Origin of the sequence: Micromonospora sp. NPDC001898 (assembly GCF_042891255.1) — a bacterium.
GTDB lineage: Bacteria > Actinomycetota > Actinomycetes > Mycobacteriales > Micromonosporaceae > Micromonospora.
In genome coordinates this window covers 1-86,653 of record NZ_JBIATC010000020.1, presented here as the reverse complement: position 1 = coordinate 86,653, position 86,653 = coordinate 1, and the positions used below count along the sequence as shown (strand labels likewise).

Below are 86,653 nucleotides of genomic sequence, written 5' to 3'. Positions count from 1 at the left end.
CCCCGCCGCCCCCCCGCCCCCCCCCCCCGCGCCGCCCCCCCGCGCGCGCCCGGCCCCCCCCCGCCCCCCCCCCCCCCCCCCCGCCCCCCCCCCCCCCCCCCCCCCCGGGCGTCGGCGCCGTGGCGTGCGGCCCACCGGCCCCACGCCGCGCGCCGATCAGTGGATCATCACCGGGGTGCGGTCGCCGCCCTGCTCGTCGTCGAGCAGGTGGGACTTCTGCCGCCTGCGCGGCAGGAAGTAGGCCGGGACGAACGTCACCAGCATCAGCGCGAAGCCGACCCAGAAGGTGGTGCCGAACGAGTTGGCCACGTACTCCAGGCCCCGCTGGATGATTCCCGGGTCGACCGGGAACTGCTGGGCCAGGTCCGGGTTCTGCTTGACGGCGATCGCGAGGCCGGCCTCGGTGATCGGTTTGCCGCTGTTCGGGTCGACCATCCCGGGGATGGCCGGCGAGTTGTTCAGCTCCTTGGTCAGGATCACCGACATCATCGCCGATCCGACCGAGCCGGCGATCTGCTGGAGGATGTTCAGCAGCGTGGAGCCCCGGGCCACCTCGTGGTTCGTCAGCGTCTTCAGCGCGGACGTCATGACGGGCATCATCGTGCCGCCCATGCCCAGACCCATGACGAAGAGCGAACCGCACAGCACCCAGTACGAGGTGTCGGTGCCGACCTGCGTGAACGCGAAGAAGCCGGCCGCGATCAGCACCAGCGCGAACGGCACCGTCCGGCCGACCGGGTACTTGTCGGCCAGCATGCCGGCGATCGGCATGGTGACCATCGCGCCGATGCCCTGCGGCGCCATCAGCAGGCCGGCGTCGAGCGTCGACTCGCCGCGTACCTGCAGGAAGTAGCTCGGGAACAGCAGGCCGGCGCCCATGAACGCGACCATGAACACGGCCAGCGTCACGGCCGCGACCGTGAGGTTGCGGTCGCGCAGCAGGCGCAGGTCCAACAGCGGGTGCTTCGGCTTGAACGAGTAGAGGACGAAGCTGATGACCAGCAGCCCGCCGACCAGCATCGGCAGCCACACCTTGTTGTGGGCGAACGTGCCGGTCTCGGGCAGCGACGACACCCCGTACAGGAAGAGGGCCAGGCCCGGCGAGAGCATCAGCATGCCGACGATGTCGAACGACTCGGACGGCTCCGGGTTGTCCTTCGGCAGCGCCCACTGCGCGTAGGCCAGGGCGGCGGCGCCGATCGGCAGGTTGATCAGGAAGATCCAGTGCCAGCTGGCCACGTCGATCAGCCAGCCACCCAGGATCGGCCCGCCGATCGGGCCGAGCAGCATCGGGATGCCCAGCACGGCCATCAGCCGACCGATCCGGTCCGGGCCGGCCGCCCGCGTCATGATCGTCATGCCGAGCGGCATCAGCATGCCGCCGCCGAGACCCTGTAGCACCCGGTAGCCGATGAGCTGGCCGATCGAGTCGGCGGTGGCGCACAGGCCGGAGCCGAGCGTGAACAGCAGGAGCGCCGCCATGTAGAGCCGCTTCGTGCCGAACCGGTCGGCGGCCCAGCCGGTCAACGGGATCACCGTGGCCAGCGCCAGCGTGTAGCCCGTCATCGTCCAGGCGACCCGGGCGTACGACGCGTCGAATTCGGTCTGGAAGGTGGGCAGGGCGACGCTGACCACCGTCACGTCGAGGATCGACATGATCGCACCGAGGACCACGACCCCGGCGATCTTCAGAACGGCGGCGTCGAGCTTGGCCGGCGCCGCGGATGGACTACTCAAAGCGAATCTCCTGGTGAAACTTGCGAATGACGCCGGTCGGCCGCGCGCTACACCGCGCGCGGCCTCACGTCTGAGTCAGAAGTCAGGTGGGAAGGTCGCAGACGACCGCCCGTGCCCCCGGGCCCGCACGCCGTCTCCCCCCTCGCGCGCCTGGTCCGCCTGCGGACGCACGCCGCGACGGTAACAAGGCCGACGCCCAACTCACCGCCCTTTATTGGATCATCCGGCTGTGGTCACGGTCACTGATTCCGGGAGGTCGCCGGCCGCTACCGGTACGCGGGCGGCGCGTGACGGGGCCGGCCGGACCCGCGCCGTCACAGATTGTGGCGGCGCCACTCCGACTGGTCGTGTTCGGTGGCGAGCTGCTCCTCCAGAACCGTCTGGCGCACCTGGCGGCGAAGCGGATCACCGCTGCGCAGTCCACCGAGCACCAGCGCGACGCAGATCAGCGCCAGGAGCGCCAGGCTGATGGTCGCCGGCAACTTGCCCACGGCCACCGCACCGACGACGAACACCACGAGCGTGACCACCGGTGCCGGCCGTACCCGCCGGACGGCGCGCCACTCCAGGGCGAGTAGCGCCGTGAGGTAGATGATCACCCCGCCGAAGAGGGCGACGTCGTCCAGCCCGGCCGGCCGGGCGAGCCAGGGGTTGCCCTGCGCCCCGGCGATGGTGGTCAGGTACCGCTTGAGGCCCAGCGCGAACAGGATGACCCCCGCGATCAGGGGAAAGTGCAGGTAGGCGTACGCGCTTCGGGCCAGGACCAACCGCTGCGCGGCGTCCCGCGTGCGGTGCATCGTCTGCTCCAGCGCCGGAGCCAGGACATCGAAGTACATCCACCACAGCGCGGCGATGACGGTGACGCCGAGGACCGCCGCCACCACCACTGGCCAGGTCAACGGGAGGCCGATGGTCAACTGCGCCCCCGTGCCCAGCGCGATGATGGACTCGCCGAGCGCGATGAGCACGATGAGCGCGTACCGCTCCGCCCAGTGGCCGGCGGAGACCACCGTCAGGCCCGAGCCGCGTGCCCTCGGCCCCATGATGAACTCGACGCCTACCGCGGCCACCCACAGCCCGAGATGCAGCAAGCTCAGCCTCGACCAATCCGGCGCGGACGGCAGCAGGGCGGCGGCGAGGATCAGGGTGATGCTGATGATCACCGGCAGGCTCAGCCGCCACAGCGCGCCGCGCCGCTCCCGGCTGCGCGTCACCAGCGCGAACACCTGCAGTCCCCGGATGGCCAGATAGCTGCCCGCGAAGACCAACGGCCCCGGTGGGCCGCCCGGGCGGTCGGAGAACGCCTCGGGCAGCGCCAGCACCAGCACCAGCAGCGCGGCCACCGTCACCGCGCCGATCAGCGGGACCACTCCCTGGTCGGCCCGCAGGTAGTTGCCAAGCGCGGCGAAGCTGACCCAGCACCACCACAGCAGCGCCAGCGCCACCGCCCCGTAGAGCAGCGCGATCGGCTTCAGTTCTTCCGCCACCAGCGTGGTGACGTTGAGGAACGCGAACACGAACACCAGGTCGTAGAACAGTTCCAGCCGGGTGACCCGCGACCCGGGTGCGGCAGGCACGAACCGGCCGGGCTGGCGGACGGCGCTCATCCTGCCGAGTGTGGCAGCCGGACCGGAGGCCACGGGAAGGAACGAGGAATCCGGCCGCCAGGAGCGGGCGCCGCCGGTCTCGCCCAGGAGACGGCAGGCCCCTCCGCTGCTCACCGGCCGGGTGGGTTGCAACGGTCCGCGTCCATTTCGGAGATGCCCGCTGACCTGCCCGCTTTTGCCCCGGGATCAGGCAACGCAATCAACTGTCCGATAGCCGACATCGCTGCGACCGCCGCGGGCGTTTCGGCCGGTCGACGGCGCGGGCACTGTGGGTGATCTCAGTGGGCGGGCCTCCGTCCACCTGGCGATCTATGCCCGTTGATGGAAACCGCCTACGTTGCCTCCCAGAACGTACCGTCCTGGGAGGCAGCATGTCGGGACCGCTCGGCCCGCGCACCATCCGATCGAGGGTCTGGGCCGGTGCCCGACTGCGGTTCGGCGCGGCCCTCGCCGCACTCGTCCTGCTGCCGGCGCTCGCCGTCCGGGCGGACCTGCCGGACATGGTCCCGGCCTCGGTCTCCTGCGACTCGGTCGGCTACGCGTACGACGCCGCCGGGCAGTTGGCCGGCGTGCAGGACCAGGCTGGCCGGACCGCCCGGTACCGGTACGACCCGGCGGGCAACATCACCTCCGTCACCGGAGAGGGCAGCCCCGCACTCGCGCTGCTGTCGGTGGTGCCGGCCCGGGCGGCCGTCGGCGCCGAGGTCACCCTGGAGGGCGGCTGCTTCTCCACCGTGCCGGTCGAGAACACCGTCGCGTTCAACGGCGTCCCGGCCACGGTCACCGCGGCCGCCGGCCGGCGGCTGGTCGCCCGGGTTCCCGCCGGGGCGACCACCGGGCTGGTCACCGTCGCCGTCGGCGGGGCCACCGTGAGCAGCCCGCAGTCCTTCGTGGTCGTCGGACCGGACGAGTCCGCGCCGACCGTCAGCGGCGTCTCCCCGACCGTCGTCGCCCCCGGCGACACGGTCACCGTCACCGGCACCGGCTTCGCCGCCGAGGCGGCCGACAACGCCGTCACCCTCAACCGCACCCGGGCCTTCCCCTCGGCGGTCGCCGCCGGCAGCCTGACCGTCCAGGTGCCCACCGGCGCCGGCTCCGGCCGGATCGGGGTCCGCACCCGGCACGGCAGCGGCGACGCCGCCGCCGACGTCTTCGTCGCCCCCACCCCGTACGCCGTCGCCGACGTGGTGCACACCTCCCGGGTCGCGCTCGGCGGCACCGGGTCCGTGTCGATCCCGAGCGCCGGCGACGTCGCGCTGGTCGTGTTCGACCTGACCGAGGGGCAGCGGGCGAGCGTGCAGTTCGCCGACGGCACCTTCGGCTCCTGCGGCATCTCCACCGCGAAGGTCCTCGACCCGTTCGGGCGCACCGCGGCGTCGTCCGGGTGCGTGGGCGCCACCGGCTTCATCGACACGGTGACGGCCCGCACGGCGGGCACGTACACGCTGCTGCTGGCCGCGTCGAGCACTGCCACCGGCTCGGTCTCCGCGACCGTGCGGGAGGTGCCCGCCGACGCGGCGGCGGCCACCACGCCGGGCGGGGACCCGGTCACCGTCACCACCACCGTGCCCGGCCAGAACGCCGCCGTCACCTTCGCCGGCAGCACCGGCCAGCGGGTCTCGGTCAAGCTCAGCGGCGGCACGTACGGCACCTACAACGCCGCCGTCACGCTGCGCAAGCCGGGCGGCGGCACCGTCACCTCCAACGGATCCTGCGGCGCCGCCTGCTTCCTCGACACCGCCGTGCTGCCCACCGACGGCACGTACACCGTCGCGGTGGACCCGCAGTCCACCACCACCGGGGCGATCACCGTCCAGGTGTACGACGTGCCGGCCGACGCCGCCGTGGCGACCACTCCCGGCGGCCCCCAGGTCACCGCCACCACGACGGTGCCCGGCCAGAACAGCGTCGTCTCGTTCCCCGGCACGGCGGGCCAGCGGGTCCTGGTCCAGCTCACCGGCGGCACGTACGGGACGTACAACGCCTCGGCGGTGGTGCGCAAGCCGGACGGGTCGAACCTGACCGGCAGCGCGTACTGCGGCAGCTCGTGTCTGTTCGACACCACGGTGCTGCCGGTCGACGGGACGTACACCATCCTGGTCAACCCCGACACCAGCTACGTCGGGGCGGTCACCGCGCAGGTCCACGACGTGCCGGCGGACGCGACGGCGGGCACCGCACCTGGCTCCGCCCCGGTCACCGTGTCCACGGTCGTCGGGCAGAACGCGGTGGTCTCCTTCGCCGGCACGGCCGGGCAGCGGGTGTCGGTGCAGCTCAGCGGCGGCACGTACGGGACGTACAACGCCTCGGGGGTGATCCGTAAGCCGGATGGGTCGAGCCTGACCGGTAGTGCGTACTGCGGGGCGTCGTGTTTCTTCGACACGGTCGTGCTGCCGGTCGACGGCACGTACACCCTGCTGCTCAACCCGGACGGCGCCTACGTCGGCCAGGTCACCGCGCAGGTCCACCTGGTGCCGCCGGACGCGACGGCGACCGCGACCCCGGGCGGGGCCGCGGTCACCGTGGGCACCACGACGCCGGGGCAGAACGCGGTGGTCTCCTTCGCCGGCACGGCCGGGCAGCGGGTGTCGGTGCAGCTCAGCGGCGGCACGTACGGGACGTACAACGCCTCGGGGGTGATCCGTAAGCCGGATGGGTCGAGCCTGACCGGTAGTGCGTACTGCGGGGCGTCGTGTTTCTTCGACACGGTCGTGCTGCCGGTCGACGGCACGTACACCCTGCTGCTCAACCCCGACACCACCTACGTCGGCCAGGTCACCGCCCAGGTCAACGCCGTGCCCGCGGACGCCTCGGCGACCACCACGCCCGGCGGGGCCGCGGTCACCGTGACCACCACCGTGCCGGGGCAGAACGCCGTCGTCTCCTTCCCCGGCACCGCCGGGCAGGTCGTCTCGGTGACCCTGGCCAACGGCACCTTCGGCACCTACAACGCCGCCGTGACGGTGCGCGCCCCGGACGGCTCCACCGTGGTCAGCGAGAGCTACTGCGGCACGAGCTGCGCGTTCAACGCGGTCACCCTCCCGGCCACCGGCACGTACACCGTGTTCGTCAACCCGACCGGGACCGTCCTCGGCGCCGTCACCGCCAGGGTCTACGACCTGCCCAACGACGCGGTCGCCAACACCACCCCGGGCGGCGCGGCGGTGTCGGTGACCACCACCGTGCCCGGGCAGAACGCGGTGGTCTCCTTCCCCGCCACGGCCGGCCAGCGGGTCGCGGTGCAGCTCAGCGGCGGCACGTTCGGCGCCGCCGAGGCGACGGTGACGCTGCGCCGCCCCGACGGCACCACGATCGTGTCCCACACGACCTGCGGCACCTCCTGCCTCCTCGACACCCAGGCGCTCACCGTGGCCGGCACGTACACCGTCCTCGTCGACCCGAAGGGCACGGTCGTCGGCAGCATCACCGCGAAGGTGCACGACGTGCCCGCCGACGCGACGGCGGCCACCACCCCGGGCGGCGCGGCGGTGTCGGTGACCACCACCGTGCCCGGGCAGAACGCGGTGGTGTCGTTCCCGGGCACCACCGGGCAGCGGGTCGCGGTGCAGCTCAGCGGCGGCACGTTCGGCGCCGCCGAGGCGACGGTGACGCTGCGCCGCCCCGACGGCACCACGGTCACGTCGAACACCGCCTGCGGGACCTCGTGCTTCCTGGACAGCACCCTCCTGCCGGCGGACGGCACGTACACCCTGCTGGTCGACCCGAAGGCCACCGCCGTCGGCGCGCTCACCGCCCGGGTGTACGCCGTGCCGGCCGACGCCACGGCGGCCACCACCCCGGGCGGCGCGGCGGTGTCGGTGACCACCACCGTGCCCGGGCAGAACGCCGTGGTGTCGTTCCCCGGCACCGCCGGGCAGGTCGTCACCGTCAGCCTCTCCGCCGGCGCGTTCGGCGGGGGCAACGTGACCGTGACGCTGCGCGCGCCCAACGGCAGCGCCGTCACCAGCTCCTCGTCCTGCGCGACGAGCTGCTCGTTCAGCTCGGTGTCGCTGGCCACGGCCGGCACCTGGACCCTGCTGGTCGACCCGGTCGGGGTGGCCGTCGGCAGCCTGACCGCGCAGGTGTTCGACGTGCCCGTCGACGCCACCGTCAGCACCACCCCGGGCGGCGCACCGGTCACCGTCACCACCAGCGTCCCCGGGCAGAACGGCGTGGTCTCGTTCCCCGGAACGGCCGGGCAGCGGATCCTGGTCCAGGGCACCGGCGGCACGTACGGGACGTACAACGCGACGGCGATCGTGCGCAAGCCGGACGGAACGAACCTGACCAGCAGCGCGTACTGCGGGGCGTCCTGCCTGTTCGACGCGATGGTGCTGCCGGTCGCCGGCACGTACAGCCTCCTGCTCGACCCGGCGTCCACCTACACCGGCGCGCTCACGGTCCGGGTGTACGACGTGCCGGCCGACGCCACCGCCAGCACCACCCCGGGCGGGTCCGCCGCCACCCTCACCACCACCGTCCCCGGCCAGAACGCCGTGCTGTCGTTCACCGGGGCGCCGGGTCAGCGGATCGTGGTGCAGGGGACCGCCGGCACGTACGGGACGTACAACGCGACGGCGATCATCCGTAAGCCGGACGGGACGAACCTCGGCAGCAGCGCGTACTGCGGTGCGACGTGCTTCTTCGACGTCACGACGCTGCCGGTCGCCGGGACGTACACGATCCTGCTGAACCCCGACGCGGCCTACACCGGCGCGGTGACCCTGCGGGTGTACGACGTGCCGGCCGACGCGGCGGTCAGCGCCACCGTCGGCGGCCCGGCCGTGTCGGTGGCCACCACCGCCCCGGGCCAGAACGCGGTGCTGTCGTTCACGGGCACCGCCGGGCAGCGGATCTCGGTGGTGGGCAGCGCCGGCACCTATGGCACGTACAACGCGACGGCGATCATCCGTAAGCCGGACGGGACGAACCTCGGCAGCAGCGCGTACTGCGGTGCGACGTGCTTCTTCGACGTCACGACGCTGCCGGTCGCCGGGACATACACGATCCTGCTGAACCCCGACGGCATGTACACCGGCTCGGTCTCCCTGCGCCTGTACGACGTGCCGGCCGACGCCACCTCCGGCACGACGCCGGGCGGCAGCGCGGTCACCCTGACCACCACCGTCCCGGGCCAGAACGCGGTGCTGTCGTTCGCCGGCGCCGCCGGGCAGCGGATCTCGGTGGTGGGCAGCGCCGGCACCTATGGCACGTACAACGCGACGGCGATCATCCGTAAGCCGGACGGGACGAACCTCGGCAGCAGCGCGTACTGCGGTGCGACGTGCTTCTTCGACGTCACGACGCTGCCGGTCGCCGGGACGTACACGATCCTGCTGAACCCCGACGCGGCCTACACCGGCGCGGTGACCCTGCGGGTGCACGAGGTGCCGGCCGACGCCACCGCGGCCCTCACCCCGGGCGGCCCGGGGGCCACCCTGACCACCACCGTGCCCGGCCAGAACGCCACGCTCACCTTCCCCGGCACCGCCGGCCAGGTGGTCACCGTGGCCGTCACGGCCGGCACCTACGGCACGTACAACGCGACGGCGATCATCCGGAAGCCGGACGGGACGAACCTCGGCAGCAGTGTCTACTGCGGAGGCAGCTGCACCTTCACCTCGGTCACCCTGCCGGTGGCCGGCACCTACACCCTCTTCGTCGACCCGGCGTCGAGCACCGTCGGCGGCCTGACCGGCGAGGTGCGGCTGCCCGCCGCAGCCGCCGCCAAAAAGGCGTCGGCGAAGATCCCGGCCCGGCCCGTCGGCGACGTGACCGAAACCTGGACGCCGGACCGGTTCAACCTGGCCGGCGAGGACTGGGAGAGCCACCGCACCGGCGCGTACGGCAACCTCCAGCCGGCCCTGCGCGCCGAGCGGGGGGCGACCGCGCTCGCCGGGCAGGCCCTGCTGCTCAACGGCCGCCCGCTGGCCGACGTCACCCTCAAGGTGGGCCGGCGCAGCACCCGCACCGACGCCACCGGCCGGTTCCTGCTCACCGGGCTCACCGCCGGGCACCACGTCCTGGTCATCGACGGCGCGACGGCCGGCAGCCCCGGCCGCGCCTTCGGCCGCTTCGAGACCGGGGTGGACCTGCGGGCGGGGGAGACCGTCGAGCTGTCGTACCCGATCTGGATGACCCGGCTCGACACCGCGAACAGCGTCCGGTTCCCGTCGCCCACCAGGAAGCAGACGGTCATCACCACCCCGGCGATCCCCGGCTTCGAGGTGCGGCTGCCCAAGGGCAGCGTGATCCGCGACCGGGCCGGCAAGCGGGTCACCGAACTGTCCATCACCGCGCTGCCGGTGGACCAGCCGCCGTTCCCGCTTCCGGCCGGGGTACGCACCCCGGTCTACTTCACCGTGCAGCCCGGCGGTTCGGTGATCCTGCCGAAGGGCGCGCAGATCATCTACCCGAACACCCAGGGCCTGGCGCCGGGCAGCCGCCTGGACTTCTGGGACTACGACCCGGAGCGGGCGCCGTGCACCAGGGCGTCGGTGAAGTCGTACCCGAAGAAGCCCACCAAGGCGGCGAAGATCCCTGCCGTCTGCGCGGTGACCGGCGCGGAGGCGGGCTGGTACATCTACGGCCGCGGCACCGTCACCCCCGACGGCCGGCAGATCGTGCCCGACCCCGACGTGCGGGTCTGGGAGTTCACCGGCGCGATGTTCAACGGCAGCGGCAAGCGCCCCGCCGGCACCGGGCCCGGCGAGGACGGCGACTCCGGCGGCGACCCCGTCGACCTGGCCAGCGGCCTCTTCGTCGACGAGCACACCGACCTGACCGTGAACGACGTGCTGCCGATCTCGATCACCCGCACCTACCGGCAGAACGACACCCAGAACCGCGAGTTCGGCATCGGCGCGAACTTCACCTACGGCATCTTCGTCTTCTCCGAGCAGGAGTACACCGAGGCCGACCTGGTCCTCCCGGACAGCGGCAAGGTCCACATGGACCGGATCAGCCCCGGAACCGGCTGGACCGACGCGGTGTTCAAGGCCGTCGACACCACCGGCCCGTTCCGGGACGCCGTGATGAGCTGGAACGGCGACGGCTGGGACCTGGTCCGCACCGACGGCATGGTCTACGTCTTCGGCGAGAACACCCCGTTGCAGTCCATCCGGGACCGGCACGGCAACCAGATCACCCTGACCCGGTCCAGCGGCGGCCAGTCCGGCGACATCACCCAGGTCACCTCGCCCAACGGCCGCTGGATCAAACTCACCTACAGCGGCGGCCGGGTCACCCGGGCGCAGGACAACGCGGGCCGGGCCGTGCAGTACGGCTACGACGGCTCCGGCCGGCTGACCACGGTCACCTCGCCCGGCGGCCGGACCACCACGTACACCTACGACACCGCGCACCGGATGACCACGGTCACCGACGCCCGGGGGGTCACCTACCTGACCAACACCTACGACGCGGCCGGTCGGGTGGCCGCCCAGACCATGCCCGGCGGCGTCACCTACGGCTTCGAGTACACCACCGACACCGCCGGCAAGGTCGTGAAGACGGCCGTCACCGAGCCGGACGGAAGCGTCCGGGAGACCAGCTTCGACGCCGACCACCGGGTGGCCGCCGAGACCACCGCCGCCGGCACCGCCCAGGCGCGCACCTCCACCACCACCCGGGACCCGGCGACCCACCTACCGACCGCGCTGGTCGACCCGTACGGGCGGCGGACCACCCTGGGGTACGGCGCGAACGGGCAGCTCACCTCGCTCACCGCGCTCGCCGGCACCGCCGCCGCGCAGTCCGCCACGGTCACCTCCGGCGGCCCGTACCGGCAGCTCACCTCGGTCACCGACGACCAGGGCCGGACCACCCGGATGGGGTACGACGACACCGGCAACCTCACGGCGGCGACCGACGCCGCCGGCCGCACCCGCCGCTACGCCTACAACACCGCCGGCCAGGTCACCTCGTTCACCGACCCGCTCGGCAACACCACCCGCTACACCTACGAGCAGGGCGACCTCGTCGCGGTGACCGACCCGGTGGGCCGGACCACCCGCAGCTTCGTCGACGCCGTCGGCCGCCCCGTGGCGGTCACCGACCCGAGGGGCGTGCTGGAACACGTCCGCTACGACCCGGACAACCAGGTTCTCACCAGCACCGACGGCCTCGGCCGGGCCACCACCTTCGAGTACGACGGCAACGGCAACCTGACGAAGGTCACCGACGCCCGGGGCAACAGCACCACCGTCGCCTACGACAGCTCCGACCGCCCGGTCACCGTCACCGACCCGCTCGGCAAACAGGCCCAGCAGGCGTACGACGTGCTCGGCCGGGTCGTCTCCGCCACCGACCGGCGCGGCAAGACCACCGTCACCGGCTACGACGTGCTCGGCCGCACCACCTTCATCGGATACGGCAAGACCGCCGGACCGAGCTACGAGAGCACCAAGCAGTTCGGCTACGACGCCCTGGACCGGCTCACCACCATCAACGACTCGGCCGGCGGGCTGCTCACCCTCGGCTGGAACGACCTCGACCAGGTGGTGAGCGTGGCCGGCCCCACCGGCACCGTCGGCTACACCTACGACGCCGCCGGCCGGCGCTCCGGAATGACCGTGCCCGGCCAGCCGGCGGTCGCCTACGGCTACGACCAGACCGGCCTGATCGCGCAGATCACCCAGGGCGCCACCACCGCCACCTGGCACCGGGACGCCGCCGGCCGCACCGACCGGGTCGAGCAGGCCGGCATCACCACGAAGTACACGTACGACGCCGCGTCCCAGCTCACCGGGATGTTCTACGAGACCGCCGGCGCGGTGCCGATCGGCCACCTCGGCTACTCCTACGACGGCGCCGGGCGGGTGCGGGACCTGACCGGCAGCCTCGCCCAGGTCACCGTCCCGGGCACCGGCCCCTCGACCAGCTACGACGCCGCCAACCGGCTGACCAGCCGAGGCGACCGGACGTTCAGCTACGACGACGAGGGCAACCTGACCGGCGACGGCGTGCTCGGCTACACCTGGAACGCCCGGGGCGAGCTGGCCGGGGTCACCGGGCCGGGCCTGACCACCGCGTACGGCTACGACGCCGCCGGGCGGCTCGCCAGCCGCGCGGCCGGCGGGGCCACCACCGGATTCCTCTACGACGGCCCGAACCTGGTCCGCGAGCAGACCGGCGCGACCGCCGCCGACCGGCTCACCGCCGGGCTCGACCAGACGCTGGTCCGCAGCGACGCCGCCGGCCCCCGGGTGCCGATCACCGACGCGCTCGGCAGCGTGCTCGGCCTGGCCGACTCCGCGGGCACCCTGACCACCCGGTACGCCTACGACCCGTTCGGCGCGGTCACCGCCAGCGGCGCCGCCAGCGGCAACACCCAGCAGTTCACCGGCCGGGAACGCGACGCCGCCACCGGGCTGAACTACCACCGGGCCCGCTGGTACAGCCCCGAGACGGGCCGGTTCCTCAGCCAGGACCCGGCCGGCTTCGGCGGCGGCAGCGCCAACCTGTACACGTACGCCCTCAATGACCCGGTCAACCTGTCCGACCCCAACGGCGACTGCCCGATCTGCGTGCCGATCCTGATCGGGGCGCTGATCGGCGGCGCCTCCTCGGTCGGCATCGGGGCGGGCCTCGCGGCGCTGACCGGCCGCAAGTACAGCATGGGCGACGCCCTGAAGGACTTCGCGATCGGCGGCGCGCTGGGCGCGGTCAGCGGCGGCCTCGGGGCGTACCTGAAGGCCGGCAGTTCGGTGTGGAAGCTCAACCAGTTCGAGCGCGGCCTGGCCATCGAGGCGAAGCTCGGCGGCAACCTGCCGCGCAGCTTCCCGACCATCGACCGGTTCGCCAACGGCACCGCCACCAGCATCAAGAGCGTCGACCTGACCGCGAAGTCGTACCAGACCGCCGGTCAGCTCACCAGCCGGTTGCAGGGCTACGTGGACAAGGCGGCCGGCTTCGCCAAGAGCAACCCGGTCACCTGGGACGGCGTCACCATCAGACCGGGCCAGGTCGCCGCCCGGGAGCTGGAGATCGCCGTCCAACGCGGCGCGGCCACCAGCGCCCAGCAGAACGCGCTCAACCAGATAGTCCAGTACGGCGCCCAGAAGGGGGTGACCGTTCGGATCATCCCGATGAGATAGCCGGCGCTCCCGTGGGGACGTCCCGAAGGTACCCTGGGGCGTCCCCCTCCCCACCGAGGACACCGATGACCAGACTCGCCGCACTCGACCTGCGTAGAGGTCGACACGTCGCGCACTCATCCTCGCTGACCGGCGACGGCATGTGGATCGCCAACGGGGCCTTCGAGCTCCTCGACGAGCCGGCCGACGCCCTGCTGGGCGCGGCGGTGCGCCGGATGCTCGACGCCTCGCGCACCGGGGTGCCCACCCCCGACCTGCGGGGCGGGCCATCGCCGTTCGCGCCGGCCCTCGACGCGCTCGGCCTGCGCTCCTGGGCCACGTACGCCAAGGGCACCCGGCACGTCGACGTCGAGCAGGACGGCGCGACGGTGCTGGTGAGCCCGACCCGCAACGGCGGCGCCCGGGAGGGCTTCGTCGGGCTGACCGGGCAGGCGGTTCGGCTGACCGCGCCGGGCGACGAGGAACTCGGCGGGGCGCTGCGCGCCGCGCTCGACCGGTCGAGCTGAGGCGTGGGCGACCAACCCCGGCTGCACCGCCGGACGGTGCTGGCCGGCGGCGCCCTGGCCATGGCCGCGTCCGCGTTGGCGGCCTGCTCGGCCGGCGCCCGCACCCCGGACCGCCCGGCCGCGCCCGACCCGACGCAGGGGCTGCCCGACATCCAGTTCGACGTCGCCCGGTACAGCGCGCCGGAGCAGACCTCGCCCACCGGCGGGCCGATCGTGATGCCGCCGGTGCACACCGTCTACCTGACCGCCGCGCTGTCACGCGGCCCGGGCCGCGACGACCAGCGGGAACTGGCCCGGGTGCTCGCCGCCCTGGAATCCCGGTACCCGTTCGGCGCGGCCGGCCTGATGAGCTTCGTCTCCTACGGCCTGCCGTACTTCCGGCGGCTGCCGGGCGGCCTGGCCGGCGACCTGGTCGGCGCGCACCTGCCCCGGCTGCTCGCCGACCCGTCCCGGTCGGTGCTGGAGGAGGCGGAGCCGGGGCCGACCGACGTCCACCCGGACAACCCGGGGGTCGCCAAGCGGCGGTTCACCGTGCCGGTCCGCATCGAGCAGAACGACCTGCTGTTCACCTTCCGCAGCGACCGGGCCACGGTCATCCAGGACGTGCTGGCCTGGTTCGACGGCAGCGGCACGCTGGCCGGCCTCCCCACGCCCCCGCCGGCCTTCGCCGGGCTGCTCACCGTCACCTCCAGCCGGCACATGTTCACCCAGGCCGGCCTGCCCCGCTCGGTGGCCGAGCAGAACCGGCTGCCGTACGCCCGGTTCATCCAGCCCGACTCGCCGATGTGGATGGGCTTCTCCGATCAGCAGGTCAACGCCTCCGGTCCGCCGGCGATCTGCACCTTCGCCGGCCACCCCTCGGCCCGGCTGACCACCGCCCGCCCCGGCGACTACCTGGACAACGGGGGCATCCAGCACCTGTCGCACGTCATCCTCGACATGCTCCAGTTCTACGACATGGCCTCGCCGGACACCCCGCCCAGCGACAACGGCAACTTCACCAAGCGGGTGCAGTACATGTTCCATGCCCCGCCGGTGCACCCGGGCAACGCCGACCAGCTCACCGACGGCGGCGGCCCGTCCTTTCTGCCCGCCGACAACCGCGGTCCGGACTACGCCGAGCGCACCGCCCGGGGCGTCGGCCTGCCCCGGGGCGAACGCCGGATGGGGCACCTGTCCACCCTCCAGCGCAGCTCCCGGGCGCCCGACGGCACCCCGATGCACCTGCGGGTCGACGGCCCCGGCTTCGACGCCCTAGACGTGCCCGACGGCAGCAGCCAGCCGAAGCTGCACTTCAGCGTGTTCGTGCCGACCGCCGACTTCTTCGCCCGGATGCGGCGCAGCCAGGCGTCGGTGGACCTGGCACGCAAGCACCGGGTGACCGAGCAGGACAACGGCCTGGAACGTTTCCTGACCTGCACCCGCCGGCAGAACTTCCTGGTCCCGCCCCGCCGGCACCGGGCGTTCCCGCTCGCCGAGCTGGCCGGCGGGTAGATCACCCCGGCGCCGTGCCGGATGCTGAGCCGGGGTGCACGGCCGACTGTCGTGATCGTTTGCTGATTTGTGAGACGACACGCCGGGCGAGTTCTCCAAAATCAGCAGACGATCGTGAACTCCCTCCCCAGGGGGCGGGAACGCCGACGCTGACCTCATCGCCGCCGACCGGCGGGCAACACCGCATCGCCCCCTTTGCTCTGCTGCCCCCTGTGCAACGCTCGCGGAGCGTGACGGTTCTGCCGACCTCTCGTGGCCGGCACCCGACGTGAAGCGGCTGCGCGGTGCTGGTGCTGAGCGGCGGTGCTGGTTGCTGCGCGGCGATGCTGGGGCTGGCGGCGGTGCTGGTGTTGCGGTGGCGGCAGCAGAGCAAAGGGACGAGGTGGCATTACCCGCTGGGCACCCCGGCGGGGTGTCGACGGGACCAGGCGGGTGAGGTCCACGTTCGCGGGACTGCCCACCGTCCGGGTTGGGTGCGTTCACCGGTCTTCGGGCCGATCGTATTGACGTACGTGAAATTTCAGAGTGGCGCCTGGAAGGCGGTCTCCGGGTGCGCGGGCCCGCCCGGCAGCGATCCTGATCCGGGCCAGGTGCGGCACGAGCGGGCCGCCGGCTGGGGAGACTGTCGGGGCGCAGTCGTCCTGCCCTTGGTGGCCAGCTGTCGGCGCGCATGGCCCCCGATCTGGTGCGCCGCGGTGGCCGCGCCCCACCGGAAGCTGGGCGGGGTGTCCCGAGAGGGCGGAAGTCGGATCGATCGACAGTGTTGGTGATCGATGTCTTGACGGGGATGCAATCTCGCGGTGACACTCGCTGAGAGCGCTCTCCCATCGCGGTGCGGCCCCCGCGGCGCCACGGTCCTCTCGTCGTCCCCCAACGCGCGGCGTCCGCAGCCCTCTATCGACAGGCGGAGTCATGACATCTCGCGTCCCATCCGTGCGTCCGGCACCGGGCCTTCGGCCCGCCGGGCGGCGTACCCTCGTCGGGCTGGTGCTCGCGCTCGTCGCGGCGCTGGCACCGACCGGCGGGTCGCCGGTCCAGGCGGCGCCGGTGCTGCTCTCGCAGGGCCGGCCGGCGACTGCGTCGTCCACCGAGAACGCCGGCACGCCCGCGTCGGCGGCCGTCGACGGCAACACCGGCACCCGCTGGGCGAGCGCGTTCAGCGATCCCCAGTGGCTCCAGGTCGACCTGGGCGCCCGCGCCACCATCAGCCAGGTGACCCTGGTCTGGGAGGGCGCCTACGCCCGGGCGTTCCAGATCCAGACCTCCGACGACGGCAGCGCGTGGACCACCGTCGCAAGCACCACCACCGGCACCGGCGGCACCCAGAACCTGACCGTCACCGGGGCCGGCCGGTACGTGCGGATGCACGGCACCGCGCGGGCCACCGGCTACGGCTACTCGCTCTGGGAGCTCCAGGTGTACGGCGAGACCGGTGGCCCGACGCCCACCTGCGGCAGCGCCAACGCCGCGCAGGGCCGCCCGGCCACCGCCTCGTCCGTCGAGAACGCCGGCACCCCCGCGTCGGCGGCCGTCGACGGCAACACCGGCACCCGGTGGGCCAGCCTCGCGGCCGATCCCCAGTGGCTCCAGGTCGACCTCGGGTCCAGCCGGTCGATCTGCCGGGTCGTGCTGCGCTGGGAGGCCGCCCACGCCCGGGCGTTCCAGATCCAGACCTCCGCCGACGGCAGCGCGTGGAGCACCGCCTGGAGCACCACCACCGGATCCGGCGGCGTCCAGCCCTTCGACCTCACCGCGACCGGCCGATACCTGCGGGTGTACGGCACCGCGCGGGCCACCGGTCACGGCTACTCACTCTGGGAGCTGGAGGTGAACGTGACCGGAACCGACACCCCGCCGGTCGAGCCGACCGACCCGCGCAACCCGAACCTCGGCCCGAACACCTTCGTGTTCGACCCGGGCACGCCGACCGCCACCATCCAGAGCCGGCTGAACACCCTGTTCACCCAGCAGGAGACCAACCAGTTCGGCCCCCAGCGGTACGCGGTGCTGTTCAAGCCGGGCACCTACACCGCCGACGTCAACCTCGGCTTCTTCACCCAGGTCGCCGGCCTCGGCATGAGCCCCGACGACGTCAACCTCAACGGACACGTCCGGGTCGAGGCGTTCTGGATGGGCGGCAACGCCACCCAGAACTTCTGGCGCGCCGCCGAGAACCTGTCGGTGACCCTGCCGGCCGGCACCAGCGTCGAACGCTGGGCGGTGTCGCAGGCGGCCCCCTACCGCCGGATGCACCTGCGCGGCGCGCAGAACCAGATCCAGCTCTGGAACGGCGGCGACGGCTGGTCCAGCGGCGGGCTGATGGCCGACACGAAGATCGACGGCACGGTCGTCTCCGGTTCGCAACAGCAGTGGTACTCGCGCAACAGCGAGTTCGGGGCCTGGACCGGCTCGGTGTGGAACATGGTGTTCCAGGGCGTCACCGGCGCCCCGCCGCCGCACTTCCCCAACCCGTCGCACACCGTCATCGCGCAGACCCCCCAGGTGCGGGAGAAGCCCTTCCTGTACGTCGACGGCACCGGCGAGTACCGGGTCTTCGTGCCGGCCCTGCGCGCCAACTCGGCGGGCACCAGCTGGTACGGCAGGACCCCCGCCGGCTCGTCGCTGTCGCTCAGCGAGTTCTACGTCGTCCGCCCGGGCGCCAGCGCGGCCACCATCAACGCGGCGCTCGCCCAGGGTCGGCACCTGCTGTTCACCCCCGGCGTGCACCACGTCAGCGAGCCGATCCAGATCAACCGCGCCAACACCGTGGTCCTCGGCCTCGGCCTGGCCACCATCCAGCCCGACAACGGCACGGCCGCCATGCGGGTCGCCGACGTGGACGGGGTGAAGGTGGCCGGCGTGATGTTCGAGGCCGGCACGGTGAACTCGCCGGTGCTGATGGAGGTCGGCCCGGCCGGCTCGGCGGCCGGCCACGCCGCCAACCCGACCTCGCTGCACGACGTCTTCTTCCGCATCGGCGGGCCGGGTGTCGGCCGGGCCACCACCACGCTGACCGTCAACAGCGACAACGTCATCGGCGACCACATGTGGCTGTGGCGGGCCGACCACGGCGACGGGGTGGGCTGGGCGGCGAACACCGCCGACACCGGCCTGACCGTCAACGGCGACGACGTCACCATGTACGGGCTGTTCGTCGAGCACTACCAGAAGTACCAGACCGTCTGGAACGGCAACGGCGGGCGCACCTACTTCTACCAGAACGAGATGCCCTACGACCCGCCGAACCAGGGCGCCTGGATGAACGGCGCGTCCCGCGGGTACGCCGCGTACAAGGTGGCCGACGGGGTCACCAGCCACCAGGCGTGGGGGCTGGGCAGCTACTGCTACTTCAACGTCGACCCCTCGGTGGTCGCCGACCGGGCCGTCGAGGCCCCCACCAACCCGAACGTCCGGTTCACCAACATGGTCACCGTGTCGCTCGGTGGGGTCGGCACCATCAACCGGGTGATCAACAATGCCGGCGGCACGGCCAACGCCGGCAACCAGGTGGTCTACCTGACCACGAACCCGTAACCCGGCCGACGGCCACGGGCCCGGCCGGTGCCGTCGGCCGGGCCCGCGCCTCGGCGTCGCCGGTGCCCCTCATTCCTGCCCGGGGCCGCCCCACGCCGCCTCGACCAGGGCGGGGAGGACCAGGGCGGCCGGCCCGCGCAGGTTCACGGCGCAGACCGGATCCAGCGGCGTCCGGTGCGGGTTGACCTGGATCACCGGGGTGCCGAGGCGGGCCGCGACCTGGGGGATCTCGGCGGCGGGGTAGACCAGGCCGGAGGTGCCCACCGTCACCAGCAGGTCGCAGGAGGACGCGGCGTCGACTGCGGCGGCCAACGCCGCCTCCGGCAACGCCTCGCCGAACCACACCACGCCCGGCCGGACCGGCGCCCCGCAGCGCGGGCACCCGGGCGGTGGCACCCGCCGGCCGTTCGCCGGCTCGTCCGACGCCGCGTCCGGCAGCGGCGCCGGCCGGGCGCAGGCCGAGCAGCGGGGCGCGAACAGGCTGCCGTGCAGGTGCAGCGGCGCGGCCGAACCCGCGCGTTCGTGCAGGTCGTCGACGTTCTGGGTGATCAGGACGGGGTCCGGGACGCGGGCCTCGATCGCGGCCACCGCCAAGTGCCCCGCGTTCGGCCGGGCCGCCCGGACACCGTCGCGTCGCCACTCGTACCAGCCCCACACCAGCGCGGGGTCGTCGCGGAACGCCTGTGCCGTGGCGAGCTCCTGCGCGTCGAACCGTTCCCACAGCCCGGTGAGGGCGTCGCGGAAGGTCGGCACACCGCTCTCGGCCGAGATGCCCGCGCCGGTGAACACCACCACCCGGTGCGCCCGGCCCAGCAGCGCCGCGGCCTGTCGTACGTCGTGCCCCATGTCCTGCCTCTCTCCCGCGCGCGGGCCGACCGCGCGCCCGGACGAGTCTCACAGCGCCCCGTCCTCGTCGTACGGGCACCCCACCGCCGCCGGCGCGGTCCGGGCCGGCGCGACGTCAGGCCCGGCTGCGGACGAAGGTCTCCTCGCCCCACGACCCGTCGTCGTTGTCCTGGCGGATCACGAGCCGGTCGTCGGCGCACCGGTACGAGCCGTTCGTGTCCTCGGCGGTGGGCGTCACGTTCACCGCGCGGTCGTCGACGCGCAGCACCACGTCGCCGGTGTCGACGGAGTCGTGCTGGGTGTAGCGCCCGGCGTCGGCCGCCCAGCGGTAGGTCACCACTCCCCGGTGGACGCTGCGCACCGTGTGCCCGTTCAGCCTGCCCTCGGCGACGAAGAGGTCGTACAGTTCGGTCGCGCTGCCGTCGGCCCGGTACGCGATGGCGAAGCCGGTGTCCGGCCCGCTGGCCAGGTCGACGCCGGCGTCGCCGGTGAGGCCGGCCAGCGTGCCGAGCGGCGACCCGGCCTCGACGGTGAAGTGGTAGCGGCCGGCGGCGAGCCGCCAGACCCCGACCAGGCAGGGGTCGCGGGCGGCGGGCGCCGCCGGGGCCGGCCGGCCCCGGGCCACCGCGACCGTGCCGGCGGACGCGAGCAGCACGGCGACCGCGGTCACCACCCACCGCCGGTGCCGCCCGGCGGCGGCCAGCCCCGCCGCCACGGCCGCCCCGAGCGCGGCGGCGAGCACCGCCGCCACCGGGGCGACGACGAGGGCGTGGGTGAGGGCGCGGACGGCGTCGACTCCGTCCACGGCGGGAACGCAGCGGTCCGTGGTGCCGGCCACGCAGGACAGCACCACGCCGGCGGCCAGGATGGCCGGGACCATCAGCAGCCCCGCCGTGAGGGCGGCCAGCAGGGCGTGCGGCGGCGACAGGCGCCGGGTGGCCACCGCCGCGACAGCGACGGTCAGCTCGACGAACGTGACCGGCAGCAGGGTGTGGCTGTCGGCCAGGACCGCGGCGGTGGACGTGGCGAGGCCGGGGTCGCGCGCGGCGACGCCGACACCGAGGGGCACCAGCGGCAGCACCAGGGCGCCGACGGCTCCGCCGACGAGGCCCAGGCGCACCGCCCGCCGGGTGGCGTGGCGGGTGGCCAGGACCGGGAACAGCGCCGCGGCCAGCGGCAGGGCGAGCAGGTACGGCGCCTGGGCGGCGCCGATGCGGAAGAAGAAGCCGAGCAGGTCGAGCAGGACCAGCGGGGTGAGGGTGTCCGGGTGGCCCTCGCGCGCGGCGACGAGGCGCCACATGCTGAACTCGCCGTCGGTGGACCAGGCGTCCAGCACGAGCAGGGCCGCCACGTAGCCGGTACTGACCACCGTGGTGGCCAGCGTGGCGCCGGCCCAGGCCAGCCGGGTGCGGGACGCGTCCGACGGCGCAATGCGCCGCAGGTGCGCCCGCGCGCCGTCGGACACCCACCGGCCGAGCAGGGCGCCGCCGGCGATCCACAGCAGACCCAGGATCGCCTCGACCCACCAGGCCCGCCGGTCGCTGGTGTACGCCGCGGACCAGGCCAGCCGCCGACCGACGAGCAGGCCGCAGGCCAGCGCCACGCCGAACAGCCCGCCCGAGGCCGCCGGCGCGCCGGTGCGCCGCGCCCACCAGGCGGACCGCCACAACGCGCCGGTGGTGACCAGGGCGAGCGGCGCGCCGAGCAGCACGCCGGCGGCGAAGGCGCTGCCAAACGGCTCCGGACCGGACAGCGTGCGTGGCAGGTTGGACATCAGGTCCACCAGCGGCGGCGCGGCGATGCCGGCGGCCAGCCCGGCGCCGAGCGCCTCCACCGGGCGGGCGGCGTACCGGCGCCCGGGGTGGTCCAGGGCGTCCGCGCGGGCCCGGGCCAGCGGGTGGAACCGGAAGGCCGCGCCCAACCGGGCCCACCGGCCGGCCCGCCTGCGGTCGGCGGCGAGCAGCGCCCGGACGGCCCCGATGTCGTCGCCGGTGAGCCGGGCGTCGGCGGCGAACTCCCGGGCACGCAGCACCGACCACGCTGACACCTGCACGATCAGCGCGAACGCGGCCAGCCGCCAGGCGTCGCCGAGCAGGTCCCGGGCGGGAACCGACCCGACGTAGTTGACCGCGACCGGGACGAGCACGGCGAGCGGGAACGCCCACGCCTGGGCGATGGTCAGCCGGGTGAGGTGGACGTCGGCGTTGCGCACGTGGGCCAACTCGTGCAGGACGACGGCCCGGAACAGGTGCGGCGCCGTGCGGTGGGCGTGCATCAGCCCCAGGTCCAGCCGGACGTACCGGACGGGCCCCGCGCCGAAGGTGTTGCCACTGATCCGCGCCGACCGGGACACCACGAACGTCGGCGGGCGGCGCAGCCCCGCCTCCCGGACCAGCCCGGCCAGGTCGGACCGCAGCGTCTCGGTGCCGGGGGTCCGGTCGAGGCGGCGCAGGCCGCGCAGCCGGCACTCGCACCAGGGCGCGGCGAGGTAGACGACGGCGGCCACCGCCGCGAGCACGGCCAGCCCGATGAGCATCTGCCGGAGCAGGTCCGCGTCCAGGGTGCCCAGGCAGCGCTGCGTCGCCGCCAGGGACTCCTCGTTCACCGTCCCGGCGCGCATGTCGATCGGCGACGGGGCCCCGCGCAGCACCCCACTCAGGCACTCCGCCCGGGCGCGGGTGGCGTCGGCGTCGACGAGGACGGTCTGCCAGCCGAACATGCTCGTGCCCACGACCGCCGTCACCGCGGCGACGAACCGGCCGAGGGTGGTGGAGGGCAGCGGCGGCGCTCCCTCGCCGGCCCCGCCGCTGCCCTCAGTTGCCGTCGACATCCGGGGCGGTGTCGCCGAAGCGTTGGGCGAACGCGTCCCGCACCGCGTCGCGCAGCACCGCGACCTGGTCCTCGGTCAGCTCCCAGCGCGGATCCCGGGCGGCGGCGGTGACCGCCTCCTCGATGCGCAGGAGCTGGCCGGGCCCCAGCCGCACGGTGCCGGCCGGCGGGAGGCCGGCGGGGGACCGGCGGGCCCGCCAGCGCCGACCGAGGCCGCGCAGGCCGCCGCGGATCGCCTCCGTGGCCTGCTCCCGCAGCCCGTCGCGCAGTGCCTCCACCCCGATGCCGGTCAACACCAGCAGGTACGGCAGGAGCGGCTCGATGGTCCACTCGAAGCCCCCGCCGCCGGCCTCGCCGCCGCCCACCCGCACGAGCCGGGCCGGGTCGCGGCGCCAGTGGCCGGGGCGGCGCCGGTAGGCGGGCGCGAGGAACGCCAGCAGCGGCTCCTCGGCGGGGGCCACGGCCCGGACGGCCAGCCGGACCAGATCGTCCTCGATCTCGGCCGTCGGGGTGTGCGTGGACGTGGTCCGGGCCATCGTGCTCCTGCTCTCCGGCGGGTCTTCGCGGTCACCGTACGGGGGACGGCGGCAACTGGCGGTCGGCAACCGGACAGTCGCGCCGGCCGGCCGGGCGGTCTCGGGACCGGCTGTCGACCGATTTCCCGCCCGAGCCTCCGTCACCGGGGCCGCCACCGAGTCGGGACGCCCCTCCCGGAAATCGACTAGAGTCGCGGCCGAACAGGGCATCGGGGCGGGCCGGCGGATCGTCCCCGGCCCATGGGACGCGGTCGAACCCTGGACTGTGGACGGACACACGGGCGGACGGTTGATGGACATTCGGCTGCGCGGGCCGGTCGGGTGGCGGCGGGCGACGGCGGGAGCCGCGCTGGCCACCGCGGTCATCGTCGGCGTGGCCCCGGTGGCGGCGGCGGGCCCGCCCACCGTGCTGTCGACGGCCGCCGGCACCCCGGTGTGTCAGGTCCGCGACGGCCGGCTGAACGAGATCTCCGGGATGGCCGCCACCGGCGACGGTTTCGTGGTGGTCAACGACGGTGCCGACGAGGAGGCCCGGCGTCGGATCTTCTTCCTTGACGCCGACTGCGCGGTGGCGCGGACGGTGCGCTACCCGTCGCGTCCCCGCGACACCGAGGACCTGGGCGTCGGCGCGGACGGCACGGTCTGGGTGGCCGACGTCGGCGACAACGACCGCTCCCGCCGGACGGTCGCCCTGTGGCGGCTTCGGCCCGGCGGGAAACGCCCGGTGCTGTACCGCCTGGCGTACCCGGACGGTCCGCACGACGCGGAGGCCCTCCTGGTCGCCGGTGACGGGCGTCCGGTGATCGTGACCAAACAGGGCGGCGGCGCCGGCCTGTACCGCCCGGCCACGGCGCTGCGACCGGGCGCGACGGTGCCGCTGACCCGGGTCGGGCAGGTGCGGCTGCCGTCCACCAGGACCCGCAACCCGTTCTCCTTCGTCGGTCGGGCGGTGGTCACCGGCGGTGCGACCGCGCCGGACGGGCGTCGGGTGGTCCTGCGCACCTATGCCGACGCGTTCGAGTTCGATGTCTCCGGCGGCGACGTGGTCGCCGCCCTGACCACCGGCACGCCGCGGGTCGTCCCGCTGCCGGACGAGCCGCAGGGGGAGTCGGTCACCTACAGCCGTGACGGCCGATCCCTGCTCACCGTCTCCGAGACCGCGGGTCAGCCGCCCGGCACGCGGCCCACGATCCTGCGCTACGCGCTGACCCCGACGCCGGCCGCCACCCGGCCCCGGACCGACCCGACGCCGGCCGCCCCCCGGGGCGCCGACGCCCCCGACCGTGCCGACCACGGCGGTGCCATGTCTGCGGCCGTGGGGGCGGCGGTCGCGGCGCTGGTCCTGCTCGTCCTGGGGATGGCCAGGGCGAGGGGCGCAGGCCGCCGGGACAAGGGAAAGTGAGGCATTTCCGGTCCACAGCGGACCTTCGACGCGCGAGCCGCGCCCGGCCGCGCGCGGCCGGGGCCCGCAGCCGCACGGTCAGGACATGCTGGCCCTCGGGGCGCCCGGGCCAGGGTCGATCCTGGTCGGGCCGCCGGCGGACGGGCGTACGTCGAAGTTGAAGATCTCGGTGGGCAGGTAGACCGTCGCGCAGGAGTTGGGGATGTCCACCACCCCGGAGAACCGGCCCTCGATCGGCGCCGCGCCGAGCAGGAGGTACGCCTGCTCGGGCTGGTAACCGAAGCGGGTCAGGTAGTCGATGGCGTGCAGGCACGCGCGTTGGTAGGCCAACTGCGAGTCGAGGTACCGCTGCTGGCCGTCGAGGGTGACGGAGATTCCGGAGAAGGCCAGCCACTGGCTGAACTGCGGCGGCGTGTTCCCCGGCAGGAAGATGGCGTTCTCGGCGACGCCGTACGTCTGCATGCCGTTCTTGATCAGGTCGACGCGCAGGTCGATGAAGCCGCCCATCTCGATGGCGCCGCAGAAGGTGATCTCCCCGTCGCCCTGGGAGAAGTGCAGGTCGCCCACGGACAGGTTCGCGCCGGGCACGTAGACCGGGTAGAAGACCCGGGTGCCCGCGGTGAAGTTCTTGATGTCCTGGTTCCCGCCGTTCTCCCGGGGCGGGGCGGTACGCGCCGCCTCCGCCGCCACCCGGTCGAAATCGGCGCCGGTGAGCGTGCCGAGGATCGCGTCGTGGGGCTCGGGTGGCAGGGACAGGGGCGGTACCCGATCCGGGTCGGCGGCCCGCAGCGCTCCCTCGCGCCGGTTCCAGGTGGCCAGCATCCCCGCGGACGGGGCGGTGCCCATCAGCCCGGGATGCGTGATCCCGGTGAACTCGACCCCGGGGATGTGCCGGGAGGTGGCCTGCCGACCGGTGAAGTCCCAGATGGCCTTGTAGGCGTCGGGGAACTGCTCGGTGAGGAAACTGCCGCCGTTGCCGGTGGCGAACACGCCGGTGTACCCCCAGCCCTGGCCGGCCAGCGGTCCGGAGTCCTCCTGCGGGATGGGCCCGAGGTCGAGGATGTCGACGACGAGCAGGTCACCGGGTTCGGCGCCCTGCACCGCGAAGGGGCCGCTGAGGGCGTGGACCCTGGTCAGCGGGGCGTCCCGGATGTCCTCGGCCGAGTCGTCGTTGTGGATCGCCCCGTCGAACCACTCCCGGCAGTGGACGCGGAACGACTGGCCGGGCCGGACGGTGGCCACGGGCGGGATGTCCGGGTGCCACCTGTTGTGGCCGATCTTCTCCTGGTCGGTGAACCGTCTGGCGGAGTCGAGCGGGAACAGTAGTTCGGGCATGTCGTTCTGCCTTTCGGTCGGGCTGGTGGAACGGGCCGGTGTGGGCCGGTCACCAGCGGGGCAGGCGGGCGTGGGCCGGGTTCGGTGACCGCCGCACCGGTTGCCGGCCCGGGACGCGCGTCACGACGTCCGGCGTCTCCGCGCTGCGCTCCGCCCGGTCGATCGCCCGGCGCAGGGGTGCCGGTGTGCGGCTGAGCCGGGGCACCGAGAAGACCCGGGTGGCCCGGCCCCCGCACCGTGGGCAGCGCGCCGCCGGGCCGGCGGCGCCGATCGGCAGCGTGGTGTCGAAGCTGCCGTCCTGTGGGCATCGGTACTCGTACGTGGCCATCTCCACCGCCCCCTCGCAGCGTCTCGCGGACGGCGGTCGGCCTGCGGCTGAATCGCCCGCATGCCCATCCTCCGCCGTTTTCGCCCTCAAATGGCATGAAGCCACCAACGGGGGACAGCCGAAGGGCCGGCGGGGGCTCGCGCCCCCGCCCACTGACCGGGCCCGGGTCGACGGGCGACATCCGGGTGGCGGAACCCTACGGCGCGTCGACGACCTCGCGCCCGAGGGGCCAGAACGCGGCGGGTACGAGCTTGAAGTTCGCGATGCCGAACGGGATTCCGACGATCGTGACGCAGAGCGCGACGCCGGCGAGGACGTGGGACAGCGCCAGCCACCAGCCGGCCAGCACCACCCAGAGGAGGTTGGCCAGGCCGGAGGGGGCGCCGGCGCCGGGCTTGGGCACGAGGGTGCGGCCGAAGGGCCACAGCGAGTAGCTGGCCAGGCGCAGTGAGGCGACCCCGAACGGGATCGTGACGACCAGGACGAAGCAGATCAGGGCGGCGATGCCGTATCCGACTGCGAGGACGAGACCGCCGCCGAAGACCAGCCACAACACGTTGAGCAGAAAGCGGATCACCCCTCCAGCATGACCCCCGCCCGCCACCGGCGCGGTCGCGCTACCCCTCGCGGGTGTCCCTGAGCCAGCCGAGTGCGGTGGCGCGGGTCCTGCCCATGCGCTCCGCGAGCCCTCGGGTCTGCGCGTCGGAGCCGTTGGTCCGCCTGGCATCGGCGAGCCGTGCGCCCTGCTCCACATGCTCGCGCAGGGTCTGCCCGATGGCGCTGTCGAACGCCGGGCCGCGTAGGGAGCGCAGCGCGACGAGATCGGCGGGAACCACCATTCCCGGCAGGTCGTGCCCCTCGTGCTCGTTGACCGCCGGACGCCCGGCCCTGCCGCGCAGCCGCCGCAGGTCGTCCAACTCCGCGCGCCGGCCCGCCGCGATCCGCCCGGCCATCTCGCGGACCCCCTCGTCGGTGCCTCCCGCCACGGGCCAGGCGTTGAAGAAGTCGCCGTGCATCGTGAAGCCGGCGCCGGAAGCGGGCCAGGTCACCGCTCGCCGGGTACCGGATCACCTGGCGCAGCTTCGGCACGGGCACCCGGGTGGGTGGACGGGCGGTCGCTGTTGACCGGGTACGCCATGTGGCTCTGGTGGTTCGCGACACGCCGTACTGGGTGGCCCGCTGGGTCGCGCTGACCCGGACGTACCGGCCGCTGCCGGAGACGGCGAGATCCTGTGTGCCGCCTGGTCCGGTCGTGGTGCTGTAGGCGGTCGTCCAGGCATTGCCGTTGGAGCGGCTGGTGGGGCACGCGGGCGGACGGCCGGGTTGCCGCCCGCCCGCACTGACGGAGTTGGACGCGGCTACGGGGTGACCGCGATGTTGGTCAGGCCGTTGACCGCGTTCGTGACCGTGTTCGAGGCGTGTACGACGTTGGGGTTTCCCGGGCACTTCGAGGTCGAGGAGACGTATACGGCGTACCGGCCGACGCCGCCGAGGTCGGAGGTGTTGCCGCGCCAGACGTTGCCGCAGCCGTACCCGGTGAGGAGGTTGTGGGTCTCGTAGCCGTTGGCGAACGTGCCCGGCGCGCGGAACGTGCCGGTGTTGCCCTCGATGAGGTAGCCGTTGCCCTTGGCGTCGATCCACGAGTCGCCGGAGTTCACGCCGGAGATGCCCTGGCCGTCGAAGGTGTTGCCACGGATCACGCCGCCCTCGGTGCCCTCCTTGACGTCCACGTGTTCGGCCGTCACGCGGGGGCCGATCCGGTTGTCCAGCACCTGCACCCGGTCGGAGCGGTCCATCCCGCCGGAGTTGCCGTGGCAGCCGAAGTTGGACTGGGCCGAGCCGAGGTAGACCCCCTCGCCGTAGCCGGGCTGCGTCAGGCCGGTGTCGGTGATCACCGAGTTGCGGATGATCCCGTCCGCGGAGGAACGGCGGAAGTGCACCGCCTCGTCCTCGGTGTGGTGCACGTACACCCCGTCGATGGTCACGTGGTGGGAGTTGTCCAGCACGATGCCCTTCTTCGACTCGGCCACGGTGAAGCCGGTCAGGTTCCAGTACGGGGCGTCGAAGAGCCAGAGCCCGTACCCGGAGTCCCAGCCGGCGGTCGGCGCCGGGCAGCCCGGCCCCGTGCCGGCGGGCCCGTCGTTGACCAGCACCGCCCCGCGCGGGCCGGTGAGGGTGACCCGGGACGCGGCCGTGCCGGCCCGGGTGGTGACGAAGGAGCCCCGGTACGTGCCGGCGGCGAGCTGGATCGTCTGCCCCGGCGCCGCCGCGGCGAGGGCGGCCTGGAGCTGGGCGGCGGTGGAGACGTTCACCGTCGTGCCGGGCGGCGCGGTCGTGGGCGGCGTCGTGGGCGGCGGCGGTGTGGTGGGTGCCGGCGTGGTGGGTGCCGGCGTGGTGGTCGGCGCGGGGCCGCCACCGGCGCACGGGTCGCCGTTGACCGTGCAGTTGGTGGGGTTGCCCGCGCCGCTGACGTTGAAGCCGAAGCTCTCGCTGCCGCCGGGGGCGATGGTGCCGTTGTAGCCGGCGTTGGTGAAGCGGTAGTGCTGGCCGCTCTGGGTGCGCACGGAGCTCCAGGAGTTGCTGACGCTGGTCCCGGTGGGCAGGTCGAACTCGACTGTCCAGGTGGTCACGGCGGCGGCACCGCCGTTGGTGAGGACGTAGTCGGCGCCGTAGCCGCCGGGCCAGGTCGAGGCCTTGACGAGGCTGGCCGCCAGGCCCCCGGCGGCCCAGGCGAAGGGGGCGGCGCTGACCGCGAGGGCGACGGTGAGGCCGGCGGCGCCGGCGGCCAACCATCGATGGGAGGTCTTCACTGGCATAGCCCTTCGTTGATGCATGCGGTTGGTGGGATGCCCGGCCGCTGACGTCGAGCCAATCCCTCGATATCGGTACACGTGGTTATACTCGGTCATGCGTCGCGTGCTCGCCTGCCTGGTCGCCATGCTCGTGGCCAGCCCCGTCGTCATCACCGCGTAGGCGGCCTCCGCAGCTACCACGCCCGCGGCGCTCGTCATCGGCGGCGACTTTCCCCGACCCGGACGTGATCAAGGTCGGCAACACCTACCACGCCTATTCGACCAACAACGGCTTTGGCGACGTGCCGGTCGCAACGGCCGCCTCGCTGACCGGGCCGTGGACGGGGCGGCCGGACGCGCTGCCCACCCTCGGCGCCTGGGCCGACGGCGGCCTCACCTGGACTTCGTCGAGATCGCGTAGGCCGACGGGCGGTCCGCAGACGCTCCGCTGCGGGCAGCCGGCCCGGTTCCCCAAGCTCACAGGCCCGCGCACGGGTCGTCGTCCACCGTGCAGCCCGCCGGCTCCTTGGTGAGCGGGTCGGCGTCGCGGATCTCGAACCGGATGGTCTGCGACCGTCGGGGCGGCACGGCCGACCCGGTGAAGACGACGGTCTGCCCGTCCTGCCGCCAGTCCGCCCCGCTCACGTCCCGCACCGAGCTGCCCCGGGGCAGGGTGACGACCACCGTCCAGCCCCGGGCCGCCGCTCCGGCCCGGTTGTCGACGACCACCTCGCCGGTGTAGCCGAAGACACGGGTCGACACCGTCTCGTACCGGGCGCTCAGCGCCGCCGTCGGCGACGGACTCGGGGTGGGCGTACGCGACGGCCTGGCCGTGACGGTGCGGCTGGGCCCGGCGCTGCTCCTCGGGGCGGTCCGGGTCGGCCGGGCGGAACGGGTCGCCCGCGACGGGCCGCTCGTGGCGGGCGCGGCGCTCGAACCGGTCGGCAGGGGCAGCGGGTCCGGCGCCGCCCGGCGCTGTGGTTCGGCCGGCAACAGGGCCCACGCCGTCAGCCCGGCGGCCAGCACGGCACCGCTCAGCACTGCGAACAGCGCGATGCGGCGGCCGGTCGGCGTCGGCACGTCGCCGGGCAGCTCGGTCACCGGCAGCACCGCGGTCGCCGCGAAATCGTCACGCCGAAGGTCGACCTGCTGGAAGGCCAGCCAGTCGAGGATGGCCGGCAGCCGCCCGGTGAGCGCCTGCTGGTAGCACTGCTCGCGGTGCACGCGCTGTTCGACGGGCCAGGCGCCGTGCTCGAGGGCCTCCCGGACCGACAGCCGGCAGCCCTCGGCCGTGGGCGTGATCACGCAGGTCAGCAGGGTGCGCCGGCCGGCCTCGTGACAGCGCAGGGCGATCAGCTCCGGCTTCCGCCGGTCGGTCACCTCCGCGTCGACGGCGGCGTCGAAGCCGGGCAGCCCCGCCGTGTACAGCAGCAGCCGGCCCGGCCTGCCGGTGATCGCCTCGGCTGCGGTGAACCACCGGGCGAGCAGCCCCGGATCCGTCACCGCGTGCCATACCCGGTCGGCGGGGTGGGACAGGTCGATCTGCGCGCCGATCTCGATCACGGCGAGACTCTACGGGCCTCGATGGCCCCTGGCGGCCCGGTGCCAGCACGCCTTTCCGAGTAGCGGCTGCTCGTCGGCGTCGCCGCAGGCTTCCCCAGGTCTGCCGGAGGTGCCGGGCGCCGTGGCGGGGCCGGCGTGGGGTGTGCCCCTCGCCTCGTCGTTCGCGTCCGGGCCGCGCCGGTGACGGCGGTCACCGGCGCGGTCGGGCCGCGTGAAAACGGCGTCAAGAAACGGCCCGTCGCCGTCATGGTCGCGTGAAGGCCCCTGTCCGCACGGCGCCGGAGGCGTTGTGATTGCCCGGCGCGACCGGAAGTCGGTCGCGGCAACCGAGTCGGGTAAGAGGAGTCAGCCGTGTCTGACGTGGTGTTCGTGCTGGTGACGGTGGCGCTGTTCGTGGCGCTCACCCTCGTGGTGAGGGGCGTGGAGAAGCTGTGAGCGCCGTCAACGCCGTCGGCCTGGTGCTGGCGATCGGCCTGGGTGTGTTCCTGGTGGTCGCCCTGCTGTTCCCGGAGCGCTTCTGATGACCACGACAACAGCCGGTGTGCTGTTCATCCTCTCGCTCGTGGTGGCGCTGGTCGCCGTCCACAAGCCGTTCGGTGATTACCTGTACCGGGTGGTCGCGGGCACCCGGCAGTCCCGCGTCGAGCGGGGCGTCTACCGACTAATCGGGGTCGACCCGTCCGCCGGGCAGACCTGGGGTGTGTACGCCCGCGCGGTGCTGGCGTTCTCCGCCGTGTCGATCCTGTTCCTGTACGCGTTCCAGCGCCTGCAGCAGCACCTGTGGCTGTCCCTCGGCTTCGACCCGGTCGTGCCGCACGGGGCGTGGAACACGGCGGTGTCGTTCGTGACCAACACCAACTGGCAGTGGTACTCCGGCGAGTCGACCATGGGCCACCTGGTGCAGATGGCCGGGCTGGCGGTGCAGAACTTCGTCTCCGCCGCCGTCGGGATCGCCGTCGCGGTCGCCCTGGTCCGCGGTTTCGCCCGCAGCCGTACGGGCGAACTGGGCAACTTCTGGGTCGACCTGACCCGGATCACGCTGCGGGTCCTGCTGCCCGTCTCGGTGCTCGGGGCGCTCGCGCTGATGCTCGGGGGAGTGGTGCAGAACCTGTCCGCCGGCACCGACGTGACCACCCTCACCGGTGGGGCACAGGCGATCACCGGAGGGCCGGTCGCCGGCCAGGAGGTGATCAAGGAGTTGGGCACCAACGGCGGGGGCTTCTACAACGCCAACAGCGCCCACCCGTTCGAGAACCCGACGGCCTGGACGAACTGGCTGGAGATCTTCCTGATCCTGTTGATCCCGTTCAGCCTGCCCCGGGTCTTCGGCCGGATGGTCGGCCAGAACCGGCAGGGGTACGCCGTGGCCGCCGTGATGGCGGTCCTGGCGGTGGCGAGCGTCGCCCTGACCAACGTCTTCGAGCTAACCGGTCACGGCACGGTGCCGCAGGCGGTCGGCGCGGCGCTGGAGGGCAAGGAGGTGCGGTTCGACGTGTCGAACTCGGCGACCTTCGCCGCCGCGACGACGCTGACCTCCACCGGGGCGGTGAACTCGTTCCACGACTCGTACACCGCGTTCGGCGGGATGATGCCGCTGGTCAACATGATGCTCGGCGAGGTCGCTCCGGGCGGCGTGGGTGCCGGTCTCTACGGCCTGCTGATCCTCGCGGTGATCACGGTCTTCGTGGCCGGCCTGATGGTCGGCCGGACCCCGGAGTACGTGGGTAAGAAGATCGGCTCACGGGAGATCAAGTTCGCCTCGCTGTACTTCCTGGTCACCCCGGCGCTGGTGCTGACCGGCACGGCGGCGGCCTTCGCCACCGGCAACGCCGTGACCGCGCTGAACACCGGCCCGCACGGCCTGTCCGAGGTGATCTACGCGTTCACCTCGGCGAGCAACAACAACGGCTCCGCGTTCGCCGGCATCACGGTGAACACCCCGTGGTGGAACACCGCCCTGGGACTGTGCATGCTGCTCGGCCGGTTCCTGCCGATCATCTTCGTCCTCGCCCTGGCCGGCTCCCTGGCCCGCCAGGCGCCCACCCCCGCCTCCGAGGGCACCCTGCCGACCCACCGACCCCTGTTCGTCGGGATGGTCGTGGGCGTCACGGTGATCCTCGTGGCCCTGACCTACCTGCCCGCGCTCGCGCTCGGCCCCCTGGCCGAAGGGCTGTGACCACCATGAGGAACGACGACATGACCCTTTCCCCGCAGGCGCCGCACGGTGGGGCCGACCCGGCCACCCCCGGCACGCCCGCCACCCGGGGCGACCGGATCGGCGGCGGCCTGCTCGACCCGAGGCAGCTGCTGACCTCCCTGCCGGACGCGCTGCGCAAGCTCGACCCGCGCACCCTGTGGCGCAACCCGGTGATGCTGATCGTCGAGATCGGCGCGGCCTTCACCACCGTCCTCGCGGCGACCGACCCGTCGGTCTTCGCCTGGGCCATCACCGGCTGGCTCTGGCTGACGGTGCTGTTCGCCAACCTCGCCGAGGCGGTCGCCGAGGGCCGGGGCAAGGCGCAGGCCGCCACCCTGCGCCGGGCCAAGCAGGACACCGTCGCCACCCGACTGGTCGGCTGGACCCCGGGCGTCCGCGCCGACGCCTACCGCGACGAGGCGGTGCCCGCGCCCGAGCTGCGCCAGGGCGACGTCGTGCTGGTCCACGCCGGCGGGATCATCCCCGGCGACGGCGACGTCGTCGAGGGCATCGCCAGCGTCGACGAGTCGGCCATCACCGGCGAGTCCGCCCCCGTCATCCGGGAGTCCGGCGGCGACCGCAGCGCGGTCACCGGCGGCACCCGGGTGCTCTCCGACCGGATCGTCGTGCGGATCACCCAGAAGCCGGGGGAGAGCTTCATCGACCGGATGATCGCGCTGGTCGAGGGGGCGAACCGGCAGAAGACGCCGAACGAGATCGCGCTGAACATCCTGCTCGCCGCGCTCACCGTCATCTTCCTGCTCGCCGTGGTGACGTTGCAGCCCCTCGCCGTCTTCTCCAAGCAGTACCAGGCCGCCGCCCCGGACACCGGCGCGCTCACCGACGCGGGGGTCAGCGGCGTGGTGCTGGTGTCCCTGCTGGTCTGCCTCATCCCCACCACCATCGGCGCGCTGCTGTCGGCGATCGGCATCGCGGGCATGGACCGCCTCGTCCAGCGCAACGTCCTGGCGATGAGCGGCCGGGCGGTCGAGGCCGCCGGCGACGTCAACACCCTGCTGCTGGACAAGACCGGCACCATCACCCTCGGCAACCGGCAGGCCGCCGAGTTCCTGCCGGTCGAGGGGGTGACCGCCGCCGAACTGGCCGACGCGGCGCAGTTGGCCAGCCTCGCCGACGAGACCCCCGAGGGCCGGTCCGTGGTGGTCCTGGCCAAGAACGAGTTCGGGCTGCGGGAACGGGAGCCGGGCCTCGTACCGCACGCCACGTTCGTGCCGTTCACCGCCCAGACCCGGATGAGCGGCGTCGACCTCACGCCGGACGCGACGGTCGACGGCGGTGCCACCGGGCCCGCGCGGCGGGTCCGCAAGGGCGCGGCGGCGGCCGTGATGAAGTGGGTCCGCGAGCACGGCGGCCACCCCACCGAGCAGGTGGGCCAGGTCGTCGACGGGATCAGCGGCATCGGCGGGACGCCGCTGGTGGTGGCCGAGCACGTCGACGGTGAGCCGGCGCGGGCCCTCGGCGTGATCCACCTCAAGGACGTCGTGAAGGCCGGCATGCGGGAACGGTTCGACGAGATGCGCCGGATGGGCATCCGCACCGTGATGATCACCGGCGACAACCCGCGGACCGCGAAGGCGATCGCCGACGAGGCCGGGGTGGACGACTTCCTCGCCGAGGCCACCCCGGAGGACAAGCTCGCCCTGATCAGGCGCGAGCAGGAGGGCGGCCGGCTGGTCGCGATGACCGGGGACGGCACCAACGACGCCCCGGCACTCGCCCAGGCCGACGTCGGGGTGGCCATGAACACCGGCACCTCGGCGGCGAAGGAGGCCGGCAACATGGTCGACCTCGACTCCGACCCGACCAAGCTCATCGAGATCGTCGAGATCGGCAAGCAACTGCTCATCACCCGGGGCGCCCTGACGACCTTCTCGATCGCCAACGACATCGCGAAGTACTTCGCCATCATCCCGGCCATGTTCGCCGGCATCTACCCCAGCCTGGACACGCTGAACGTCATGCGGCTGGCCAGCCCGGAGTCGGCGATCCTCTCGGCGGTCATCTTCAACGCCCTGGTGATCATCGCGCTGATCCCGCTGGCCCTGCGCGGCGTCCGGTACCGACCGGCGGCGGCGGCCGAGCTGCTCAGCCGCAACCTGCTGGTCTACGGCCTCGGCGGCATCATCGTGCCGTTCGTCGGCATCAAGCTCATCGACCTGCTCATCCAGTTCATCCCAGGGATCTCGTGATGCGCCTACCCACCTGGCTCGCCCAACACCTCGCCGCCCTACGCGCCCTGCTCGTGTTCACCGTCCTGCTCGGCCTGGCGTACCCGCTGGCCCTGGTCGCCGCCGGCCGCCTGCCCGGCCTCAACCACAAGGCCGACGGTTCGCTGATCGGCGCGCAGGGAAGGACTGTCGGCAGCGCGCTGATCGGCCAGTCCTTCACCGACGCCGACGGCAACCCCGTCCCGCGCTACTTCCAGTCCCGCCCCTCGGCGGCCGGCGACGGCTACGACCCCACCTCCACCGCCGCCTCCAACCTCGGCCCGGAGAGCGTCGTCGACACCCTTGCCGCCGACCCGGCCGAGTCGACCGAGAGCCTGCTCACCCAGGTCTGCGCCCGCAGCCTGACGATCGGCCGGCTCGACGGCGTCGACGGGCGGCGGCCGTACTGCACCACCGACGGGGTGGGCGCGGTGCTCGCGGTGTTCCGCGCCGAGGGGCTTACCGGCCAGGTCACCCGGGTGGTCAGCGTCAACCAGGCCGCCCCCGCCACCCCGTTCGTCGCCACCTACCAGGGCGTGCCGGTCGAGCTGGCCCAGCCCGGCACGGACTACGTCGCCGAGGGCGCAGTGGTCACCCCGGTCCGCGGCGACGCCCCCGCCGAGCCGGCCGTCCCGGCGGACGCGGTCACCGCCAGCGGCAGCGGCCTCGACCCGCACATCAGCCCCGCGTACGCCGAGATCCAGGTCGCCCGGGTGGCCCGGGAGCGCGGCGCGGACCCGGCCGCGGTCCGGCGGCTGGTGGCCGAGCACACCAACGGCCGGGCGCTCGGCTTCCTGGGCGCCCCCGGGGTTAACGTGCTGGAACTGAACCTCGCCCTCGACCAGCGGTTCGCCGCTCGTTGAACCGATCGCCGGGCGGGCCACGACAGGCCCGCCCGGCGGTCACCGCCACGTTCACGGCCGCGCCGCCGGACGGCCCGCCCACCGGAAGGACCTGCCCGTGCCCAGAGGTGAACTGCGCATCTACCTCGGGGCCGCGCCCGGCGTCGGCAAGACGTACGCGATGCTCCAGGAGGCCCGACGGCGGACCGACCGCGGCACCGACGTGGTGATCGGGCTGGTCGAGACCCACGGCCGCCCGCACACCGCCGCCATGGTCGGCGACCTGGAACAGGTGCCCAGGCGCACCCTCGCGCACCGGGGCGTCGAGTTCACCGAGCTGGACCTCGACGCGCTCCTGACCCGCCGGCCCGAGGTCGCGGTCGTCGACGAGCTGGCCCACACCAACGTGCCCGGCTCCCGCAACGACAAGCGCTGGCAGGACGTGCAGGAGCTGCTGGACGCCGGCATCTCCGTGCTGTCCACGGTCAACGTCCAGCACCTCGAATCGGTCAACGACGTCGTCGCCCAGATCACCGGCACCACCCAGCGCGAGACCGTCCCCGACGCCGTCGTCCGCGCCGCCGAGCAGGTCGAACTGGTCGACATGACCCCGGAGGCGCTGCGCCGCCGGATGGCACACGGCAACATCTACCGCCCCGACAGGATCGACGCGGCGCTCGGCAACTACTTCCGGATCGGCAACCTCACCGCCCTGCGCGAACTCGCCCTGCTCTGGCTGGCCGACAAGGTCGACGACCAGCTCGGCGCCTACCGCGCCCAGCAGGGCATCTCCGACACCTGGGAGGCCCGGGAACGCGTCGTCGTCGCGCTGACCGGCGGGCCGGAGGGCGACACGCTGATCCGCCGGGCGGCCCGGGTGGCCGCCCGGGGCCGGGGCGCCGACCTGCTCGCCGTGCACGTCACCCGCAGCGACGGCCTGGCCGGCGTCGACCCCGCCCGGCTGGCCCGCCAGCGGGTGCTGGTGGAGAGCCTGGGCGGCACGTACCACCAGGTGCTCGGCGCGGACGTGCCGGCCGCGCTGCTCGACTTCGCCCGCGGCGTCAACGCCACCCAGCTCGTCCTCGGCGCCAGCCGCCGGGGCCGGTTCGCCCAGCTGTTCAGCCGGGGCGTCGGGGTCACCACCACGGCCCTGTCCGGGCCGATCGACGTGCACCTGGTCACCCACCCACAGGCGGGGCGGGGCCGGCGGGCCGGCGGGTTGCCGGCCGCGCTGTCCCGGCGGCGCCGGCTGCTCGGCTTCGCCCTCGCCGGGCTCGGCATGCCGGCGCTCACCGTGGTGCTGCGCACGCTGCCCGACCTCACCCTGACCAACGACATCCTGCTGTTCCTCGCCGGCGTCGTCGGGGTGGCGCTGGTCGGCGGCCTGTGGCCGGCGCTGGTCGCCGCCCTCGGCGGATCGCTGCTGCTGAACTGGTTCTTCACCCCGCCGTTCCGCACGCTGACCATCGCCGAGGCGGACAACCTGCTCGCCCTGGGCGTCTTCGTCGGCGTCGCCCTCGCGGTGAGCTGGGTCGTCGACGTGGCCGCCCGGCGTACCCGGGAGGCGGCGCGGGCCTCCGCCGACGCGCAGACGCTCGCCACCGTCGCGGGCGGCGTGCTGCGCGGCGAGCGCCCACTGCCGGCGCTGCTGGACCGGCTGCGGGAGACGTTCGCGCTGCGTGCCGTCAGCGTCCTGGAGCTGGCCCCCGACGCCCGGGGACGCCCCGGCCGGGCCCACGAGCAGGACGCCTGGCGGCTGGTGGCGTCCGTCGGTGAGACGCCGGCGACCAGCCCCGACGCCGGGGAGACGGCGGTACCGGTCGACGACCGGCTCACCGTCGTGCTGTCCGGCCGGCGGCTGGAGGCCGCCGACCGGCGGGTCGTCGAGGCGTTCGCCGCCCAGGCGGCAGTGGCGCTGCGTCAGGAACGCCTCGCCGAGGAGGCGGCGACCGCCCGGCCGCTGGCCGAGGCCGACCGGATGCGCACCGCGCTGCTCGCCGCCGTCAGCCACGATTTGCGTACGCCGCTCGCCTCGGCGAAGGCGGCGGTGAGCAGCCTGCGCAGCCACGACGTCGAGTTCGACGCCGACGACCGGGACGAGCTGCTGGCCACCGCCGACGAGTCCCTGGACCGGCTGGGCCGCCTGGTGGCGAACCTGCTGGACATGAGCCGGTTGCAGGCCGGGGCGCTCGGGGTGGCCGCCGTCGCGATCGGGTTGGAGGACGTGGTGCCGAGGGCCCTGGACGAGCTGGGCCCGGACGCCGCCGACGTCGCCACCGACATCCCCGCCGACCTGCCCGCCGCGCTGACGGATCCGGGCCTGCTGGAACGCGTGCTGGTCAACATCGTCGCCAACGCCCTGCGGCACAGCCCGCCCGGCCGGCCGCCCACCGTCACCGCCAGCGCCCACGCCGGGCAGGTGGAGCTGCGGGTCATCGACACCGGCCCCGGCATCCCCGAGGACCAGTGGGAACACGTCTTCCTGCCCTTCCAGCGCCTCGGCGACCGGGACAACCAGGCCGGGGTGGGGCTCGGCCTCGCCCTGTCCCGCGGCCTCGCCGAGGCGATGGGTGGCACCATCACCCCCGAGACCACCCCCGGCGGAGGGCTGACCATGGTGCTTCGCCTGCCCGCCGCTGCCCCGACCGGCACCGGAGGGCCGCAGGAATGAGCCGCATCCTCGTCGTCGACGACGAACCGCAGATCCTGCGTGCCCTGCGCATCAACCTGCGCGCCCGCGGCTACGACGTGCAGGTCGCCGACACCGGTACGGGTGCGCTGCGGGCCGCCGCCGCCCACCCGCCGGACCTGGTGGTCCTCGACCTGGGCCTGCCCGACCTCGACGGCGTCGAGGTGATCCGGGGCCTGCGCGGCTGGACGACGGTGCCGATCATCGTGCTGTCCGGCCGGGCGGGCAGCGAGGACAAGGTCGCCGCCCTCGACGCCGGCGCGGACGACTACGTCACCAAGCCGTTCGGCATCGACGAACTGCTCGCCCGCATCCGCGCGGTCACCCGACGCCTCGCCGCCCCGGCGGTCGACGGGGCGACGGCGGCCCCCCGGGTGGGTCGGCACACCGTCGACCTCGTCGACCGCACGGTGACCCGCGACGACGGCGCGGAGGTCCGGCTCACCCCCACCCAGTGGGCCGTGCTCGACAGGCTGCTGCGCCACCCCGGCAAGCTCGTCAGCCAGCGCCAACTGCTGCACGAGGTGTGGGGGCCGGAGTACCAGAACGAGACCAACTACCTGCGTCAGTACATGGCCCAACTGCGGCGCAAGCTGGAGGACGACCCGGCCCGCCCGCGACACCTCATCACCGAGCCGGGAATGGGCTACCGCTACCGCCCCTGACCGGGGCTCGTCCGGTGTCGCCGCCGCGGCCTCAGCCGCCGCAGTAGAGCAGCCGGTTGGGCGAGCCGGCCCCCGGAGTGCCGACGACGCCGGCGGTGGCGGTGCCGATGAGATGGGCGGCCACCTGGGCGGGGGTCCAGGTGGGATGGTCCTGGAGGACCATGGCCACGCACCCGGCGGTGTGCGCGGCGGCCATCGGCCCGCCGCTGATCGTGTTGGTGGCGGTGTCGCTGGTGTGCCAGATCGAGGTGATGCCCTGGCCGGGGGCGAACAGGTCCACGCAGGAGCCGTAGTTGGCGGAACTCATCCGGGCGTCGGTCGGGGTGGTGCCGGCGACGGTGAGCGCCGCCGGCACCCGCGACGGGGAGTAGTTGCAGGCGGTGGTGGCGGAGCTGCCCGAGGTGACGGTGTAGGTGACGCCGGAGTTGATGGAGGCGGTGACCGCGCTGTCGAGCGCCGTGCTGGCGCTGCCGCCCAGGCCCATGGTGGCCACGGCGGGCTTCACCGCGTTCGCGGTGACCCAGTCGACCCCCGCGATGACCTGCGCGTAGGTGCCGCTGCCGGCGCAGTTGAGCACCCGCACCGGGACCAGACGGACGTCCTTGGCGACCCCGTACTGCTGGCCCCCGACCGTGCCGGCGATGTGGGTGCCGTGGCCGTTGCAGTCGTCGGCGGGCAGGGCGCCGTCGACGGCGTCGTACCCCCCGCCGACGGAGCCGGTGAAGTCGACGTGGGTGGCGCGGATGCCGGTGTCGACGACGTACGCGCGCACGCCCGGCGCGGTGTTCGGGTAGGCGTACTGCTGGTTGAGCGGCAGCAGGTGCTGGTCGATGCGGTCGAGTCCCCACGACGGCGGGTTGAGCTGGACCCCGGCTGCCAGCGACACCACGTGGTTCTGCTCGACGTACGCCACGGCCGGGTCGGCGGCCAGTCGCCGGGCGGCCCGTTCCGGCAGGCGGGCCTCGAACCCGCGCAGCGCGGCGCGGTAGACCTGGCCGACGGAGCCGCCGTACCGTTCGGCGAGCCTCGTGGCCGTGGCGGCGTCGGCGGCCCGCCCGCCGGCGTCGGCGAGCACCACCACGTAGCTGCCATCGACGGCGGTGACGCCGCCCGCGTGCAGGATGTCACCGGTGGCCGGGGTCGCGCCCGCCGGAGCACCGGCCATGGCGGCGGCCAGTACCGGGGCGAACAGGACGGCCGCAGCGGCCGACCGGCGGCGGTTCGGTGGCGGCGTCATCTCCCGGCCCTCCCGTGATCTGGCCGTCCCCGGGGCCAGATGCTGCCGGGGAGACGGCGCGAACGGACTGGGCCGAGCCTACCTGTCATCCAAGTGGATGAATGTATATCGGATGCCTCATACCGTGGCCCTATGCCTCGTCGGGCCGTCGAGGGCTGAGACCACGCCCGCGCATCGCCCCGGGCTGCGCTGCGGGATAGTTCACGGGTGAGGGCCCGGGAGGTCGCATGACCCTGTTCACGTGCGCGGGTTGCGGCACCCCGCTGACCGTGCCGGTGTCGCGGGTGCCGCTTCCTGCCCACGCCGACCAGCGGTACGGCCACGGGTTGCTCGGCGTGTTGATGGAGCCCGGGACGTATGCGGTGCGCCCCGATCCTTTCGGGCCGCCGTGGCGACCCTGGGCCCAGGTCGGTGCGGCTGAGGCGGAAGCCCGTGGTGTGTACGCGCCGGAGTACGCGCTGTCGTGGGGACCGCGAGGAGCTGTCGTGGTAGCACCGGGCGACATGCGTGGGACCGGCTTCATCCCGGGGCGGTCCGGTGGCTCGTGCTGCGGCTTTGACGAGGTAGGCGGCCCAAATCTCGCGTGTGTCCGGTGCGGGCGACCGGTAGCGACCCGCGTCGACGACTGCGGACGCTGGCAGGCGGTGTGGCTGGACCCGGAGGCGGTCCGCCGCGTCACCGGCGATGCCTCCCCACCTCAGGCGCTCGGGTGGGAGCTGCGGAAACTGTCGGAGCGATCTTGTACCGTCCCGGCCCGTGAGCACCCAACAGACGTACCGGTACCTGGGATCCTCGACGCTGCGCCGCGACGGTCTCGCGTTGCAGACCAGCGGCGGCCCGGCGCCGAACCCCCGGTTCTTCACCGGGTTCCTCACCACACCCCAGCAGGCCGCCGTCGGGCTGCTCGCCGTCGCCGAGGTGGCCCGCACCCGCTACTACCGACCGGTCAGCCCGGCGAGCCTGGACCCGGTCGTCACCGGCAGCCGGGACCGGCTCCGGTTCGAGTCGTTCTCCGGCTGCTGCGGCGTCTACGCCCGCCTCGACGCCCTGCCGACCGGGCTCGACGGCGACGTGGTCGAGCATGGCACCACCAACGTCGACGTCAACAACCCGTTGCGCGAGGCGCTCGCCCGGGTCGGCGGCCTCGACCCGCTGCACCTGTCGGTCGGCCCCGACGACCTGACCGTGTCCACCATGGACGGTGCCGTCGTCGAGAAGAAGGTGCCGCTGCCGGTGCGTTGGCTGCGCGGCTTCGCCGAGGTGCAGGTGCTCGCGGCGGCGTTCGAGCCGCGGGCGGAGATCCCGGCGGCCGAGGCCGCCGTCTTCCTGCGCCGGCTGCCGACGTCGAACGACCGGTCGGTGCTCTGGGCGGTGCCCGCGGGGCGGTCGCTGCGGCTGACGTCCCGGCCCGTCCCCGGCGCGGTCTGCCTCGCCGGCGCGGGCCGGCTGGCCGCCCTGCGCGGCATGCTGCGCTTCGCCCGGACCCTGCGCGTCTACGGGCCGACCGCCGCGCCCGGCTCGGCGGCGCTGCCCAGCACCTGGGAGCTCGACACCGGGGCCCTGCGACTGTCGCTGACCCTCTCGCCCGAGCCCTACCGCGGGTTCTCCGGCGAGGGCGCCGCGCTGACCGCCCTGGCCGGCGACGACGTCATCGACGACGCCGAGCTGGTCTCGGCCCTGCTGTCCTGGGACCCGACCGTCGACGTCGACGCCCTGGCCACCTCCGCCGGTATCGACGCGGCCCGGGTCCGGGGCGCCCTCGCCCAGCTCGGCACCGCCGGGCGGGTCGGCTACGACGTCTCCGAGGCGGCCTACTTCCACCGCGTCATGCCCTACGACGCAGGCCGGGCCGAGCGGGACAACCCGCGGCTGGTGGGTGCGCGGGCGCTGCTCGACGCCGGTGCCGTCGCATCGGACGAGGCGGGCGCCACCGTACGCAGCGGCGACGAGGTCTACCGGGTCCGCCGGCTGCCCGACGGCGAATTCAACTGCACCTGCCCCTGGTGGGCCAAGCACCGTGGCCAGCGCGGGCCGTGCAAACACGCGCTGGCCACCCGGATGGCCACGGCCGACGTGCGGGAGCGGGTGTGAAGACCACGGTCCGGCGCCGGTGGGAGTTGGCGGCCGGCGGCACCAGCGACCTGTTCGACCTGATCGACGCCGGGTCGGCCGACCTGATCGTCGACGCCCTGGCCGGGCTGCCCGAGGACCGCCGCCGCGCCGTCGGCGCCGCCCTGACCGAGTGGTTCAAGGGGCAGCGGTCCTTCTGGGGCGCGGGTAAGGGCACCGCCCTGGCCGTCCTCGCGGTCGGTTGCCTGCCCAGCGCGGCCCAGGCCGGCGCGATCCTCGCCCGCCGCTCCGTCGCCGCCGACGGCGAGCGGGCGGCGAGGCTCGTCCGCGCGGTCGCCGCCGACCGCGGCGTCACCTGGCTGCCCGACCTCGCCCGGCGGATGGTCGACAAGCTGCACCGCGACACCTGGGTCGAGCACTGGCGGTTCGTCGCCGCGCTGCTGCCCCCCGACGCCGAGCCGCCGTCCGGGGACCGGTTCGTCGAGCTGTGGGTGCAGTCCCTGTCGAGCCCCGACCGGCGGCTGCGCGGCGCGCCGGTGCCACTGGTCGACCGGCTCCGCGCCGACCCGCTCCTGCCGGCGCTGCTGCCCCGGCTGTTCGAGGTCGACGGCCTCGGCGCGCCGATGATGTTCGACGAGATCGTCACCGACTGGCGGGACCGCCGCCCGCACGCGCTTCCGACCGCGCTGGCGCAGCTCGCCGCCGAGGGCCTCGTCGACCGCACCACCTTGCTCGACGGCGCTGTCGGCCGGCTGCTGCGCGGCGACCGACCGGTCGCGCTGCGGGCCTTCACCATTCTGCTCGGACAGCTCCGACCCACCACCGACGAGGTCGCCGCCCACCGCGCCGACTACCTGCGACTGCTCGCCGACGCCCCGGCCACCGTCGCGACCATGGCCCAGAAGGCGCTGCGCGAGGTGTCCGACCTGGAACTGGAGGCGGTGCTCGACACCTCCCGCGAGGTGCTGGCCCGCCCGGACAAGGCGCTGGTGCGCGGCCAGCTCACCTGGCTCGACCGGCTCGCCCGTGGGCACCGGGACCGGGCCGCGGAGATCGCCGAGGTGATCGCCGTCGCGGCCGAGCACCCCGCCGTCGACCTGCGCGAGCGCGCCACCGCGCTGGCCACCCGGCACGGCCTCGCCCCGAGCGCCGGTGCGGGCCCGGCGGTCACCGGGCCGCGCGGCGACGACCTGCCGCCCCCGGGGCCGTCCGCCCCCGCCCCGGCCCCGATCACCGACGTCGACGAACTCGCCGAGGAGGTCGCCGCGCTGCTGGGGACCGAGCAGCACGGGGGGCCGCTCGACCGGATCCTCGACGGGCTGGTCCGCCTCACCGCGACCGACGGCACGCGGGTGCGCGCCGCACTCGCCCCGGTCCTCGCCCGGCGGCACTGGTCCTGGGCCAGCGAGCACAGCTGGGACCCGTGCTGCCTGTGTGGCCTCGTCGGCGACGTGCTGGAACACGCCGGCGAGCCCCGCCCGGCGGCCCCGCAGCGCAGCCGGTGGGGCGCGCTGCTCGCCGCCGTGCGGCGTACCGACCGGTCGCCCGCGCTACCGGAGCTGGTCGCCACCGACCCCCGGGTCCCGGCGCCGCATGCCCTGCTGCGGGCCCGGTTCGCCGAGATCGGCCACCACCTCGGCGAGCCGGGCCACCCCGGACTGCTCGCGACCCCCACGTTGGCCAACGGCGCGCTCGACCCGCTGACGCTGCTGGAACGCCTCACGGCGCTCGGAGACCGGGAGCCGTGGCACTGGGATCTCACCCAGGCGCTGCTGCGCCTGCCGACCGGCGCCGACGAGGCGCTGGCCGGCAAGGCCGGGGCGCTGCGCACCCCGGCCGGCGACCAGCTCGCCGGCTGGCTGCGCTCCGGTGGGCTGCCGGCCCCGGTCATCCGGGTCACCACCCTCGCCCGCCGGGCCCGGAAGTCGGGCTACGACTGGGAGTACGACCAGTTGCCGGCCCGCCGCGTCGCGGTCGAGCTGCGCCCACCGCACGGGTACGACGACCGGTACGGCCTGCTGACCAGCGACCCGCCGCCGGTGGAGACGGAGTACCACGGCTGGACGCGGCTCTGGCCGTCGGTCCTGCCCCACCACCTGGGCGTGGTCGCCGCGTACGTCCTGCCGGAGGTGGCTGCCGCCGCCGACATGGACCGGCGTGACGGCGCGGTGGCGCTGCCGTCGCTCGTTGAGTGCGGCGGCCCCGGTGGGGCCGCCGTCGACCTCGCGCTCGCCTACGGCCTCGGCGCCCGCCACGGCACCGACCGGATCGCCACGTTGGACGCCCTGCTCGGCCTGGCCGGCGCCGGTCGCCTCGACGCCACCGGGGTGGGCGGGCATCTCGGTGCGCTGGTCGCCGCGCAGGTGGTGAAGCCGACCCGCGTGGTCGAGCCGCTGCGCGACGCGGCCGCGGCCGGGGCCCCGCTGAGCGTGTGGCGGCTGCTGGCCGCCGCATTGCCGCCGCTGCTCGCCGCCCCGACGCCGCCCCGGGGCCTGCCCGACCTGCTGACCCTGGCGGCGGAGACGGCCGCGAGCACCGGGGTCCGGATCGAGGTGGCGGGGCTGGCGGAGATCGCGGGCCGGGGCGGGACGTCCCGGATGGTGACCGAGGCACGTCGCCTGCACCGGGTGGTCACCGCCGCCTGAGGACGCGGTCGGTACCGTCGGAGCGGGCGGGCCCGGGCCGCCGGACAGCGGCGGCTGGCGGGCCGCCCCGGGGGCGGCCCGTCGGTAGCTGGGCGAGGGCCGGGTCGGCGGCCGGCGGGCCGGTGCGGCCGGGGCGAGGAGGAACGGTGGAGGATCCGGTGCCCGTCGTCATCGTCGGCGCCGGGCCGACCGGGCTGGTGGCGGCCCGGCTGCTCGCCGTCCACGGTGTCCGGTCTGTCGTGCTCGACCGGTGGCCGGCCGCCTATCCCCGGCCGCGCGCGGTCCACCTCGACGACGAGGTGTGCCGGATCCTGCACCGGGCGGGGGTGCACGAGGAGTTCGCCGCGGTCTCCCGGCCGGCCGAGGGGCTGCGGCTGCTCGGCCCCGACCACCGTGTCCTGGCGCAGTTCAGCCGGGGCACGGCGGACGGACTCCACGGCCATCCCCAGGCGAACATGTTCGACCAGCCGCGACTGGAGGCCATCCTTCGCCGCGCCGTCGACCAGGACCCCCTGGTCACCCTGCGCGGCGGCGTCGAGGTCACCGCCGTGTCCGCCGACGGCGACGGCCCGGTGGCCGTCGCCGTCACCGACCGGGGATCGGGGGAGCGGCAGGCGCTGCGCGCGCGGTACGTTCTCGGCTGCGACGGCGCGAACAGCACCGTCCGCGCCCGGATCGGGTCGAGGATGCGCGACCTCGGCTTCGCGCAGCGCTGGCTCGTGGTCGACGTCGACACCGCCGCCACGATCGACGCGTGGGAGGGCGTGCACCAGGTGTGCGACCCCCGCCGGGCCGCGACCTACATGCGCGTCGGGGCGCGACGCTACCGCTGGGAGTTCCGCCTGCTGCCCGGTGAGACGGCGGCGGCCATGTCCGCTCCGCAGACCCTGCACGAGCTGGTCCGGCCGTGGACGCGGGACCTGCCGTTCGAGGAGCTCGCGGTGGTCCGCTGCGCCGAGTACACCTTCCGCGCCCAGATCGTCGACCGTTGGCACGCCGGGCCCGTGTTCCTCCTCGGCGACGCCGCCCACCTCACCCCGCCGTTCATCGGCCAGGGGCTGGGCGCCGGTCTCCGGGACGCCGGCAACCTCGCCTGGAAGCTCGCCGCCGTGCTGGCCGGCGCCCTGCCCGCCGCCGCGCTGGACAGCTACGAGACCGAGCGGAGGCCCCACGTCACTGCGCTGATCCGACTCGCCGTGGGCGTCGGCCGGGCCATGACCCAGGGCGGTGAGGCCGGCAACCTGCTGCGCCGGCTCCTCGCGCCCCGGCTGGTCCGCGTTCCGGGCCTGCGGGCCAGGGTCCTCGACAGCACGACCCCGCCCCTGCGACGCTCGGCCCTGCGCCGACGGCGTTGGTCGCCGTGGAGCCGCAACGGCCGGCTCTGCCCGAACCCCGTCCTGGGCGACGGCCGTCGCCTCGACGACGTGCTCGGTTCCTCCTTCGCGGTGCTCACCGTCGGGTCGTTGCGACCGCAGGCGGTCGCCGAGGCGCGACGGCGGCGGGTGGTGCTCGTGCCCGTGGAGCCGGCCTCGGGTCTCGGGCGATGGCTGCGCCGAGGCGGGGCCCGCGCGGCGCTCGTGCGTCCCGACCGGACGGTGATGCGGACGGGCGGCGACGTGGCTGCCCTGCTCAGGGCCGCACCGGTCCTGCCGCCGGCCGCGCCCCCGACAGCGCCGCCCGCTCGGCCCGACCCAAAAGGGAGCCGACGGCGCGGCGCCCCTGCGTAACGGACTCCGCGCAGCGGGTGGGCAGGCGTTGGACTGCGGACCGGGGCCGGGGGCAGTGCCGGGCGGCCAACTGGTAACAGTCTTGACAGAAATTGTTCACATCGACAAACTTCGTTGAGAGCGCTCTCTGGATGGCCCGCGGCCCTCGTCCCGCCGCGACCGCCCACCGTACGACCTCGGGAGGACCCATGCCACGACAGCTCCGCGCGTTCGGCACCGTTACCGCAGCCCTTCTGCTCGTCGTCGCCTCCCCGCTGGCGGCCCGCGCCGGCGACGTCCCGGATGCCGCAGCTCCGGCGGCCACCACGACGGCCGCCGCCGGGCTCCCGCCGGAACTGGTCACGGCGATGCGCCGCGACCTCGGGCTGACCGCCGGCCAGGTCGATGCCAGGCTGCGTACCGAAGCCGCCGCGCCGCCGGTCGAGAAGCGGCTGCGCGCCCGGCTCGGCGCGGCGTTCGCCGGCGCCTGGATCCCGGCGGGCGGGCAGCGGCTGACCGTGGCGGTCACCGACCGGGCGCTGGCCGCCGTCGTCCGTGCCGAGGGCGCCGATGCCACCGTCGTCGCCCGCAGCGAGCGCGACCTCGGCACCGTCAGGCGAGCCCTCGACCGGCACGCCGTCCGGGCGGACCCGCAGCGGATCCGCAGCTGGTACGTCGACGTCGCCGACAACAGTGTGGTGCTGACGGTGGCGCCGGGCGCCACCGCCGAGGCGACCGCGTTCGCGCGCACCAGCGGCGTCGCCACCGACGCCGTCCGCGTCGTCGAGTCCGCCGACGCGCCCCGCCCGCTGTACGACATCCGGGGCGGCGACCAGTACGTCATCAACGGCAACACGCTGTGCTCGGTCGGCTTCGCGGTCGCCGGCGGCTTCGTCACGGCCGGCCACTGTGGCGGGACCGGCAGCCCGACGCTCGGCTTCAACAACGTCGCGCAGGGCACGTTCGCCGGCTCGTCCTTCCCCGGCAACGACTACGGCTGGGTACGAACCAACAGCAACTGGACCCCGCAGCCCTGGGTGAACAGCTACTCCGGCGGCAACGTCACGGTGGCCGGCTCGCAGGACGCGGCGATCGGCAGCTCCGTCTGCCGTTCGGGACGCACCACCGGCTGGCGCTGCGGCACCATCCTCGGCCGCAACGAGACCGTGAACTACGCCCAGGGCGCGGTGTCCGGCCTGACCCGCAGCAACGCCTGCGCCGAGGGCGGCGACTCCGGTGGGGCGTGGATCAGCGGCAATCAGGCGCAGGGGGTCACCTCCGGCGGCTCCGGCAACTGCTCCACCGGGGGTACCACCTTCTTCCAGCCGGTCAACGAGATCCTCGGCGCGTACGGGCTGTCGCTGGTCACGACCGGCGGCGGGGGCGGGAACCGGCTGATCAGCAACTGGAACAACAAGTGCATCGACGTGCCGAACTCGAACTTCTCCGACGGCGTTCCCCTGCAGATGTGGAACTGCAACGGCACCGGGGCACAGGCGTGGACCCACACCGGCGGTTCCCTGCGCACCCAGAACAACAAGTGCATGGACGTGGCCTGGGGGTCCACCGCCAACGGCGCGGTGATCCAGATCGCCAACTGCAGCGGTAATCCCGCCCAGCAGTTCGTCCTGTCCGCCGCCGGTGACCTGGTCAACCCGCAGGCCGACAAGTGCGTCGACATCGCCGACTGGAACGGCGGCGACGGTGCCCGGCTCCAGCTGTGGGACTGCGCCGGCACCGCCAACCAGAAGTGGCGGCGGGGCTGACCGTGCCCCACCGCCGGCCGTACGACCGTCCCCGAGGAGGCTCCCGTGATCAGATTCCGTTCCGCGCCCCGTGTGCTCGCCCGCGCCGCCGTCGCGCTCGTCGTCGCCGCGGCGTCGCTCGCCCTGTCCGGCCCCATCGCGCCCGCCCAGGCGGCGATCGGCGGCATCACCTGGCAGGACGAGTTCAACGCCCCCGCCGGCGCGGCCGTCGACCAGAGCAAATGGCGGTTCGACACCGGCGGCGGTGGCTGGGGAAACAACGAGCGGCAGTACTACACGAACAGCACCAGCAACGCGGTGCACGACGGCCAGGGCAACCTGGTCATCACCGCGCGCAGGGAGAACCCGGCCAACTACCAGTGCCACTACGGCCGGTGCGAGTACACCTCGGCCCGGCTGCTGACCGCCGCGACGTTCACCCAGGCGTACGGCCGGTTCGAGGCCCGGATCAAGATCCCCAGCGGTCAGGGCATCTGGCCGGCGTTCTGGATGCTCGGCAACGACATGGGCAGCGTGGGCTGGCCGAACGCCGGCGAGATCGACATCATGGAGAACATCGGCCGGGAGCCGAACACCGTGTACGGCACCATCCACGGGCCCGGCTACTCCGGCGGCGGGGGCATCACCGGCAGCCGCACCGTCGGCGCGCCGCTGGCCGACGGCTTCCACACCTACCGGGTGGACTGGGAGCCCAACTCGATCGTGTGGTACCTCGACGGCGTCGAGTTCCACCGCGTCGACCCGAGCCGGCTGGGCGGCAACCGATGGGTCTTCGACCACCCGTTCTTCATGATCCTGAACGTGGCCGTCGGCGGGAACTGGCCGGGCTACCCGGACGGCACCACCCAGTTCCCGCAGCAGATGCTGGTCGACTACGTCCGGGTCAACGGCTACACCGACGGCGGCAACCCGCCCGGCACCACGCGGCTGCGGGGCGCGCAGAGCGGGCGGTGCATCGACATCCCGAGCGCCAACCCGGTCGACGGCGCCAAGCTGCAGATCTGGGACTGCAACACCACCGCCGCGCAGGCGTGGACCTTCGCCGGCGACGGCACGGTGCGGGCGATGGGCAAGTGCATGGACCCCGCCTGGGCCGGCACTGCCAACGGCACCGAGGTCAACCTTGTCTCCTGCAACGGCAACCCGGCCCAGCGGTTCACCCTGAACGCCTCCGGTGACCTGGTGAACCTCAGCGCCAACCGGTGCGTCGACGTGCGCGACCAGAATCCGGCCAACGGGGGCAAGCTCCAGCTCTGGGACTGCGCCGGCAGCGCCAACCAGAGGTGGTCGCGGTACTGACCAGCGAACGGGGGCGCCGACGAACCGCCCCGTCGGCGCGCGACGAACGGGCCCGGCGCAGCGTGGAGGCCGCTGCGCCGGGCCCGGCCGGGTCGGTCGGCCCGCGCCGCCGCGGCGGCCGGCCCCGCTCCGCAGCGGCCCTCGGACGCCACGCCGGATCGGCGGCCGTCGGTTCCGGGCCGGCCCGCCTGAGCGCCTGCCGGCCCCGGACGACTCCTACCGGGACCCGGACCGGATGGGCAGCGCCCTGCCGGCGCCGATGCCGACCGAGTGAGACCTTCGAACCCCACTGTGCTCCGGCTAGCCGATCCGGTACTGGTCGCCGTAGACGGCGAAGACCAGCGGCGTGTTCAGGTCGAAGTTGCCGTTGTTGAGGAACACCCGCTGGGCGGTGTCGACCCGGGACGTGTCGGAGTGCGCCGCCTCCTTCTTCATCTCGGCGACCCGCTCGTCGAGGAAGGCGTTGAGCCAGGTCCGCTCGTCGCCGCCCTGGGCCGGCGGCTTCGTCCGGGCGAGGGCGCGGCTGCGGATCGCCCGCATGCCCTCGTAGCCGTGCATCACCGCCGCGTCGTAGTAGGCGAACTGGCCGAGCGCCCGGACCCCGTCGGCCTTGCCGTCGCGTACCGACGGGTTGAAGTACACCCGGTCCCGCTCGGCCTCCTGGGCGGCCTGGAACACGCCGTCGGCGGCGGCGGTGCGCCAGTCGCGGGGGAAGTTCGGGTCGAGGCCCGCGTGCGAGTCGGTGCCGTTGACCCTGCGCAGGGCCGGCAGGTACGGGGCCAGCACGTTGCCCGGCTTGGTGGCCGTGTACGCCTCGACCAGCTCCAGCATGTCGCCGGTGCCGGAGCAGAAGCCGATGATGCCGGCGGTGTAGCCCCGCCCGTCGCCGATGTCCTCGATGTAGGAGAACTGGGCCCGCCAGTTCAGCGACGAGTTCTCCGCGGCGGAGACGAGCTGCATGGCCACGTCCTTCTTCGCCGGATTGTCGAGGTTGACGCCGGCGGGGGTGGACGGACTGGGGGTGGCGCCCCCGCCGGGCAGGGTCCACCGCTGGTTCGCGCTGCCGGCACAGGTCCAGATCTGCAACCGGGTGCCGTCGGCCGTGTTCCCGTCCGTGACGTCCAGGCACTTGCCCGAGCCGGTGTTGACCAGGGCGCCGTTGGACGCGCTCCACCGCTGGGCGCCGGTGCCGTTGCAGTCGTACAGCTGGACCTTGGCGCCGTCGGCGGTCGACGCCGCGGTGACGTCCAGGCACCTGCCGAGCGCGCGGACCGAGCCGTCGGCGTTGCCGACGGTCCAGACCTGGGCGGCGGTGTTGTTGCAGGCGTAGAGCTGGACGGCGGTGCCGTTGGCGGAGCTGGCGGCGGCGACGTCGACGCACTTGCCGCCCAGTCCGGTGATCGGCCCGGCGGTCGCGGCGCTGGCCGACGGCAGGCCGTAGCCGACCACCGCGGCGGGGACCAGCAGGGCCGCGGTGAGGTAGGCGGCTGCCCTCTTGGCAGGCATGGCACTCCTAGGTTGGGGGACGGGCGGTGCCGGCGGCATGGTCGGGGGGCAGCCCCGGTGGGCCCAGGTTGTCGGGTGTGGTCGTGGGCGACCCGGGCCGGGCCGCCGCAGGTGTCGTCATTCGGGTACGCGCCGGGGCGGGGCCGGCCCCGGTTCAAAGACCTGGCGGCGGGCCAGGACGAGAATGTGGGAATGCGGCACGGGACCGGGCCTCCTTCGGTAATTGTCGAGGCCCCGCGACAATTAGGAAGCTCTATTAACAAATAGCAGCGCGTCGATGCAGTGTCAATCGTCGCGCCCGCCCGGCACCGCTGCGCCATTCGCGGCTGAGAGCCCCGCGCGACGCCCGTGCGCGACGCCCGACCGGGGGGCCGCGCCCCGGGGCCCGCTCCGGTCCGCCGGCCGTCCGGTCAGGCGTCGGTCCATGCTGTCCGGGCCGGCCTTGGTCGTGCCGTCCGGGCCGCCGTTGGTCACGTCGTCCGGTAGTGGCCGGTGAGCCGGCCGAGCTTCATCGCCAGGTGTAGGCACAGCCGCTCGTTGCCGTCCTTCAGGTCGGTCCCGGCGAGCTGTTCGACCCGTTGCAGCCGGTAGTAGAGGGTGGTCCGGTGCAGCCGGAGCTTCTCGGCGGTCGCGTGCGCGTTGCCCGCCAGGTCGAGGTAGGCCTCCAGGGTCTCCAGCAGCACCTGGTGGGCGTCGTCGCGCAGCAGCCGTTCGAGCCCGGGGTGCACCCCTGCGACGTCGAGGTGCTGGCTGTCCAGCTGGGACAGCACCCGGTAGATGCCCAGGCCGGCCCAGGAGACCACCCGGCCCAGCGCGGAAAGCTGTGTCCCGACCCGGGCCGCCTGTGCGGCCTCCTGGTAGGACTCGACTGCGTCGGCCAGCCCGGCGCGGGGCTCGCCGATCCCGGTCACGGTTCGGGACACCGAGGCCAGGCCCCGGGTCGCGGTGCCCAGCGCCTCGTCCAGGTGGCCGGCGGAGACCTCCGGAGAGGGGCGGCCGGCGACCCGGTCGCCGCAGATCAGCAGCACGCCGTGGTCGTGCCAGACCAGGTGCAGCGTCTCCCGCACCCCGATCCATCGGCGGGTGGTCACCAGGGCCTGTTCCAGGGCGATCCGGGCCACCTCGTCGGGCTGCCGCCCGCCGGCCGGCACGATCTGGGCCACGAGTGCGACGGTGGTACCGTCGCCGGCCACCGTGCCCTCCTCCAGCAGCGCCCGCGTCGCGTGTTCGCGGGCCTCCCGGCTCTCCACCAGCAGCGTGCGGGTGGCCTCGGTCTCCCGCTGCGAGGCCAGCTCGCCGAGCAGGTTCTCCCGGTACAGGGCGAGCGACAGGTCGGTGAAGGCGCTGGTCGCGGTGGCGATGTCGGCGTCGGTCATCGAGCCGTCCGCGTCGATGAACCAGACGAATCCGAGTAGCAGGTCGTCGTGCCGGATCGGCACGCAGACCCTCGGCAGCAGGTCCAGCTCGGCGTACGCGGGGGTACGGACCGGCTCGCGTGCCGTGAGCACGCCCATGCCCCGGAACCAGGCGATCACCTCCGGCGTCGTCTGCCGGCGCAGGATCGACATCCGACGGACGTCGTCCATCGGGCCGTTGTGCTCGCTGTAGGCGACCACCCGCTGCCGTCGGTCCTCGATGAGGGCGGGCCGCCCCACCCGGGCGGCGACGGCGTCGACGATTCGCTGGAGCTCACCGTGCATGGATCTCCCCTGGTTGCGCCGCGCGACAGGGGTCGCGCGACCGCCAGTCCTTACCCTCCGGTGCGGGTGGGTACCCGCGCAAGGTCCACTGTCGAAGTCGCGACAAAAGGACGGGCGGCAGCGCGCCTGTTCCGGCATCTGTCCGAAGACCAGCGGTGAGGGACGTTCCTAAGGTTCCGGTACGGATCGCACCCGGGCCGGCCCGCACAGCGCGGGTGGGGTGACTGGCGGTGCCGGCAGGAGGAAGGATGCCCGAGTGAGAGCTGGTAGGCCCTGGCGGGGCGTGCTGGTGGACATCGTCACGCCGTTCCGCGACGACCTGTCGGTCGATCTGGACCAACTCCAGGAACACGTCCGCTGGCTCGCCGCCCAGGGGTGCCACGGGGTCGCGCCGTGCGCGTCGGTGGGAGAGTACCGGGCCCTCTCCGACGACGAGCGGGCCGCCGTGGTGCGGGCGACGGTGCAGGCCGCGCCGCCCGGCTGCGCGGTGCTGCCCGGGGTCGGTGGCTACGGCAGCCGGGAGGCCCGGCGCTGGGCGGAGCAGGCCGCCGGGGCCGGTGCCCACGGCGTGCTCGCGCCGCCACCCGACGGGCACGCCGCCCGCGCCGCCGACGTGGTCGCCCACTACCGGGAGGTGGCGGCGATCGGGCTGCCGGTGGTCGCCCACAACGAACCGCACGACACCCGGGTGGACCTCACGCCGGACCTGTTGGCGACCGTCGCCGAGATCGACGGGATCGTCGCGGTCAAGGAGGTCACCGGCGACGTGCGCAGGCTGCACCGCCTGCGGGACCTCTGCCCACACGTCGACGTGCTGGCCGGCGCCGACGACGTGCTGCTGGAACTGGTGCTGTGCGGCGCGACGGGATGGGTCGCCACCCTGTCCAACGCGCTGCCCCGCGAGGCCGTGCGGCTGTACGAGCTGTGCGTCGCCCGCGACCTGGGCCGGGCGCTGCCGCTCTACGCCGAGCTGCACCCGCTCCTCGGCTGGGCCTCCCGGCCCGAGTCCGTGCAGGCCGTCAAGCTCGCCATGGAGTGCGCCGGGCGGTTCGGCGGCCGGTGCCGCCCACCGCGTGGGCCCCTGCCCGGGCCCGCCGCCGAGCGGGTGCGCCGGGACGTGCTGCGGGCCCTCGCGGCGACCGCCGAACCGGCTTCCGGGGGCCCCGCCGGCTGATCCCCTGGTGGGCGCCGGTCCTTCAGGTGTCGGAAGTCGCCGCCCCACCTGCCGACATCTGCACGGTGACCAGCCCCGTCCCGCCCTCCTAGATTCGCTGCGCGGCCTGCTGACAGGTGTTCCGCGATCCCCCCATCGGGATGCCCGGCACCGCGTTCCCCCCGACGAGAGGTGGTTCCGTGCACCGTGCTACCCCCAACCGAACGCGGCTGAGGCGTTCCCTGCTGGCCGCGGCCGTGGTGACCACGCTCGTGGCGACCGGGGCGGCGCAGGCCGCCGCGGCCCCGGCCAACCCGGCCGGCGGCACCGCTCCGTTCCAGGTCCTCGACCCGCAGGCCTGGCAGAACCCGGACACGATGACCTGGAACGACTACAAGGCCGTGCCCGGCAAGAACTGGGCCGACCCGAGCGTGTCGGGTTCGGTCCGCAACTTCAGGATCGCCCTGGTGGCGCTCGACTATCCCGACCAGACGTTCGCGGTCTCCCAGCGGGCCCGCTCGACGGTCTTCGGCAACCCCCAGTCCGTCGCGACCAACATCCCCCGGGCGGACGTGCCGAAGTTCTACCAGGACTTCCTGAACACCCCGAACACCCTGAACAAGGGCCACACCCTGCACGAGTACTGGATGCAGGACTCCAACGGCCGCTACGGCGTCGACCTCGCCGGGTTCGGGCCGTACCAGATGCCGGCGAAGTCCCACCAGTACGGGCTGGACAACAGCTTCAACCCGGGCGCCTGCCCGAGCGGGGACGTGTGCGGCAAGAACATCCGCACCGACGGCCTGGGCGCCTGGCGGGCGGCCGTCGGCGAGGAGGTCGCCAACCAGTACGAGCTGGTGTTCATCCTCAGCGCGGGCCAGGACGAGTCGTCGACCTGGCAGGAGTTCGGACAGATGATCTTCCAGAACAAGGAGGACGTGCCGGACGCCTGGGGCCCGCCGGACCCCAACCTGCCGAACTGGGCGAAGACCCGCTACGTGGACTGGACCTCGTGGAAGGCGGCGGCGACGCTGTGGCCGAACGCCGGCGGCGGCTCCTCGACGCAGGGGGAGAGCTCCGGTATGGGCGTCTACGCCCACGAGCTGACCCACCTGCTGGGCATCGGCGACAACTACAACAACCCGTACGGTGAGCCGCTGCGCAGGGCGTACACCGGCATCTGGAGCATGATGTCGCGCGGGTCGTTCAACGGCCCGGGCGGCCCGCACACCCGCTGGCAGATCCCGCCGACCAACGGCGGCTCGATGGGTTCGCTGCACACGGTGCGGGACAAGCTTAAGATCGGCCTGCTCGGCGAGGAGCACGTGCTGCGGTTGTCCCGGGAGTCGCTCGCCTCCTCGGGCATGGTGGTCGCGCAGGTCACCGCCCGCGCGGTCGACGCCGGCCCGAAGGGCCTGACCGGCGTGAACATCGCGCTGAACAAGGACCTGTCGCCGACGTGCGGCGTCAGCACCGATCCGCTGTGCGACGGCGGCAACTTCAACAACTACACGGTCGAGGTCGTCGACCGGATGGGCGCGGACTCCTTCACGCCGGACAGCGGCGTGCTGCTGAGCAAGACGAAGAACGCCGACAGCGCGCCGTACCAGTGGGTGGTGGACGCCAACCCGCAGGACATCGACATGATCGACTTCTACCGTCCGGACGGCACCCCGCAGAAGATCACCATGGGTGACTACCGGCAGCTCTCCGACGCGCTGTTCCACGCCGGCGCGGACACCGGCAGTCAGTACGAGTACGTCGACGAGGCCAACCGGCTGCACTTCTACATCATCGACCTCAAGCGGGACCCGGCCGGCTCGCTGTCCTACACGGTGGCGGTGCGCTCGCTGGACGGCACCGGCGGGCCGAGCAGCCACGGCGTGACGCTGGGCAAGGGCGAGGTGACCGGCAGCAGCAAGCCGACCAACCGCGGGGCGACCTGCTCGTTCGAGCTGACCAACACCGGTTCGTACTCGGCCGGCGGGCAGCAGCACCCGGAGAACGCCAGCGCGTACCTCAAGTCGGACGTCTACCGCCTGTCGGCGGAGGTGGCCGGCAAGGGCTGGCGGACCTGGCTGCCCAACCAGCTCGCCACCGCGCAGTTCGGCAAGTCCACCACGGTCAAGGTGTCGGTGGGCGCCACCGCCGCGGCCGCGGACGCCGGCTTCGTGAAGCTCACCGCGACCTCGGAGAGCGACCCGACGAAGACGGTGACCAAGCAGTGCCGGGTCGAGAAGTCCTGACCGGCACCCGAGGCTGACCCCGTTCCTTCCGGGGCCGCGGCGACAACCAGCCGCCGCCGCGGCCCCGGAAGGCGGGCGAGAGGAGGACGACGTGCGGCGAGGCACCATGACGCTGCTGCCCCTGCTGCTGGCCGGCGCGACCGGCTGCGGCGCCGCCGGCACCGCACAGGAGGCGGTCTCCCCGACGACGGTCCGGGTCCTGGTCCGTGACATCAACATCCGGGCCGAGGGCGTGGACTGCGCCGGCACCGGCCCGTACCTGCACTTCCACAACCGGGCGCCGTTCCGTGTGCTCGACCCGGACGGTGCCGCGCTGGCCACCGGGCGGCTGCCGGCGGGCACCGCGGTGGCCGCCTTCGCCGAGGACCTGGGGGTCGAGCGGGTACCCACCTACTGCGAGTTCGCCGTCGGGGTGCGGGTGCCGCAGCGGGCCTCCTACCGGCTGGAGGTGGACGGCCGGCCGGCGCTCGACCTGACGCCGGACAGCAGCGAGGGGCCGGCGCTGGTAGCGGTGGTCCCGTCATGAGGCGGGTGTTCCTGCCGCTGCTGCTGGCGGTGGCGCTGTCGGGCGGGTGCAGCACGCCCCCGCCCGAGCCGCCCGCGCCGGCGCCCGCCGGTGGAGCGGCGACGCTGCCCGGGCCGGTCCCCGCCGACCTGGTGTTGCGCCCGGCGCCCGGGTCCGCCCCGGCCGCCCCGGCGTTCACCGGCACGCTGACCGACGGCACCCCGCTCGCCGCCGCCGACCTGTGGGCGCAGCGTCCGGTCGTGCTCACCTTCTTCAACTCCTGGTGCACCACCTGCGCCAGCCGCCAGGCCGCCCTCAGCGAGCTCGCCCGCCGCTACCGGGACCGGGTGGTCTTCGTCGGCGTGGCCGGCGCGGACCAGGCCGAGGAGGTCCAGGACTACCTGCGCGCCCACCGGGTGGAGTATCCGGTCGTCCTGGACGACCAGCAGACGATCTGGCGCTCGTACGCGGTGCGGGAGCCACCGGCGGTCGTGGTGGTGGCCAAGGGCGGGGCGCTGCTGCGCGGCTGGCCGGGGGGCCTGGACGCCCCGGAGCTCGACCAGCGGCTCCGGGAGCTGGTGCTGGCCGGCCAGCCGTAGTCAGCCCGGGTGGAGTTCGGCGGCTCCACCGCTGACCTGCCCCTCAGTCGTCAGGGGACGGACACGCTCCGTTCCCAAGGCGGCGCAACGGGTACGCGGGATGGCCGGACGTGCTGCTCAGGCTGGCTGTCCGGCCCCTGTCCGCCGGTCCACCGATGATCTAGCGTCCCGTGCGTCTGGTGCCTGTTCGCCACCTCGGGCGCAGCGAACCTAGGGGGGACAGTGCCGTTTCGTGAGGACGCCGTCGAGGCGACCAGCCCTTTCCGCCTCGACCGGTCCGGGCCGGGCGCGACCCGGCCGCCGGGCTGGCGCCCCCTGCGGGTGGCGATGATCGGGCAGAAGGGCGTGCCCGCCACCTACGGGGGGATCGAGCGGCACGTGGAGGAGATGGCCAGCCGGCTCGCCGCGTTCGGCCACGAGGTGACCGTCTACTGCCGGGACAGCTACGGCGACGTGTCCGCCGAGCAGTACCGCGGCATCCGGCTGCGCCGGGCCCGCACCGTCGCCAGCAAGCACCTCGACGCGATCGTGCACTCGACCACCTCGACCCTGGCGGCCCTGGCCGAACGTCCCGACATCGTGCACTACCACGGGCTCGGTCCGATCCTGACCGCCCCGCTGGCCCGCTACGCCTCCCGGGCGAAGGTGGTGCTCACCGTGCACGGGCTGGACAACCAGCGGGGCAAGTGGGGCCGGGCGGCGCGTGCCGTGCTCGGCACTGCGTACCGGCTCAGCGCGTACGTCCCGGACGCCAGGGTGACGGTGTCGCGCGGCCTGTCGACGCACTACGCGACCCGGTTCGGGCGGCCCGCCCGGTACATCCCCAACGGGGTGACAGCCCCGCGGCACCTGCCGCCCCGCCAACTCGACGGCTTCGGCCTGCGCCCTGGCGGGTACCTGCTGCTGGTCGGCCGGCTCGTGCCGGAGAAGGCGGCGGACCTGCTCGTGCGGGCGTTCCGGCGGCTGCCCACCGACCTGCGGCTGGTCGTCGTCGGAGGTTCCTCCTTCACCGACGACTTCGTCGCCCGGATCCGCCGCGAGGCCGGCGACGACCCGCGCATCGTGTTCACCGGCTTCGTCTACGGCGAGCAACTCGCCGAGCTGTACTCGCACGCGGCGGCCTTCGTCCAGCCCTCCCGGCTGGAGGGACTGCCGCTGACGCTGCTTGAGGCCGCCTCGTACGGGCTGCCGGTGGTGGCCAGCGACATCGAACCGCACGTCGAGGTGCTGGAACGCGACGCTCCCGGCCGGCGGTTGTTCCGCGACGGCGACGGCGACGACCTGCTGCGGGCGCTGGCCACCGTGACCGCCGACGTGCCTGCGGAGCGGGCCGGCGCCACGCTGCTGCGTGACCGGGTGCTCGCCGAGTACAACTGGGACACGGCGGCCCGCGACCTGGAGCGGCTGTACCTCGAGTTGGCCGTCCGAGCGCCCCGACCGCGCCGCCATCCCGAGCCCCGGCGCCGCTGAACCGCCGGGTCCGGCTCAAGGCAGCGTGGTACGTGGGCGGTCGGCCGTCGCGCGGACCGGAGGCCGCCACCCCGGCTCCGGTGGCACCGCGTCGTGGCCGGCGCGTCGGCCGCCGCGCCGTGGTCAGCATGCCGCTCAGCGCGGCGATGCCGTTCAGCGTCAGGGCGCTGGTGGCTCGACTGTCGCAGGTGTGCGATACGGTCCCGCCATGGCAGCCAGGATCGATCTGACGCTCGACTGCGCGGACGCGCAACTCCTCGCCGCGTTCTGGCGGACGGCGCTGGGCTACGTCGACGAGCCGCCGCCCGCCCCCTTCGCGACCCGCGCGGAGTGGCTCGCGCAGTTCGACCTGCCGGAGGGCGACTCCGAGGACGACGGCGCGTGGCTCTGCGACCCCGACGGCATCGGCCCCCGCCTCTCGATCCTCCGGGTCCCCGAGCCCAAGACGGTGAAGAATCGGCTGCACATCGACGTCCGGGTGCCGGGACACGGCGGTCCCGACGAGCGGTGGGCACGGATCAGGGCGGAGTCCGAGCGCCTGGTGAGGGCGGGCGGGAGCGTGCTGACGGAGTTCGACGGCCACCACGTGACGATGGCCGACCCGGAGGGCAACGAGTTCTGCGTCGCCGCAGCCGCGCCCTGACCGGCCGCGCAGCCCTCACCACCGCGCAGGGGCCGCGCCTGATGTCCTGCCTTCCCTACGCCGCTCCGCGTCCACCGGCGGCGGATCGATCGGAGACTCCCGTGGGTGTTCTGTACGACTACTTCCGGGCGGCAGACGACGAAACGGTCGCCACGTTGATGGCCGCCACGAACGGCGGCCCGCTGGTGGGGGCGGTAGCCCCTCCCGAGGTGGACGTCGTGGAGGCCAAGGGCGTCGACCCGTCGGTGGTGCTCGGCCAGGCCGTGTCGCTCGCCCTCGACATCCCATGGGAAGTCGACCTCGTCGACGACCGGCTCGTCTGGCCCGACGCGGGCGCAGCGGGTGCGGAGCACGACGGGCCCTGGGTGGTCAGGCTCGGCGACCGTGCCCGTGACGTGCTCGCCGCGATCGCGGAGGACCGGCTGCCGGCCCTCGCCGACCGCTGGTCGAGGATCGAGGAGTTGTCCTGGGGCGAGCCGGCCGGGATGCTGCCCGTGCTCCGGCGACTCGTCGGGCTGGCCGGCCGGGCGCAGGCGAGTGGGCAGCACCTCTACTGCTGGATGTCGCTGTGACCGCGCGGGGCTCGGTGCTCTGACCACGGACGTCGGCTCGGGGCTCCCTGGTCCGTGGCCAGAGCAATCAGGGCGATCAGCGGTCGCTCTCCGCGAGCTCCTTGATGTTCTGCAGCCCCGCGTCCATGTTGGTCCGCAGCTGGCCGAGCCGGAAGGCCACCAGATCCTCCTCGCTCTCGGGCACCATGTCGATGAACAGGCTGATCCCGGAACGGCCGGGGCCTATCCGGGCCGTCTGCCGCAACCGGGTGCCGGTCGTCTCGGGCGTGATCTCGAAGCACCAGGCGGCCGCCGGCTCGGTGTGGTCGCCGTCAGGCCCGGCGAACCTGCCGTCCACGTCCAGGACGATCCACCCGAACCGGCGCTGCTCCTCCAGCTCCACCACCCGGCAGACGGTGCGCCACTCGCCGATCTGCTCGTGGCGGTTGTAGCCGACGAAGCTCGCCCCCAGCTTCGGGCGATCCGCGCCGTCGATCCACTCCACCCGCTGCAGCTCGGGACTGAGCCGAGGAGGCAGGTGGATGTCGGTCACGAGATCCCAGACCCGCGTCGGAGCCGCCTCGACGTAGAGGTCACATGCCACGCTCGGGCCGTCGGTGTATCGCACGTTGCCGCCTTCGGTGTCGGGCTGGGCCGCCCCGGTCGACCCGTCGTGGACGGAAGGGGAGCCGGGTGCCGCCACAGGGGCGCCGACCGCGCGGCTCGCGGGTCGGTGCGGTGGGCGGACGCCGAACTCATCGACGTACGTGACCAGCTTTCTCAGGTTTATAGAGGGTTCCATGGCGTCCCGTCAATCCTCGTCGTCCCGATCCGGCGACGGGCCGGCGGCCCCGTCCGTGGGCACGCGTCGGTCGGTCGCCGACCCGTGCCCACCGGGTGGATCACGACGCCGTCACTCCTCGTGAGGGGATCATGGGCCGTGTCGCCGTCGGGGGCCGGACGTTACGCCGTCCACGGCCGACGCAACGGCCCATGTTCCCGGGGTGACGGCAACCGTTAGATTAGGCCGTTCTCCCGGTCCCTCGGCGGTGACCGGCAATGGCACCCCCCTGGAAACGAGTGGTCGGCGAGCGAGTGGACGGACAGCGACACGGCACGGTGCGTGACGCCGGCCCGCCCGACGGGGCCAGGCGTCGGCCGGCCGGCGACCCGACCGGGCGCCTGTTGACCGGTGGCGCCGCGCTGCTGTGCGCCGTGGTGGCGGTCGTCGCCGGCCTGGCGATGACCCGTGGCGACCGGGTGGGCGTGGTGCTGCCCCTCGTGGTGGTCGTCGGGCTGGCGGTCGGGGTGCTCGCGTTGACCCGCTTCGCGGCGTACGTGCTGCTGATGCTCGCCGTGCGCTCCTGCGTCGACCTGTTCAAGCTCAGCGGCCCGACCGCCGGCCGCGCCGACGCCGGCGCCGCCACCCGGACGCTGGACCCGTCGACGATCCTGGCCGTGCTGTTCCTGCTCGCCGCCGGCCTGTGGCTGGCCGCGCAACTGCGCGAGAGGGGCCGGCTGCGCGGCTCCCCGCTCAGCGTGGCGCTGCTGCTGGTCGGCGCGACCTCGCTGGTCAGCGCGCTGGGCGCCGCGCAGCCCGTGCCCAGCGCGCTGGAGGCGCTGCGCATCGGCACCGTGGTGGTGATGTTCGTCGTCCTGGAGCAGTTGATGCCGGACCTGCCGGCGATCCGGCGGTTCCTGCTCGCGGCGTACGCATCCCTGGCGCTGGCGGTCGGCTACACCGCCGTGCTGGTCCTGCTCGGCGACCCGCCGGCCGAGGTCAAGGGCGACTTCACCCGGATCAGCGGGCCGTTCAGCCAGTCGACCACGTTCGGCCGGTACCTGATGTTCATGGTGATCTTCGGGTTCGGCGTGCACCGGTATCTGGCCCGCCGGCTGCGGGTCGCGCTCGGCGTGCTGCTCGCGGCGTCGCTGGTGTTCCTGCTGCTCACCAACACCCGCAGCGCCATCCTCGGCGCGGCACTGGGCCTTGTCGTGGTCGCGCTGCTGCACCGCAGCCGGCGCCTGCTGGTGGCGCTGTGCCTGGTCGCGGTGGCGGGTGCGGCCCTGCTGCCGACGGTCGCGCAGCGCTTCGGGCAGCTCGCCGACAGCGCCGCCGTCGGCGGTGACCCGACCGGCAACACCCTCGCCTGGCGGGTCGACTACTGGTCGGAGATCGTCTCCCTGGCCAACCGCAACCCGGTCACCGGCATCGGGCCCAACATGACCAAGTTCGAGGCCGACGAGGCGAAGAAGCCGCACAACGACTTCCTGCGCGCGTACGTCGAGACCGGTCTGCTCGGTCTGCTCGCCTACCTGGCGATGATGGTCCTCTGCCTGCACGCCGGGTGGACGGCGCTGCGCCGGGCCCCGCCGGGCACGCTGGGCCGGGGTATCGCGGTCGGTTTCCTCGGCTGCGCGGTCGCCTTCGTGGCGGTCAGCGCGGCCTCCAACGTGATCTCGAACGTGGTCACGTTGTGGTACTTCGCGGCGTTCGCCGCCGCGGCCAACGCGATCGCCCGAGGCGTGCCCGCGGGCGCGGACCGGGTCGTGACGCCCGTCGCGCCGACGTCGCTCGGGCGGGGCATCGGATGAGCTACCGGACAGTGGGGAGCACAAGGGTGGAGATCGTCGACTATCTGCGGGTCGCGCGGCGTCGGCTCTGGGTGCTGGTCGGAGTCCCGGTGGTCGCCGCGGCGGTGGCCGCGCTGGTCGTCCTGCTCGGCCCCCAGCGCTACACGGCCACCTCGTACGTCGCGGCGCCGGCCCTTGTCGGCGGCAGCGCGGCCCAGCAGTACACCGGCACGCAGGCGGCCAACCAGTTCGCGGCGGCCTTCGCCGCCGCCGTGACCTCCCCGCAGGTGGTCGACCAGGTGTCGGCCGACACCGGCGTCGCGGCGGGGGATCTACGCGACGGGCTGACGGTCGAACAGGTCGGGGCGAGCAGCCAGCTCACCCTGGCCTACACGGCGACCAGCCGGTCCACGGTGATCCCGGTGCTCACGGCGACCGGGAAGCGCGCACTGTCCTTCCTGTTCACCAGCCAGGTCAACATCGCCACCGGCGAGGTGCGGGCGGCCACCGACGAGCTGACCGCCGCCACCCGGGCGATCAACGACTGGGAGAGGACGAACAAGGTCAGTCAGCCGGACAAGCTCTACCAGGCGACCCTGCAGGAGATCGCCAGCATGCGGCAGCAGCAGTTGCAGATGCAGGCCGTCGGCAACGGCCGGGGCGCCGACGCCGCGGCCGGGGCGATCGCCGCAGGGCAGAAGCGGCTGGACGGGCTCGGCCCGAAGCTGCCCGACTACCAGGCGCTGCTCGCCCAGCGGGACGGTGCCAGCACCGCGTTGTCCTCCGCCCGGCAGGGCCTCCAGCAGGCCCGGGCCCAGGCCCAGGCCGCCGACCCCGCCCAGGTGACCAGCCTCGGCGAGGTCCAGCCGGTCTCCCGGGGCCGGGCGCTGGCCGGTCTCGTGCTGCCGGTGACCGGCGCCGGCCTGCTGCTGGCCGTGCTTCTGGTGGCAGTCCTGGAGCAGGTCACCCGCAGCCGGGCGGCTGCGGCCGGCCGGGCCGCGCCGGCGCAACGGGCCGCAGCGACGGGACCGGCCGCAGAGAACGGGCGGGCGGACGCGGTCGGGCCGGCCGGCCCGAACGGGCGGGCCGGCGCGGTGAACGGACGGGCGGACGCGAACGGGCGGCCCGCCGTGCTCGCGCCGCGCGACGCCGACGCCGACGCCGTGCCAGAGCTGCGGCGCGGGTAGGCGGGCGGCGTGGCGGCCGAACCGGACCGGCACGGGGAGCCGGCCGCCCCATCGGGCGGCCGGTGGCCGGCGTCGCCCGACCCGCAGCCCGGTCCCGCCGCGCTGGGCGAGGCGGAGCCGCAGGGCGATCGGCACGTCCGGGGGATGGCCCGGGGCGGCGGCCTCAACCTGCTCGGCGCACTGCTCAGCCAGGCCGCGGTCTTCCTGATCATGCTGCTGCTGGCCCGGGTGCTGGGCATCCGCGAGGTCGGCCGGTACGCCCAGTGCTACGCCGTGCTGTCCCTGGCCGGGCTGCTCTCGCTCTCCGGCTTCCGGGCCGGGCTGACCCGGTTCGTGGCGGTGCACCTGGCGGACTCCGACGCGCCCGCGCTGCGTGGCACCGTCCGGCTGGGGCTGGCCATCTCCGCCGCCTCGTCGGTCGTCCTCGCCGCCGCGCTGGCGCTCGCCGCCCCGTGGCTCGCCGCCCGGCTGCACGATCCCGGGCTGGCCACCGGCCTGCGGCTGGTGGCGCTGACCCTGCCCGCCTCGACGATCTGCGAGGCCGCCCTCGCGGCGACCCGGGGCTGGCGGACCCAGCGCCCGTTCACCTTCATCGGCCAGCTCTACGAGCCGGGCACCCGGCTGCTGCTGACCGCGCTCGCCCTGGCCACCGGCGCGGGCCTGACCGGGGCGTACTGGGCGCTGGTCGGCGCCGGTTGGTCCGCCGCGCTGCTCGCCCTGGTCGCGCTGGGCCGGCTGGTCCGCCGGGTGCCCCTGGCCCGCCCGGTGTACCGTCCCCGCCAGCTCTTCGGCTTCTCCACCGTGAGCTGGGTGTCCTCGTTGTCCTCGACCGGGCTGATCTGGGTCGACACCCTGCTGCTCGGCTTCTTCGCCAACCCGCAGATCGGCGTCTACAACGTGGCCACCCGCCTGGTCACCGTCGCGATCTTCGTGCTCGCGCCGATCAACGCCGCGTTCGGCCCGTACATCGCGCACCTGCACCACCGGGGGGAGCTGGCCGACGTCCGCCGGGTGTACGCGGTGGCCACCGGCTGGGTGGTCCGGCTGTCCATGCCCGCCTTCGTCGCGTTGCTGGTCCTCCCCGGTGACCTGCTGCGGGTCTTCGGTGGAGAGGTCGCCGCCGGTGCGGCGGTGACCGTGGTCCTGGCCCTGGGCCAGCTCGTCAACGCGGCGACCGGCCCGTGCGGCACGGTGCTGAACATGTCCGGCCGGGTGGCGGTCAACATGGCCGACAACCTGGCCGCACTGGTGCTCAACATGCTGCTCAACCTCTGGCTCATCCCGGCGTACGGCATCGTCGGCGCGGCGCTGGCGTGGAGCGTGTCGCTGATCGTGGTCAACGTCGCCCGGGTGCTCCAGGTCCGCGCGCTGGTGGGCGCCCTGCCGTTCACCGTGGGCATGGTCAAGGGGATCGCCGCCGGCGCGGCGGCGCTGCTCGCCGGGCTGCTGGTGCGCTGGCTGCTGCCGGGCTGGCCGTGGCGGCTCGGCGTCGGCCTGCTGGCGATCGTGGCGGTCTACCTGGGGGTCGTGCTAGCGCTCGGGCTCGGCCGGGAGGACCTCATGGTGCTGCGGGCCCTGGTGCGTCGGCGCGGTCGCGGCGCCCCCACGCCACCCCCGCCCGGCCCACCTGCCGACGGCGGCCCATCAGTCGACGGTGGCGTACCTGCCGACGGTGGCAGGCCGACCGCCGACGGCACCGCGGTGGCCCGGTGAGCGCCGGGCCCCGCCGGGTCGCGGTGGATCGGCTGCGCCGGGCGGTACGCGGCACGCGGGCCTGGGTCCGCGCGGCCCGGCCCGGCCCGGTCGGTGCGCTGCCTGACTTCCTCGTCATCGGCGGGCAGCGCTGCGGCACCACGTCGCTGCACCACTACCTCGTCGCGCATCCCGACGTGCGGGCCGCCACCGGCAAGGAGCTGCAGTTCTTCAGCCTGCACTCCGGGCGTGGGCAGCGCTGGTACCGGGCCCACTTCCCGCCGGCCGCCCCCGGCCGGCAAAGCTTCGAGGCCAGTCCCTACTACCTCTTCCACCCCGCGGTGCCGGCGCGGGTGGCCGCGCTGCTGCCCGAGGCCCGGTTCGTGGCGCTGCTGCGTGACCCCGTCGAGCGGGCCTACTCGCACTACCTGCACACCCGCTCGCTCGGCCGGGAGCCGCTGACCTTCGCCGACGCGCTCGCCGCCGAGCCGGAACGGCTGGCGGCGGCGCTGCGCCGGGGCCCGGACACCCCGGCGGCCCACCGGACCCTGCGCGACCACTCGTACGCCGCCCGGGGCCGCTACGCCGAGCAGCTCGACCGCTGGTTCGCCCACGTGCCCCGGCAACGGCTGCACGTGGTACGCAGCGAGGACCTGTACGCCGACCCGGCGGCGACGTACGCCGGCATCCTGCGGTTCCTCGGGCTGGCACCGTTCACGCCGGATGCCTTCGCCCGGCACACCAGGCGGGCCGAGCGGGGCCCCTCCCAGCTCACCGACGAGCTGAGGGCCGACCTGACGGCCCGGTTCGCCCCGCACAACGCCCGCCTCGCCGACCTGCTCGGCTGGCCGGGCACCTGGTGACGCCGCCCCGCCCCGCCGGGGTGGGGCCGACCGGCGGGGGCTGCTCAGCGGGTGGGGGCGACCGGCGGGGCCGCTCAGCGGGCGGGGCCGAGGATCGCGGCGGGGTCGCCGGTGGACCGGATCAGCACCGGCTCCGCCCCGATGGTGACCGGCCCGGCGGCCCGTCGCGGCTCGGTGCCGACCGGGCCGCTGTCCAGGCCCGGCGCGGCCGGCAACGACACGCTCCCGCCGGAGGTCGACCAGACCACCAGCGTGGTCAGCTCGCCGCGCCGGAACGCCACCCCGGTCAGCCCCTTCGCGGTCACCGGCTCCGCTGTCGCGTCCTCGGCCGCGAGCGCCAGCCCGGCCAGCTTCACCCCGGCCGGCCGTACGGTGCCGTCCGGGTCGAGCAGGCCGTAGCGCACCTCGCTGCCCTGCCGGTTGTTCGGGTTGTACGCCAACGGCAGCCAGAGCACCTGCTCGACGCCGCCGGCCACGAGCTGGACGACCGCCTTGACCATCTCGTCGGCCCGGCTGGCCGCGTCGCCGTCGCCGTCGCGCCAGAACTGGCCGACCTCCCACGCCTGGACCGGCACCCCGGCCGGGGTCTGCTCCCGCAGGTAGTCCAGCAACGCCGGCACCCCGGCGAAGTGTTCGTAGAAGTGCAACTGCCGTACGCCGACGATCCGCTCGTCGAGCAGTTCCTCGGTGACCGCGAGGAAGGCCAGGTTCCTGGCGTTCTGCTCGGTGGCCAGGGCGGTCCGTAGCTGCTCCGGCCCGTCCACGGCCGGGATCTGCCGGCCCCGGGTGCCGACCCGGCGCGGGAAGTACGCCCGGTACGCGGCGACCGCCTCGTCCGGCCGGCCGGCCCGCACCAGCCGGTCGGCGACGCCCATCCCGTACGCCACGCTGCTGATCCCGGAGTCGACCACCCTGGCCTGCGGGTCGGCCGACCCGACCGCCTCGGCGGCCGAGGTGACCAGCCGCCGGTAGTCCGCCGGGCTGCCGGCCCAGTACTGCGGCGCGTTGACCTCGTTCTCGATCGCGTACTCCCGCACCCCGTAGGGCGCGTAGCGGCGTACCACGTCCCGGACGAAGCCCTGGTAGGCGGCCAGGTCCCGGGGCATCGCCGACTCGGTCTTGTTCGCCTGGCCCCGGGTGTGCCGCGCGCTGCCGCCGGTGGCCCAGCAGACCCCGGTGCGGATCTTCAGGTGCAGGGTGATGCCGAGGTCCCGGCTCTCGCGGGCGATCCGGTCCACCGCCGAGAAGTCGGGGCTGCCCTGGGTCTTCTCGATGTCGCACCAGCTCAGCTCGTGGTACGTCGCCGAGCCGGAGAGCTGCTTCAGGTACGGCACGAACGACTCGTGGCGCGACCAGTCCCAGTGCGCGCCGAAGGGGTTCCGCACCCCCGGCGCCGCCGACGGCCCCGGCCCGGCAGTCGGCCCGGTCGCCGACGCCGCCGGGGTCGGCCGGGGCGTGGGGGAGGAGGGGCCGTCCGAGCAGGCCGCCCCGGCGGCCAGGGCGAGCGCGAGCGCGCCGACCAGCAGCGGGGCCCGCCGCGCCGGGCGGCGCGTCACCGGTACCCCAGCTCGCGCAGCGTCGCGCCGGAGAAGACGCGGACCAGCACCCGCAGGAACGGGTCCAGCTCCCGGCGGTACGTGCCGACCCGCGAGCCGTAGATGGCGGCGTCGGTGCGTGCGGCGGCCCGCCGGCGGTCCGCCTCGGCGGTGTACTTGCCCGCCACGTCGTGCTGCTTGCCGCCGTAGTCGAGCACTCCGGCCTCCCAGGGTTCGCCGAGGAACTCGAACAGTGCCCGCATGGCCTTCTCCGGGTCGCCGACGGTGTCCTCGTAGCGCAGTTCGTGGTACCGGTCGGCGGGCAGTCGGCTGCCCGCCGCGCGGGCGACGCGGATGTAGCGGGGCCACTTGACCACGCACTTGACCGCCGACCAGTAGCCGAACCGCTTGCGGTGGGAGACGACCACGTCCCGGCCGTCCCGGATGACGTGCACGAACTGCGCGTCCGGGAACACCTCGGCGAGGAAACCGATCGACAGCGCGTACAGGGGCGTCTTGTCCGCCCAGCGGGTCTTGCCACGGGACCGGGCGTAGTCGGCGTGGATGCCGCCGAAGAAGTCGGCGATGCGGCCCAGCCAGTAGTCCCGGGGGAACCCGAAGCGGGCCAGCCGTTCCCAGTCCCGGCCGACGATGCGCTGCATGTCGGCCAGGAAGCGGGTTTCCGGGCCGCAGGACACCCGCGAGTGCGAGTCGAGCACCAGGCGCAGCATCGTCGTCCCGGACCGCTGGCAGCCGACCAGGAAGATCGGCCCCCGGGGCCCGGCCTCCTCCTCCGCCTTTGCCGCCGCCGGGTCAGCCACGGCCCACCGCCGGGTCCAGGCCGGCCCGCGCGTCCAGCCGCCCGGTCAGCTCGGTGCACAGCGCCCGCACCCGGCCGTCGAGCTCCAGCGGGGGCCGGCGGGGGACGCGCGCTCCGATGTGGTCGTGCAGCGCCGGGTCGTACGGCAGGTCGAGGAACGCGCACAGCCGCCGCGTGTACGCGGCCGGGTCGGCCACCAGCGCGTCGTACGAGCAGAGCAGCGTGTCGTCGCGGCCGGCCAGGCCGAGGGTGAAGAACAGCGAGTTGCGGACGTACCAGAACAGGGCGGCGGCGGTGTGCGGGGTCATCCGGTCGTAGTCGAAGCCGGCGATCAGTTCGCGGGCCGGCCCGTCCAGGCGCTGCCCCTGCCACCGGTCGCCGATCGTGCCGTCGGCGACCGCCCGCAGCGCCCGCAGGTTGGCGTCGCCGAACTTCGCCACCTCGGAGCGGGCCCGCTCGTCGACGTCCCGGTACGCCCACAGCGCCCGGCCGGGCCGCAGCCCGGCCAGGCCGAGCAGCTCGTCCACCCGGTGCGTGTCACACAGCGGCTTGACCAGGACGTACCGGTGCCGGCTACGGTGCACGGCGTCGGCGAGCACCGCGTCGGAGCGCAGCCGGAAACGGTGGAACACCCGCCGGTCGTTCTCGTTGCGGACGTCGAACGACGGCGCCGCGTCCAGCCCCCGGGCCAGCATGTTGGTGCCGGAGCGTTGCAGGCCGACCAGGTACACGGGCACCGCCCCGCCGGGCGGCTGCGGGTGGGCCCGCCGCCAGCGCCACTTCGCCAGCGCGGTGCCGGCCCGCTGGACCGGGTCGAGCCGGTCCTCCTCGATGAGCCGCCGCACCCCCTCGGTGCGCGCCCAGCGCAGGTGCCGCACCACCCGCCGGGCGGTGTACGCCCACGCCGAGGGTTCGTCCTGGTGGGCCACCGGGTCCTCCTCGGGCTGACGGTCGGGCGGGGAACACGCTACCGGCTGATCATCGTGGCTGGCCAAGTGGCCGTGCGGCCAGCGCTGATGGGCCGTGTGGTCAGTTGGGGATCATGACTGGACTCGTCCGCCCGGTTTGCATACCGTGGGGCCCCTGGTCACCGCTGCTGCCCGGTGCCCACCCTTCCCCACCCCTGAGCGGCCACTCAGCAGGCCACCCCTGGAGCAGGCCGATGCGTGTCCTCCACGTCAACAAGTTCCTCTACCGCCGTGGCGGCGCCGAGGGCTATCTCCTCGATGTCGCCACACTGCAGCGGGGCGCGGGCGACGAGGTCGCGTACTTCGGCATGACGCACCCCGACAACGACGCACCGCTGCCGTACGCGCGGCACTTCCCGCCGCTGGTGGAGCTCGACCCGGCGCCGTCGGGGATCGGTTCGCGCGCGACGGCGGCGGCCCGGATGATCTGGTCCCCGGCCAGCCGGCGCGGCCTCGCCCGGGTGATCGACGAATTCCGGCCCGACGTGGTCCACCTGCACAACATCTACCACCAGCTCTCGCCGTCGGTGCTGGCCGCGGCGCGGGCCGCGCGGGTGCCCTGCGTGATGACGCTGCACGACTACAAACTGGCCTGTCCCAGCTACCAGATGCTGGACCGGGGTGCGGTGTGTGACGCGTGCGTCACCGGCGGCCCGCTGCGGGCCGCCCGGCGCCGGTGCAAGGACGGCTCGCTGCCGGCCAGCGGCCTGCTGGCCGTGGAGTCCTGGCTGCACCGCTCCACCCGGGCGTACGGGCCGGTGCAGGCGTTCGTCAGTCCCAGCCGGTTCCTGGCGCGGGTGATGCGCCGGGCCGGTGTCTTCCCGGACCGGATGCACGTGGTGCCGCACTTCGTCGACGTCGCCGCGACGCCCGTGAAGTCGACCCCGGGCGGGTCGGTGGTCTTCGCCGGCCGGCTGTCTGCCGAGAAGGGCGTCGACGTGCTGGTCGAGGCGCTCGCCCTGCTGCCGCCCGAGGTGTCGCTCGACGTGGCCGGCGACGGCCCGGCCCGCGCCGGGCTGACCGAGCTGGCGCTGCGGCGGGCGCCCGGCCGGGTCCGGTTCCACGGGCGGCTGGACAAGGCCCGGCTGCACGCGCTGGTCCGGTCCGCGGCGGTGGCGGCCGTGCCGTCGCGGTGGAACGAGAACCAGCCGATGGCCGTGCTGGAGGCGTTCGCCTGCGGCGTGCCCGTGGTCGCCACCGACCTGGGCGGGCTGCCCGAGCTGGTCACCCCCGGCGTGGACGGCGAGGTGGTCGCCGCCGACGACCCCGCCGCGCTGGCCGCCGCGCTGCGCCGCGTCCTCGCCGACCCGACCCGGGCGCACGGGATGGGCCTGGCCGGGCGGGCCCGGGTGGAGCGGGACTTCTCGCCGCAGGCGCACCTGGCCCGGCTGCGCGAGGTCTACGCGACGGCCGCGCGGGCGCTGCGGGAGCCGGCGTGACCCGCCCGGTGCGGGTGCTCTACCTGGCCGGCAGCGGGCGCAGCGGCAGCACCCTGGTCACCACCGTCCTCGGCCAGTACGCCGGGTTCTTCGCGGCCGGTGAGCTGCGTTACCTGTGGCAGCGCGGCGAGGTGGAGAACCGGCCCTGCGGCTGCGGCCTGCCGTTCCGGGACTGTCCGGTGTGGCGCGCGGTGCGCCGGGACGTGCCGGTCGACCGGGCCGGCGGGATCGCCGCCGGGCTGCGCGGTCGGCTGCGGCTGCGCGGGGTGCCCGCGCTGGTGCGCCGTCACCGGCGCGGCCGGCGTGCGGTGCCCGCGCACCCCGACGACGCGGCGCTGGCCGGCCTGTACGCCGCCGTGGCCCGGCACGCCGGGGCGCGGGTGGTGGTCGACTCGTCGAAGCTGCCGCCGTACGGGGCCCTGGTCGGCGCGCTGCCCGGTGTCGAGCTGCGGGTGCTGCACCTGGTCCGCGACCCGAGGGCCACGGCCTTCTCCTGGCGGCGGCGCCGGGGCCTCGACGGCGAGGCCGACGAGCGGCTGATGAGCCGGCCTCCGGTGTGGAAGGCGGCCCTGCTGTGGCTGGTCTGGAACACGCTGACGGCCCGGCTGTGGGCCGGCGACCCGGGCCGCTACCTGCGGGTGCGGTACGAGGACCTGACGGCCGACCCGGAGGCGACGCTGGGCCGGATCGCCGCGTTCGCCGACGCCGGCACGACCACCGGCTCCGACGCCGAAGCCGGCCTGTTCACCCGTCCCGACGCCGGCCCGTTCACCGGTCCCGCGACGGTGCGGCTGGCGCCCACCCACTCGGTGGCCGGCAATCCGTCGCGGCACCGCACCGGCCCGGTGCCGATCGCCGCCGACGTCGAGTGGCGGCGCGGGCTGTCCCGGTGGTCGTACGCCGTGGTGACCACGCTGACCGCGCCGGGGCTGCGCCGCTTCGGCTACCCGTGGCGTCGGGGCGGCCCGGTGGCACCCCGGCAGGAGGAGGACTGAGGATGTTGGCCGTGGTGGTGGGCACCGGGCGGTGCGGCTCGACCCTCGTGCAGGAGCTGCTGTCCCGGCATCCCGGCGTGGGGTTCGTCTCCGGCGTCGACGACAAGCTGTCCCGGCTCAACCTCACCGGCCGGTTCAACGGGCCGCTGTACCGGCGGTCGGCGCCCCGCCCGGCCGGCATGACGTCGCTGCGGCACAGCCGCCGGCTGCTGGAACGCGGCCGGCTGCGGGTCGCCCCGTCGGAGGCGTACCAACTGCTGGACCGGCACGTGCTGGCCGGCTTCTCCCGCCCGTGCCGGGACCTGACCGCCGAGGACCTCACCCCGCACGTGGCGCGGCGGCTGCGCGCCTTCTTCGACGCCCGGATCGGGCGGCAGCGCTGCCCGCTGCTGGTGCACCACGTCACCGGCTGGCCGCGCACCGGGTTCCTCCGGGCGGCCTACCCCGGGCTGCGGGTGGTCAACGTGGTCCGCGACGGCCGGGCCGTCACCAACTCCTGGCTCCAGATGGGCTGGTGGGACGGCTGGCGCGGCCCCGACAACTGGTACCTCGGGCCGCTGCCGGCCGACCTGCGCCGGGAGTGGGAGGAGTCCGCCCGGTCCTTCCCGGTGCTCGCCGCGCTCGGCTGGAAGATGCTGATGGCGGGGTTCACCGACGCCCGGGCCGCGCACCCGCCCGGGCAGTGGCTGGACGTCCGCTACGAGGACCTGCTCGCCGACCCCCGCGCGGAGGCGGCCCGGATGCTCGACTTCCTCGGGCTGGACTGGACGCCGGCGTTCGAGCGGGGCTTCGGGCGGTACGAGTTCCCCGCCGGGCGCCGGGCGGCGTACCACGACGAACTGGGCCCCGCGCAGCTCGCGGCCGTCGAGCGGGCCCTGGCCGAGCCGCTGCGGCAGTGGGGCTACCGGGACTGACCGCTTCCCCCGGGCGAGGGGCCCACTCGTCGGACCACGTCCGGCGAAGTTCCTACATGTGCAGGTGGTGGCACCGGTCGCCGGCTCGTAGCGTACGCAGCCTCGGACCTCAAGGAGACTCATGGCTACAGTGGGAACGCGCTGGCGCACAGGCGTGGCCGTACTGTCCGCGGCGGTGCTCGCCGCCCTCGGCGCGGCGCCGCAGGCGCTGGCGGCTGACGGCCCGCCGTCGATCGTCGTCCAGGACGGCGTCACGCAGCCGGTGTTCGGCTACGCCGACGCCATCCGGGAACGGCTCTTCATCGACTCCACCTTCGACAGCGACAACGACGGCCTGCGCGACATCATCGCGTTCGACCTGATGCGGCCGGCGGCGACCGCGAACGGGCTCAAGGCGCCCGTGGTGATGGACGCCAGCCCCTACTACTCGACGGTCTGCCGGGGCAACGAGTCGGAGTGCAAGGCGGACCTCGACGGCGACGGGCTGCTGGACAAGTGGCCGCTGTTCTACGACAACTACTTCGTGCCGCGCGGCTACGCGGTCATCCTGCTGGACATGGTCGGCACCAACAACTCCACCGGCTGCCCGACCACCAACGCCAACCAGGACAACCTGAGCGCCAAGCAGGCCATCAACTGGCTCAACGGCCGGGCCACCGCCCGCAACGCCGCCGGTGAGATCGTCAAGGCGGGCTGGCACAACGGCAAGACGGGGATGATCGGCAAGTCGTACGACGGCTCGCTGGCCATGTCCACGGCGGTGACCGGCGTGAAGGGCCTGACCACGGTCGTGCCCATCAGCGGCCCGACCGAGTACTACGACTACGTGCGCAGCAACGGCGTCGTCACCCGGGGCAACAGCTACGTGGCGTCGCTGGCCAACACGGTCACCAATCCGGAGCGCCGGGAGTACTGCAAGCCGGTGCGCGACGCGATGGCCGCCGTCGACGGCGACGAGCACGGCGACTACACCGCCTTCTGGAACGAGCGCAGCTACGTCAAGAAGGTCCCCAACGTCACCGCCAGCGTGCTGCTCTACCACGGCCTCAACGACGACAACGTCCGGCCGGATCACTTCAGCAAGTTCTGGTACGCCCTCGCGGAGAACAACGTGCCGCGCAAGCTGTGGCTGTCCCAGGAGGGCCACGTCGACCCGTTCGACTCGCGCCGCGCGGTGTGGGTGTCGACGCTGCACCGGTGGTTCGACTTCTGGCTCCAGGGCGTCGCCAACGGCATCATGGACGAGCCGCGGGTGGACCTGGAGCGGTCCGCCGACGTGTGGGAGACCCACGCCGACTGGCCGATCCCCGGCAAGGCCGACACCGAGGTGTTCCTCCAGCCCGGTACCACCGGCGCGGGCGGCCTCGGGCTGGTGCCGACGGCGAAGCCGGCGACCGGGGCGTTCCAGGACAGCCGCACGCAGAGCCAGAACACCATGATCCTCAACCCGGACGTGGTGCAGCCCAACCGGCTGGCCTTCCTCTCCGCGCCGCTGACCGCGCCGTTGCACATCTCCGGCACCCCGACCGTGCAGCTGCGGGCCTCCGCCGACCAGACCGACACCAACCTCGGGGCGATCCTGGTCGACTACGGCACCGACGAGCGGGTTGCCCACCGGGCCTCCGGCGAGGGGATCATCACCCTGACCACGGAGGACTGCTGGGGCGAGAGCAGCCCGACGGACGACGGCTGCTACAAGCAGACGACGAAGCGGGTGGCCACGGCCGACTACGAGCTGGTCACCAAGGGCGTCATGGACGCCCAGAACCGGCAGTCGATCCGCGTCGCCGTGCCGCTGGTGCAGGGGGAGTCGTACAACTTCAGCTTCCCGCTGCTGCCGGAGGACTACGTCTTCAAGCCCGGCCACCGGATCGGCGTGATCATCGTGGCCAGCTACCCGCAGTACTCCAGCCAGGCGGACACCACCGCCGCGAACCTGCAGCTCGCGCTGAAGAGCAGCAAGGTCGTCCTGCCCGTGGTCGGCGGCACCGCCGCCGCACACGCCGCCGGCCTCTGACCGGCTGACCGGCGGGCCGCCCGGGCGGCCCGCCACCGGGGCGGCCCGGCGCTCGGCCCTCCGCGGAGGACCGTCGAGCGCCGGGCCGCCCCGCTTCGTCGGCGGGTGCGGGGCGGGTGGTTACCCTTGCCGGGGAAGTCGCCGAGGGGAGGGCACACGTCGCCGACCGCCACCGTGCTCGTGGTCTTCGGACGCGGCGTGCTGCGCGCCGGGGACACCTGGGCACTCACCCCGGCCAGCATCGCCCGCGTGCGGGCAGTGGTTGACTACGTCGCCGCGAACGAGGCGTCCTTCGCCCGCGCCGCCGGGCAGGGCCGGGCACCCCGGATCGTGTTCAGCGGCGGCTGGGCGGAGGCCGCCGAGGGGGCGCATCCTCCGCCGCAGGGGTGGCGGGAGGGCGACCTGATGCTGCGCCAGGCGCTCGCCGCCGGCCTCGACCGGCACGCGGAGTTGCGCGCCGAGACACGCTCGCGCAGCACGCTGGAGAATCTCCTGCACACCGTCGAGGACGGCCTGCTCGACGGCCACGCCTTCGGCCCGGGGCAGCCGCTGGGCATCGTCTCGCACACCTGGCACCTGCCCCGGATCAGGTATCTCGCCCGCCGGACCCTCGGACTGCGCGGCCCGGCGCTGCTCGACGTCCACGCCTCCGGCGGGGAGGCACTGCCGAGGTGGTGGCGCGAGCCGGCCGCTCGGATCGCGTCCCGGCTGTGGTTCCTCGGGGCCCGCGACGCGGCGGGTCTGCTTCGCCGGGAACGCCGGCTGGTGACGTCGATGCGCCGCGTCGACCGGCTGGCGCGCCACCGCCGGGACGTGCCGGGCGGAGACTGCGCCGTGGTCCCGCCCCACCACGGTCCGGGTGTCTCCGGTGGGGGCGTGACCGTGCCCGGCGCTGATCCGGCGGGACCGCTCCGGCGGAGCATGTGACGGACGGCCGCTGACGGGGTACAGGCTCCCGAGCCACCGGATCGATCTCGATGAGGACGACGGTCGCGGCGACATCGAGGAGGTCACGTGGACAGGATGGACGGTCCTTCGAGCGGACGCGCCGGGTGCGCCACCGCCGCGGGCACGGCCGGGCGTGGCGTTGGCGGGCGGCGGTGATCGTCCTCGCCCCGGTGTACGAGCCGGGCCCCCGCCTGCCCGAGTTCGTCGCCGAGCTGCGCGACGCCGCTCCCGGCGTCCACGTCGTCGTGGTGGACGACGGCAGCGGACCGGCGTCCGCCCGGGTCCTCGACGCGGCACGTGACCTCGGCTGCACCGTCCTGCGGCACGGGGCGAACCGGGGCAAGGGCGTGGCCCTGAGGACGGGGTTCCGGCACGTCGCGCGCGAGTGCCCGGGCCACGATGTGGTGTGCGCCGACGCCGACGGCCAGCACGGCGTCGCCGATGTCCTGCGCGTGGCCCGGCGCGTCGAGGAGACCGGCGTGATGGTGCTGGGCGTACGGCGGTTCGACGGCGAGGTGCCGGTGCGCAGCAGGGCCGGCAACAGCCTCACCCGGGTGCTGTTCCGCGCCGCGACCGGGTGCCCCGTGCGGGACACCCAGACGGGGCTGCGGGCGTACCCGCACGGTCTGCTCGACTGGTTGCTCACGGTCCCCGGCGAGCGATTCGAGTACGAGATGAACGTCCTGCTGTACGCCGCCCGGGCCGGCCAGCCCATCGAGCAGACCACGATCGCCACCACGTACGTGGACGACAACGCCTCGTCGCACTTCGGGTCGGTCACCGACTCCGTGCGGATCTACCTGCCCCTGCTGCGGTTCGCCGCCTCGGCCCTGCTGACTCCGGCCGGGATCTCCCGCCAACCCCGCCGCTGACGGCGACGGGTCGGTCGTGGACACGCCGCTGGCCGGGCCCCCTTGTCGGGGGCCCGGCCGGTTGGCTGTTCGGTTGGTGTCAGCTGTTCCAGTGTTCGGTGACGAGGTCGGCGGCCTGCTGCTCCCACTGCGCGTACGCGTCGGGGTAGGCGGACACCTGCACGGTCTGGGCGGCCTCGGTCAGGGGCATGTCCTGCCACCCGTCGACCTGCTTCAGACCCTTCAGGAACGCCAGGGTCGAGTATTCGGGGTCGGTGATCTGTTCGGGGGTGCCCCAGCCGGAGGTGGGGCGCTGTTGGAACAGGCCCTGCGAGTCGTGGTCGTTGCGGTCACCCAGGTGACCCAGGTTTTCCAGCTTCGACTCCTGTAGGGACGTGCCGATCGAGATCACGGCGGCCCGCTCGTTCATGCCGGCCTTCTTCGTGGCGGCGATGATGGCCTTCGCGTTGGCGGTCTGCTCGTCGTCGAGCGTGATGCGGGACTGTTCGCCCTGCACGCCGTGGGGGATCAGTTTGGCCTTGTCGACTGCCGGCTTGTCGGCCTGTACGGCGACGGCGGTGGTCGGGGTGGATGCGGTGGGGGTGGTGGTGTGGGCGGTGGCGGGGCCGGCGAACACGCCGCCGGCGAAGGCGAGACCGGCGATGCCGAGAACGCTCTTACGGATGATCGTGTTCATGGGGGTGTCTCCAATCGGGGGTCGACACACGCGCCCGCCCGGGGAGGGGCGGGGGGTGTGAGCACCACGTCGAGGCGCCCAACAGATCAAGAGAGGGAAGTCGTCCGGCGGCTCACCGCACTCGGGGGTGCTGGTGGCGGCGGGTCCATGTGTAACGACCGGGGGCCGGCCCGCATTCCACGGGGGTTCGGGCGGCTCGGCAGCGGGGTGCGCTGCTCGATCGTCTGCCATGTGTAACGACCCCGGGCCGGCCCATGTTCCGCCGGACGGATGCCCCCGGTCACACCCACGGGCGCGCCGATCCGGACATTCGGCGCGAACGGGCCTCGCGGGCGGGTATCGCCGATGCTCCACGCGGGTCGGCATCCGGATACGATTCACGATCGCTCGGGATGTCACCGATGTCCGGATGCGCCGAGCGCGCCGTCCCGCCGGGTCGGTGAACCGGAAGGAGACGCCGTCGATGGCGGACACCATGCCCGCGTCCGCCCACCGGATCTGGGACACGGCCCCGGCGGCACGCTGGGAGGATGCGTTCCTCTCCGGCAACGGCGAGTGCGGGATCATGGTCTCCGGCGCCCCGTACGCCGAGCGGATCGTGTTCAACCACCACCGTTTCGTGCTGCCCAACGGCACCCGCCACGCCCGGCCGCCGCAGCTCGCCGACCGGCTGCCCGAGGTGCGGGAACTCGTCCTCGCCGGTCGGCGCGCGGAGGCCGCGGCGGTGCTCGCCGACGGGCGGGAGCTGCGCTGGACCCAGCCGTTCCACCCGGGGTACGCCATGACCATCGACGCGACCGCGCAATTGGCTGACGGGCCGGCGCCGACGGGCTACCGGCGCGGGACCGAGTTCACCACCGGGGAGGTCGTCGTCGAGTGGGACGGCGGGCGCCGGAGGGCGTTCGTCTCGCGGGCCGACGCGATCGCGGTTACCCACGTCGAGATGCCCGGGTGCGTCATCGGGCTCACCGGCGACCTGCCCGAGCGCCCGGACGACGTGCGCTACGAGACCGCCGCGTACCGCCGGGGCGAGCACGTCTTCCTCCGGATCCGCGGGCTGTACCCGCCCGACGGCGACGGCGCGTACGGGTTCGAGGGGTTGACCCTCGTCCGCGGCGACGCGCGGGTCGTGGGGGACCGGGTGGCGGTGCGCGGACCGGCCCTCCTGACCACCGTGCTCGACCGCCGCGACGCGGCGCCCTGGCGGACGGCCGAGCTGGAGGAGGCCCTGGTGGCCCGCTCCGGGGCGGACTACACCGAGCTGCTGGCCCGGCACGTCGCGGTGCACGCGCCGATCTACCGGCGGGTGAGCCTGGACCTCGGGGTGCCGGCCGAGGAGCGGGAGCTGCCGGTCGGTGAGCTGCTCGCCCGGCAGCGCGCCGACCCGGACCTGCTCCTGCCGGCGCTGCTGGAGCGGCTGTTCCACTCCGGCCGGTACCTGCTGGTCAGCGCCAGCGGGGTGCTGCCGCCCCGGCTCACCGGCCTGTGGCTGGGCGCGTGGGGCGCGGCGTGGGCGGGAGACTTCACCACCGACGCCAACCTCAACCTGCAACTGGCCGGGGCCAACATCTGCGCGCTGCCCGAGGTGACGGCGGCCCACGCCGCGCTGGTCCGGGGCCAGGTCGACGACTGGCGGCGCAACGCGGCGGCGATCTACGGCGTCCGGGGGCTGCTGGCGCCGGGCCGCACCGACGGCGAGCACGGCAACCTGTTCCACTTCCGGGCCGACTGGCCGTGGGCGGCCTGGCTCGCCGGGGCGGACTGGCTGCTGCACCCCCTGTGGGAACACCACCAGGTGACCGGGGAGCCGCTGGGCGAGCTGGCCGGCTGGTTGGAGGAGGCGGCCGTCTTCTTCGAGGACTTCCTCACCGTCACCGACTCCTCCGGCGCGGTGGTCGTCGTGCCGTCGTTCTCGCCCGAGACCGGCCCGCCCGACGCCGACGGCCGGCCGGTGTACCTGGCGGTCAACGCCACGATGGACATCGCCGCCGCCCGGCACGCCCTGGCCACCGCCGCCGAGGCGACGGGCGTGGACCGGTGGGCCGGGCTGCGCGGGCGGCTGCCGGCGTACCGGGTCGACGAGCGCGGGGTGCTGGCCGAGTGGGCCTGGCCCGGCCAGCGGGGCGACGAGGACCACCGGCACGTCAGCCATCTCTACCCGGTGTGGCCCCTGGACGAGATCAACCCCGACGACACCCCCGAGCTGGCCGTCGCCGCGCACCGCGCGCTGGTGCTGCGCGGCGACGAGAACCTCTCCGCCCACGGCAGCCTGCACCGGGCGCTGGTCGCGGCCCGGCTGCGGGATCCCGCGCTGGTCGCCGGAAACCTGCTCAAGATCATCGGTACGGACATGTTCTTCCGCTCACTGATGAGCTCGCACAACCCGGACCTGGAGATCTACAACGCTGACGCGGCGCACACCCTGCCCGCCGTGCTCGTCGAGGCGCTGGTGCACTCCCGGCCCGGTGTGCTGTGGCTGCTGCCCGCCGCGCCGGCCGCCCTGGCCCGGGGCACCGTCCGGGGGGTCACCTGCCGGGGCGGGGTGACCGTCGAGGAGCTGACCTGGACCCCCGGCGGCCTGCGGGCACGGCTCGTCGCGGCGGCCGGGCAACGGCTGACCGTACGCAGCCCGCACGGCGACGCGGTCCTCGACCTGGCCGCCGCGGTGGCGGTCGACCTGGCGCTGCCCTGACCGCATCCGCCGACGGCGCGCACCGGGCCGTCTCCCGCGCCGGCTGCGGCCCAGCGTGGCTTCGATGGCGCGGGGTGGTGGGCGGGCAGGAAATAGATGTACGTCTAATTTCTTGGTAGGGTGTCCGCTCATCCGAGACCCCGTGGGGGGACACATGCGCCCGTCGTCACCGCGCCTGGCCACTTCGCTGGCCGCCGGAGTCCTGCTGGCCCCGCTGGCCGGCGTCGCCGCCTCGGCATCCCCGGTGGTGCCCCGGCACGCCGTCGTCGTCTGCCAGACCGCGAGCTTCTACGACAACTACGACTCGGCCGGCGGTCCGTCCGGGCTCAAGCGCACCCTGACGTACGGCAACAAGATCGGGCACACGCCGGGCGCCCACCCGGTCTACAACGGCTGGGCCGCCGCCTTCGACTTCGGCCCCAACGACTGGGGGTACCTGCGGATCGAGTGCGTCGGGGGGTACGACTCGTGGTGAGCGGCGGATCGAGGCACCGGATCGCGGCGCTGGTGGCGGCCGTGACGGTCGTGACGGTCGCCGTTGCGACCCCGGCCCGGGCCGCGAACGGCACCATCGGGGAACGCGAGACCGTGTGCGCCGGCGATCTGTTCGTGCGCACCCAGCCGAACGGGGCGTGGATGGGCACCCTCTACCAGGGCCAGACGTTTCTGGTGGAGGGCCCGCGCAGTGGCGGCTACATATACGGATTCGCCTACGGGCACGTCAACCGGCGCGGCTGGGTCCAGGACGGCTGGTTCTGCTGAGCCGCCCACCGCCCCGGGGTACCGCGTGTCGTCGGCGACCGTCGTGACCGATGCGCCGAAGGCGCTGCGGTGTGTCGGATGCGTGAGTCAGTCGTGGACGTTGTCTGCGAGCAGAGTCCTGAAATCCGGTCACTGTCATTGCCGCTTGCAGGTGCTGCCGGGTGTCCTCGTCGAATGCGATGAGTCGTATCCGTTGGACCGCTGTGAGTGCGCTCCTGATCGTTGCCACGGCGATCCGGGCGGCCGTGTGATTCAGGCCCGGTCGGGTACGGGCGAGGGAATCTTGGTGGCGCGGTAGGAGTCGCCGCTCCGGGTGGGGCGCCAGAGGCGCCAGTGTTTCGCGGACAGCCGGAACGGGAGATGGCCTTGTAGATGACGAGCGCCGGGGGACAGCCGTTGGTCGGCGGGCAGGTTGAGCCACAGGGAGAGCGCGGATGCTGCGGTGCCGAGGGTTGCGCGTATGCCTGAGTCGCCCAGAAGCCGGCCGTACCCGTCCACGGCGAAGCGACCGAAGGCGTCGGGGGTGATGTCGGGGTACGGGGTGCGGGCGTCCGGGTCGATGAGGCGCACGGGCGTGCTGTAGGTCAGCGCGGCCAGGGAACGTCCGTGGGTCGTGACCGCGTCGGGGCCGACGGCGATGAGCGCATCGAGTGCGTGGTTCACGGATTCGGATGGAACGTTCCATACCGTGTGGGTTTGCGCACGGTGGCGGGGCCCGCCGAAGCGCTCGGTGGCGAGCGCTACCAGCTGCTCGGTCGACGCGGGCGGTCCGCCTGCACAGATCTCGAACGCCCATGATGCTGACGACAGCGGTTCGGTGCAGGCATTGACGAAGCTTTGCAGGCGCTGGAATGCCTCGTCAGGATGCTTGGCGCGAAGCGAGTGCGCACCGCCCGCAGAACCGGGCAGCCCGTCGTAGGTCACCACCTGCGGGAACGTGATGCCATGTGCCCGCGCCATACGCCCATCCTAGATCTCCGTTGTCACACGCCCCTCGTGGGACCGGGGGCGTCGCCGACGCGCTTTGGAGCCGATGTCGTGGACGGGTCGCTGTCCCGCGCTGATGACGCAGCCGACTCAGCTCCATAGGCGGCGGGTAGGCAAGGGCTACCGCCCCGGGACTGCGGCCCGCCCGTGGAGCAACCCCGCTCTCCTCGGTGGCCGGTCGCCCGACAGCCGTGGGCCCCGCCGGCCGGCGGGCGGTGACCACCGCCCGCCGGCCTCACCTCACCAGGACGCCGGTGGCGGCGGCGGTACGACCGGCGGGCGGTCGTCGCAGGTGATCATGTTCGGCAGCAGCCACGGGGCGAGCCAGCCGCCGTCGTTGCCGCCGAGGTCGGTGAGGACGAACTCGGAGCCGGCCGGGGTGAAGTGGAACGACCCGCAGTTGTTGACCCCGACCGCGCCGACGTTGCGGGCGTCCACGTTGCGGAACGAGGCGGAGCCGGCCGAGCGGGCGCTGACCACCGACGTGCCCGCCCCGTCGACCCGGATGTCGCGGAACTGGACGTTCCTGATCGAGTAGAGGTCCTTCACCGGCCAATCGCTGACCAGCATGACGGCGTTGTATGTGCTGTCGAGGTAGTGGTCGCCGACCACCTCGACGGTCGCGTCGATGTCCCGGTCGAGCGCGTAGAACCAGATGGCCCCGAGCCCGATCTTCCAGTTCAGCTCGTACGTGCCGGCGCGGGCGGTGGTGTTGCCGGTGATCAGCAGCCGCCCGGTGAACGCCTCCGCGCCGAAGCGGGACCCGACCTGGATGGCGCTGCCCTCCCGTACCGGGTCGGCGACCAGGTTGTTCGACACGGTGGTGTCGGTGCCGCCGTACAGGGCGATGCCGTTGGCGAGCACCGGCGACTGCACGGTGTTGTGGTCGAACCTGTTGCGGGCGTTGCCGACCTTCTCCGACCACATCGCGAGCCCGTCGTCGCCGGAGTTGCGGACGAAGGTGTGCGCGACCAGCGAGTCGGTGACGCCGGTGTGGAAGTTCAGCCCGTCGGCGATCTGGTCGACGATGACCGTGTTCGTGACCCGCACGTCGCTCATCGGCCCGTCGAACCAGATGCCCACCTTCGTGTGCCGCAGGTGCAGCCCGTCGATGGTGGAGTCGCTCATCGCGCCGCCGATCGCGTTGACCTGGTCGGTGTCGATCCGCTCGCGGACGTCGCCCTCGATGGCGAAGCCGGAGAGGTGCACGTTGCGGCTGCCGCCGTCGGTGGCGTCGCGGCCGTAGAAGCCCACGCCGGTGTGCACCGAGCCGTCCGGGGCGGGCGTCGGCAGCGCGACCTCCCGTCCCTTGACGATCGTGTACCAGCTGCCGGCGCCCTCGATCGTCACGTCGTCGACGATGATGTGCCGGTTCACCTGGTAGGTGCCCGGCGGCAGGTAGACCGGGAGGTCCGCCCGCCGGGCGAAGGCGACGGCCCGGTCCAGGGCGGCGGCCGAGTCGCGCCGGCCGGTCGGGTCGGCGCCGAAGGCCAGCACGTTCGCGGCGGCGAGCCGGACCCGGGGCGGGCCGACCAGCTCGGAGTCGAGCAGGTCGATCACGGTCCAGGCGGCGTTGCTGCCGGCGGGGACGGTGAGCCGGATCCGGTCGCCCGCCCGGTAGGTGCGGCCGAGCAGCAGGCGCTGCTCGTCGTAGAAGTGGCTGGGGCGGAACGGGGTGGGGATGCTCGGGTACGGGGTGGTGGCCGACGGCACGCACCCGCACTCGGTGATCCACCAGTTCGGGTGCAGCAGCCCGGTGGCCGGGTCGTTGGAGAACGGGTACTGGTTGTAGAGCCACGCGTACTGCGAGGTGAGGGTCATCGTCCGGACCCGCCGCTGGTTGACCGCGACGTCCAGCGGCGCGGTGATGCCGCCGCCGCCCCGCGCGTCCGGGATGCTGTAGCGCACGGTGATCGCGTTGGCCGCGTTCGGGAGGGTGAATTCGACGTACCGGCCGGGGGTCAGCCGGACCGCCCGGCGGCCGGAGGCCTCCGCCGGCAGGGTGTAGGCGGTGCGGTCGGGGCCGATGACCTCGCCGTCCGTGGCGGCGTTCTCCGCCTCCTGTTCGACGAAGCCGACGGTGGCTCCGCGCCCGGAGACCAGTCCCGGGTCGAGCCCGGCCCGGGTCACGACGGGCCCGCCGGCGGTGGCCGGGCCGGCGGTGGCCGGGCCGGGTGCCCCGGCCAGGAGGCCGAGGGCGGTCGCGAGCGCGACGGCGGAGGCGGTGACCGCCGGGGGACGGCGTCGAGGCGGTCGGCGCGGCGACCACCGCGACGCCGGGATGATGCTCCGGGACATGGGTGACTCTTCTCCGTGGGGGTGGTGGGCACCGGCGCGCGGCGGCCGGTGGTGTGCTGCGTCGGGCGCGGGGGACGCCACGCCGCCGCTAGCCGGCGTACACCTCCAGCTGGGACAGCTGGGCCGCCGGCCAGCCGGTGTTGCCGGTGAAGCGGATCCGCACGTGCCGGGTCGGCGTGGCCGGCACGGTGAGCGTCACCTGGTTGCCGGTGGCCGGGTCGAAGACCCGCCCGGCCGGCGCGACGAGGGTCGTCCACCTGGCGCCGTCCGGGCTCGCCTCGACCGACAGCGTCTGGGTACGCCGCTGCCAGACGGCGGCGGGCGGAAGCCGCAGCACGATCCGGGCCACCTGGTGGGCCGCGCCGAGGTCGACCTGCCACCACTGGGGGAAGACGCCGTTGGTGGACTCCCAGTAGCTGCTCCGGTCGGCGTCGACGGCGTTGCCCGCGACGAATCCGCCGTTCTGGCTGCTCGCCGACGTCGGCCGGCCCGCGGCGAGGTCGCCGCCGGGCGGGGGCCCACCGCCGAGCACGGGCGGCGTCGGCCGTACGGCGGTGAGGGCGAGCTGGCCCTTGAACATCCGGCCGCCGTCGGCGGTGAGCCGCAGGTAGTAGTCGGCGGAGCAGGCGGTGCCGTCCTCGTCCAGCGCGCGGATGCCCGCCCCCGCCGGGGTGGTCGCCTGCGTCTCGCTGGTCTTGGCGATCTGGTTGCCCTCGTTGAACTCGTCGAACATGGACACGTAGAGGCCCTGGGCGCCGAGCCGGGTCAGGTTGTAGAGGTGCCGCCAGTAGAAGTCGCCGTGGCGCCGGTGCCCGGACGACAGGTCGCCCGGCAGCACGCAGGGCTGGTAGTCGATGCCGTGCGCGGCGCAGTCGGCCTGGTCGGGGACGTTGACGTTGGTGTGGAACCAGTCGAGCCCGTCCAGGGTGCCGGTGCGGCCGACCATCCACGGCGAGATCATGTGGAACGCGTGGTAGACCTCGGAGAAGCCCGGCCGGGAGTCGTTGATGCCCTGCCGCCAGTAGGTCGGCACGCCGCCGATGACGTAGCAGCCCTGGGCCCTGAACCAGTTGACGACGTCGAGGCAGGGGGCGGGCGCGAAGGGGCGGCCGTCGTCGTTGAAGCCGAAGCCCCAGATGCAGACCACGGGCCGGCCGTTCTGCCGGGCGTACGCCGGGGAGGCGGTGTGCGCGGACATCCGGTTGGTCCAGTCGTCCTTGATCTGGGTCTGCATCGACGCCCAGCCGGTGACGTCGTACATGATGTAGAACTTGCGGCCGAAGCGCTCGGCCGCGCCGCGGACCTTGACCGTCATGGCGTCGCGTGTGGGCCCCTCGTCGCCGACCGGGTTGAACCGTTGCAGGGCGGCGGTGTCGCAGCCGTACTCCTGCATCCAACGGAAGTGGGTGTCGACCGTCTGCTGGTCGTAGGAGGAGAAGAGTTGCGCCGGCTGGCCGTTGCCCAGGGCCGGGTATGCGGTGGAGTAGCCGCGGGCGTACTCCCGCATGTCCGGCCAGGAGACGATGGTGGTGTTGGCCGGGGCGGGCGGCTGGAACCGGTCGCGGCTCCAGTGCCACCAGCCGCCGATCGGCGCTCCGTCGCCGGGGCAGCTGAACCAGCCCTGGTAGCCGACTGAGATCTTGCCGACGACATCGCCGGGCGGGCTGGCCGCGAGAGCCGCGCCGCGAAGGGTTGACACCAGGTCGGTGGGGGAGACGGCGGCGAGGGCGGAACCCGCTGCGAGGGATCCGATCAGCCTCCGACGGGACACCGCCATGACCCTGCTCCTTTCGATTGTCCCAAGGATGCATCGACGGCCATCGTGTCAGCAGTGGACTACCGTATGCAAGAGTCGGACGTGTTGAAGAAATGTTTCGACCGATGGATGAAAGATGCTGCCGCGCGGGTCGACTTGCGGTAGGCGGGGCCCCCGCTGTCACCCGGCAAGGCGTACGGCGCGGCGGCGAGTCGGCCGGGACTGCGCGCGGCCCCGGCCGACAATGCGGTGGTGACGACATGGCACGCGGAGCAGAGCCGGCCCGGCGGGGGGGGGGCCGGGCCCCCCGGCCGCCCCCCCCCCCCGGCCGGGCC

The 86,653-nt window shown here is 73.9% G+C and carries 58 protein-coding genes and 1 pseudogene; 36 read left to right on the top strand and 23 right to left on the bottom strand.

Features of this window, described 5'->3' with window-relative positions; all coding sequences use genetic code 11:
- Positions 1 to 156: 156 nt before the first annotated feature.
- Entirely contained in the window at positions 157 to 1,737 is a 1,581-nt protein-coding gene (locus ACFYZF_RS26990) for a DHA2 family efflux MFS transporter permease subunit (protein ID WP_387025393.1), read from the bottom strand.
- A gap of 314 nt (positions 1,738 to 2,051) precedes the next feature.
- The gene (locus ACFYZF_RS26985; protein WP_387025391.1) at positions 2,052 to 3,344 is read right to left on the bottom strand and encodes a low temperature requirement protein A; all 1,293 of its coding nucleotides are present in this window, start codon (positions 3,342 to 3,344) and stop codon (positions 2,052 to 2,054) included.
- A 371-nt stretch (positions 3,345 to 3,715) separates the two neighbouring features.
- Between ACFYZF_RS26985 and ACFYZF_RS26980 the strand changes: the two genes are divergently transcribed.
- The 4 genes from ACFYZF_RS26980 (at position 3,716) to ACFYZF_RS26965 (ending at position 18,975) form a co-directional block, all read left to right on the top strand.
- Positions 3,716 to 13,441 carry an RHS repeat-associated core domain-containing protein gene (locus ACFYZF_RS26980; RefSeq protein WP_387025389.1) on the top strand — a complete coding sequence of 3,242 codons (9,726 nt, stop codon included), beginning with the start codon at positions 3,716 to 3,718 and terminating at the stop codon, positions 13,439 to 13,441.
- 65 nt (positions 13,442 to 13,506) lie between these two features.
- Positions 13,507 to 13,947, top strand: coding sequence for a hypothetical protein (locus tag ACFYZF_RS26975; protein ID WP_387025387.1), 441 nt, complete (start codon positions 13,507 to 13,509; stop codon positions 13,945 to 13,947).
- Between the two features lie 3 nt (positions 13,948 to 13,950).
- Positions 13,951 to 15,441, top strand: coding sequence for a hypothetical protein (locus tag ACFYZF_RS26970; protein ID WP_387025385.1), 1,491 nt, complete (start codon positions 13,951 to 13,953; stop codon positions 15,439 to 15,441).
- 912 nt (positions 15,442 to 16,353) lie between these two features.
- Positions 16,354 to 18,975, top strand: a complete 2,622-nt coding sequence (locus ACFYZF_RS26965) for a discoidin domain-containing protein (RefSeq protein WP_387025383.1) — start codon at positions 16,354 to 16,356, stop codon at positions 18,973 to 18,975.
- A gap of 69 nt (positions 18,976 to 19,044) precedes the next feature.
- Here the strand turns inward: ACFYZF_RS26965 and ACFYZF_RS26960 are convergent, their stop codons facing one another.
- The 3 genes from ACFYZF_RS26960 to ACFYZF_RS26950 all read right to left on the bottom strand — a co-directional run bounded on the left by ACFYZF_RS26960 (position 19,045) and on the right by ACFYZF_RS26950 (position 23,186).
- Positions 19,045 to 19,821, bottom strand: a complete 777-nt coding sequence (locus tag ACFYZF_RS26960) for an NAD-dependent deacetylase (RefSeq protein WP_387025381.1) — start codon at positions 19,819 to 19,821, stop codon at positions 19,045 to 19,047.
- Positions 19,822 to 19,936: 115 nt separating this feature from the next.
- Positions 19,937 to 22,651, bottom strand: a complete 2,715-nt coding sequence (locus ACFYZF_RS26955) for a M48 family metalloprotease (RefSeq protein ID WP_387025379.1) — start codon at positions 22,649 to 22,651, stop codon at positions 19,937 to 19,939.
- Positions 22,635 to 23,186, bottom strand: a complete 552-nt coding sequence (locus ACFYZF_RS26950) for a hypothetical protein (RefSeq protein WP_387025377.1) — start codon at positions 23,184 to 23,186, stop codon at positions 22,635 to 22,637. The genes ACFYZF_RS26955 and ACFYZF_RS26950 overlap by 17 nt, the downstream gene beginning before the upstream one ends.
- A 292-nt stretch (positions 23,187 to 23,478) precedes the next feature.
- On the opposite strand from ACFYZF_RS26950, the gene ACFYZF_RS26945 reads away from it, so the two are divergent.
- Positions 23,479 to 24,588, top strand: a complete 1,110-nt coding sequence (locus ACFYZF_RS26945; RefSeq protein ID WP_387025375.1) for a hypothetical protein — start codon at positions 23,479 to 23,481, stop codon at positions 24,586 to 24,588.
- Positions 24,589 to 24,666: 78 nt separating this feature from the next.
- On the opposite strand, the gene fmdA is transcribed toward ACFYZF_RS26945, so the two are convergent.
- The 6 genes from fmdA to ACFYZF_RS26915 all read right to left on the bottom strand — a co-directional run bounded on the left by fmdA (position 24,667) and on the right by ACFYZF_RS26915 (position 30,606).
- Positions 24,667 to 25,923 carry a formamidase gene (gene fmdA, locus ACFYZF_RS26940; protein WP_387025374.1) on the bottom strand — a complete coding sequence of 419 codons (1,257 nt, stop codon included), beginning with the start codon at positions 25,921 to 25,923 and terminating at the stop codon, positions 24,667 to 24,669.
- 49 nt (positions 25,924 to 25,972) lie between these two features.
- Complete coding sequence (locus tag ACFYZF_RS26935; protein ID WP_387025372.1) at positions 25,973 to 26,251, bottom strand: FmdB family zinc ribbon protein; 279 nt, start codon at positions 26,249 to 26,251, stop codon at positions 25,973 to 25,975.
- Positions 26,252 to 26,447: 196 nt separating this feature from the next.
- Entirely contained in the window at positions 26,448 to 26,828 is a 381-nt protein-coding gene (locus ACFYZF_RS26930) for a YccF domain-containing protein (RefSeq protein WP_387025370.1), read from the bottom strand.
- Between the two features lie 40 nt (positions 26,829 to 26,868).
- Positions 26,869 to 27,300: a DUF305 domain-containing protein gene (locus tag ACFYZF_RS26925; RefSeq protein ID WP_387025368.1), complete on the bottom strand. Its 432-nt coding sequence runs from the start codon at positions 27,298 to 27,300 to the stop codon at positions 26,869 to 26,871.
- A 309-nt stretch (positions 27,301 to 27,609) separates the two neighbouring features.
- Positions 27,610 to 29,067, bottom strand: a complete 1,458-nt coding sequence (locus tag ACFYZF_RS26920; RefSeq protein ID WP_387025366.1) for a cellulose binding domain-containing protein — start codon at positions 29,065 to 29,067, stop codon at positions 27,610 to 27,612.
- Between the two features lie 453 nt (positions 29,068 to 29,520).
- Positions 29,521 to 30,606 (bottom strand): SRPBCC domain-containing protein, encoded by a 1,086-nt coding sequence (locus ACFYZF_RS26915; RefSeq protein ID WP_387025364.1) that lies wholly within the window; start codon positions 30,604 to 30,606, stop codon positions 29,521 to 29,523.
- Between the two features lie 431 nt (positions 30,607 to 31,037).
- Between ACFYZF_RS26915 and kdpF the strand changes: the two genes are divergently transcribed.
- From kdpF to ACFYZF_RS26885, 6 genes are all read left to right on the top strand, one after another.
- Positions 31,038 to 31,127, top strand: coding sequence for a K(+)-transporting ATPase subunit F (gene kdpF / locus ACFYZF_RS26910; RefSeq protein ID WP_036343797.1), 90 nt, complete (start codon positions 31,038 to 31,040; stop codon positions 31,125 to 31,127).
- On the top strand, positions 31,127 to 32,782 hold the full coding sequence (kdpA, locus tag ACFYZF_RS26905) for a potassium-transporting ATPase subunit KdpA (RefSeq protein ID WP_387025362.1): 1,656 nt from the start codon (positions 31,127 to 31,129) through the stop codon (positions 32,780 to 32,782). Before kdpF ends, kdpA begins: the two co-directional genes overlap by 1 nt.
- Positions 32,783 to 32,802: 20 nt before the next feature.
- Positions 32,803 to 35,013 (top strand): potassium-transporting ATPase subunit KdpB, encoded by a 2,211-nt coding sequence (gene kdpB / locus ACFYZF_RS26900; protein ID WP_387025359.1) that lies wholly within the window; start codon positions 32,803 to 32,805, stop codon positions 35,011 to 35,013.
- Complete coding sequence (locus ACFYZF_RS26895; RefSeq protein ID WP_387025357.1) at positions 35,013 to 35,894, top strand: potassium-transporting ATPase subunit C; 882 nt, start codon at positions 35,013 to 35,015, stop codon at positions 35,892 to 35,894. Before kdpB ends, ACFYZF_RS26895 begins: the two co-directional genes overlap by 1 nt.
- Before the next feature lie 97 nt (positions 35,895 to 35,991).
- Positions 35,992 to 38,544 (top strand): DUF4118 domain-containing protein, encoded by a 2,553-nt coding sequence (locus ACFYZF_RS26890; protein WP_387025355.1) that lies wholly within the window; start codon positions 35,992 to 35,994, stop codon positions 38,542 to 38,544.
- Positions 38,541 to 39,227: a response regulator gene (locus tag ACFYZF_RS26885; RefSeq protein ID WP_387025353.1), complete on the top strand. Its 687-nt coding sequence runs from the start codon at positions 38,541 to 38,543 to the stop codon at positions 39,225 to 39,227. Before ACFYZF_RS26890 ends, ACFYZF_RS26885 begins: the two co-directional genes overlap by 4 nt.
- 31 nt (positions 39,228 to 39,258) lie before the next feature.
- Here the strand turns inward: ACFYZF_RS26885 and ACFYZF_RS26880 are convergent, their stop codons facing one another.
- The gene (locus ACFYZF_RS26880) at positions 39,259 to 40,464 is read right to left on the bottom strand and encodes a S8 family serine peptidase (protein ID WP_387025351.1); all 1,206 of its coding nucleotides are present in this window, start codon (positions 40,462 to 40,464) and stop codon (positions 39,259 to 39,261) included.
- Between the two features lie 756 nt (positions 40,465 to 41,220).
- Here ACFYZF_RS26880 and ACFYZF_RS26875 point away from each other — a divergent pair.
- From ACFYZF_RS26875 to ACFYZF_RS26855, 5 genes are all read left to right on the top strand, one after another.
- Positions 41,221 to 42,555 (top strand): SWIM zinc finger family protein, encoded by a 1,335-nt coding sequence (locus tag ACFYZF_RS26875; RefSeq protein WP_387025349.1) that lies wholly within the window; start codon positions 41,221 to 41,223, stop codon positions 42,553 to 42,555.
- Positions 42,552 to 45,179 carry a DUF6493 family protein gene (locus tag ACFYZF_RS26870; protein WP_387025347.1) on the top strand — a complete coding sequence of 876 codons (2,628 nt, stop codon included), beginning with the start codon at positions 42,552 to 42,554 and terminating at the stop codon, positions 45,177 to 45,179. The genes ACFYZF_RS26875 and ACFYZF_RS26870 overlap by 4 nt, the downstream gene beginning before the upstream one ends.
- 146 nt (positions 45,180 to 45,325) lie before the next feature.
- Positions 45,326 to 46,906, top strand: coding sequence for a bifunctional 3-(3-hydroxy-phenyl)propionate/3-hydroxycinnamic acid hydroxylase (locus ACFYZF_RS26865; protein ID WP_387025345.1), 1,581 nt, complete (start codon positions 45,326 to 45,328; stop codon positions 46,904 to 46,906).
- Between the two features lie 188 nt (positions 46,907 to 47,094).
- Entirely contained in the window at positions 47,095 to 48,651 is a 1,557-nt protein-coding gene (locus ACFYZF_RS26860) for a ricin-type beta-trefoil lectin domain protein (protein ID WP_387025343.1), read from the top strand.
- 45 nt (positions 48,652 to 48,696) lie between these two features.
- Positions 48,697 to 49,950 (top strand): family 16 glycosylhydrolase, encoded by a 1,254-nt coding sequence (locus tag ACFYZF_RS26855; RefSeq protein ID WP_387025341.1) that lies wholly within the window; start codon positions 48,697 to 48,699, stop codon positions 49,948 to 49,950.
- 300 nt (positions 49,951 to 50,250) lie between these two features.
- Here ACFYZF_RS26855 and ACFYZF_RS26850 read toward each other — a convergent pair whose 3' ends face one another.
- Together ACFYZF_RS26850 and ACFYZF_RS26845 are read right to left on the bottom strand one after the other, a co-directional pair.
- A complete protein-coding gene (locus tag ACFYZF_RS26850; RefSeq protein WP_387025339.1) occupies positions 50,251 to 51,456 on the bottom strand; it encodes a lectin in 1,206 nt (401 codons plus the stop codon).
- Positions 51,457 to 51,926: 470 nt separating this feature from the next.
- On the bottom strand, positions 51,927 to 53,156 hold the full coding sequence (locus ACFYZF_RS26845; RefSeq protein WP_387025337.1) for a PucR family transcriptional regulator: 1,230 nt from the start codon (positions 53,154 to 53,156) through the stop codon (positions 51,927 to 51,929).
- A gap of 256 nt (positions 53,157 to 53,412) precedes the next feature.
- Between ACFYZF_RS26845 and ACFYZF_RS26840 the strand changes: the two genes are divergently transcribed.
- From ACFYZF_RS26840 to ACFYZF_RS26810, 7 genes are all read left to right on the top strand, one after another.
- Positions 53,413 to 54,330 carry a dihydrodipicolinate synthase family protein gene (locus tag ACFYZF_RS26840; RefSeq protein WP_387025335.1) on the top strand — a complete coding sequence of 306 codons (918 nt, stop codon included), beginning with the start codon at positions 53,413 to 53,415 and terminating at the stop codon, positions 54,328 to 54,330.
- A gap of 179 nt (positions 54,331 to 54,509) precedes the next feature.
- Positions 54,510 to 56,555: a M6 family metalloprotease domain-containing protein gene (locus tag ACFYZF_RS26835; RefSeq protein ID WP_387025333.1), complete on the top strand. Its 2,046-nt coding sequence runs from the start codon at positions 54,510 to 54,512 to the stop codon at positions 56,553 to 56,555.
- A gap of 91 nt (positions 56,556 to 56,646) precedes the next feature.
- Positions 56,647 to 57,081: a hypothetical protein gene (locus ACFYZF_RS26830; RefSeq protein ID WP_387025331.1), complete on the top strand. Its 435-nt coding sequence runs from the start codon at positions 56,647 to 56,649 to the stop codon at positions 57,079 to 57,081.
- Positions 57,078 to 57,659: a TlpA family protein disulfide reductase gene (locus ACFYZF_RS26825; RefSeq protein WP_387025329.1), complete on the top strand. Its 582-nt coding sequence runs from the start codon at positions 57,078 to 57,080 to the stop codon at positions 57,657 to 57,659. The genes ACFYZF_RS26830 and ACFYZF_RS26825 overlap by 4 nt, the downstream gene beginning before the upstream one ends.
- 222 nt (positions 57,660 to 57,881) lie before the next feature.
- The gene (locus ACFYZF_RS26820; protein ID WP_387025327.1) at positions 57,882 to 59,129 is read left to right on the top strand and encodes a glycosyltransferase family 4 protein; all 1,248 of its coding nucleotides are present in this window, start codon (positions 57,882 to 57,884) and stop codon (positions 59,127 to 59,129) included.
- Positions 59,130 to 59,337: 208 nt separating this feature from the next.
- Entirely contained in the window at positions 59,338 to 59,772 is a 435-nt protein-coding gene (locus ACFYZF_RS26815) for a VOC family protein (RefSeq protein ID WP_387025325.1), read from the top strand.
- Positions 59,773 to 59,873: 101 nt separating this feature from the next.
- Positions 59,874 to 60,344 carry a hypothetical protein gene (locus ACFYZF_RS26810; protein WP_387025323.1) on the top strand — a complete coding sequence of 157 codons (471 nt, stop codon included), beginning with the start codon at positions 59,874 to 59,876 and terminating at the stop codon, positions 60,342 to 60,344.
- Between the two features lie 76 nt (positions 60,345 to 60,420).
- Here ACFYZF_RS26810 and ACFYZF_RS26805 read toward each other — a convergent pair whose 3' ends face one another.
- Complete coding sequence (locus tag ACFYZF_RS26805) at positions 60,421 to 60,951, bottom strand: SRPBCC family protein (protein WP_387025321.1); 531 nt, start codon at positions 60,949 to 60,951, stop codon at positions 60,421 to 60,423.
- A 467-nt stretch (positions 60,952 to 61,418) separates the two neighbouring features.
- On the opposite strand from ACFYZF_RS26805, the gene ACFYZF_RS26800 reads away from it, so the two are divergent.
- The 4 genes from ACFYZF_RS26800 to ACFYZF_RS26785 are packed head-to-tail and all read left to right on the top strand — an operon-like array spanning position 61,419 to position 66,639.
- Positions 61,419 to 62,918 (top strand): O-antigen ligase family protein, encoded by a 1,500-nt coding sequence (locus ACFYZF_RS26800; protein ID WP_387025319.1) that lies wholly within the window; start codon positions 61,419 to 61,421, stop codon positions 62,916 to 62,918.
- A 26-nt stretch (positions 62,919 to 62,944) separates the two neighbouring features.
- Positions 62,945 to 64,084 (top strand): Wzz/FepE/Etk N-terminal domain-containing protein, encoded by a 1,140-nt coding sequence (locus ACFYZF_RS26795; RefSeq protein ID WP_387025317.1) that lies wholly within the window; start codon positions 62,945 to 62,947, stop codon positions 64,082 to 64,084.
- A 9-nt stretch (positions 64,085 to 64,093) separates the two neighbouring features.
- Positions 64,094 to 65,797 (top strand): oligosaccharide flippase family protein, encoded by a 1,704-nt coding sequence (locus tag ACFYZF_RS26790; RefSeq protein ID WP_387025315.1) that lies wholly within the window; start codon positions 64,094 to 64,096, stop codon positions 65,795 to 65,797.
- Positions 65,794 to 66,639 carry a sulfotransferase family protein gene (locus ACFYZF_RS26785; protein WP_387025313.1) on the top strand — a complete coding sequence of 282 codons (846 nt, stop codon included), beginning with the start codon at positions 65,794 to 65,796 and terminating at the stop codon, positions 66,637 to 66,639. The genes ACFYZF_RS26790 and ACFYZF_RS26785 overlap by 4 nt, the downstream gene beginning before the upstream one ends.
- A gap of 74 nt (positions 66,640 to 66,713) precedes the next feature.
- Here the strand turns inward: ACFYZF_RS26785 and ACFYZF_RS26780 are convergent, their stop codons facing one another.
- From ACFYZF_RS26780 to ACFYZF_RS26770, 3 genes are read right to left on the bottom strand one after another with little or no spacing between them, the layout of a single operon-like run.
- Complete coding sequence (locus tag ACFYZF_RS26780) at positions 66,714 to 68,195, bottom strand: hypothetical protein (RefSeq protein ID WP_387025311.1); 1,482 nt, start codon at positions 68,193 to 68,195, stop codon at positions 66,714 to 66,716.
- On the bottom strand, positions 68,192 to 68,995 hold the full coding sequence (locus tag ACFYZF_RS26775; RefSeq protein ID WP_387025309.1) for a sulfotransferase family protein: 804 nt from the start codon (positions 68,993 to 68,995) through the stop codon (positions 68,192 to 68,194). The genes ACFYZF_RS26780 and ACFYZF_RS26775 overlap by 4 nt, the downstream gene beginning before the upstream one ends.
- Positions 68,988 to 69,923 carry a hypothetical protein gene (locus ACFYZF_RS26770; protein ID WP_387025307.1) on the bottom strand — a complete coding sequence of 312 codons (936 nt, stop codon included), beginning with the start codon at positions 69,921 to 69,923 and terminating at the stop codon, positions 68,988 to 68,990. The genes ACFYZF_RS26775 and ACFYZF_RS26770 overlap by 8 nt, the downstream gene beginning before the upstream one ends.
- A gap of 233 nt (positions 69,924 to 70,156) precedes the next feature.
- Between ACFYZF_RS26770 and ACFYZF_RS26765 the strand changes: the two genes are divergently transcribed.
- The 6 genes from ACFYZF_RS26765 to ACFYZF_RS26740 all read left to right on the top strand — a co-directional run bounded on the left by ACFYZF_RS26765 (position 70,157) and on the right by ACFYZF_RS26740 (position 77,147).
- Positions 70,157 to 71,401: a glycosyltransferase gene (locus ACFYZF_RS26765; RefSeq protein ID WP_387025305.1), complete on the top strand. Its 1,245-nt coding sequence runs from the start codon at positions 70,157 to 70,159 to the stop codon at positions 71,399 to 71,401.
- Positions 71,398 to 72,396, top strand: a complete 999-nt coding sequence (locus ACFYZF_RS26760; RefSeq protein ID WP_387025303.1) for a sulfotransferase family protein — start codon at positions 71,398 to 71,400, stop codon at positions 72,394 to 72,396. Before ACFYZF_RS26765 ends, ACFYZF_RS26760 begins: the two co-directional genes overlap by 4 nt.
- Before the next feature lie 2 nt (positions 72,397 to 72,398).
- The gene (locus ACFYZF_RS26755) at positions 72,399 to 73,310 is read left to right on the top strand and encodes a sulfotransferase family protein (RefSeq protein WP_387025301.1); all 912 of its coding nucleotides are present in this window, start codon (positions 72,399 to 72,401) and stop codon (positions 73,308 to 73,310) included.
- A gap of 154 nt (positions 73,311 to 73,464) precedes the next feature.
- Positions 73,465 to 75,327, top strand: coding sequence for a CocE/NonD family hydrolase (locus tag ACFYZF_RS26750; RefSeq protein WP_387025299.1), 1,863 nt, complete (start codon positions 73,465 to 73,467; stop codon positions 75,325 to 75,327).
- A gap of 180 nt (positions 75,328 to 75,507) precedes the next feature.
- Positions 75,508 to 76,254 carry a YdcF family protein gene (locus ACFYZF_RS26745; protein ID WP_387025297.1) on the top strand — a complete coding sequence of 249 codons (747 nt, stop codon included), beginning with the start codon at positions 75,508 to 75,510 and terminating at the stop codon, positions 76,252 to 76,254.
- Between the two features lie 125 nt (positions 76,255 to 76,379).
- A complete protein-coding gene (locus ACFYZF_RS26740) occupies positions 76,380 to 77,147 on the top strand; it encodes a glycosyltransferase family 2 protein (protein WP_387025296.1) in 768 nt (255 codons plus the stop codon).
- Positions 77,148 to 77,226: 79 nt separating this feature from the next.
- Here ACFYZF_RS26740 and ACFYZF_RS26735 read toward each other — a convergent pair whose 3' ends face one another.
- Positions 77,227 to 77,823, bottom strand: coding sequence for a hypothetical protein (locus ACFYZF_RS26735; protein ID WP_387025294.1), 597 nt, complete (start codon positions 77,821 to 77,823; stop codon positions 77,227 to 77,229).
- 463 nt (positions 77,824 to 78,286) lie between these two features.
- On the opposite strand from ACFYZF_RS26735, the gene ACFYZF_RS26730 reads away from it, so the two are divergent.
- The 3 genes from ACFYZF_RS26730 (at position 78,287) to ACFYZF_RS26720 (ending at position 81,277) form a co-directional block, all read left to right on the top strand.
- A complete protein-coding gene (locus ACFYZF_RS26730; RefSeq protein ID WP_387025293.1) occupies positions 78,287 to 80,515 on the top strand; it encodes a glycoside hydrolase N-terminal domain-containing protein in 2,229 nt (742 codons plus the stop codon).
- A gap of 154 nt (positions 80,516 to 80,669) precedes the next feature.
- A complete protein-coding gene (locus ACFYZF_RS26725) occupies positions 80,670 to 80,990 on the top strand; it encodes a hypothetical protein (protein WP_387025291.1) in 321 nt (106 codons plus the stop codon).
- Positions 80,987 to 81,277: a hypothetical protein gene (locus ACFYZF_RS26720; RefSeq protein ID WP_387025289.1), complete on the top strand. Its 291-nt coding sequence runs from the start codon at positions 80,987 to 80,989 to the stop codon at positions 81,275 to 81,277. The genes ACFYZF_RS26725 and ACFYZF_RS26720 overlap by 4 nt, the downstream gene beginning before the upstream one ends.
- A gap of 133 nt (positions 81,278 to 81,410) precedes the next feature.
- Here the strand turns inward: ACFYZF_RS26720 and ACFYZF_RS26715 are convergent.
- From ACFYZF_RS26715 to ACFYZF_RS26700, 4 genes and pseudogenes are all read right to left on the bottom strand, one after another.
- Positions 81,411 to 81,521: pseudogene (locus ACFYZF_RS26715) on the bottom strand (RNase III inhibitor); the annotation flags it as partial.
- Between the two features lie 8 nt (positions 81,522 to 81,529).
- Positions 81,530 to 82,237: a hypothetical protein gene (locus ACFYZF_RS26710; protein ID WP_387025287.1), complete on the bottom strand. Its 708-nt coding sequence runs from the start codon at positions 82,235 to 82,237 to the stop codon at positions 81,530 to 81,532.
- Positions 82,238 to 82,504: 267 nt separating this feature from the next.
- On the bottom strand, positions 82,505 to 84,562 hold the full coding sequence (locus tag ACFYZF_RS26705) for a glycosyl hydrolase family 28-related protein (protein WP_387025285.1): 2,058 nt from the start codon (positions 84,560 to 84,562) through the stop codon (positions 82,505 to 82,507).
- Between the two features lie 88 nt (positions 84,563 to 84,650).
- Positions 84,651 to 86,339, bottom strand: a complete 1,689-nt coding sequence (locus ACFYZF_RS26700) for a discoidin domain-containing protein (protein WP_387025283.1) — start codon at positions 86,337 to 86,339, stop codon at positions 84,651 to 84,653.
- Positions 86,340 to 86,653: the final 314 nt, after the last annotated feature.

Bases quoted from the DNA above. Each gene is read 5' to 3' on its own strand.
- ACFYZF_RS26985 (WP_387025391.1), bottom strand. From the start codon at position 3,344: ATGAGCGCCGTCCGCCAGCCCGGCCGGTTCGTGCCTGCCGCACCCGGG.
- ACFYZF_RS26980 (WP_387025389.1), top strand. From the start codon at position 3,716: ATGTCGGGACCGCTCGGCCCGCGCACCATCCGATCGAGGGTCTGGGCC.
- ACFYZF_RS26975 (WP_387025387.1), top strand. From the start codon at position 13,507: ATGACCAGACTCGCCGCACTCGACCTGCGTAGAGGTCGACACGTCGCG.
- ACFYZF_RS26965 (WP_387025383.1), top strand. From the start codon at position 16,354: ATGACATCTCGCGTCCCATCCGTGCGTCCGGCACCGGGCCTTCGGCCC.
- ACFYZF_RS26960 (WP_387025381.1), bottom strand. From the start codon at position 19,821: ATGGGGCACGACGTACGACAGGCCGCGGCGCTGCTGGGCCGGGCGCAC.
- ACFYZF_RS26955 (WP_387025379.1), bottom strand. From the start codon at position 22,651: ATGTCGACGGCAACTGAGGGCAGCGGCGGGGCCGGCGAGGGAGCGCCG.
- ACFYZF_RS26950 (WP_387025377.1), bottom strand. From the start codon at position 23,186: ATGGCCCGGACCACGTCCACGCACACCCCGACGGCCGAGATCGAGGAC.
- ACFYZF_RS26945 (WP_387025375.1), top strand. From the start codon at position 23,479: ATGGACATTCGGCTGCGCGGGCCGGTCGGGTGGCGGCGGGCGACGGCG.
- fmdA (WP_387025374.1), bottom strand. From the start codon at position 25,923: ATGCCCGAACTACTGTTCCCGCTCGACTCCGCCAGACGGTTCACCGAC.
- ACFYZF_RS26935 (WP_387025372.1), bottom strand. From the start codon at position 26,251: ATGGCCACGTACGAGTACCGATGCCCACAGGACGGCAGCTTCGACACC.
- ACFYZF_RS26920 (WP_387025366.1), bottom strand. From the start codon at position 29,067: ATGCCAGTGAAGACCTCCCATCGATGGTTGGCCGCCGGCGCCGCCGGC.
- kdpA (WP_387025362.1), top strand. From the start codon at position 31,127: ATGACCACGACAACAGCCGGTGTGCTGTTCATCCTCTCGCTCGTGGTG.
- kdpB (WP_387025359.1), top strand. From the start codon at position 32,803: ATGACCCTTTCCCCGCAGGCGCCGCACGGTGGGGCCGACCCGGCCACC.
- ACFYZF_RS26895 (WP_387025357.1), top strand. From the start codon at position 35,013: ATGCGCCTACCCACCTGGCTCGCCCAACACCTCGCCGCCCTACGCGCC.
- ACFYZF_RS26885 (WP_387025353.1), top strand. From the start codon at position 38,541: ATGAGCCGCATCCTCGTCGTCGACGACGAACCGCAGATCCTGCGTGCC.
- ACFYZF_RS26880 (WP_387025351.1), bottom strand. From the start codon at position 40,464: ATGACGCCGCCACCGAACCGCCGCCGGTCGGCCGCTGCGGCCGTCCTG.
- ACFYZF_RS26860 (WP_387025343.1), top strand. From the start codon at position 47,095: ATGCCACGACAGCTCCGCGCGTTCGGCACCGTTACCGCAGCCCTTCTG.
- ACFYZF_RS26850 (WP_387025339.1), bottom strand. From the start codon at position 51,456: ATGCCTGCCAAGAGGGCAGCCGCCTACCTCACCGCGGCCCTGCTGGTC.
- ACFYZF_RS26845 (WP_387025337.1), bottom strand. From the start codon at position 53,156: ATGCACGGTGAGCTCCAGCGAATCGTCGACGCCGTCGCCGCCCGGGTG.
- ACFYZF_RS26825 (WP_387025329.1), top strand. From the start codon at position 57,078: ATGAGGCGGGTGTTCCTGCCGCTGCTGCTGGCGGTGGCGCTGTCGGGC.
- ACFYZF_RS26815 (WP_387025325.1), top strand. From the start codon at position 59,338: ATGGCAGCCAGGATCGATCTGACGCTCGACTGCGCGGACGCGCAACTC.
- ACFYZF_RS26765 (WP_387025305.1), top strand. From the start codon at position 70,157: ATGCGTGTCCTCCACGTCAACAAGTTCCTCTACCGCCGTGGCGGCGCC.
- ACFYZF_RS26755 (WP_387025301.1), top strand. From the start codon at position 72,399: ATGTTGGCCGTGGTGGTGGGCACCGGGCGGTGCGGCTCGACCCTCGTG.
- ACFYZF_RS26735 (WP_387025294.1), bottom strand. From the start codon at position 77,823: ATGAACACGATCATCCGTAAGAGCGTTCTCGGCATCGCCGGTCTCGCC.
- ACFYZF_RS26730 (WP_387025293.1), top strand. From the start codon at position 78,287: ATGGCGGACACCATGCCCGCGTCCGCCCACCGGATCTGGGACACGGCC.
- ACFYZF_RS26725 (WP_387025291.1), top strand. From the start codon at position 80,670: ATGCGCCCGTCGTCACCGCGCCTGGCCACTTCGCTGGCCGCCGGAGTC.
- ACFYZF_RS26710 (WP_387025287.1), bottom strand. From the start codon at position 82,237: ATGGCGCGGGCACATGGCATCACGTTCCCGCAGGTGGTGACCTACGAC.
- ACFYZF_RS26705 (WP_387025285.1), bottom strand. From the start codon at position 84,562: ATGTCCCGGAGCATCATCCCGGCGTCGCGGTGGTCGCCGCGCCGACCG.
- ACFYZF_RS26700 (WP_387025283.1), bottom strand. From the start codon at position 86,339: ATGGCGGTGTCCCGTCGGAGGCTGATCGGATCCCTCGCAGCGGGTTCC.